Genomic DNA, 113947 nt, shown 5'->3' with positions numbered 1-113947 from the left:
TTGAACGAGGCGGAGCGGCTCGGCGAGTCGGTGAACAAGGTCTCGGTCGGGCGGGTGTACGACTACCTGCTCGGCGGTGTGCACAACTACGCGGTGGACCAGGCGTTCGCCGAGGAGCAGCTCAAGCGGTTGCCGGAGATGCGCAACTTCGCGCGGTCCAACCGTGCCTTCCTCGGCCGTGCCGTGCGGTTCGCCGTCCAACAGGGCGTGCGGCAGTTCGTCGACATCGGCTCGGGACTCCCGACGCAGGGCAACGTGCACGAGGTGGCCGAGGAGGTCGCACCCGGCGAGTGCAGCGTCGTCTACATCGACAACGAGCCCATCGCGCAGGCGCACGCGCACATCCTGCTGGAGCGCACGGCGGACCCGGACCGGCACCGCGCACTCGACGCGGACTTCTTCGACGGGCCGAAGCTGTGGGAGCGCGTGTTGGACACCGGTGTCATCGACCCCGAGCGGCCGATCGCGCTGCTCGCCGTGGCGCTGCTGCACTTCATGCCACCGGAGACCCAGCCGGAGCGCACGCTGGCGTACTACCGCGACCAGCTGGCCCCCGGCAGCTTCGTCGCGCTGTCACACATCCACGTGCCGCCGGAGGACGCGGAGACCCTCGCCGCTGCGGAGAAGGTCATCGACTCCTACCGCAGGCAGGCCAACAGCGTGGCCCGGCCGAGGTCCCGCGAGGACATCGCGGCCTTCTTCGCCGGCCTGGAACTCGTGGATCCCGGCCTGGTGTGGGTGCCCGAGTGGCGACCCGACGGCGCCGACCCCTACCAGAACGAGCCCGCCCGTTCCCGCGGCCTGGCGGGGGTCGCCCGCAAGGCCTGACGCGCTACTCGGTCAGGTGCGCGGGGCGCCGGGTCACGGCCTCGATGTCGGCCGCGGTCGCCTCGATGAGCTGGTGTGACAGATCGGCCATCGCCCTGGCGACGGCGAGTTCGTCGCCGATCGCCGGGACGTTGGCGTCGCGTGGGTGTTTGCGGGCGGTTCCGGTCCCGGTCCGTTCGGTGCCCGCGCCGGTGTTCAACCGGGCCTCCGCTCGCGTGCGGTCCTCGTACTCGTGGATGTCGATGTCGACGGTCCACCTCGTCTCGTGTTCCATCGCGCACCTCCTGCCGTACCCCCGATGGTCCCTCGCTCAGACCACCACGTCGAGCAGCAGAACGAGCGGGAGCGGCAGCACGGCCGGCCGCGGCCGCCGCACGCCCCCAAGGCCACCTTTGGTGCGTTGAGCGCACCAAAGGTGGCCTTGGGGGCCCGTCAGCTGGGGCGGCCGCTCAGTGCCCGGACATGCCGCCGTCCACGGCGAGCGTGACGCCGGTGATGTAGGACGACGCCCGGCTCGCGAGGAACACCACGGCCGCGTCGAGCTCGTGCTGCACGCCGAGCCTGCCCAGCGGGCTGGCCTGCTTCAGGAACGGGAGCAGGACGTCGTCCGGGATCTCCTCGGTCATCTCGCTGGCGAAGTAGCCCGGCGCGATGGCGTTGACCCGGATCCCCTTGCGGCCCGACCACTGCTGCGCGAGATCGCGGGTGAGCCCGAGGACGCCCGCCTTGCTGGCGGCGTAGGCGGCCTGCGGGGCGTACGACTTGACCAGCGCGAGCACACTGCTGATGTTCACGATGCTCGACCCCGGCTCCATCACCCGGCCGCAGGCCTGGGCGGCCCAGTAGGCGCCGTTGAGGTTGACGTCGATCACCCGGCGGAACTCGTCGGGCGACTCGCGCAGCGCCGGAACCGCCGTGCCCACACCCGCGTTGTTCACGAGCACGTCCACGCGGCCGAACTCCCCGGTCGCCGCCTCGACCATCGCGGTGCAGCTGTCCGGGTCGGTGACGTCGGCGGCGACGGTCAGCGCCCGGGTTCCCTCCGCGCGGACCCTCCCGGCGACCTCGGACAGCCGATCGGTCCGGCGCGCCGCGAGCACCACGTCGGCGCCCGCCTGGGCGAGTGCGACCGCGAACCCGGCGCCAAGACCCGAGCTGGCGCCCGTCACCACGGCGACCTTGCCGTCGAGGCGGAAGAGGTCGAGTACGTTCGGCACGGCGTCTCCTTCACGAATTCGTTGCCAGGGCCCGGAGCCCGGCGGCGGCCAGCGGGGCCACCGCCTCGCCCACGCGCTCGAAGCCCGACCCCCTGGTCAGGCCCTGCTGGAAGCGGGCGTGGATGCCCTCGGCGATCACGGCGATCTTGAAGTACCCGAGCCCGAGGTAGAAGTCGAGGCGGCCGAGGTCCCGCCCGGCGACCTCGGCGTAGCGCTGTGCGAGCTCCTCCACCGGCGGCAGCCGGTCGCTCGTGGACGGCGCCGAGCCCGCGAGGACGGGCGCGAACGCGGGGTCGGCGTAGACGAGGTGCAGGCCGAGATCGGCCAGCGGGTCACCGAGCGTGGCCATCTCCCAGTCCACGATCGCCAGCACGCGTCCCGGGTCGCCGGGGTCGAGGATGGCGTTGTCGATCCGGAAGTCGCCGTGCACGATCGACGCGCCGCTCTCCTGCGGGCACAGGTCGGCGAGGCGCGCGTGGAGCCTCTCGATGTCGCCGAGCGAGCGCGTTCGCACGCGTTCCCACTGGTCGCGCCAACGCCGCACCTGACGCCCGAGGTAGCCTTCCGGCCGCCCGAAGCCACCCAGGCCTACCGCGACGGGGTCCACGGCGTGCAGCCGGGCCAGCGCGTCCACGAGGCCGTATGCGCAGCGGGCGATGTCCGGATCGGACAGTGCGTGCAGCTGCCCCGTGGTGCGCAGCACGGAGCCCTCGACGTACTCGACGATCGAGCACGGCACCCCGAGCACATCCGCTTCGGCGAAAGCGACGGCGCGTGCGACCGGCACGTCGCTGTTCCCCAGCGCGGCGACCACCCGGTACTCGCGGCCCATGTCGTGCGCCGACGGGGTGAGCCCGCCCAGCGGCGGGCGGCGCAGCACCCACCGCCGCCGCCCGTCCGAGAGCAGGTAGGTCAGGTTCGAGCGCCCGCCCTGCAGCAGCTCGGCGCGCAGCGTGCCGCCGAAGCCGGGGACGTGCCCGGCGAAGAACGCCTCCAGCGCGGGCAGGTCGAGACCGTCCGGTGTGGACCGATCGGCGGTCATCCGGCCACCTGCGCGTCGTGGCGGCGCAGGACCCGCCGGGCGATGGCCCAGCGGTGCGTCTCCGAGGGCCCGTCGTAGATCCGGAACGGCCGGACCTCCCGCAGGAACCGGCCCAGCAGCAGGTCGCCCGAGATGCCCAGCGAGCCGCAGATCTGCACCGCGCGGTCGACCACGCGCCAGATCGCCTCGGCACAGAACGTCTTGGCGATCGAGGTGGACTGCGACGCCGAGCGGCCCTGGTCCAGCTCCCAGCACGCCCGCAGGATAAGCCCACGGGCCGCGGCGATGTCGATCTCGCTGTCAGCGATCAGCTGCTGGACCATGCCCAGCTCGCCCAGCCGGGAGCCGAACAGCTCGCGCTCCGCGGCGCGCGCGACGGCGATGTCCTGTGCGCGCCTTGCGATGCCGAGCCAGCGCATGCAGTGCGTCATCCGCGCGGGCCCGAGCCGAACCTGCGCGTAACGGAAACCCTCGTCGACCTCGCCGAGCACCGCCTCGTCCGGCACAACGCAGTTGTCGAAGACGAGCTCGATGTGCCCGCCGTACAGGCTTTCGTCCAGCGTGTCGATGTGCCGCACCGGCTTCATGCCGGGGTTGTCGGCGTCGACGAGGAACATCGTCGCTCCCCCGGCCTCCCCTGGCCGGCCCGACGTCCTCGCCATGCAGATGGCGAACCCGGCGCCGTCCGCGCCGGTGATGAACCACTTGTGCCCGTCGATGCGCCACCCACCGGGCACTCGGGTGGCCGTCGTGGCGAGCGCCCCGGGGTCGGAACCCGCTCCGGGCGCCGGCTCGGTCATCGCGAAGCACGACCGGATCTCGCCCGCCGCGAGCGGCCGCAGGTAGCGCTCCTTCTGCTCGTCGGTCGCGATCGCCTCGAGCATGTGCATGTTGCCCTCGTCCGGCGCCGCGATGTTCAGCGCGAGCGGGCCCAGCAGCGAGTAGCCGGCCTCCTCGAACACGGCGGCCCGGCCCCGCATGTCGAGCCCGTGCCCGCCGTACGCCGCGCCGACGTGCGGGGCGAAGATCCCGGCTTCCTTGGCGCCTGACTGCAGGGTCGCCCGGATCTCCTCCGTCCGCGCGACGCCGTCGTTCGCCTCCTCGACGGGGATCACCACGTCGCGGACGAAGCCGGCGGTGCGCCGGGCGAGCTCGGCGACGTCCGGGCTGGGAGTGAGGTCGACGGCCATGGCGCCTCCACGTTAGCTAATGAACATTAGCCGTGACGTTAGCGCCGAGCCCGCACGGAATCAATCAACGCGAAGACGTCCGCTAACATGAGTTAGCTCACGGGAGCTGGAGGTGACGTGGACCGGTTCGCCGACATCCGGACGGCAGCGCTCGAGCTGTTCACCCGCAAGGGATACGAGGCCACGACGATGGCCGACCTCGGCGCGGCCGTCGGGATGCGCGCCCCGAGCCTCTACAAGCACGTCGACTCCAAACAGGACGTTCTCGCGCGGATCATGACCGCCACGATGACGGAACTGCTCGCCGTGCACCGCACTGCCGTCGCCACCACCGCCGACCCCGTCGAACGCCTGCGGCGCGCCACCGAGGCCCACGTCCGCTACCACGCGCGACACCGCCTGGAGGCGTTCGTCGGCAACCGCGAGATCCGGGCACTGGTGGAACCTCATCGCGGCCGCGTGCTCGCTCTGCGCTCCGAGTACGAGGCCGCCTTCCGCGAGCTCGTCGAGGCGGGCGTCGCCACGGGCGACTTTCACGTCGCCTCGGTCAAGCTCGCCTCCTACGCGATCCTCGACCTCGGCATGGGCGTGGCCGTCTGGTACCGCGAGGACGGCGAGTACAGCGAGGACACACTGGTCTGGCAGTACAGCGAGTTCGCCCTCAACATCGTGGGCGCGGCAACCCGTCAGGTGGAACCTTCTTGAGTTCCCGCATGCGGCGAGTGACATTTGAATCACGCAGTGTCGCCATTCGCATGGAGGAGGGGCCGGAGATGGGAATCTGGGCCGGGGTCGCACGCGCGCTCGACAAGTCCGCCGACAAGGTCGCCACCCGCAAGGGCAAGGTGGTGCGGACGACGAAGAAGGTGGTCGACGGGCTCTGTGTCGGGTGCCTGCGCCCGACCGGCAAGCAGCAGTGCGGGGTTCCGTGCTGCGGCCGGACCCAGTGCATGCGCGTGGTGATCGAGCGCATCTGACCCTCGCTGTGGGAGTCCACAAATCCGGCCGTGCCCGGCGCTGGCCTACGGACCAGGGACGTTCCTAGCGTTGAGCCGTTCATCGACAGCGGATCGAGAGGGCGGCAGATGACCTGGGACTTCTCCACCGAACCCGAGTTCGCGGCGAAGCTGGACTGGGCACGCGAGTTCGTGCGCGAGGAGATCTACCCACTCGAGGTGCTCGACCTCGACCACGCCGGATTCCGGAAGCTGGCCACTCCGCTGCAGCAGCGGGTCAAGGAGCACGGCCTGTGGGCCGCCCACCTCGGCCCCGAGCTCGGCGGCCAGGGGTACGGACAGCTCAAGCTCGGCCTCCTGCACGAGATCCTCGGCACCAGCGAACTGGCGCCGTACGTCTTCGGCTGCCAGGCGCCGGACTCGGGCAACGCCGAGCTGCTCGCGCTCGCGGGCACGGAGGAACAGCGTGCCCGCTGGATGCGCCCGCTGCTCGACGGGACGCTGCTCAGCGCGTTCTCCATGACGGAGCAGGGCACCGGCTCGGATCCGCGGCAGTTCACCACCTCGGCGAGGCTCGAGGGAGGTGACTGGGTGCTCAATGGCCGCAAGTGGTTCGTCGGCAACGCCTCGCGCGCCGACTTCCACATCGTCATGGCGGTCACCGAGCCCGACGCGCCCCCGCACCACCGGATGTCGATGCTCATCGTGCCCACCGGCGTTCCCGGCATCGAGACGCGCGAGCTCGGTCTCATGAACGACCCTGAGCACCGCAATCCCGTGTGGTCGCACTGCGAGGTCGGCTACCACGACGTGCGCGTGCCCGCGCAGAACCTGCTCGGCGGCCGCGGCGATGCGTTCGCGCTGGCCCAGCAGCGGCTCGGCCCAGGCCGGATCCACCACTGCATGCGCTGGATCGGCGTGTGCCGCAGGGCGTTCGACATGCTGTGCGAGCGCGCTGTGAGCATCGACGTGCACGGCAGCCTGCTCTCGGAGAAGCAGACCGTGCAGAACTGGGTGGCCGACTCCGCCGCGGCGATCGAGTCCGCCAGGCTGCTGACCTTGCAGACGGCATGGAAGATCGACCAGGTCGGCGCCAAGGAGGCGCGCACCGACATCGCGATGATCAAGTACCACGGCGCCGCCGTGCTGCACGACGTGATCGACAGGGCGATCCAGGTGCACGGGTCGCTGGGCTTCTCGACGGACCTGCCGCTGGAGCAGATGTACCGCTGGGCCCGCGCGGCGCGGATCTACGACGGGCCAGACGAGGTCCACCGGGTGACCGTCGCGAAACGCCTGCTCAAGGGCTACTCCGCCCGCGCGGTCCCCACCGAGCACATCCCGACCCGCCGCGCGGACGCGCTGGAGCGGTTCCGCGGCCAGCTCGACCTCGCGATGGCCGCGGGATGACCGCCACGGCACTGGGCCGCCCGGTCGCGGACTGGCTCACCGAGCACACCGGCAGGCCGGGGCCGTGGGAGCTGCGCCGCCTCGCCGGCGGCAACTCCAACGAGACCTGCCTGCTGACCTGTGCCGGCACCGAGTACGTGCTGCGCAGGCCGCCACGGCAGGCGCTGTCGGCCTCGGCGCACAGCGTCGCCAGGGAGCACCGGCTGCTCTCCGCTCTGGAGGGCACCGCCGTCGCCGCGCCCCGGCCGGTCGCGCTGTGCGACGACGCGAGCGTGCCGATGGCGCCGTTCCTGGTCATGGAGCACGTGCCCGGCGCGGTGTCGATCACCAGCGAGCTGCCGGAGGCATACCGCGACCACCCGGATGCGCTCACCAGGCTGGCCGACGAGGTCGTCGACGCGCTCGCGGCGATCCACCTCGCCGACTGGCGTGGGGCGGGGCTCGGCGATTTCGGCCGCCCGGCGAACTTCCTCGAACGGCAGGTCCCCCGCTGGTACGGGCAGTGGAAGGGCATCGCCCGCCGCCCGCTGCCCATGCTGCGCCGCGTCGCCCGGTGGCTGGAGGACAATCGCCCCGAGGACGGCCCGCCCGCCTTGCTGCACGGAGACTTCCACCTCGACAACTGCCTGTTCTCGGTGCACGAGCCCCGGTTGCTCGCGGTGATCGACTGGGAGATGGCCACGATCGGCGATCCGCTGCTCGACCTCGGGCTGCTGCTCGCGTTCTGGGGCGAACGGCCCCGCCCCGGCATGCCCGCGATCCAGGCCGTTTCGCGTCTGCCGGGCGCGCCCACGCGCGATCACCTGCTCGCGCGGTACCGCGAGGCGGTGGGCAGGCCCGTGGAGAACGTCGGGTACTACGTCTGCCTGGCGCTGTTCAAACTCGCGGCCATCGTCGAGGCGGCCTACTCGCAGTACCTCGCCGGGGAGCTGGACACCCCCTACGCGGCGGCGCTGGAGCACGACGTGCCCGCGCTGCTGGACGAGGCGGCCGCCGCGGCCGGCCTCGGCGGGTGATTTGGAGTTCCCCACAACCACGGCCTCCGGTTCACCTTGGGCGCCCCGCACCCGGCGGGGCACGCTCGACGGGCACCGGCAACGTCGACAAAGGAGACGGCGTGAGCGAGCAGGACCGCACCTTCGGACTCTGGTACGACTTCCGCAACCCCCAGCGCTGGCATCGCCCGTTCAGCACCCTCTACCGGGAGGCGCTCGACCAGATCGCCTGGGCCGAGGGCCTCGGCCTCGGCTCCGTCTGGCTGACCGAGCATCACTTCTGCGACGACGGCTACACCCCGTCCCCGTTCGCGCTGGCGGCGGCGATCGGGGAACGCACGTCCACGATGACGATCGGCACCAACCTCATCGTCGCCCCCCTGCACAACCCCGTGCGCCTCGCCGAGGACGCCGCCACGGTCTCGCTGCTCACCGGCGGCCGGTTCGAGCTCGGCGTCGGGCAGGGCTACTGGGCACCGGAGTTCGCGGCGTTCGACCGCGACCTCCGCCACCGGCCGAGCCTGCTGGAGGAGAGCATCGCGCTCATCCGCCGAGCCTGGTCGGGAAGCGGCGAACCCTTCGAGGGCAAGCGGTTCCGGCTGCCCTCGGTGCGCGTCACCCCCGCGCCGGAGCGGACCCCGAAACTGCTCGTCGGCGCGATGGCCGACCGGGCGATCGAACGCGCCGCCCGCATCGGCGACGGCTTCCTCAGCACCCAGAACGCCCATCACCAGTCCTATGTGGATGCGCTGGAGCGGGTCGGGAAGTCCCCGGAGGACGGCGAGATCTACGCGGGCCAGTGGGCGGTGATCGCGGAGGACCCGGAACGCGAGTGGTCCCGGATCGGCGAGCACGCGCTGTACCAGCTGAACAATTACATCTCGTGGGGTGCTTTCGGCCCGCCTGACGAAGTCCCGCGCTTCACCGACCCCGGCCAGATCCTCGACGCCGGCGCCTTCCAGCTGTGGGACCCGGCCACGGCGGTCGACGAGCTGACCACGCTGTTGCGGGACCGGCCGCAGATCAAGGACGTGCACTTCTGGGCCCAGCTGCCTGGCGAGCCGGTGGAGAGCGGCTCGGCGCGCGTGGAGCTGCTGGCCACGAAGGTGGTTCCGCAGGTGCGGCAGCGGCTGGCGGTCGAGGTGGCGGCGTGACCACTCCCCTGCTGCTCACCGACCTGCTCGATCGCTCCAGGGAGCTGTTTCCCGACAAGGAGATCGCGCAGTACGGCGACGGCGGGCCACGGCGCCGCTACCGCTACCGGGACTACTACGACCGGGTCGCCCGGCTCGCGGGCGCGCTCAGGGAGCTGGGGGTGCGGCCCGGTGACCGGGTCGCCACCCTGGCGTGGAACCACGATCGCCACCTGGAGCTATACCTCGCCGTGCCGCTGGCCGGCGCGGTGCTGCACACGGTGAACCTGCGGCTCGAACCCGGCGAGATCGCCTACATCCTCGACCACGCGGACGACCGGGTCGTGGTGGCCGACACGGCCTTGCTGCCCGCCCTCGAGCAGGCGCGCGCGGCCCGCCCCGGCATGTTCGTCGTCGGCACGGACGGCAGCGCGCCCGGTGTGCTGGACTACGAGGACCTGATCGAGACCGGCTCGCCGCTGTCCGGCCCACCCGATGTGGGCGAGAACGACCTCGCCGCGCTCTGCTACACGTCGGGCACCACAGGCCCGCCCAAGGGCGTCGGCTACTCCCACCGCTCGCTGTACCTGCACACGTTCGCCGCGTGCCTCGCCGACGGGCACGCGATCAGCGAGCGCGACACCGTGCTGCACGTCGTGCCGATGTTCCACGCCAACGCCTGGGGCATCCCGTTCGCCGCGCTGATGACCGGAGCGAACCAGGTGCTGCCCGGCCCGCGCCCGGCTCCGGCCGACATCGCGCGGATCATCGAGTCGGAGCGGGTGACCTACACCGGCATGGTGCCCACGGTCGCGGTCGACCTGGCCCGGTACGCCCTCGCGCGGGGCACCGACCTGAGCAGCCTCCGCGCGCTCGTGCTCGGCGGCTCGCCGCCGAGCGACGACCTGGTGCGCACCTTCACCGAGGACCTCGGCGTCCCCGTCTTCCAGGGCTGGGGCATGACCGAGATCAGCCCGATGGGCACGTTCGCGCGGCCGCTGCCGTCGGCCGACCACGACCCCGCGGCGCGGCGGCGGTTCGTCCGCACCCAGGGCAGGCTGCTGCCGGGCCTGCGCTGGCGGCTGGTTGACGACGAGGGCCGCGACCAGCCCCACGACGGCAAGACCCCCGGCGAGCTGCTGGTCCGGGGGCCGTGGGTGGCCGGCTCATACTTCCGCGACGAGCACCCGGAGAGCTTCACCGACGGCTGGCTTCGCACCGGCGACGTCGCCACGATCGACCCCGACGGCTACCTGGAGATCGTCGACCGCGCCAAGGACCTGATCAAGAGCGGTGGCGAGTGGATCAGTTCGGTGGCGCTGGAGCAGGCGCTGCTGCACGATCCGGCCGTCGCCGAGGCCGCGGTGATCGCCGTCCCGCACGAACGCTGGCAGGAACGTCCGCTCGCCTTCGTCGTCCTCCACCCGCCCGCCGAGGACACCGAGGACACCGAGCCCGCCGACCTGCTCGCCGGCCTCCGCGAGCGCGTGCCCCGGTGGTGGTTGCCCGAGCAGGTGCTCGTGGTCGACGCGCTGCCGAGGACGAGCGTCGGCAAGCTCGACAAACGCGCCCTGCGCGACCGGGCCCGTGCCGGGAGGTTCGCGTGAGGTTCGGCGTGTTCTACGTGCTGGAGTGCCCTGACCACGACTTCTCCAGGGCCTACCGCGAGATGCTGGCGCAGATCAGCTACGCCGAGCATCTCGGGTTCGACGAGGTGTGGCTGGCCGAGCACCACGGCAGCGACTACGGCTCGATGCCCTCGCCGCAGGTCGCCGCCGCGGCCGTCGCCGAGCGCACGGAGCGGATGCGGATCGGCATCGCGGTCAGCAACCTGACGTTCGACTGGCCGGTGCGCGTCGCCGAGGACTACGCGATGGTCGACGTGCTCTCCGGGGGACGGCTCGACTTCGGCGCGGGCCGGGGGTACCAGCCCGGCGAGTTCCACAACATGGGCGTCGGCGACCGGCAGGACGTCAGCCGCGAGGTGTTCGCCGAGGCGCTGGAGATCATCCGGGGGCTGTGGAGCCGGAAGCCGGGTGAGCCGTTCTCGTTCCAGGGCGAGCATTTCGACATCGACGCCGTCGAGTGCAGACCGACGCCGGTGCAGCGGCCGACCCCGCCGATGTACGTCGCCTCGATCAGCCCACAGACGTTCGACCTGGTCGCCTCGCAGGGCTACAACATGCTCATCACGCCGACCCTGATGACGCTGCCCGAGCTGAATCGCCTCGTGGTGGACATCAAGCGCAAGCTCATCGCGGGAGGGCGTGACCCGCTCTCGCTCGACTTCCCGATGAACTGGCAGATCCACCTCGCCGGGAGCGCCGAGGAGGCCGTGGCCAACGTCGCCGAGCCGCTGGCCTGGTACTACCGCAACGTGCTCGACCTCGTGCCGAGCGGGCCCGAGGTGCCGAGGACCTACGAGCGCTACGCCGAGCTCGTGGCCGCCTCGGAGGAGGCGGGCGGGCTGACGCTGGACGGGCTGCGCGAGAGCGGAGTCCTCTACGTCGGCGATCCGGACGGGCTCGTCACCGAGATCGAGACGCTGTACCAGGAAACGGGCCTGCAGCACCTGATCTGCTGGATGCGCTTCGGCGGCCTCGCGCACGAGAAGGTGCTCAGCTCGCTGGAGCTGTTCGCCGAGCACGTCCTGCCGCGGTTTCGCGACCGGCCGCCGGTCGTGCCGCGCGCACTGCGCGACGAGGTCGCCGCGATTCGCTGAGCCCAGCCCGAGAGAGAGAAAGGCGGAACCATGGCACATCTAGAGGTCGAGGGAAGCAGGCGGATCTACTTCGAGCACCACCACGGCTCTGGTCGTCCGGTCGTGCTGGTGCACGGCTGGGGAGCCAACGCCCGTTGCTGGGACACCGTCGCGCCCGCGCTGCGGGCCAACGGCAACGAGGTGGTGCTGCTGGACCTGCGCACGTGCGGCCGCTCCGACAACGACTTCGAGGACGTCTCGATCAGCGCGCTGGGCGCCGACGTCGCGCTGCTCTGCGAGCGGCTCGGACTGCGCCGGCCGGTCGTCAACGGCTGGTCGCTTGGCGGAGCGGTCGCCGTCGACGCCGTCAGCAGGCTCGGCGGCAACGCGGGCGGGCTGGTGCTGTCGGGCGGCGCGACGCCGCGCTACACCTCGGCGCCGGACTGGCCGCACGGCGGGTCGCTCGACGACGTGCGCGGCGTGCTCGACGGGCTCGCCGCCGACCGCGCCACCACCCTCAAGGGCGTCGCCGACGCGGTCTGCGCGGCACCGGTCAGCGCCGAGGTGGTCAACTGGCTGTGGGGCATGTTCCTGGAGATGGGGCCCCGCGGCGACCACTCGCTGTGGGATCTGGCCGGAATGGACCAGCGCGAAAAGCTGGCGGGTGTGGACGTCCCCGTGCTTTCCCTGCACGGCACGGACGACGCGTTCGTGCCGTTCTCCGGCGGCGAGGCCGCGATGGACCTGTGCCGCGACGCGAAGCTCGTCGCGTTCCCGGGCTGTGGGCACGCGCCGTTCCTGGAGGACCGCGACACCTACCTCGCCGAGCTCACCGGGTTCCTCGGCCGATGAGCACGTGGCTGGTGACGGGCGGCTCCCGCGGCATCGGCCGGGCCGTGGTCGAGCGCGCCGCCGCGGCGGGAGCGGACGTCGCGACGTTCTCCCGCTCCCCCGCCGCCGACCGGGCGGGCCTGCCGGAGCGGTTGCTCGAGGTGAAGACGGACGTGACCGATCCCGAGTCCATCCGCCGCGGTATCGAGACCGTGCGGGAGCAGTTCGGCGGGATCGATGTGGTGGTCAACAGCGCCGGGGTGCACCGGGGTGGCCGGATCGACGGGATCGACCGGGCGGCCTGGGACGAGGTGCTCGCCACCAATCTGACCGGCGCCTTCGAGGTGTGCCGTGCCGTGACCCCGGTGCTGCGCGCGGGCGCGGCCGTGGTCAACGTGGGCGCGGTGGTGGGGCTGCGCGGCTTCCCCGGCGACGTCGCCTACGGCTCGGCCAAGGCGGGGCTGAGCGGGCTCACGCAGGTGCTGGCCGTGGAACTCGCCCCTCGCGGCATCCGGGTGAACCTCGTCGTGCCCGGTTTCGTGGACACCGACATGACCGCGGGCCTCAGCGAGCGGGCGCGGCAGCGCGTGGTCGACACCATCCCGTTCGGACGGACGGGAACGGCGCGGGAGATCGCCGAGGTGATCGTTGCGGTGGCCGGCTCCACCTACATGACCGGCGCGACGGTGCCCGTGGACGGCGGCCTGCTCGCCACGTTCGGGGGAGGCAGGTGATGCGGCGTTGTGCCGACCTCCAACGCCCGCCCGGATCGGCTGTTCGCCGGGCCGGAAACCCTGGCTAGCGTCCACAACAGAGTCCAAGGCCCACCGTTCAATGAGGAGCGACCGCTGATGACGACCGGCACTGGCACCAAGACCGTCGAGGAGCTCAACAAGGACACCGTCGCCTCGTTCATGGAGGTCTTCTCCACGGGCGACGTCGACGGGATCCTGTCCTTCCTCTCCGAGTCCGCCACGTGGTGGGTGGCGGGCGACCTGGACGGCATCTCCGGAACCAAGAGCAAGCGGGAGTTCGGGGAGCAGCTGTCGGGGATCTCCGCGTCGACCGTCACCGGCGCCATCCGGCTCACTCCACTGGCCTGGACAGCCGAGGGTGACCGGGTCGCCGTCGAGACCGAGTCCTATTCGGAGCTGAAGAACGGCCGGGTCTACAACAACCTCTACCACTTCGTGTTCGAGGTGCGCGACGGGAAGATCCAGAGCGTCAAGGAGTTCCTGGACACCGAGCACACCCGCGCGATCTTCCTGGCGCCCTGAACGCGACGCCGAACACTCACGACAGAAAGGATTTCCCATGGACGTCGGCATGCTGCTGGTCTTCCAGAACTGGTTCGAGAACGTCAGCGACGAAGAGGTCTTCACGCGCGAGCTGAAGATGGGCGTGCTCGCCGAGCAGTACGGCTTCGACTCGGTGTGGTCGGCGGAGCACCACTTCGACGACTACTCGATGTGTCCGGACAACCTTCAGATCATGGCCTACATCGCCGGCCAGACCTCGCGGATCAAACTCGGCACGGGTGCGGTGATCCTGCCGTGGAACGACCCGCTGCGCGTGGTGGAGAAGGTCGTGATGCTCGACCACATGTCGAACGGCCGCGTGCTGTTCGGCATGGGCCGGGGCCTCGCGAAGATGGAGTACGAGGGCTTCCGCGTGGACATGAACGAGTCGCGCGGCCGGTTCGACGAGGCCGCCGCGATGATCATCCGCGGGCTGCGGGACGGCTACGTGGAGAACGAAGGGCCGTTCTACCCACAGCCGAGGGTGAACGTCCGGCCCGGCGGGAGCCGCTCGTGGGACGGCAGGCTGTTCGGTGTCGCGATGTCGCCGGACTCGATCCCGGCGGTCGCCGATCTGGGCGCGCAGATGATGACGTTCATGCAGTACGACTTCCCCACGCACGTCGAGGCGCTGGAGCGCTGGCGTGGCCTGCACCGGGAGAAGCACGGCACCGAGCCGGGACCGGCGCTGATCCAGGACTTCGTGTACTGCCACGAGGACCCCGAGGAGGCGAAGCGCGTCGCGCACGAGCACATCTCGCGGTACTTCCTCTCCGTGATCAAGCACTACGACTTCGCGGGCTCCCACTGGCGGGAGACCAAGGGTTACGAGGCCTACCAGGTCGGGGCGGACATGATCCGGGAGGCCGGCATGGAGGCCGCGGCGAGCGCCTACGTCGACGCCAACGTGTGGGGCACCCCGGAGCAGATCGTGGAGAAGTACGCCGAGCGCGCCGAGATCGGCGGGAACTTCATGGCCAACGCCGCGTTCTGCTTCGGCGGCCTGCCACTCGACAAGGCCGAGGCGAGCATGAAGCTGTTCGGCGAGAAGGTCGTGCCCGAGCTGCACAAGATCAAGGCCCGCACCCCCGCCGGAGTGTGAGCCCCCGCCGTGGCCCCGGACCGGTCCGGGGCCACGGCGCTCGACGACGCTGGAGTCGCAGATGGAGACCGTGAGCCCGCCCTCGCTGGCGGACGACTTTCGCGAGGTGATGTCCGGGGTGTGCACCCCGGTCGCCGTGGTGACCACAATGGACGGCGATCGTCCACACGGCACCACCGTGAGCGCGTTCGCCTCGCTGTCGCTGGAGCCCCCGATGGTGCTGGCCGCCCTCGACCGGCGCTCGGAGCTGCTGGCGCTGGTGCGCGCGCGGGGCCGGTTCGGGCTGAACGTGCTCGCGAGCGGTCAGCAGGCACTGGCGACCCGGTTCGCACGCAAGGGAGCCGACAAGTTCCAGGGCGTGCCGTGGCGGACCGAGCACGGGCTGCCCCGGTTGCCGGGCGTGGCCGGCTGGCTCGCCTGCCGGGTGCACCAGCTCGTCGACGGCGGCGATCACGTGATCGCGCTTGGCCTCGTGGACGCCGCGCAACGGCTGGCAGTCTCGCCGCTGACATACCACGCGCGTGGCTTCGGCACGCACCTTCCCGTGACGGGTGAGCGATGCTGACGCCCGGGACACCCGAAGTGCCGGTCTCGCCCGGCGAGGCCGTGCAGCACGCCGTCGCCGCGCTCGCCCAGGGCCGGATGATCGTGGTGCTCGACGACGCCGACCGGGAGGACGAGGGCGATCTGGTCGCGGCGGCGGCGTCGATGACCCCGGAGCGGATGGCCTTCCTCGTGCGGCACAGCACGGGCATCGTGTGCGCGCCGATGACCGGAGAGCGGGCCGACGCCCTGCGCCTGCCGCAGATGGTCGCCGACAACACCGACCTGCACGCCACGGCGTTCACGGTGAGCGTCGACCACGCGCACACCGGCACGGGCGTGTCCGCGCACGACCGCGCCACGACGGTCCGCGCGCTGGCCGACCCCGCGACGCACGCGGGCGACCTGCGCAGGCCCGGCCACATCTTCCCGCTGCGGGCGCGCGAGGGTGGAGTGCTCGTGCGGGCCGGGCACACCGAGGCGGCCGTCGACCTGGTGGGACTGGCCGGGGCCGGGGACGTCGGCGTGATCGGCGAACTCGTGACCGACGACGGTTCGATGCTGCGCGGCGCGGCGCTCACCGCGTTCGCCGAGCGCCACGACCTGCCGATGCTGCGCATCGCCGACCTCGTCCGTTACCGCAGGGCCACGGAACGGCTGGTGGAGCCGGTCGCGAACGCCGCGATGCCCACCGAGTTCGGCGACTTCCGCGCCGTGGCCTACCGCTCGACGCTCGACGGCACGGAGCACCTGGCGCTGGTGCTCGGCGACGTGGCCGCCGCGGGCCGCACCGAGGCGGGCGCGCTGGTGCGCGTGCACAGCGAGTGCCTCACCGGCGACATTCTCGGCTCCCTGCGGTGCGACTGCGGCGCCCAGCTCGAACAGGCCCTGCGGGCGGTGGCCGACGAGGGCTGCGGCGTGGTGGTCTACCTGCGCGGGCACGAGGGCCGCGGCATCGGGCTCGCGCACAAGATCCGCGCGTACGCCCTGCAGGAACAGGGCCTCGACACGGTGGACGCCAACCTCGCGCAGGGCCTGCCCGTCGACTCGCGCAGCTACGGCATCGGCGCCCAGATCCTCACCGACCTCGGGATTCGCAGGCTGCGGCTCATCACGAACAACCCCGCCAAGTACGGCGGCCTCGACGGGCACGGGCTCGACATCGTCGGGCGCGTCCGGCTGCCGGTGTCCCCGACCCCGCACAACGTCCGCTACCTGCGGACCAAGCGCGAGCGGATGGGCCACGAGCTGGCCGAACCGGGGGGCACCGCCCGCTGGGGGCATGGACGTCAGGCGCACGGTAAGGCACAGTGACCTCCAGCTTTGCCCGCACTCAATGGTGAAGGCGGTTCTCGATGCGCGAAACGACCGCGAACGCCGTCGCGCCGCGGCTGCGGGCGGTGCACGCGTCCCGCTCCGCGGCGTCCCACCGCGAACGCGAGGTCATCGCCGCCTTCAGCGAGATCACCACCGAGGCCATCACCACCACGCGGCTGGAGGACCTGCTCGGGCTGCTCGGCAAGCAGCTGTGCCACCTGCTCGGCGTCACCCGCTGTTCGGTGTACCTGCGCCACGAGGACGACCGGTTCCGCGGCGCCGCGGGCTACTGCGAGCACGAGGGCGACATCTCGGCCGCCGTGCAGACCCAGGAGGCCGGGATCAGGGGCGACCGGTTCAGCCGCGAGGTGATCGAGACGGCCGCCCCTGTGCTGATCGACGACGTGCGCAGGGACCCGCGCCCGCACCGCCGCACGATGGAGCACTGGCGGGTCCGGGCCATGCTGGGTGTGCCGCTCGTGTTCGACGGCAAGGTCATCGGCCTGATCTTCGTGGACAACGTCGAGCAGGAGCACGTCTACACCGACGAGGACGTGGCGCTCGCCGAGCTGTTCGCCCGGCTCGGCGCGCTGTTCCTGCGCCAGGCGATGCTCAACGCGCACCTCAAGCGCAAGGCCGCCGAGGTGGTGCGGCAGAAGAACATGCTCGCCCACCTCGCGGACGTGCACCAGAAACTCACCAACGCGGTGCTCGACGGCGCCAGCATCCAGACCGTGGTGACGCTGCTCGGCGAGCTGTCGGCCAAGCCCGTGGTGCTCTACAACGAGGACTTCCAGGTGCTGGCCTGGTCGGCGCCGCCGGGTCTCAAGATGACCGAGCCGCCGGTGCTCGCGCCCCGCGTGCGGGAGCTGCCGTCGGTGCGCGGGACGCTCGCCGGGCTCAGCGCGAGCTGCCCGTCGGCCGTGGTGCCCAGAACGCTGGCCGTGGGGCTCGGCCGCAGGCACCTCATGTGCCGGCTCGTGATCGAGGGCCAGCCCAGCGGCTACGTCGGGATCGTGGAGGTCGGCCGCAGCCTGGAGCACCGGGACAGCAAGCTGGCCGAGCACGGCGCCACGGTGCTCTCGCTGCAGATCCTCTCCGAGCGCAGGCAGGCCGAGGCCGAGGGTCAGGCCCGCGAGGACTACCTGTCCGATCTACTGCACAACACGCGCGACGCCGAACAGCTGGTGCGGCGCAGCCCGCAGTTCGGCATCGACCTCACGCGGCCCCACGTGCTCGTGCGGTTCTCCCTGGGCAAGGCCGACCAGCACGTGAGCGTGTCGGCGGGCCGCAGGCTGGTGATCCAGCAGCTCGCCGCGGCTCTCGGCGAGTCCGATCCCGCCGCGGTGAGCCTGCCCGGCGCGGTGATCGCACTGGTGCCGCTGTCTCGCGACCGGGCGGTGCCGGAGTCGCTGCGGGACACCATCGCCGGCGTGCGCGAGACGCTGTCGCCGGTGCTGAACATTCACACCGCCGTGATCTCCGCTGTGTGCCGCGCTCCCGAGGACTTCCCCATGGCGCACAAGGAACTGCGCGAGGTGGAGGAGCTCGCGCGGTCGTTCGACTGGGGCGGCGGGGTGCTCACGGCCGACGAGCTCGGGCTGTTCCGCGTGGTCGCGGCGAGCGGCCGTGTCAAGGAGGCCGTGCACTTCGCCCACGGGTTCATCGGCCCGCTGCGCGCCGAGGACGACGGCACGTTGCTCGACACCTGGCGCGCCTTCGTCCGGGCCGAGGGCAAGGTGCAGGCCACGGCCACGGAGCTGGGCGTGCACGAGAACACGATCCGCTACCGGCTCGGCAAGATCCGCAAGCTCGTGCAGCGGGACCCCGCGACGCTCGACGGCCTGCTGCAGGCCCGGCTCGCGTTCCAGATCCTGGATCTCGCCGGCTGGTGAGCCGTTGTGGCGGCCGACAACGGGCCGCCGGACGATCCCTGTACGGCCGACACTCCACGGGATTGACTCGGGGCAGCACTGCACGGCAACCCCGCACGGAGGTCGAAGATGCCCCTCGCCAGCACCGTCACCGGCACCGCCATCGTCACCGGAGCCGCACAGGGAATCGGCCGCGCCACCGCCGAACGGCTCGCCGCGGACGGCGCCCACGTGGCCTGCGCCGACATCCAGGACACCGCGAGCACCGTCAAGAGCATCGAGGCGGCGGGCGGTTCGGCCGAGCCGGTGTCGCTGGACATCCGCTCCGCGCGGGACTGGACCTCCGCCGTCGAAGGGCTGCTCGAGCGGCACGGGCGCATCGACTATCTCGCCAACGTCGCCGGCGTGGTGAACATGATCAGCGAGGACACGGTCACCGGGCTCACGGAGGAGGCGTGGGACCACGTCATCGACACCGATCTCAAGGGACCGTGGCTGGGCATGCGCGCGGTGATCCCCGGGATGATCGACAACGGCGGCGGGCGGATCGTGAACATCTCCTCCCTGGCCGCGCTGCGCGGCCTGCCGAACCTGGCGTCCTACAGCGCCGCCAAGGGCGGTGTCGCCGCGCTCACCCGGCAGGCCGCCTTCGAGTACGCCGACCGCAACATCCTCGTCAACGCCATCGCACCAGGCACGATCGACACCCCCATCCTGGGCGACATCACGCCGGAGATGAAGCAGGCCAACGCGAACTCGCACCTCATCCGGCGGCTCGGCCGCCCCGAGGAGATCGCCTCGATGGTCGCCTACTTCTTCCGGGAGGGCTCCTTCCTGACGGGGCTGACCTACGCGGTGGACGGCGGCTGGTCGGCGAAGGGCAACTTCTAGCCCTCCCACCGGTGCGGGGGCACGGCATACGAGCGCCCATCGCGAGTCGCCGCGGGCCAGCCGCCCTTGCCTAGCGGGTCTCGCGGAAGGTCCGCCGCCCCGCGGAGGCCCACGGGACGACGCCTTCGAAACGGCGGACCACGCCGAGCGGTTCGCCGCGGAGATCCCGCAGGCCACACTGGCGCGCGTCCCGGAAACCGGCCACATCCCCACGGAGAGCGCCCGGCCTGCTCGGCCGGGCGCTCGCCGAGTTCTTCACCGCGTAGAGCTCTCACCCCGGCTGCCGGCACCCACGTCGGCTTCTGTGGGTGATCTGTCCCACGGGCTGTTACAGCCAGCGGTCGCCCGGTGTCTTGAGGTCGAACGCCCACGAGCGAAGGAGACACCATGGCTGAGAACACCGAGGTCGTCGTGATCGGCGGCGGGTACGCCGGCGTCATGGCGGCCAACCGGCTGACGCGGCGCGACGACGTGACCGTGACCCTGGTCAACCCGCGCCCGAGCTTCGTCCACCGGATCCGCCTGCACCAGCTGGTGGGCGGTTCGCACGACGCGATCGTCGACTACCGGGAGATCCTGGCCGAGCGCGTCCGGCTGGTCGTCGACACCGCGACCCGGATCGACCCGGCCCGGCGCGCGGTTACGTTGGCGAGCGGCGAGGGCGTCGCCTACGACTACCTGGTCTACGCGCTGGGCAGTGGCAGCGCGGGGCCCCGCGTCTCCGGCGCGACCGAGTTCGCCTATCCGGTCGCCACCCTGGAGGAGGCGCGGCGGCTGCGGTCGGTCCTCGAGGCCGCGCCCGCCACGGCCCCGGTGACCGTGGTCGGAGCCGGTGCGACGGGCATCGAGGTCGCCGCCGAGCTGGCGGAGGAGGGCCGCGCCGTGACCCTCGTCTGCGGCGGGGTGCTCGGTCCGTACCTGCACCCACGAGGCCGGCGCTCGGTCGCAAGGCAGCTGGCCAGGCTCGGGGTGACCGTGCTCGACGGCCCCGGCGTGGAGGTCACGGCCGTGACCCGCGACGCCGTGCGGCTCGGCGACGGCCGCGAGCTTCCTAGCGAGGTGACCATCTGGACCGCCGGGTTCGGCGTGCCGGACCTGGCCGCCCGCAGCGGGCTCAGCACCGACGCCATGGGGCGTCTGCTCACCGATGAGACGTTGACGAGCGTGGACGACGCGCACATCGTCGCCGCCGGAGACTCGGCGGCCCCATCGGGCCTGCCGCTGCGCATGAGCTGCCAGTCCGCGACTCCGCTGGGCGCGCACGCCGCGGACACGGTGCTCGACCGGATCGCCGAAGCGGAACCTGCAACCATCGACCTGGGGTTCTTCGGCCAGTGCATCGGCGTGGGCAGCCGCGCCGCCACCGTGCAGCTAGCCGCCGGCGACGACACCGTGAAGGGGTTCTACCTCGGCGGCCGCATTGCCGCGAAGATCAAGGCGCGGGCTATGCGGGATCTGGTCCACCGGCTGACGGACGAGGGCCGCGAGCCCGGCTCATACACCTGGAAGTTCAAGGACGCCAAGCGTCGGGAGCGGCTCCAGGCCATGCGCGACGAGGCGCCGGCCGCCCGCTGAACGACCCGTGAAGGAGAGGCGGTCGACGTTGAGCGATCACGCCACCGACCCGGCGACGGACGCCTTCGTCGCCCACCGCAACCTGCTCTTCACAGTCGCCTACGAGATGCTCGGCTCGGCGGCCGACGCGGAGGACGTCCTCCAGGAGACCTGGCTGCGGTGGGTCAAAGTGGACCTGGAGCAGGTGCGCGACCAGCGCGCGTACCTGGTCCGGATCACCACCCGGCAGTCGCTCAACCGACTCCGCACCATGACCCGCCGCAAGGAGGCGTACGTCGGCCCCTGGCTGCCCGAACCGCTGCTCACCACACCGGACGTGGCCGAGGACGTCGAGCTCGCCGAGAGCGTGTCGATGGCGATGATGCTCGTCCTCGAGACGCTGTCGCCCACCGAGCGCGCCGTCTTCGTGCTGCGCGAGGCTTTCGAGATCAGCTACGAGGACATCGCGGCCGCCGTGGACAAGAGCCCCGCGGCCGTCCGCCAGATCGCCTACCGCGCCCGCCGGCACGTCGACGCCCGCCGTCCTCGCCAGGTGGTCTCCCCGCACGAGGCCCGGGAGGTGCTGGAGTCGGTCCGGCGCGCACTCGAGACCAGGGACGTACAGAGCCTCCTCGACGTGCTCGCCCCCGATGTCGTGCTGGTGAGCGACGGCGGCGGCGTCAAGCAGGCCGCGCTGCGGCCCGTGGTCGGCGCCGACAAGCTGGTTCGCTTCATGGTCGGCAGCCTCGGCAAGGCCGAAGGCACGATCACCGGTGAGTCCACCGTGGTCAACGGCAACCCGGCACTCGTTCTGCGCCTGGGCGGCGAGCTCGACGGGGTCATGGCGGTCCGGATCGAGGACGGCCGCATCACCGGCGCGTACTACGTCCGCAACCCGGAGAAGCTGACCCGCGTCGCGTGCGAGACCCCGCTGACCCTCCGATGAGCCGGGAGCTGACGCACGCTGGTGTTCTGAACAGCCCCGCCCGTGGCGAGCGGCGAGCCAGACGGCTGGTGTCCCCGCGGGACCCCAGCCACCGAGCTCCGCAAGGCGGAGGGAAGCCCTCGTACCGGGTCCTGCTCGGGCTTTCCGGCAACGCGGTGAGGCGCCGCCTGGGCGGGGGGACTAGTCCGTGGTGGAGACGTCCAGCACAGCGGCAGTGTCGGTGGAGGCCACGACCTCGAAGACCACCGTCGCCCCGGCCGCTCCGAACTGCGCCGTTCCCGGTCCTGTCAGGCGGATCAGGCCGCTGCCGCTGGCCAGCCACACCGTGCCGTCGCTCACGGCGATCGTGAAGACGTTGCCCCGCACGGTGACGTCCTTCGGCCCGGAGACCTCAATCTGGCACGTGCCGCCCTGGCACGCGGCGAAGTCGGTCCCGTTCTCGGCCTTCGGGAGCGTGATGGTGGTCGCCGGGGTCGACGGCTCATCGTCGCAGTGCGGTGCCAGGTGGTAGGCGTCGGCGAGTGCGGGGTGCCTGCGTGCCAGGTCCGGCAGCTCCCTGGCCTTCGGCTCGAGCGCCGACACGGTGGCGGCCGCCTGGCTCGCCCGCTCCCGCAGCTGTCCGAGCGGGACGTCGTGGAGATCGAGTGCCGAGGTCTGCCGCGGCAGCCGGGACGCGGCGTCGCGCAGCGCGCCGACCAGCTCGTCGCGGTAGGCGTCGACCTCGGCGACGCGGGTCTCCTCCAGCCCCGCCAGTGGGTCCACAATGGACGCTACCTGGCTATGAACCGACGTGAGGTAAGACGACAGCTCCATGTCCTCGAACTGCGCGAACCTCGGGTGCTTGAGCAGCTCGTCGCCCGCCGCCGGCAGCGTCTCGATCGACGACACGCCCTCGCACATCGTGTCCGCCCACGTCACCAGCGCGCGCGTCGCGCGGGTGGCCGACTCCGGCGGGCGCTTCAGCGGCGCGCACCGCGGGGCGAGGTGGTAGGACGGCCCGAGGGCCCGCGTGCGTCCGGCGAGCCTGCTGAGCGCGGGCTTCTGCTTCCCGACCTCGTCGACGAGCGCGGTGATCCGTGCCGCGTCGACCTGCTGACCCTCCTCGCCGGTCGGCAGCTGGTCCCGTAGCCGCTCGAGGGCCTTCACCAGGCCGCCGACGTAGCTGTCGGCCTGTTTGATCCCGGACGGCCGGAGCACGTCCAGGGTCTCCAGCGCGGCGACCACGTCGGTGGTCACCGCCGAGGCGTAGTACCCGGAGTCGGCGTGCGACCGGAGGCCGTCGACGAGCTTCACGCTGGTGCACACCGTGTCCGCCCACGCGACGAGCTCCTTGCTCGGCGCGGGGAGCTCCGGGGCGGCCGATGGCTGTCCGCCGGTCGAGCAGCCGGCGACGAGAAGCAGGCCGGCTGCGAGCACGACGGCCGGGCGAGTGCGCATGAGGGGTCCTTTCCGAGTTCCTGCTCCGGTGAAGTTAACGACTTCTGCCAGACGAGAAGCGCGTTCTGACACCAAGCGGCCATCACTCGCCGAGCGGATCCCTCGCTGGCGGCGCGGCGGAGACCCCGCTCGGGCGGGCGCCGCGGCACGGGCGCCACGGCGCTGGCTGTCACCCACCGGCAGCCGCCAGCTCGCGCCTTTGCCGCGTCGGCATCGGCTCGCCGTGGCGACACCCGCGCCCTGCAAGACAGCGAGGAGCACGGCCAGCGATCACGTCGATCGCGAACTCCACGGCGCACTGGAGCCGCCGTGCCATCGCTGGTTTCCTCCGGCGCAGCCGCACGGTGTACACGAAGCGGCACGCCGCCGACTACCGCGTGGTCGCCCACGCCAGCCTGCCCGGCACCCCCCGATCCGCACCGGCCGGTCGTTCGCGATCGAGTCGGGCGCCGGGAGTCCAGCCGCTCCGACGGCGCGTTCCGGGTAGTCCTACTCAGGCGCGGCCAGGGGTCGCCGGGGGACCCTGGAACCATGACCGAACCAGCGGGCGAGAACCGGAACCGCTTCGGCCCGGCTCTCGCCGGCTTCCTGGTGCCGATCGTGCTGCTGTCCGTGGTGGTGCTGGGCTTCCGGCAGCGGCTGTTCTGGGATCTCGGCTGGCGCGGCGGCGAGTACGCACAGGTGTTCCTCGGCGTCGTGCTCGCCGCCGTCCTGGCGGGGATCGTGCTCAAGGCCGCGCGGCCCCGCCCGCCGTGGCGGTCGTTCGGCACCGGCCTGATCCTGGCGGGCACCCTCGGCACCGTGAGCGCCGTCGTGGTGATCGTGGCGATCCTGAACGCCCTGTCGCGAATGTACTGACCGCTACCCGGACGTCTGGAATGTGCTGAGGGCCACAACGCTTGTATGTTAGGCAAGGCTGTCTTTACTGTGAGGCTGTGTCCGCGCCCTCCTCACCCACTGCTGCCGGCGTTTCGGCACGTGAGATCGACGTCGCCTACGGGGACGACGTCGTCGTCCGCGCCGCCTCGATCTCGCTCGACGCGGGCACCGTCACCGCGCTGATCGGCCCCAACGGCAGCGGGAAGTCGACGCTGCTGCGCGCGCTCGCCCGGCTACACCCGCCCGTCGCGGGTGACGTCACCTTCGCCGACGGCGCCGACCTGCGCGCACTGTCCGGCCGGGAGCTCGCCCGGCGGATCACGCTGCTGTCACAGCACCGGACCGCACCCGGCGGCCTGTGCGTGCGCGAGCTGGTGGAGTTCGGCCGGCACCCGCACCGCTCCCGCTGGGGCGGCCGCGATCCCGAAGGACCCTCGGCGGTGGAACGCGCCATGGAGCTGACCGGGCTCACCGCACTGGCCGAGCGGCCGGTGCAGGCTCTGTCCGGCGGGCAGGCGCAGCGGGTGTGGCTCGCGAGCTGCCTCGCCCAGGACACCGCGCTGTTGCTGCTCGACGAGCCGACCAACCACCTCGACCTGCGCTACCAGGTGGAGGTCCTCGACGTGCTACGCGACCTCGCCGACGAGCACGGCGTCGGGGTCGGTGTGGTCCTGCACGACCTCGACCAGGCCGCCGCCGTCGCCGACCGGCTGCTCCTGCTTGAGGGCGGCAGGGTCACCGCGCACGGCGCCCCGCGGGACGTGCTGACCGCCGAGAACCTCACCCGCGCGTACGGCATCCGGGTCGACGTCGACATCGACCCGGTCGACGGCCTCGTGCACACCCGTGCCGTCGGGCGCTTCAACGACGCGGCCGTCCGGGTCGCCTCGGTCTGACCGGCGCTTTCCGGTCCCCAGATGAATACAGGAGAAGAATGCGCACCACCCGTGTGATCATCGGCCTGTCCGCGGCCGCCGCGTTGATGCTGAGCGGCTGCGGGACCACGGAGGACGCCAGCGGTGCCGACCCGGCCGCCGCGAACGGCGGGGACCCGATCAGGGTCACCGACTCGCGGGGCAAGGAGGTGAAGCTGGACGGCCCGGCGGAGCGGGTCGCGGCCACCGAGTGGAACGGCGTCGAGCACCTGGTGTCGCTCGGCGTCATGCCGGTCGGTGTCTCCGACATCGAGGGCTACGGCCAGTGGGTCAGCGCGGCGCCGCTCGACGACACCCCGACGGACCTCGGCACCCGTGGTGAGCCGAGCATCGACACCCTTGGCTCGCTGGACCTGGATCTCGTGGTCGTGACCGACAGCCTCGTCGAGGGCGCGCTGGAGCAGATCGAGTCGAAGGTCCCGGTGCTCGTCATCGAGGGTGGCGACGCCGAGAACCCCATCGGGTCCATGTTCGAGAGCCTCGACCTGATCGCCAAGGCCACCGGCACCGAGGACAAGGCGGCTCAGCTGAAGACCGAGTTCGACACCAGGCTCGCCGAGGGCAAGGCCGAGGTGGAGCGGCTCGGCGCGGCCGGTGAGCAGGTTGCCTTCTCCGACGCCTACGTGAGCTCCGGTTCGGTGAGCATCCGCCCGTTCACCAAGGGCTCATTGGTGTCCGCGGTGTTCGAGCGCATCGGACTCGGCAACGCGTGGCCGATGGAGGGCGACGCCGCCTACGGCCTCGCGCAGGCCGATGTGGAGGGACTGACCCAGCTGCCGGACGTCCGGTTCTGGTACATGGCCAACGACGCCTTCGGCGACCCGTACGCCGACGAGCTCGCGGACAACGCCATCTGGCAGAACCTGCCGTTCGTGAAGAGCGGCAAGGTCGAGCGCCTGCCGGACTCGTTGTGGATGTTCGGTGGCGTGAAGTCCATGGAGCAGTACGTCGACGCCGCCATCGCCGCGCTCGGCCACTGACTCCACAGTGGACACTGACACCGTCGCGGCTCCACCCGCGCCGTCGCCACACGCTCCGGCCCGGCGGCGGCGCGGGCGGCTCGCGCTGCTGGCCGTGGGCCTCGGCGTGCTCATCGCCGCGGGCTCGGCGCTGCACCTGACCCAGGGCACGTCGGCCGTGAACGCGCTCGACGTGCTCCGGCTCGTGTTCGGCGGCGGCACCGGCGACACCGCCGCCGTCGTGCTGGAGTCGAGGCTGCCCCGCCTGCTCGCGGCGGTGGTGGTGGGCATCGCACTCGGTGTGGCCGGGGCGGTGCTGCAGACGGTGGCGCGCAACATCATGGCGTCACCGGACACGCTCGCCGTCGACGCCGGTGCCCACCTCGCCATCGTGGCCGTCGCGGCGTTCGGCTTCTCGCTGCCGCTCGCGGGCGCGGCCGGTATCGCCTTCGCGGGCGGGCTCGGCGCCGCGGCACTGGTGCTCACGTTGTCCGGCACCGGGGGCGCCGGGATCGTCCGGCTCGTGCTCGCGGGCACCGCCATCGCGCTCGCGATGAAGGCCGCGACGAGCATGCTGCTGCTGTTGTTCGCGCAGGAGACGAGGGGCCTGTTCGCGTGGGGTTCGGGCTCGCTGGGCCAGAACGGCCTCGGCGGCCTCCTCACGCTCGGACCCGTGATCGGCGTGGGGCTGGTGCTGCTGCTCGCCCTTTCCCGGCGGCTCGACCTCGTGTACCTCGGCGAGGACCACGCCAGGACCCTCGGTGTCCACGTGGGACGGATCCGATTCGCCGGGATCGGGCTCGCGGTGCTGATGTCCGCGGCGGCCGTGACGCTGGCCGGGCCGATCGGCTTCGTCGGCCTGGCCGCGCCCGCACTGGCCCGCCTGCTCGCGAACGCCGTGCCCGGGCTGCACCGGCACGCGGTGCTGATCCCGGTGTCGGCCGCGCTCGGCGTCACGCTGCTGCTGGGCGCGGACCTGCTGCTGCGTGCGCTCATCGGCTCGCAGAACGCGCTGGAGGTGCCGACGGGCGTGGTCACGACCGTGCTCGGCGCCGTGTTCCTCGTCGTACTGGCCCGCAACATCCGCGTCTCCTCGGCGGCCACGGAGCCACCCGCCGCCGGTACGCGAGGCACCCTCGGCGCGCTGCGCTATCGGCTCATCCTCGGCACGCTGATCGTGCTGGCGCTCGGCGCGGTCGTCGCCTCGGTCCTGCTCGGCGACATCGGCATCCTGCTGGGTGACGTCGTCAACTGGGTGCGCGGCCAGGCTGGCCCGATCGTCTCGAACGTCATGGAGAACCGGCTGCCCCGCGTGGTCGCCGCGCTGCTCGCCGGTGCCGCGCTCGCGCTGGCGGGCGCCCTGGTGCAGGCGGTGGCACGCAACCCGCTGGCGGAGCCGGGGATCATCGGTGTCGCGGGCGGCGCCGGTCTGGGCGCGGTCGCAGTGATCACGCTCGTGCCCGGTGTCGGGTTCTGGACCCAGGCGGGCTTCGCGGGACTGGGCGCGGCGCTGGCGACGGTCGTGGTGTTCGCCATGGCAGCGCGGGGTGGGTTCGCGAGCGAGCGGCTGGTGCTGATCGGCTTCGGCGTGCAGGCGGGCACACAGGCACTGGTGATCCTGCTTATCACCCTGTCGGATCCGTGGAACGAGACGAAGGCGCTGACGTGGCTCGGCGGCTCCACCTACGGTCGCGCCTTCGAGCACCTCGTACCGATGGCGCTGGCGCTCGCGCTCGTGATCCCGGTGCTGGTCCGCGCCCGCCGGGACCTGGACCTGCTGTCGCTGGACGACGAGACGCCCCGGGTGCTGGGCGTGCCGGTGGCGGGGTCGCGGCTGCTGATGCTCGGCTGCGCCGTGCTGCTGACCGGCGCCGCGGTCGCTGGTGTCGGGGTGATCTCCTTCGTGGGACTCGTGGCTCCGCACGCGGCCCGCGCGATCGTGGGCCGACGACACAGCCGCGCCCTTCCGGTGTCGGCGCTGCTCGGCGGGCTCCTGGTGTGTGTCGCCGACACCATCGGGCGCACGGTGATCGCGCCGGATCAGCTCCCGGCGGGTCTCATGACCGCGGTGTTCGGTGCGCCGTACTTCGTCTGGCTGCTGTACCGCAGCCGCACGCGCACGTGAGGTGTGGTGCGTGCGGCGGGCACGCACCACACCCGTGTCACGACCGCACCGCGTCCCGCGCCGAGTCCATATCGGACTCCTCGGCCTCGGCGATCAGCCGGAGATCCCGCTTGCGCACCGCGAAGGTGCACACGGCACTCACCACGGCGGCGACCACCAGGTAGGTCACGACGAGCGGGTAGCCGTCGCCGTCGAGACCCACCAGGTACGACAGCACCAGGGGTGTGAGACCCGAGGCGAAGATGCCGGAGAACTGGTACACGAACGAGATCCCGGTGCACCGGACGCTGACCGGGAACATCTCCGAGTAGAACGCCGCCTGCGGGCCGTACAGCACCGGGTACAGCACACCTAGCGCCAGCACCAGCCCGGCGCCCGCGAGCAGTGGCGTTCCCGTGCCGAGCAGCGCGAAAGCCGGATAGGCGACCACGCCCGTCAGCAGCGCGCCCCAGCCGAACAGCGTCCGACGGCCGACCGTGTCGGACAGCCTGCCGAACAACGGGATGAACACCACCATGGTCACCGCGGCGATCATCACCGAGATCAGCAACGTCTGCTGCGGCATGTCCAGCGTGCCGGTGCCGAACGAGATCGAGAAGACGGCCCAGGTGTTGAACGCGACGCCCTCGACCCACCGGCTGCCCATGCCCAGCAGCACGTGCCGGCGCGAGAGCTTGTTGCGCACCATTTCGAGCGCGGGCACGCTCGCGCGCGCCTCGGTCTGCTGAAGCCTGCGGAACGCCGGGGTCTCCATCACCTTGAGCCGGATCACCATGCCCGCGATCACGAGCACGGCGGAGAGGAGGAACGCGATGCGCCAGCCCCAGGAGAGGAACGCGCTCTCGTCCATCATCGCGCCCAGTCCCGCGAAGACACCGGTGCCGAGCACGAGGCCCAGCGCCAGGCCGAGCTGAGGGAAGCTGCCGTAGAGGCCCCGCCGGTTCCTCGGGGCGTACTCCACGGACATCAGCACGGCGCCGCCCCATTCCCCGCCGATCGCGATGCCCTGCGCCAGCCGCATGAGCACGAGGAGGATCGGCGCCGCGACGCCGATGCTGGCGTACGTGGGGATGAGGCCGATGGCACATGTCGCGATGCCCATGATGAGCATCGTGGCGACGAGTGTCCTCTTGCGACCGATGCGGTCGCCGATGTGGCCGAAGATCAGCCCGCCGACGGGCCGGGCGACGAAGCCCAGCGCGAAGGTCGCGAACGCCAGCAGGGTGCCGACCAGGGGGTCTTCGCTGGGGAAGTAGAACTTGTTGAAGACGATGCCGGCCGCGGTGCCGTAGAGGAAGAAGTCGTACCACTCGACGGTGGTGCCGACGACGCTCGACGCCACGACGAGCCGGACCTCGCGGCGGGTCGGTTCGGCCTGGCCGGTTGCGGTGTCACCCATGATTGCCCACCTCCCCGCATCAGAGCGACTGCTCGAAGATCGCGGTCAGCGCGGGGCGGTCCACCGGCCTCGGCACCACGGCGAGCTGCCTGGTCTGCTTGAGCGTGCCGTCGGTGAGGGTATCCAGGTCCGCCTCGGTGTAACCGAAGCTCCGCAGCCCGGACGGCATGCCGATGTCGCGCATCAGCTCGGTGAGGACGTGCGGCAGCGCATCGGCCCCGTCGGTGGCCGTGAACGTCTGCCCGGACAGCAGCTCCGCCGCGTGCAGGTGCCGCTGCGGGTCGGCGGGGTAGGTCCAGCGGAACACCGCCGCCGCCGTCGCCGACACCGCCTGGCCGTGCGGGACCATCGGCATTTCCGGGTAACCCTCGGCCCTGTAGTCCCGCACCGCGCCCGCCACCGGGTAGGCGTTGGCGTGCGGCAGGTGCGTGCCCGCGTTGCCGAACCCGGTGCCCGCGTAGGTGGAGGCCAGTGCCATGTCGGTGCGGGCGGAGAGGTCCCGCCCATTGCACACGGCCTTGCGTAGGCTGCGGCCGACCAGGCGCAGTGCCATCTCGCACCACACGTCGCTGATCGGGTTGGACCCGCAGAAGGCTGGCCTGCGCATCGGGTCCCGCGGCGCGGGCTTGGCGTCGTAGCGCACGCTCGTGTAGCTCTCCAGCGCGTGCGAGAGCACGTCCATCCCGCTCGCGGCGGTCACCTGCGGCGGCATGCTCACGGTGGCGAGCGGGTCCACCACGGCCAGTGAGGGGCGAAGCTTCGGGTGGCTCACCCCGGCTTTGAGGTGCAGGTCGAGAAGGTCGACCACGCAGATCGTGGTGGACTCGGACCCGGTGCCCGCCGTCGTCGGCACCGCGATGAGCGGCTTGAGCGGCAGCCAGGGCGCCTTGCCCGCGCCGATCGGTGGCGTCACGAAGTCGAGCAGCTCGCCGGGGTGAGTGGTCAGGAGGTTGACGGCTTTCGCCGTGTCCAGCGCGGAACCGCCGCCGACCGCGACGAAGCAGTCCCACTGCCGCTCGCGGGCGAACTCGACGGCCGCGGCGATGCTCCGGTCGGTCGGCTCGATCGCCACACCGTCGAACACCTCGGTCTTGACCCCGGCCAGCAGCAGGCTTTCCCTGATGCGGTCGGGAAAGCCCGTGTCCCGCACGCCGGGGTCGGTGATGACCAGCGCGGAGGCCGCACCGGTCGCCGCCACCTCGGCGCCGATCTCGTCGACCGCGCCGGGGCCGAACTTCAGGGGTGGCGCGGCCCAGGTGAACACCTGCTCGTTGGGCTGGATCTCCGGCAGCATTGACGGCTCTCCCATCATCGACATCGTCGGCACTATGTGGGTACTAGCCCCACTATGTGAAACACCATAGGCGCGCCGGGCGAAATTGAGAAGGGGCCGGGAGGACATCACTGTGTCCACAACGGACACAAAGTCGCGGATTTCCGTGGTCAGCGCGGCATCAGCGCGACATCATGCGGTCGACAGGAACGAACTGGGCGATCTCCTTGGCCGCCGTGACCGTGCGCGCGCCCAGCTCTCTCACCCGCCGTGCGGGCATGCGCACCGCGGGTACCTGGATGACGAGTGCCGCCTGCGCACAGCGGTCGGCGTCGAGGATCGGCGCGCCGACACAACGCACTCCGGCGACGTTCTCCTCCTCGTCGATGCTGTACCCGCGCTCGCGGATCTCCTCCAGCTGGGCAGCCAGTTTCGCCGGGGAGCTCAGCGTGCGGTTGGTGATCTTCGGCAGCCGCTCGGGCAGACCCGCCAGGTAGGTCTCGGCGTCCGGCGAGTACGCCAGGATCGCCTTGCCCGACGCGGTGGTGTACAGCGGGAAGCGGGCACCCGGGTGCTGTTCGAATCGAAGCGGCAGCGTCGACTGCACGCGCAGCATCACCACCGACTCGCCGCCTTCCCGCACGACGAGGTTCACCGACTCCTGCGTCTCGGCGTTGATCTGCTCCAGCACGGGCAGCGCCTTGTCGAGCCCGAACCCCCGCTGCGCTGCCTGGCCGAGCAGAATCGTGCCCGTGCCCAGGTAGTAGGCGTCCGTGCGCGGGTTGTGCGCCACGAGACCCTCGGCCACGAGCGCCCGCACGATCCGGTGCGCGGTGCCCGATGACAGCCCGAGGTGCTCGGCGATGCGGGAGGTGCCCAGCTCACCGGCCTGCGCGGCGAGCAGCTTGAGCACGGCGAGCGCCCGGCCGATGGCCTGGGTGCCGGTCGGCGGCTTGGCGTGCTCCATGTGCGGATCCTACTGGCGGCGGGAGGCGGCGATCAGCCCCACGATCTCGCGGAACACGCGGTGCCCGGTGCCCTCTCCGGTGTCCAGCGCGAGGCAGTGCCGGTAGTACGGGCTCAGGTCGAGCCCCACGCCGAGGCCGTAGACCTCCACCGCGCCCTCCTGTTCGAACGCCGACACCACCTCCCGCAGGTGGTCGTCGAGGTACCGCTCCCCGTTGGCCAGCGCCGTGGCGCCGTCCATCGGGCTGCCGTCGGACAGCACGAACAGCAGTGCGCGGCGTCCGGCGTCGCGCGCCCGCGCGGCCGCCCATGCGACGGCCTCCCCGTCGGCTCCCTCCCGGAACAGGTCCGCCTTCAACAGGCCCGCGATGTCCGGACGGGCCCGCCGCCACGGGGTCTCGGCGTCCTTGAACACCACGTGGAGCCGTTCGTTGAGCCGTCCCGGCACCGGCGGGCTGCCGGCGCGCAGCCAGTCCCTCCTCGCGCGGCCGCCATGCCAGGCCCCGGTGGTGAACCCGAGGATCTCGCTGCGCGCACCCAGCAGGTCGAGGGCGCGGGCGAACAGGTCGACGAGCACCGCGACCCGCTCGGCGTGCTGCTTCATCGACCCCGAGCAGTCGATCAGGAAAGTCACGTGCACGTCGGCCACCGGCCGCGTGCGCTCCACCCGGAACAGCCTGCGCTCCTCCGGTGAGCTGATCAGGCGCGCGAGCGCCCGTCCGTCTATCAGACCCTCCTCCTGCGCGCCGTCCCAGCCGTCGCGGGCAGGCTCCGCCAGGACGGCCTCCAGCTCGCGCGCCAGGCGGGCCACGTTCACACCCTGTCGCTCGACCTCGCGGTCCAGCCGCTCGCGATAACCGGCGAGCGCGGCGGGCCGCACGAGGCTGGCGATGCCTGCCTCCCGGTCGTAAGCGGTGGTGAAGACCCGGTAGCCCGGCTGCTCGTCGCCGACCGCCCGCTCACGCAGGGCCACCGCTCCCCCGTCGCCGGGCTCGTCGTCGAAGTCGAGCAGCAGCGCGAGCGGGGAGTCCCGGCCCTCCTCGGCAGCCGCGTCTCCGGAATCCCCGGCGTCGTCCGAGGTCAGCAGCGCGGCGACCTCGGCGGCCAGCGACCGCGCATGCCGGGCGAACGCGGCCTGGTCCCGCCTGGTTCGTCGCAGCCCCGCGAGATCGGCGCCGAGCGACGGCGCGATCGCCGCGCGGGTGGGCTCGATCAGGTCCTCGGTCTCGGCGACCACGGGCTCGCCGGTGATCCGCGCCCGGCACACCTGCGCGACGGTGTAGAACAGCAGGCCGCGTGCGGTGTCGGCGTGGCCGTCGTGGTGGTAGGCGAGCGACCACCGCTCGAAGCGCTCGCGGAGGTTGCGCCGCGCTCCCGGCCACGTCGCGGGGACCTGCGCCTCCGCGCGGAACTGCTCCAGCAGCTCGAACAGCAGGCGCTCCACACCGGACTCCGGGCGCAGCCCCCGGTGCAGGTCGCGGTCGGTGTGCAGCAGGTGCAGCGCCATACCGTCGCCCGCGCCCCGCCACGGCTCCCCGGCCGGACGCAGGTGCGGGGCGTGCAGCGGCACCGGCCGTCGCCCGTCGTGCAGCCTGCCGCCGCGGAAGTGCAGGCCGGGTTCACCGGCCAGCGCCCTGACCGCGGCCGCGCACAGCTCCTCGGCGCGGCGGCGCTCCCGCTCGGCCCGCACGGCTCAGGCCGTGGCCGCGAGTGGTGCCGGCTGCTCGAGCTCGCGGTCGAAGCAGCGCTGGAAGTACTCCGCGAGCACGGGCTGCTCCGCCTCGTCGCACTTGTTCGAGAAGGAGAGGCGGAAGGCCAATGCCGGATCGCCGAAGATGCCGGTGTTCTCGGCCCACGTGATCACCGTGCGCGGCGACATCACGGTGGACAGGTCGCCGGCCCGGAAGCCCGCCCTCGTCAGCCCCGCCACGGCGACCATCGCCGCCACGAGCGCGCGACCGGCGTCGTCGGCCAGCTCGGGAACCCGGGCCAGGACGATGGCGATCTCCTCATCGGGGGGCAGGTAGTTCAGTGACGCGACCACGTCCCAGCGGTCGATCTGGGCCTGGTTGAGCCGTTGTGTGCCGTGGTAGAGCCCGTTGAGGTTGCCGAGCCCCACGGTGTTGGCTGTCGCGAACAGCCGGAACGCCGGATGCGGCCGCAGCACCAGGTTGCGGTCGAGCAGCGTGAACCGGCCGTCGCGTTCGAGCAGCCGCTGGATCACGAACATGACGTCGGGCCGCCCCGCGTCGTACTCGTCGAGCACGAGCGCGACCGGCCCGCGCACCGCCCACGGCACGATGCCCTCGCAGAACTCGGTGACCTGCTTGCCCTCGCGCAGCACCACGGCGTCCCTGCCGACGAGGTCGAGCCTGCTGAGGTGGCCGTCGAGATTGACGCGCACACACGGCCAGTTGAGCCGCGCGGCGACCTGCTCGATGTGGCTGGACTTCCCGGTGCCGTGCAGCCCCTGGACGAGGACCCTGCGGTTGTGCGCGAACCCGGCCAGCACCGCGAGGGTGACGTCGGGGTTGAACCGGTACGAATCGTCGACGTCCGGCACGTGCTCGGTGCGCTCGCGGAACCCGTTCACCACGAGCGTGGAGTCGATGCCGAAGGCGTCCCGGACGCTGATCCGCTCGCCCGGCAGGTCGGTGTGCATGCGCGCGGGTGTTCCCTTCACGACGTGGCGGTCTGGGTGGCGTCGGCGGCTCCCTCGGCCTCGACCCTGCTGATGGCCTCGGCCGCACGCTGGAGCGCGGGAAGCGTGTGGAGCGCCTTGTCGGCGGTGAGCCGCATGACCGGCGCCTGCACGGCGACGGCGAGGTTCGACCGCCCCGACGGCGCGGGCACCAGCACCGCCACGCAGACGAGACCGGGCAGGAACTCCTCGTCGTCGAGCGCGAAGCCGTCGCGCCGGATGCGGGCGAACTCCTCCTCGAGCACTCCGAGGTCGGTGACCGTCTTCGGCGTGTACGCCTTGAGCGGCGCGTGGGCGAGCAGCTTGGCCCGCTGGCCGGGACTGAGCTGCGACAGGATCATCTTGCCGCTGGCCGAGCAGTGCACCGGCACGCGTGAACCGGGCCGCAGGTAGAACCGCAGCGGTTCCGGCGTCTCCACGCGGTCGAGGTACACGATCTCGTTGCCGGAGAGCGTGGTGATGTTGCAGCTCTCGCCCAGCTCCTCGACCAGGTTCTTGAGCACCGCATGCCGTGCGCCGTAGTGGGTGGCGTTGAGCAGCAGGTTCTCGGCGAGTCTGCGCAGCCGGACCCCGGTGCCGTAGTGCCTGCCGTCGGCCTGCCGGATCAGCAGCCCGGCGCCCTCCAGCTGCTGCAGCATCCGGTGCAGGGTCGGTTTCGGCATGCCCGTCTCCGCGACCAGCCCCTGCAACGTCACCAGCTCGTCCTTGCTCGCGATGAGCTCGAGCAGCGAGAACAGGCGCATGGTCGGGGTGTCGCCGTTCAGGGCGGCCGGGTCCGGCTCACGGATGAGCTCCACGGCACCTCCTTCTGGAACACCGTCACGTGGTTCCAGAAACTAACACACTTCGTCTCGGTTTCTCGAAGATGACGTTGACCGACCATCGCGACTGGCTTATGGTCGATCCGATTCCGGTTTCAGGAACATGCCGTCCCGATTTTTGTAGGAGTCCGCAATGGCGCAGCGTAAGACCGGCGACGGCCGGACCGTGGTCGACGGCCCGGCAACCATGACCCCCTCCGAGGCCTTCGTCGAGACACTCGTGGCCAACGGGGTCACCGACATCTTCGGCATCATGGGCTCCGCGTTCATGGACGCGATGGACATCTTCGCTCCGGCAGGCATCCGGCTGGTCCCGGTCGTGCACGAACAGGGCGCCGCGCACATGGCCGACGGCTACGCGCGCGTCAGCGGCAGGCACGGCGTGGTGATCGGGCAGAACGGCCCTGGCATCAGCAACTGTGTCACCGCCATCGCCGCGGCGTACTGGGCACACAGCCCCGTGGTGATCGTGACCCCCGAGGCGGGCACGATGGGCATGGGCCTCGGCGGCTTCCAGGAGGCCAACCAGCTGCCGATGTTCCAGGAGTTCACCAAGTACCAGGCGCACGTCAACAACCCACGTCGGATGGCCGAGCTCACGGGCCGCGCCTTCGACCGCGCTATGTCGGAGATCGGCCCGACCCAGCTCAACATCCCGCGCGACTTCTTCTACGGCGAGATCGAGACCGAGATCCCCGACCCGCAGCGGCTCGACCGCGGCCCCGGCGGCGACCAGAGCCTCAACGAGGCCGCCGAACTGCTCGCCGCCGCGGAGTTCCCCGTGATCATCTCGGGTGGCGGGGTCGTGATGGCCGACGGCGTCGAGGAGTGCAAGGCGCTGGCCGAGCGGCTCGGCGCGCCGGTGGTGAACAGCTACCTGCACAACGACTCCTTCCCCGCCAGCCACCCCCAGTGGTGCGGACCGCTCGGCTACCAGGGGTCGAAGGCCGCCATGAAGCTGATCTCCCAGGCCGACGTGGTGGTGGCGCTGGGTTCGCGGCTCGGGCCGTTCGGCACACTGCCGCAGCACGGGATGGACTACTGGCCGAAGAACGCCAAGATCATCCAGATCGACGCCGACCACAAGATGCTCGGCCTGGTCAAGAAGATCACCGTCGGGATCTGCGGCGACGCGAAGGCGGCCGCCGCCGCGCTCACCCAGCGCCTCGCGGGACGCACGCTGGCCTGCGACGCCACGCGGGAGCAGCGGGCCGCCACGACGAAGGCCGAGAAGGACGCGTGGGAGGCCGAGCTCACCGCGTGGACCCACGAGACCGACCCGTTCAGCCTGGACATGATCGCCGAGCAGGAGCAGGAGGAGGGCGGCTGGCTGCACCCGAGGCAGGTGCTGCGCGAGCTGGAGAAGGCCATGCCGCCGCACGTCATGGTCTCCACCGACATCGGCAACATCAACTCGGTGGCCAACAGCTACCTCCGCTTCGAGGAGCCCCGGAGCTTCCTGGCCCCGATGAGCTTCGGCAACTGCGGGTACGCGCTGCCGACCGTCATCGGCGCCAAGGCCGCGGCGCCGGACCGGCCCGCCATCGCCTACGCCGGTGACGGCGCGTGGGGCATGAGCATGGGCGAGATCATGACCTCGGTGCGCCACGACATCCCGGTGACCGCCGTGGTGTTCCACAACCGGCAGTGGGGCGCCGAGAAGAAGAACCAGGTCGACTTCTACAACCGCCGGTTCGTGGCCGGAGAGCTGGAGAACGAGAGCTTCGCCGGGATCGCGCGGGCCATGGGCGCGGACGGCGTGGTGGTCGACAAGCTCGAGGACGTCGGCCCGGCACTGCGGAAGGCCGTCGACGCGCAGATGAACGGCGGCCGTACCACGGTCATCGAGGTGATGTGCACCCGCGAGCTGGGTGACCCGTTCCGCCGGGACGCGCTCTCCAAGCCGGTGCGCTTCCTGCCGAAGTACCAGGACTACGTGTAGCCGGCCCCTGTCGCGGAGCCGGGTGGCGAACGCCGCCCGGCTCCGTCCCATGTGGACTCAGCGCCTTCCCGCGCTCGCGCCGGCCGCCGCGACGACGTCCCGCAGCGCCGGGGACAGCTGCTCCCCCGCACGCAGCACCAGCCGCAGGGAGCGCTGCAGGTCGAGGCCCGACGTTGGCACCACCACGAGCTTGCCCTGCGCCACGTCCTCGGCCAGCGCGAGCGAGCTGAGCACCGCCGGACCGAGCCCCGCCTCCACGGCGGCCTTGATCGCCGTGGTGGACGACAGTTCCATCACGGGGTTCGGGCGCGTGTGGTAGCCCAGCCGGTCCAGCTCGTGGTCCAGCACGTAGCGCGTGCCCGAGCCCGGCTCACGGCTGATCAGCGCCTCGGCGGCGAGTTCCGCCGCGCGCACGGGCCGGCCCCTCCTCGCCCAGGGATGGTCGGGATGCACCACGAGCGACAGCTGGTCCTCGGCCACCACCTGGGAATCGAGCCCCTCGGCGGGTTCGGCGCCCTCCACGAAGCCGAGGTCGACGGCCCCGCCGAGCACCAGCTCGACGACCTTCGCGGAGTTCACCACCTGTAGCCCGATCGTCGTGTCCGGCCTGCGCCTGCGCAGCTCGCTCAGCCACCCGGGGAGCAGGTACTCGGCGATCGTCATGCTGCACGCCAGCTGGATCCGGCTTGCCTGCTGGCCACGCAGGGCCGCGATGCCGGCGTCCAGCGCGGCCGCGGCGTCGATCACCCGGCCCGCCCAGTCCGCGATCACGGCCCCCTCGTCGGTGAGCCGGGAACCGGTGGCCGAGCGCACGATGAGCGGCACACCCGTGAGCCGCTCCATGTTCCGGATCCGCGACGCCGCCGCGGGCTGCGAGATGCCGTGCTCCTTCGCGGCCTTTCCGAGACTGCCCAGCCGCGCGACGCTCAGCAACAGGTCCAGTGCCCCGATCTCGGGCACGCGCGGTGGCAGTGGCACGCCGTCACGTTACTCCAAAGTCTGCTTTGGGAGTACCCAGGATCGACGTTGGTACCGGGCCCCCTTTTCCGGAGTTAGCGTCACTGTGCGTCAGCTTCGGAGGTGTCATGCGCTACGGCTTCGCGATCGACCAGCGCACCTGCATCGGCTGTCACGCCTGCACAGTGGCGTGCAAGACCGAGCACGAGGTGCCGGTGGGCCAGTTCCGCACGTGGGTGAAGTACGTGGAGTCCGGGGAGTTCCCCGCGACCACCCGCGATTTCGGTGTCATGCGGTGCAATCACTGCACGGACGCGCCGTGCGTCAAGATCTGCCCCACGCAGGCACTGTTCACAAGGGACGATGGGATCGTCGACTTCGACAACGAGCGGTGCATCGGCTGCAAGGCGTGCATGCAGGCGTGCCCCTACGACGCCATCTACCTCGACGAGGACACCCACACCGCCGCCAAGTGCAACTTCTGCGCCCACCGCGTCGACGAGGGCCTCGAACCGGCGTGCGTGGTGGTGTGCCCGACACACTCGATCTGGGTGGGCGACCTCGACGACCCGGAAAGCGGGATCGCGCGCCTGGTCAACGAGAACCCGACGCAGGTGCGCGCGCCCGAGCAGAACACCGGGCCCAACGTCTTCTACCTCGGCGCCGACCGCGCGGTGCTCGACCCGCTCGCCGCCCCCACCGGCGACACGTACCTGTGGGCCCGCCCCGACGAGCACCGCAGGAGCGCGTCCACCGACCTGCCCACCGACCCGGTCACGCACGCCCGCACCACACTCAACACGGCACACCCCCGGCCGTGGGGCTGGCGGGTCACGACGTACCTCTGGACCAAGGCGGCCGGGGCCGGCGCGATGCTGATCGCCGCGCTCGCCCACCTGCTCGGCATCGAACTGGGCGGGCTCGGCGACGTCGTGGCCCCCGCACTCGGGGTGGCGGGGCTCGCCGTCACCGGCGTGCTGCTGGTGTGGGACCTCAAGCGGCCAGAGCGGTTCCTGTTCATCTTCCTCAAGCCCAACCCGAGATCGTGGATGTTCTGGGGTGCCGTGGTGCTGGCCGCGGCGGCGGTGGTCTTCACCGCCTGGCTCGCCACGGGCATCCTCGCCGCGACCGGCGCGCTGGCCGCGGCCACCGCCGACGCCCTGCTCACCGGCCTGGCCGTGCCCGCGCTGCTCGCGGCCGCGCTGACGGCGGGCTACACCGGTTTCCTGTTCGGCCAGGCCGAGGGCCGCGACCTGTGGCAGTCGCCCCTGCTGTTCTGGCACCTGATCGTGCAGGCGCTCATGGTGGGCGGCGGCGTGCTCACCCTCGCCGTCGCGGCAGGCGACCCCTCCCCCGCCGCCCGCTCGCTGCTGCTCGCCGCGCTGACCCTCGGCGCGGGCGGTCACCTGGCGATGACGCTGCTGGAGTACCTGGGCAGGCATCCAACCGCGCACGCGGCCGCGGCGGCGCACATGGTCACCTCGGGTCGCTACGCCCGCCTGTTCTGGGGTGGCGGCGCCGGTCTCGCGGCGCTCGGCGCGGCACTGGGCGCCGTGGGCTGGGCGGGCGGCCCGCTCGTGCTCGCCGCCGCCGGTGGCATCGCCGTGCAGGCCGCACTGCTCGCGTACGAGAGCGTCTTCGTCCGCGCCGGGCAAGACGTCCCGCTGTCCTAGAACCAGCACTGCCGAAAGGAACGAGCGCCATGAGCGCGACCGAACCCGTACTGCCCGGCTCGCGCAGCCACGAGCACCTCCGCAACTTCCCGCCGGTGTCCGCGTGGGACCACCACGTCGAGTACGACGCGAAAGCGCATCCTCGCAAGGTCGCGCACTCCTACCTGCTGGTACCCACCACGTGCTTCAACTGCGAGAGCGCGTGCGGCCTGCTGGCCTACGTCGACAAGGACGACCTCTCCGTCAAGAAACTCGAGGGCAACCCCGCCCACCCCGGCTCCCGCGGCCGCAACTGCGCCAAGGGGCCCGCCACGATCAACCAGATCAACGACCCGGAGCGGATCCTGTACCCGCTGCGCCGCACCGGTGAACGCGGCGGGGGCGGCTGGGAACAGGTCAGCTGGGACGAGGCGCTCGACGACATCGCCGGCCGGATCCGGAAGGCGATCGTCGAGGACCGCCACGACGAGATCATGTACCACGTGGGCAGGCCCGGCGAGGACGGCTTCGCCGAGCGGTTCCTCACGGCCTGGGGCGTGGACGGGCACAACACGCACACCAACATCTGCTCGGCCGGGGCGCGGTTCGGGATGTCGCTGTGGACCGGCTACGACCGGCCCTCGGCCGACCACGCCAACGCCAAGGTCATCCTGCTGCTGTCCAGCCACCTGGAGACCGGCCACTACTTCAACCCGCACGCCCAGCGCATCATGGAGGGCAAGCAGTCCGGCGCCAAACTCGTGGTGATGGACCCGCGTCTGTCGAACACGGCGTCGCACGCGGACGTGTGGCTCACGCCGTGGCCCGGCAGCGAGGCGGCGGTGCTGCTGGCCGTCGCGTCGTACCTGCTGCGGACCCGCCGCATCGACACCGAGTACGTCCGCCGGTGGTTCAACTGGGACACCTACCTCGCCGAGCTGCACCCCGACGCGCCCCGCGACTTCGAGACGTTCCTCGACCGCATCACCGAGGACTACGCGGACTACACGTTCGAGTTCGCCGCCGAGGAAGCGCAGGTGCCGGCCGACCGCATCGAGGAGATCGCCGAGCTGGTGGCCGACTGCGACGGGCGCCTCTCGGCGCACATCTGGCGCGCGGCGGCCGCGGGAAACCTCGGCGGCTGGCAGGTCGCGCGGGCGCTGTGGTTCGTGCTCGCGCTGACCGGCAGCATCGGCACTCGCGGCGGCACGAGCCCCAACGGCTGGCACAAGTTCATCCCGCACGGTCCCGCGAAGCCCGAGCCGCACGAGCGGTGGAACGAGCTGATCTGGCCACGCGACTTCCCGTTGTCCACCAACGAGATGTCGTTCCTGCTGCCCCACTTCCTCGCCGAGGGCCGGGGCAGGCTCGAGGTCTACTTCTCGCGGGTCTACAACCCCGTCTGGACCAACCCCGACGGGTTCACCTGGATCGAGCAGCTGTCCGATCCGGACAAGGTGGGCCTGCACGTTGCGCTGACCCCGACGTGGTCCGAGACCGCCGAGTTCGCCGACTACGTCCTGCCCATGGGGCACGCCAGCGAGCGGCACGACACGCATTCGTACGAGACGCACGCCGGGCGGTGGCTGGGTTTCCGGCAGCCCGTGCGCCGCGTCGCGATGGACAAGCTCGGCCTGTCGTACAACGACACCCGCGACGTCAACCCAGGCGAGGTCTGGGAGGAGAACGAGTTCTGGTTCGAGCTGTCGTGGCGCATCGACCCCGACGGCTCGCTGGGCATCCGCCGCTACTTCGAGTCGCCCTACCGGCCGGGCGAGAAGATCACCGTGGACGAGTACTACCGGTGGCTGTTCGAGAACCAGGTGCCGGGTCTGGCGAAGAAGGCCGCGGACGAGGGCATGGAGCCGCTGGAGTACATGCGCCGCTACGGCGTGGTGGCCCTCGACGACGAGGTGTACCGCGTCGACGAGCGCGCGGTGCCCGGTGAGCAGCTGGAGAACGCGACCGCGGACTCCGGCGGCGTGCTGCGCACGCCGGTGACCCCGGACTCCGTCGCGCCGGTGGTGGGCGAGGCTGGCGCGATCGGGCTGCGGCACGAGGACGGGACGGCGACCGTCGGCTGGCCGACGCCGTCGCGCAAGCTGGAGGTGTACTCGACGGCGATGCGCGACTGGGGGCGCGCCGACCGGGCCACACCCGGCTACCTGCGCTCGCACGTGGCGCGCGGCGAGATCGACATCGAGGCCGGCGAGCTGGTGCTCGTGCCCACCTTCCGGCTGCCGACGCTGATCCACACGCGTTCCGGCAACGCCAAGTACCTCAACGAGATCTCCAACACCCACCCGCTGTGGCTCAACTCGCTCGACGCCGCGCGGCGCGGCGTGGTCACCGACGACCTCGTGCGCATCAGCACCGAGATCGGCTACTTCGTGGCCAGGGTGTGGGTCACCGAGGGGATCCGGCCCGGCGTCTGCGCGCTGTCCCACCACATGGGCCGCTGGCGCCTGCACCCCGGGGAGGGCAGCCGCTGGACCACCGGCATGGTGGAACTGTCCCATCCGGACGGTGAGCACACGTGGCTGCTGCGGCATCGCGGCGGTGTCGCCCCGTTCGACTCATCCGACCCTGACTCGAGCCGGATCAACTGGGAGGACCCCGGCGTGCACCAGAACCTCGCGTTCGCCGTGCACCCTGACCCGGAGTCGGGCATGCACTGCTGGCTGCAGAAGATCAAGCTGGAGTACGCGCACCCCGGGGACCGCTACGGCGACGTCTACGTCGACACGCGGCGCTCCGCGGAGGTGTACCGGGAGTGGCTCGCCCGCACGAGCCCCGACCTCGGTCCCGGAGGGCAGCGGCGGCCAGAGTTCATGATGCGTCCCCTCGCCCCGAAGCTGCGTGGTTACCGGGTGCCGGAATGCTGACCCGGCGCCGGACCCCGGTCGACCACGCGGCCCTGCGGGAGGCCGTGGGCGCGGTGGAGGACCCGGAGATCCACCGGGGCCTCGGCGAGCTCGGCATGCTCCGCGACGTCACCACCGACCGGCGCGGCACCGCGCACGTCGCCGTCGCGCTGACCACGCCCACGTGCCCGTTGCGAGAGCGGCTCCAGGCCGACGTCACCGCCGCCGCCTCGGCGGTGCCGGGCGTCACCGGCGTGGAGGTGAGCTTCACGACGCTGTCCGACCGGGAGCGGCTGGCCCTGTCGCAGCGGCTGCGCGAACAGCAGCCGGCGCGGCTCGGCACGGACACCCTGGTCTACGCGGTCGCGAGCGGCAAGGGCGGAGTCGGGAAGTCCTCCGTCGCGGCGAACCTGGCCGTGGCGCTGGCCCGGACCGGCAAGCGCGTCGGGCTGCTCGACGCCGACGTGTGGGGCTATTCGGTGCCGCAGCTGTTCGGCGTCCGGCGCAGTCCCGTCGCGCTGAAGGGGCTCATGCTGCCGGTCGACGCGCACGGCGTGCGGCTGATGTCGGTCGGGTTCCTCGTCGGCGACGGTGAGCCGGTGGTCTGGCGGGGCCCGATGCTGCACAAGGCGCTGGAGCAGTTCCTCACCGACGTGCACTGGGGCGAGCTGGACGTGCTGCTGGTCGACCTCCCGCCCGGGACGGGCGACGTGACCCTCTCGCTGCTGGAGCTGCTGCCAAGGGCGGCACTGCTCGCCGTCACCACCCCGCAGGTGAGCGCGCAGACGGTGGCGACGCGGGCGGGACGCATGGCCGCCGATCTGCGCATGCCGCTGGCCGGGGTGGTGGAGAACATGTCCACGCTGGTCTGCGAGTGCTGCGGCGAGCGCACCGCGCTGTTCGGCTCCGGTGGCGGGCAACGGCTCGCCGACGACCTCGGCACCGAGCTGCTCGCCCGCATCCCCCTTGACGCCGCGCTGCGGCACGCCGGGGACACCGGTGTTCCGGTGGTGGCCGGTGCGCCGGACGCGCCGTCGGCACTCGCCCTGTCCGATCTCGCGGCGCGGCTTCCGGTCGTGCGCAGGAGCCTGTCCGGCCTCGCCCTGCCGCTGTCGGTGGTCCGCTGAGCCGTGCGCGTTCCCCGTATCGCGCGACCGCGCGGCAAGACACTCCTGTACGACGCCGTCGCGGGCGTGAGCGTGGCGATGGTCGGCATCCCGCAGTCGCTGGCCTACGCCGAGCTCGCCGGCATGCCGCCCGTCGCGGGCCTCTACGCCGGTGCGCTGCCGCCCGTGCTCGCGGCGCTGTTCGCGTCGTCGCCGTACCTGCAGACGGGCCCGGTGGCGATCACCGCGCTGCTGACGTTCGGCGCGCTGAGCACCGTCGCGACCCCGGCGAGCCCCGAGTACGTCGGACTCGGCCTCGCGCTGGCGTTGGTGATCGGCGTGGTCAGGGTTCTGCTGGGCCTCCTGCGGGCGGGCTGGCTCGCGTACCTGATGTCGCAGCCGATGCTGCTGGGTTTCGTCCCGGCGGCGGCCGTGCTCATCGCCGCGTCCCAGGTGCCGAAGGCGCTGGGCGTCGCGCCGCCGGACGAGGGCAACGAGATCGTCGCCGCGGTCACGAGCCTCGCCCACCCCGCCGACTGGAGCCCCGCGGCGCTGGCGGTCACGGCGCTCACCGCGCTGGTGATCGTCGGCGGGCGACGACTCCACGCGCTCTTCCCCGGGGTGCTCGTGGCGGCCGCACTCGGCGTCGCGATCTCCGCTGCCGGACTCTATTCCGGCCCCGTGGTGGACAGCGTGCCCTCCGGGCTGCTGCCGTTCACGCTCGACGACATCCCGTGGGACCGCGTGCCCTCACTGATTCTTCCCGGCGTCATCATCGCGCTGATCGGGTTCACCGAGGCCGCCTCGATCGCGCGCCGGTTCGCCGCCGAGGACGGCAGCCGCTGGAACTCCAACCGCGAGTTCGTCGGCCAGGGCGTGGCGAACCTGGCCGCGGCGGCGGTCGGCGGAATGCCGTGCGGCGGCTCCTTCTCCCGCAGCTCGGTGAACCGGATGTCGGGCGCGCGCACCCGATGGTCGGGCGCGTTCACCGGGTTGACCGTGCTGGCGTTCCTGCCGTTCGCCGCCGTGCTCGAACCGCTGCCGCTGGCCGTGCTGGGCGCGATCGTGATCGTCGCGGTCACCGGTCTGCTGCGGTTCCGCCCGCTGGTGCGGCTGTGGCGGGTGTCGCCGCCGCAGGCGATGATCGCCTGGGCGACGTTCCTGGCGACGTTGCTGCTGGCCCCCCGGCTCGACCTGGCCGTGCTGCTCGGTGTGGGGCTGTCGCTCGCGGTGTTCCTGTGGCGCCTGCTGCAGCTGGAGGTCGACGTCACGGCGCGTGACGGTGAGCTGACGCTCGCGCCGCGCGGCGTGCTGTGGTTCGGCACGGCGCAACGCCTCGACTCGCTGCTGCACGACCTGCTCGCCACGCACCCGGAAACCGTAAGGCTCGTGCTCGATCTCACCCGGCTGGGCCGCATCGACACCACCGGCGCGCTGGTGCTGCGGTCGATACTGGAGCAGGCGCACGGCGCCCGGCTGGAGACCGAGCTGCGGGGTGTTCCGCCGCAGTCCCGCCAGCTGACCGACCGGGTACTGACGCCGAGGACGAGCCCGCTCGAGTGAGTGAGCGGGCCCGCCCTCATGCGGGTTCACGCCGCGGGTTTGACGCCCGCGGCCAGCAGGGCGTCGCCGACCCCGCTGGGCAGGTCCACCACCGTAGCTCCCGCAGAGGTCAGGGCGTCCACCTTGGAGGTCCCGCTGCCCTTGCCGGCGCTGACGATGGCGCCCGCGTGGCCCATGCGGCGGTCGGGCGGGGCCGAGCGGCCCGCGATGAAGGCCACGACCGGCTTGCGCATCGCCGCGATGTAGTCCGCCGCGTCCTCCTCCATCGAGCCGCCGATCTCGCCGACGAGCACGATCGCCTCCGTGCGCTCGTCCTCGTCCAGCTCACGCACGGCGTCGAGCGTCGTCGTACCGAGGATCGGGTCGCCGCCGATGCCGATGAACGCCGACTGCCCGTAGCCGGCACTGACGAGGTTGAGGGCCACGAGCGTGCCGAGGCTGCCGCTGCGGGAGATCACGCCGATCGAGCCGGGCCGGAAGATGTTGTCCGCGAACCCTGGCATGATGCCAACCGACGCCACACCGGGCACCACGAGCCCCGCGGTGTTGGGGCCCAGCACCCTGGCGCCGTGGTCCCTGGCTTCGGCGAGCACGTGCATGATGTCCTGGTAGGGCACATGCTCGGTCAGCAGCACGATCTTGCGCACCCCGGCCGCGACGGCGTCACCCGCGGCCTTGCGCACGGCGAGCGGCGGCACGAACAGCACGGACACGTCCAGCTGGTGCTCCCGCGCGGCGTCGGCCACCGAGTCGTACACCGGTACGCCGCCGACCTCCCTGCCACCCTTGCCAGGGCTCGCGCCCGCGACGATGCGCGTGCCGCACTCCGCCATCCGCTCGGCCCAGAAGGAACCCTGCCTGCCGGTGAGTCCCTGCACGACCACGTTGTCCTGCGCGGAAACCAGCATCAGCCCGCCACCTTTCCCTCGACGGGTCCTGCCGCGGCGGCGACCGCCGCCTTGACCGCGTCGTCCATCGTGTCGTAGGGCTCGACGCCGAGCCGCTCTCTGACCAGCCGGATCGCCTTCTCCTCGCCGGTTCCGTGGATGGAGAAGAAGATCGGCAGCTCCGGCCGCAGCTCCTCGATCGCGGCGAGCACACCCTCGGTCATCACGTCGGTGCGGGCGAAGGCCCCGCAGAAGTTCACCACGAGGCTGCGCACGCGCGGGTTGTCCAGCACGAGCCGCAGCGCGGGCGTCGCCTTCGTGTAGGCGTCGCCGCCGATCTCGAGGAAATTCGCGGGCTTGCCGCCGTAGTGGGTCACCGCGTCGAGCGTCGTCATGGTCAGGCCCGCGCCGTTGGCCAGCACTCCGACCTCGCCGTCGAGCTCCAGGTACTGCAGACCGAGCTCGCGCCCGCGCCGTTCGAGCTCCGTCCCGGTGTCGTCGCGCGCGGGAACGAGGTCGGCGAGCAGTTCGGCGTGCCTGCCGAGCGCTCCGGGGTCGAGCGAGATCTTGCTGTCGAGCGCCACCACCTCGCCCGCGCCGGTCACCACGAGCGGGTTGACCTCGACGAGCTCGGCCTCGACCGTGCGGTAGAGGCGGTACATCGTGAGCAGCGCCGTGGTCACCTGGTCCTCCACGTGCTCGCCCAAGCCGAGGCCGGTGACGAGCGAGCGCGCGGCGTCAGCGGTGAGGCCGGTGCGGATGTCCACGCCGAGCCTGCGGATCGACTCCGGGTCACGGGCGCTCAGCTCCTCGATGTCCATGCCGCCGGCGGGGCAGAACAGCACGAGCGGGCCCTTGCCGGCCGGGTCGTTGAGCACCGACGCGTACAGCTCCTTCGCGATGTCGGCGGCCTCCTCGACGAGCACCGCGTCCACGTGCGAACCCGCCAGCTCGCTGCCGAGCAGGCGCGCCGCCGAGCCCGCCGCGTCCTCGGGAGTGTCGGCGAAGCCGATACCGCCCGCCTTGCCCCGCTTGCCGGCGGGCACCTGTGCCTTGAGGGCGACCCGGCAGCCCAGCACCGCGGCCGCCTGCTGCGCGGCCTCGGGCGTGGTCACCACCCGGCCCCTCGGCACGGGCACGCCCGCCTGCGCGAGGAGCTGCTTTCCCTGGTGTTCCAGCAGTTTCATGCTCACCGCCCGTAGGTCTCGTGGTAGCGGCCCCACAGCTGTTCCTCGGTGGGAACCCTGGGCGGGATGACCCGGGCGAGCCGGGTGATGTTGAGGAAATGCTTGTAGGACAGGTTGTCGCTGATGCTGTTGCCCGCCCAGGTACCGGCGCCCATAGTGAGCGTGAACCCGAGGCCGTTGTCGAACCCGCCGCCCGTGCCGAAGCAGTGCGCCTGGTTGACGAGCACGCGGGCCACGCGCAGCCGCTCGGCGACCATCGTGGCGTGTTCCTCGGTGGCCGTGTGGATGCCGCAGGAGTGGCCCGCGCCCTGGAAGTCCAGCAGCCGCTGGATGCGGTCGATCGCGGCGCCGAGGTCGTCGAAGCGGTAAACCGTGAGCACGACGGAGAGTTTCTCGCCGCTGAAAGGGAAATCGGGACCGACGCCGTCCTCCTCGACGAGGAAGAAGCTCGCCGACCGGGCCTCCGGGGAGTCCAAACCGGCCAGTGCGGCGATCTTGCCCGGCGGCTGCGCGGTGACGGCGGAGCTCAGCTTGCCGTCCGGCCACATCACGGCGGCGAGCCGCTCCTTCTCCTCCGGTGTGAGCAGGTAGCCGCCCTGCTCGGCCAGTGCGCGCAGCGTCGCGTCGTAGACCGCCGAGTGAATGTGGACGGAGTTCTCCGACGAGCAGCTCGTGGCGTAGTCGAAGGTCTTGCTGCGCTTGATCTTCTCCGCCGCGCCCGCGATGTCGGCGTCGGCGTCGACGATGACGGGCGCGTTGCCGGCGCCGACCCCGATCGCGGGGGTTCCGCTGCTGTAGGCCTGGCGGACGTTGCGCTGCGAGCCGGTGACCACCACGAGGTCCGCCTGCCCCATCAGCTCGTTGGTCAGCGCCTTGCTCGGTTCGGCGATGAACTGCACGAGGTCCCGTGGTGCGCCGACCTTGTCCAGCTCGGCGTGGATGTACTCGACGAGCAGGCGGCAGGTCGAGGCGCCCTTGGGCGAGGGCGACAGGATAACGGCGTTGCCGCCCTTGAGCGCCATCATGGTCTTGTTCGCCGGGGTGGCGGCGGGGTTGGTGGAAGGGCACACGGCGGCGACCACGCCGACGGGTTTCGCGTACTCGGTGATGCCGCTGTCCGGGTCCTCACTGAGGACACCGACCGATTTCGCGCCCGTCAGGTCGCGCAACGTGCCGAGCGTCTTGCGCTGGTTCTTGGCGACCTTGTCCTCGACGTTGCCGAGGCCGGTGTCCCGCACGGCGAGCTCCGCCAGCGCCCTGGCCCGGTCGGGGCGGTAGATCGCCCACGCGACGCCGGCCACGACGTCGTCCACCCGTTGCTGGTCGTAGTCGGCGAAGATCGCCTGCGCGGCTCTGGCCCTCGTCACCAGCGCGGCGACCGTGTCCGCTGCGGAGGTGTCCTGTGTCTGCATGGCCTCGCGTCCCTTCTGACGTGGCCGCGCGTCGTCGCGACGCTGCGACTGACTCACACATGACCGGCAGGGTTCCCGGCGTAGGCCTACCAGGAATTTCACAATATGGTAGGCAATTCCAAAGCTACGAGGGAGGCACTACGGAGTCAACGGTCACGGCTGCGCGGCCGATGTGCGCTGGGTCACGCACGCCGATTGCAGTGAAGGCCACCTTGCCTGCGTTGAACGCAGGCAAGGTGGCCTTCACTGCAGACGGCTGCCATCAGAAGGTGTGGCCTGGCGGCAGCAGTGCCGAGATCTCCTTGGCCGCCCGCATCGCGACCGGGCCGAGCTCGTCGAAACGCTCGTCCGGCACCCGCACCGCCGGAGCTTGGATGGCGATCGCGGCGCGCGCGATTCCCGCACCGTCGCAGATCGGTGCGCCGACGCAGCGCACGCCCTGCGTCAGCTCCTCGTTGTCGATGCTCCAGCCCCTGGCCCGGGTGCGTTCCAGCTCCGAGCGGAGCTCCTTGGGGGTACCGAAGGTGTTCGGCGTCAGCTGCTCGAGCCGCTTGACGCCGCGGAGCATGCGCTGCTCGGTCTCGGCGTTGAACGCGAGCAGCACCTTGCCCATGGAGGACGCGTGCAGGGGCACGCGCGTGCCGGGCGGCTGCGTGAACCGCAGCGGCTTCGCCGACTCGATGCGCTCCACCACCACCGCCGTGTCGCCGGACAGCACGCCGAGGTTGACGGATTCGCCGGTGCTCGCCGCGACCTGCTGCAGCACCGGGTACACGACGTCGAGTCCGAAGTTGCGGTGCGCCGCCTGCCCGAGCAGCAGCGCGCCGGTGCCCAGGTAGTACCGCTCGCTGTCCTCGTTCTGCGCGAGGTATCCCTCGCTGACCAGAGCGCGCACGATGCGGTGCGTGGTGCTCACGTTGAGCCCGAGTTCCTTCGAGATCATCCCGACGCCCAGATCGCCGCGGTGCTCCCGGAACAGGCGCAGCACGGCGAACGCACGCGAGATGGTCTGCGCGCCGACCACCGGGCCGCCACCAGGCCGCCCCTCACGATCCTCGGCCGACATGGCACCTCCTGTCACATGTTGGAATCAGCGTACCCCGCCGCGTTGACAGCCGCCCTCAACCTCACTTAACGTCCAAACTTAAAATCCTATGTCATATGTTGAAATACCTGGCGGCTGGAGAGGTGGGCGCGATGAGCGGTGCGCAGGCGGTGCGAGCGGCCCCGGCCGAGAGCGAGCCCGTCCGTGAGCTGCTCGCCCGCTGGCGCGGCCGGCTCTCCGGACGGCCGACACGCGTGCTGCTCGCCGACGGCGAGGACCCAAGGGCGATCGAGGCGGCCGTCCGGCTGCGCGAGCAGGGCCTGCAGGGCGTGCGCCTGCTCGCCGACCCCGGGCGCGTGCCCGATCACGGCGCCGCGCTCGTGCTCGACCCCGGTGAGCTGGCGGACGACCCCCACGTCACGGACGCCCTCCACGCCGCATTCGAGAAGCAGCCGGCGCCGAGGTTCGAGAGCGCCCGCGAGGACTCCCTCTACCTGGCTGTGGCCGCGCTGCGCGCCGGGATGCTCGACGCCTGCGTCGCCGGGGCGACCCGGCCCACCGCCGACGTGCTGCGCGCCGGAATGCGCGTGCTCGGCCCCGCTCCCGGGGTCCGGCACGTCAGCAGCGCCTTCCTGATGCTGCTGACCGACGGCCGGATGCTCGCCTTCGCCGACTGCGCCGTACTGCCCGATCCGGACGCGCACCAGCTCGCCGACATCGCCGTCGCGGCGACCCACACCTACCGCGACCTCACCGCGCGCTCGCCGGTCGTCGCCATGCTGTCGTTCAGCACCCAGGGCAGCGCCAGCCACGAGTCGGTCGACAAGGTGCGCACGGCCACCCAGCTGGTGCGCGACCGGCTGCCGGACCTCCCCGTGGACGGTGAGCTGCAGCTCGACGCGGCACTGGTGTCGGCGGTGGGCCGGGCGAAGGCACCGGGCTCCGCCGTGGCGGGCAACGCGAACGTGCTCGTGTTCCCGAACCTCGACGCGGGCAACATCGGCTACAAGATCGCCGAGCGGCTGGGCGGCGCGATCGCGCTCGGCCCCATCGTCCAGGGTCTGCGCGCACCGCTCAACGACCTCTCCCGCGGCTGCGACAGCCGCGACATCGAGATCATGGCGATGATCAGCGGAGTGCAGGCCCTCGGCGCCCGGACCGGACACCGAGGGCCTGCCTGACATCCGGGTCACAGGACCACGAAGATCAGCCAGCTCAGCAGTGGCGCGAAGGCGATCACCACCACGGACCACACCAGCAGGCGCCGGAAGAACAGCCTCGGCTCCATGCTCTTCTGGTTGGCCACCAGCAGCGCGCCGTTCGTCGACAACGGACTCACGTCGACGACGCTGGAGGCGACGCCGATCGCGCTGATGGTGCCGAGCATCGGCAGCATGCCCTGCTCCAGCACCGGCACGGCGAGCGGAATCGACGCGCCGAGCACACCCGCCGTCGAGGCGAACGCCGAGATCACGCCGCCGATGTAGCACGCCGCCAGCGCCGTGAGCAGCGGGTTGCCACTCGAGGTGAGCAGGTCGCTCAGATAGTCGATCGTGCCGATCTCCGACAGCACACCGACGTAGGTCAGAACGCCGCACACCAGCAGGACCGCCGACCACGGCAGGTTCTTGATGCACTCGCCGTACCGGCCTGGCGAGAGCAGGGTGAGCGCCACACCGGCGGTCAGTGCCACGAAGCCGACGTCCAGTCCGAAGATCATGGTGCTGAGCACCAGACCGACGATGGCGATCAGTGTGGCCACCTGGTGGATGGTGTCCCGGCCCTTCGGGGCGGCCGGCTCGTCGCATTCGGACTCGGCGGAGTCGCCGGTGCCGCCGCCCGTGGTGGCCTCGGGCGGAGCAGCCATCGCACCCGGCCCGTCGCTGGCCCCGGCCATCGCGGGCACTCCGGACGCCACGCTGACGGTCTGCCGCCTGCGTACCAGTTGCAGGCCACCGAAGACGGCGAACACGAAACACGCCAGCACGACGTTGAACAGCAGGCTGTTGAGGAACAGTCCCATCGGCTCCCGGGGGAGCCCGTTGTCACCCAGCAGGCCGTTGGTGATGGCGCCGAAGGGGCTCAGCGGCGAGAAGGAGCCCGCCGTCGCGCCCTGCACAACCATGAGACCCATCAGCAGCGGGTTCACCTTGTGCTGGGCGGCGAAGCGCAGTGCGATGGGCGCGACGATGGCGACCGCCGCCGCGCTGAGCGCGCCCGCCGCCGCGACGAACGCCGCGAGCAGGAACATCAGCCACGGGATCGCGGCGACCCGGTTGCCCACCAGCCGCATGGACCCGTCGATGATCCGTTGCAGCGTGCCGTTCTCCTGGGCCAGCGCGAAGAGGAACGTCACGCCGACGATCAGGATGAACAGGCTGCCAGGGAAGCCGCTGATGATCGTGTCAACGTCGAGGCCGCCGAACCCGGCGCCGATCACGAACGCGGCCACCAGCGCCAGGATGCCCAGGTTGATCGAGAGAAACGATGCCAGTACGAACATGCACACGAGTACCAGCAAGGAGAGGATTTGCACATTCACGATTCCACGACTCCGTCCTCATTGACCGGTCGGGTTTCTTCAACTGCCTGCCGTCTCCCCCTTTACCGCCCGCTGTCGCGGGTCAGCCTTGGCCGAGCGTCTCCACGCGACCCTCCCGAGGAACCAGCCGGAGCAGCTGGCCCGTCTCGATCGACGTCACTGGGTCGGGCTCCAGCTCGTGCATGATCGGGATGCCAGCGAACACCGCGCCCTGCACGAGCACCGGGTTCGTCGTCCGCAACACGAGCCCGGCCGGTGCCAGGCCTCGGCTCTGCAGGTCCAGCAGCCGCCAGCCCGTCGCGGTGCCGCCCTTCGCGGTGGGCACCACGAGAATCCTGCCCGCGATCGACTGCCCGCAGAGGTCGTGGGACTCGCGGCTGATCACGCCCGTGTCGTGGTCGAGGTCGTACCGTGCGCTGAACGCGTCCGTCGACACCAGTGCGGGTGCCTCCACCACGTCGCCGAAACCGACGGCGCCGATGAGCTGTGTCATGGTCCTCACCCCGCGATCCGGCCGGTGACGGCTGCGTCGACGCACATCTCGGTGGACCGGAAGACCGGGTTGTACCCGTAGCCCTCGATGATGTTGGCGAGCTTGGCCGAGTTGGTGACGAGCGTGCGGAACCCGTTGCTGCGCCCCAGCTCGCGCGCGGTCATCAGGTAGTAGCAGACGCCGCTCAGCAGCCGGACGCCCGCTGCGCGCAACGTCTCGGCGTAGCCGTACTCCTCCGCCGATCTCAGCACCGCGGCGCTCGTCGTCGCGTACACCGGGCAGGAGACCTCACGACCTTCGAAGAGGGCGGCCAGCTCCGCCAGCTCGAACACCGACAGCTGCGGCGTGCCGAACACGACGATGTCGGGGCTCTCCCGCTCCGGGGCGAAGCCGCGATACGCGCCGTCCAGCGCGGCTCGGTCGATGACCATGCGTTCGCGGGGTTCGTTGTCCCCGAACGCGTCCGCGCGGGTGCGTGCCTCCGGCGTCACGCCGACGAGGTGGAACATCGCGTGCGAGCCGTAGCTCGCCAGTGCCGCACCGAGCTGTTTCACCTCGTCCGGCGAAGGGCTCCGCTCGGCGCCGTCGATCGCGGGCACCTCCCAGTAGCCCGGGAACCGGCGGCCAACCAGGCAGCCGACGGCGCCCCAGTCGGTGCTGTTCCTCGGCTGGTCGGCCAGCTCGACGAGCACGGTGCCACGTCTGCATTCGTCGAGGTGGAAGCCGTACGCGGGGACCCGCCCGGTGAGCGCGGCCGCGAGTGCCGCGGGGCCGCCCTCGAAGTTACTCCGCGCGCCGGCGACGGCGTTGGCGTAGATCACGGTGCCGGTGTCGCCCCAGGCGAGGTGCTCGCCCCCGTGCGGGACGTCCACGGTCTGGTAGTTGATACAGGTGTTGGTGGTCAGCGCGCCCATGCGCGCCATCGCGGCGAGGATGCGCCTTTCGGTGTCCACAATGGATTGGCTCTGCCCGATGTCGAGCGCGCACGAGAAGTCGGTCGAGCGCGGGTCGAGGGTCAGCGGGATGCGGGCGCGGGCGCCCTGGTCGGCCAGTTGCTCCAGGAAGCGGACGCCGGGCTCGCCCAGCGCCTCGCCATCGCAGTGAGCGTGAGCGCTGCGCACCCGGACGAGCCGGCGCGCCCCGAAGAAGCCACCGACCGCCAGCTGGTAGTCCATCGCCCATTTCACGGCGGGACCGTCCGAGCCGGCGGCCATGGCCTCTTCGTCTGCAGTCAGGTACACGTAACCTCCACCGGCTTCGGTCGAGACTGTGGTTTCGGTCACCCAAGCTAGATTCGTTGAAACGGCATGTCAATATTTGAAATGAGAGAAAGGATCTCAGCCGAGCTTCCGGCGCCGGGTCTCCGGCAGCAGGAGCACCGACAACGCCGTGATCGCGGCGATCCCGACGATGTAGGCGACCACCGGCCAGTACACCCCGTCACCCGCGACCTCGAGCAGGGACACCACGATGATCGGCGCGAGCGAGCCGCCGAGCACGCCACCGAACTGCTGCCCGAGCGAGACACCGGAATAGCGGATGCTCGTCGGGAACAGCTCGGAGAAGTACGCCGCCTGCGGGCCGTACATGAGCGACATCGCGACGTAGGCGATGATCGTGCCAAGCCAGATCATCGGCGCGCTACCGGTCTTGACCAGCTCGAAGAAGATCAACCCGTCCACCGCCATCACCGCGGCCCCGGCCAGGTACACCGGTTTGCGGCCGATCCGGTCGGACAGCGTGGCGCAGGCGGGCAGCAGCGCCAGCGACAGCACGGCGCCGATGAGTGAGCCGGTGAGCACCACCGACTCCGGGTGCGGGATGTCGGTGAAACTGCCGATGAACGTGGCCGGGAAGGTCGCGAAGATGAACAGGTTGGCGCTCTCGGCGATCCTGGCGCCCACCACCTTCAGCGACGTGCCCCACCACTTCGTCACCACCTCGGCCATCGGCGCCCGCTGCTTCGCGGCCGAGTCCCGCGCCGCGCGGAAGAACCGCGTCTCGTGCAGTTGTGACCGGATGACCACGGCCGGGATGATGATCACTGCGCTGAGCAGGAACGGAACCCGCCACGCCCACGAGAGCAGCGCCTGCTCGTCAAGCGAGGTCACAACGGCCATCGCCGCCGAGGACAGGATGATGCCGGCGGGCACGCCGATCTGCACGAGACTGCCGTAGTACCCGCGGCGCCGGTCGGGCGCGTTCTCCACCACCATCAGCACGGCGCCGCCGTACTCGCCGCCGAGGCCGAGGCCCTGCGCCACGCGCAGCAGGATCAGCAGGATCGGCGCCGCCACGCCGATCGCGTCGTAGGTCGGCAGGCACCCGATCAGGAACGTGCCGCCGCCCATGATGCCCATCGTCCACACGAGCATGGACTTGCGGCCGACGCGGTCACCGAGGTTGCCGAACAGCAGCGCGCCGATCGGCCTGCTCACGAACCCGACGGCGTAGGTCGCGAGCGAGGCCAGCAGTCCGGTGGTGGGATCGAGGGAGGGGAAGAACAGCTTGTCGAACACGATCGACGCGGCCGCCGCGTAGAGGAAGAAGTCGTACCACTCCACGATCGCACCGGCGGAGCTGGTGAGCGCCACCTTGCGCAGGTAGCGGCGGCGGGGCGGGTCGTCGGCTACGGTCACGCCCTCGCCGGCAGGTTCCGTTCCGGCGGGAGCAGGGGTGTCGGGCATGTCGAGTCCTTTCTCCGTTGAAAGGGTCGGGCATGAGGTGGGATCACGCGAGCAGGTTCCGCATCCGGCGGACGATTCCGGCGGCGTCGAGCTCGTAGTGCTCGTACAGCCGGGTGGGCGGGCCGATCAGGGCGTACTCGTCGACGGGCAGGCCGAGGCGGTGCAGCTTCACGCCGCCCACGCCGCCGTCCACCAGCGCGTCGGCGCAGGCCGAGGCGAGTCCGGTGTAGACGTTGTGCTCCTCGGCGACGAGGATCCTGGGCACGCGCGACGCCAGCTCACACAATCCCTCGGCGTCGAACGGGCGCAGCGTGTGGGCGTCGACCACAGCCACCGACACGCCCTCGCGGGCCAGCTCCTCCGCTGCGCGCAGGGCGGGCGCGAGCGTCACACCTGTCGCGACGATCGCCGCGTCACCGCCCTCCCGCAGTGTCGTGAGCCTGCCGAACTCGAACTCGGCTCCGGTGCGGCCGTAGACGTCCTCGTCCCGGCCGCGGCCGATGCGGAAGTAGACCGGGCCTTCGAGGTCCACGGTCTGACGCAGCGCCTCGGTGAGCGACACGGCGTCGGCGGGTCCGATGACGGTGAGGTTGGCGATGGAGCGCGTGATGCCGATGTCCTCGGTGGCGTGATGGCTCGTGCCGTAGAAGCCGAGCGAGATGCCGGTGTGGTGGGCGATGACGCGCACCGGCACGTTCGGGTAGGCCAGGTCGGTGCGGATCTGTTCCGCGCACAGCAGCCCGACGAACGACGCGAACGTGGCGACGTACGGGATGTAGCCGCAGGTGGCCATACCGGCGGCCATCGAGACCATGTTCTGTTCGCAGATTCCGGTGTTGACGAACCGGTCGGGATGGCGCAGCTCGAAGTCGCGGGTGCGGTTGGAGAACTTGAGGTCCGCGGTGAGCACGGCGATCCGGTCGTCGTGGTCCGCGAGGTCGGCGAGCACCTGACCGGCCACGAAGGACTCGCACAGCCGGTAGGAGGTGGCCAGGTCCCAGGACCCTTCCTGCTCGGGGGTCCAGGCGCGTTCGGTGATGTCGCTCGTCATGTCAGACCCTCTCGATCAGGCTCAGCGTCTTCTCGGCGTCGGCCGGCTCCAGGTAGCCGAGGTGCCAGGTGCGGGACAGGTCCATGTACGGCACGCCGCGCCCCTTGCGGGTGTTGGCGATGACGCATTTCGGCCTGCCCTCGGGTTCGCTGCCCACGGCGGCGAAGGCCGACAGCACTCCCCTAGCGTCGTGCCCGTCGATCTCGGTGACCTCCCAGCCGAAGCTGCGGAACCGGTCGGCGATCGGCTCGACGCTCATCACCTCCTCCGTGGTGCCGTCCAGGCCCATCCGGTTGCGGTCGACGACGGCGACGAGGTTGCCCAGCCGGTAGTGGCTCGCCGCCTGCGCGGCCTCCCAGATCTGTCCCTCGTTGAGCTCCTGGTCGCCGGTCAGCACCCACACGCGGCTCTCGTCGCGGCCCGCCATGCGGTTGCCGAGCGCCATACCCGCGCCGATGGACAGGCCGTGGCCGAGCGAGCCGGAGGAGAAGTCCGTCCCGGGCACCCTGCGCATGTCGGGGTGATCGCCGAGCGGGCTGCCGACCCTGGTGTAGGTGTCGAGCCAGTCGTGCGGGAAGTAGCCGAGATTGGCCAGTACCGGGTAGAGACCGACGGCGCAGTGGCCCTTGGAGAGGATCAGCCGGTCGCGGTCGGGCCACGCCGGGTCCTCGCTCACGCGCAGGACGCCGGAGTAGAGCGCGGCGAGCAGCTCAGCGCACGAGAAGACGCTCGTGAAGTGGCCGCTCTTGGCGATGCCGATCAGGCGGACGGTCTCGCACCGGATGAACAAGGCGAGGTCACGGACCTCCTCGACGAGGTCGGCCGGTTCCTCCGCCGCGGGTTTCCAGGCGTCCACTGTGGCTCGGATCAGCACGGGTTCTCCTTTCCTGCGAAGACGATCGTTTCCTTGAGATGGGTGCTCACGCCGCGAGCCAGTCGGTCGAAGACCTCGGCCACGTCGCCCACCGCGTTGCGGCGGATCAGCGACTCCGGCAGGCCGGAGAACAGGGGCTCGCCCGCGAGCAGCCGCATGGCCTCGGTGAAGTCGGCCAGGACGTAGAGCTGCACACCGAGCACGGCCCGCTCGCCGCGCTGGAGGGCCACGCCGTCCAGCGAGAACGCGCCGTGCTGCACGCCGACCAGCACCACGGTGCCGCCGGGACGCACGGCGCCGAGCGACTGACCCGCCAGCTCGGCCGAGCCGACGCAGTCGAGGACCACGTCCAGTTCGCCGTGCTCGCCGCCGAGAACCTCCGCGAGCGGGCGGCCGTCCCCGTGGCGCGCGATGCCGGTGTCGACGAGCGAGAGCTTGTGCCCGTCGGTGTCGATCCGGTGCACCGCCTCGGCACCGCGGTGCCGCAGCACGAGCGCGACGAGCGTGCCGATGGCGCCTGCGCCGAGTACCGCGCACCTGCGCCCCGCGACCGGCCCGGCCCTGTTCACGGCGTGCAGCGCGACGGCGAGCGGCTCGATGAGCACGCGCAGCCCCGGGGGCGTCGCGGGGTCGATCGGCAGCACGCTCGCGGCGGGCACGGTGACCACACCGGCGAGGGCCCCGGGGCGCTGTGCGCCGATGATGCCCATGTCCGGGCAGAGGTTCGTGGCTCCCCGCCGGCAGCTCGCGCATTCGCCGCAGCTCAGCGCGGGGAACACGGCTACGGCGTCGCCGGGCCGCGCACTGGTGCCCTCCCCCGCGCTGAGCAGCTCGCCGTGGAACTCGTGGCCGAGCGTCAGCGGCGGCCGGTTCACGGGGTGCCTGCCCAGGTACATCGTCACGTCCGAGCCGCAGAGCCCGGTCTCCGCGACCCGGACCAGCACGTCGCCGACACCGGGTCTCGGCGACTCGGCCGGGGTCGTGGAGAACGTCGCCGGCGCGGTCAGCACGGTGGCGCGGAGCGACGGATCCGACTGCGTTGTCGTCATGGAGAGTGTGTCCTCACCGATAGTGGAACGGTTTCCTAGGGGACCGGTCCACTATGCGTGCGTACAATCGGTGAGTCAAGGGCGAGATGTCTGGAGGCCTTCGTGGCAAAGGATTCGGTCACCATCCGCGACGTGGCCGCGCGGGCGGGAGTGTCGAAGTCGACGGTGTCGAAGTACCTCACGTCCACCCCGTACGTCTCCGCCGACGCCAGGGAGCGCATCGAACGCGCCGTGGCAGAGCTCGGCTACCGGCCCAACGGCTCGGCGCGCGCGCTCGTCGGCGGCCGGTCCCGGTTCGTCGGCGTGCTGGTCCCCTCGATCGCCAACCCCTACCAGGCGGACCTCCTCGCGGGCATCGAGCGTGCCGCCGCCCCGCACCAGCTCGGGACACTGCTCGCCATCGCCGACAACGACGAGCCGCGTGAACGTGAGCTGTTGCAGGGCCTGCTGAAAAGCGGCGCCGACGGCGTGATCGTCACGAGCGCGCACGCCGAGGACGCCGAGGTGCAGGCGCTGCGCAGGGCCGGCATCCCCGTGGTGCTCGCCGGACGGCACATCGCCGCGCCGGAGATCGACTCCGTGGTGATCGACAACCGGCAGGGCGCACGGCTGGCGGTGGACCACCTCGTGAAGCTCGGGCACCGGCGGATCGCGCACATCCCCGGGCCGCTCACCGTGCTCGACTTCGCCCAGCGCGCGGAAGGGTACCGCGACGCGCTGCGCGCCCACGGGCTCGAACCGCTGCCGCTGCTGGGCGGCGACCGCCTACCCGACCCGGAACGTGGCCGGGAAGCCGTGCGGGCACTCATGGAGCTGCCCGAGGAGGAACGACCCACCGCGGTGTTCGCCGCCGTGGACTGGATCGCCGTCGGTGTGCTCGCCGAGGCGTCGAGGCGCGGCATCGAGGTGCCGGGCGAGCTGTCCGTGATCGGCTTCGACAACGTCTCGTTCTGCGAGCTCACCGCACCTTCGTTGTCCACAGTGGACGCTCATCCGGAGCGGATCGGGCAGCGGGCGGTGGACCGGCTGGCCGAGCGCATCGCGTCCGGTTACCGCGACGAGCCGGGGTCACGCGAGGTGCTGACGCCGACGCTCGTGGCGCGGTCGTCGACGGGTGAACCGAAATCCCACACCTGAACCGAGAGGACCTTCGCATGCCCCAGATCGCCCTGCACACGGAGCTGAAGCCGGGCGCGGAGCCCGACTACGAGGCCGTGCACGAGAGCATCCCCGCCGACGTGGCCGCGGCGCTGGCCGAGAACGGTGTCAAGGACTGGAGGATCTGGCGCGACGGGACACACCTTTTCCACCTCATCGAGGTGGAGGACTACCAGGCGATGCGGCACGCACTCCGTGATCACCCCGCGAACGTGCGCTGGCAGGCGACGGTCGGACCGCTCCACGCGAAGCCGGACGACTACTCCGGCGACGACGACGGGCTGCCCCTGCTGTGGAGCCTTGCCGATCAGCTGAACGGCGACGCGTGAGGCGCTCAGCGGCTCACTTCGCGGGCAGCGCCCCGACCTGGTCGGCGGGTGGCTCCTCCACGGACACCGGCGCGCCCCAGTCGTAGTACTTCATCGAGAGGAGCGCGTCGCTCACGAACATCCCCGGCTCCTCCTCGCCGGCGACCCGCGCGATGGCGTCGCGCATGTCCATCTCGATCAGCAACGGCAGGTCCCTGCCGTCGATCCACACCGAGACCGGCACCCTGCCCAGCTCGACGCCCTCGGGGAGCAGGGCCGGGTCCGCGGCCATGCCCTGATGCTCCAGCAGCTGCTCGTAGTCGACGTCGATGACGTACTTGGTGGTGTCTCGCCCGTCCACCTTCTGGTTGTGCTCGACGTCGAGGATCTCACCCGAGCCGGCGAGCAGCTCCAGCTGCTTGGTGGGGTCGCTCGTCTCGAGCATCCGGTCCATGTCGAGCTGCAGCCCGACGAAGTCCTCGTACGAGGCCGAGACCCACGGCTTGTCCGTGGGCAGGCCCGCGGGACCTGCCAGCTCCGGTGGCATCCGCAGGTAGAGGGTCTCGCCGAGCATGCGCAGCTCGTAGGTGTACGACTCGCCACCCATGGACGTCAGGTCCATGGTGGCCACCATCTCCATGGCGATGTCCTTCCCGGCGAAGGTCCCCGAACCCTCGCCGGTCATGGACATCGCGCCCACGTCCATGTTCAGGAAGAACCTGGCCGACTCGAACTCGGCCGCGCTCTGCTCCGCCGCGCGGACCAGGCTCTGCACCCGGTCGTCGGCCCCACCGGCCGTGCCCCCGATCTCCTGAGCGCACCCGCTGACGGTCAACGCCATCGCCATGACACCGGCGGCGAACAGCCTTCTTCCCATGAACGCGCCCTTCGTTGGTCCCGTTCGCGCGGAGGCGCGACGACCCCATCCTTACGGGCGAACCGCACGAACCGGTCACGATCTTGTTGCGGGGTACCTCGCGGCGACATCGGCGGCCGTCCAGGCGAGCGCGATTGCTCCGTCGACAACGGCGCGGTCGGCCGCCGGGGTGACGCACGCGGCGGCGAACTCGGGCTGGTGGTTGACCGCGGGCAGGCAGTCGAGGCCCAGCATGGGATGGATCGCCGGGACGCGATGCGACACGTTGCCCAGGTCCGTCGCCGCACCCGCGAACGTGCCCTCGGCCGGGAAGCGGCGGCCCAGCGCCTCGGCGTTCGCCCGGTAGAGCGTCACCATGGCCTCGTCGTGCACGACCTCGGCGTAGTCGGGACAGGCGGGCTCGATCGTCAGCTCGCAGCCGGAGCCCACCGCGCCCGCCTCGAAGCAGGCGAGCACCCGTTTCTTGAGCGCGGCCAGCTCAGCGACATTCCCCGAGCGGACGATCCAGTTGCCGGTGGTGTGCTCCGGGATCACGTTGGCCGCCGCACCGCCGTCGGTGACGATGCCGTGTACGCGGTCGCCGTCGCGCGTCTGCTGGCGCAGCAGGCCGATGGCGACCTGCGCGATGGTCATCGCGTCCGCGGCGTTGACCCCCTGTTCGGGATGGGCGCCCGCGTGCGCGGGACGCCCCCGGTAGGTCACGCCGAGCACCGAGACGGCCGATCCGCGCCACCGCGCCGCCTCCTGTGCGGCGGGGTGCACCATCATCACGGCGTCTGCCGTGTCGAACGCGCCGCGTTCGAGCATCAGCACCTTGCCCCCGCCGCCCTCCTCGGCGGGTGTGCCCAGCACGGTGACGGTGAGCCCCAGCTCGTCGGCCACCGGAGCGAGGCCGAGCCCCGCCCCGACCGCGGCGGCCGCGATGATGTTGTGGCCGCACGCGTGGCCCATCCCGGGCAGGGCGTCGTACTCGGCGCACACGACCACGTGGCAGGGTCCGGACCCGGCTGTGGCGCGTACCGCCGTGGGCAGGCCGTAGCACCCGTGCTCGACCGTGAGACCACCGAGGGCCAACGCCTCGGCGACCCAACCGCTCGCGAGCGTCTCCTCGAACGCGAGCTCGGGGTGGGCGTGAATGCGGTGGGAGAGCGCGAGAAGACCTTCCTCCGCCGCCCGGATCCGCGCGGCGATGTCCCGCTTCGCGGCGCCCGGCGCCGTCGGTGCGGTCACGGCGCCGCCACGTGGACGGTCGCCGGGCGGGTCGCGGCGTCGTAGGCCGCGTGCGCACCGGTGGCCCCCATTCCGCTGTCGCGAGCGGGTTCGTAGACGCGCCCGGGACCGCCGCCCTGCCATTCGTTCACCCATGTCACCGCGGCCGGGATCGCCGCGGCCTCGGCGACGTGCGCCGGGTCGCGCGTGTAGACGGTCGCCGCGAGCCCGAACGACGACCGGCTCGCCTTCTCCACCGCCTCCTCCCACGAGGCGACGACCTGAACCGGCGCGATCGGCCCGAACGTCTCCTCCCGGAGCACGAGCATGGAGTCGTCCACACCCGTGAGCACGGTCGCGGGGTAGAAGAACCCCGGTCCCGGAGGGACAGCGCCGCCGACGCGCACGGTCGCTCCGCGTTCGACCGCATCGGTCACCTGGCGGTGCACGATGTCCCGCTGGCGCCCGTCGACGAGCGGGCCGAGGACGGTCTTGGCATCGTGCCCGTCGCCGGTGGTGTAGGTGGCCGCCGCCTCGCAGAGGGCGGTCACGAACTCGTCGGCGACGTCCGCGTGCACGTAGATGCGTTCCATCGAGGTGCAGATCTGGCCGGAGTTGACGAACGCGCCGAACGCCACGGCCTGCGCGGTGGCGACCGGGTCCACGTCGGCGTCCACGACCACCGGGTCCTTGCCGCCCAGCTCCAGGATCGCCCGGTGCAGGCCCCGGCCCGCGGCCGCGCCGACTTCCTTGCCCGCCGCGACCGATCCGGTGAAGTGCACCAGCTCGACACCGGGGTGGGCGGCGAGCGGGGCGCCGGCGCGGCCGTCGCCGTGGACCAGGTTGAGCACGCCGTCCGGCAGGGTGAGCAGCTCCACGAGCCTGGTCACCGACAGCGGGCACCGCTCGGAAGGCTTGAGCACCACGGTGTTTCCCGCGGCGAGCAGCGGTCCGAGGGCGATCAGTACATTGAGGACCGGGAAGTTCCATGGTGTGATGAGCGCGGTGACGCCGAGCGGGTGGCGCAGAACCCTCGTGACGCTGCCGTCGTCGTGTTCGGTGGTGACGTCGAAGGAGTACGTGCGTGCCTCGGCGCACGCGCCCCGCAGGGCGGCGACCCCGGACTCGATGAACGTCGTGCCGAGGGCAACCGGTTTGCCCATCTCGCGGCACTGCAGCTCCGCGAGTTCTCCGGCGTGGTCGGCGACCGCGGCCGCCGCCCGCTCGAGCCTGCCGAGCCGCTCCTCGAGCGTGAGCGCGGCCCAGGCCGGCTGTGCGGCGGCGGCCGCCGCGACCGCGCGGTCGACGTCGGCGGCACAGCCTGCCGGCCAGTGCGCGATGACCTCGCCGGTCGCGGGGTTCACGAGGTCGCCGGCCGCGTCGGTGGCCGAGGGCTCCCACCGGCCGCCGATGTGGTTGCGCAGGATCGTCACGGGCTCATCTCCTTGGCAGCTGGGCGTTGTGGTGGTCATGCGCGCGCGATCCGGTCGGCCATCAGCTCGCCCGCCATGATCGCGGTGAGGTTGGTGTTGGCGCGCGGGACCGAAGGGAAGATCGACGCGTCGACGACCCGGAGCCCGTCCACGCCGAGGACGCGGCATTCCGGATCGACCACGGTCCTGGCGTCGTCCGGATCGCCCATGCGGCATGTGCTGGTTGCGTGCTGCGCGTCGGCGGCCGTGGCCAGGAGGTGGTCGTCGAGCCGGGCGTTGTCGTCGAGGACCGACAGAAGCGTGGTGTTGACGCGGTCGACCGGCCCGTCCGAGATCGCGGCCACCGCGTCGCCGCGCGCCAGCTCCACCAGCGCTCGGATGCCTTCGCGCAGCCGCGCGAGGTCGCGCTCGTCGGAGAGCATCGCCTCGCGCACCTCGGGTTGAGCCGTGCACTCGGCCGAGGTCAGGCTCACCGTTCCGCGCGAGAACGCCTGGTTGACCCACACCCCGAACGCACCGGCGCCGAATCGCAGGTCGGCTGTCTCCATGGACAGCACGTTCTGGTTGAGGGACACGAACATCATGTCCAGCGGATGCGCGTCCGGAGCGTCGCTGGTGTAGCGGACGCAGACGTTGGTGTGGCGGTCGTCCGCGGTACGGATGGCCGACTCCTCGTTCAGCGGGATCGCCACGCCCACCATGGGGTGGTCCTGCAGACCTCGCCCCACCGGGAGGTCCGCGACGACGTCGATGTCCAGTGAGCGCAGCTGGTCCGCCGGCCCGATGCCGGAGCGCAGCAGCACGGCCGGGGAGTGCACGGCACCCGCGCTGAGCACGACCAGGTCCGCCCGTTCCTCCACCGCGCCGTCCTCGGTCAGGTACCGCACCCCGACCGCCCGGCCGCCGCTGGTCAGCACGCGGTCGACGAGGGCGCCGCCCCGGACGGTCAGGTTCGCCAGTTCCCGCGCGGGCTCGAGGTAGCCGTCGTTGACGGTGACCCGCCTGCCCTCGCGTGAGTTGATCGGGTAGGGGGAGACGCCGACCGCGCCCGGCGCGTTGACGTCCTCGGCCCAGGCGTGACCGGCCGCGAGCGCGGCCCCGCGCAACGCGGTGTCGACCGACCCCCAGGATTCCCTTGGCATCCGGTGGATCGGCGTGGGCCCGCCCCGGCCGTGGTAGGGGGCGTCGCCGAACTGCTCGTCGTGCTCGGACCGGCTGAAGTACGGCAGCACGTCCTCCGGCGACCAGCCCTCGCAACCCCAGCTGACCCAGTCGGTGAAGTCCTCCATCGGCGGGCGGATCGCGATCTGACCGTTGATCGACGAGCTGCCACCGGTCCCCCGGCCCCGCCAGTAGAGCGCGGCGTCCTGCTTGTCCGTCCTCGTCGCCAGCAGATCGGGCCACACCAGCTTTTCGGTAGCCAGCGGGTCGAGCAGAGCGCGAACCGGGTTCGGCGAGCGCCACACCTCGGGCAGCTCGGCCGAGCGGCAGTCGGGCCCCGCCTCCAGCAACAGGACCCGCCGCCCGGTCGCCGCGAGCCTGCTGGCCAGCGGTGCTCCGGACGAGCCCGCGCCGACCACGATCACGTCCCAGCCGTTCTTCGTCATGCTGGACCTCCGGGAATTCTCAACGGCAACCGGGATTCGGCCGCTGGTGTCCGGTACTATGACCCCGGCAACAACTCTCAGTCAATACTGAATTCTCAATCTGGACTGAAACGAGGCTCGCGTGTCCGACACCAGCACCCGCTCCGACGCCGCCGAGCTGCTGTCCGAGGACTTCGCCACCGTCATCGGGCAGACCATGGGCTGGCCTCCCATGGCCGGACGGACCGCGGCCGTACTGCTGCTCAGCGCGGAACCGATGACCGTCCAGCAACTGCAGGACGAGCTCAGCGCCAGCGCGGGGTCGGTGTCGGAGATGACCCGGCTGCTCATCACCAACGGCGTCGTCCGCCGGTTCAAGGCACCGGGAACGCGGCATTTCGTCTACGAATGGCGCCCGGACGCGTGGGCGGGCTGCCTGCAGCACCAGCTCCACCAGACCGAGCGGCTGCGCGAGCTCGCCCACCGCACGGAGCGGCAGGGCCGTGCGCTGAGCGAGCAGCAACAACGCAGGCTGAGGGACATGGCCGCCTACTACGACTTCATGGTCGCGCGGCTCGGCGCGTTGCTCGAGGACTACCGCTCCGGGCTCTGAGGCCCGCGGCTCACAGGTCTCCGAGCGCGGCCACGGGCGACTCGACGCAGTCGGCGACGAACCGCAGGAACCCGCCGGCCGTGCCCCCGTCGCACACGCGGTGGTCGAAGGCGAGGGTCAGCTGGCAGACCTTGCGGGGCACCACCTCTCCACCGGTCACCCACGGCCGCTCGATGACCCGGCCCATACCGAGGATCGCGGCCTCGGGGTGGTTGATGATGGCGGCCGAACCGTCCACACCGAACACCCCGTAGTTGTTCACGGTGAAGGTGCCTCCGGTGAGCTCGGCCGGGCTCAGCGTGCCCTCCCTGGCGGCCGTGGTGCGCGCGCCGATCGCCTCGGCGAGCTCGCGGGTGCTCAGCCGATCGGCGTCGGGCACTACGGGCACCACGAGACCGCGTTCGGTCTGTGCCGCCAGCCCGAGGTGCACCGCGCCGAGCACGACGATCTCGTCGCCCTCGACGCGCGAGTTCAGCTCCGGGTAGCGGCGCAGGCCCGCGACCGTGAACCTGGCCAGCAGCGCCAGCAGGCTCACCGGCCGCCCGGGATCCTTCGCGTTGAGCACGGCCCTCGCGGCGAGCAGCTCCGTGGCGTCGGCATCCACCCAGACCGTCGCCTCCGGGATCTCCCGGCGCGAGGTGCTGAGCTTGTCGGCGACGGCCTTGCGCAGGCCCCGCAACGGGATCCGGCGCTCGTCCCCGTTCTCCCTCGGCACGGGCACCTCGGCCGCTCGCTCGTTGAGCACCGCCTCGACATCGGCCCTCCGGATGACGCCGGCGGGTCCGCTGCCGGTTACCGAGGCCAGGTCGATCCCGTTCTGCCGCGCGAGCCTGCGCACCAGCGGGGAGATCACGGCGGGCCGCCCCGGCGCAGGCCGGTCCAGCACCGCGGCGCCCCTCGCGCCACGCCGCCGTCGCGGCTGCGCGCTCGGCGTGCCGTAGCCGATCAGGACGTTTCCGCTGCCCTCCTCGGCGGTCACCACGCCGGGTTCGGCGAGCCCGGTGTGCTGGGGCTCCACCGTGATGAGCGGCGAACCCACGGCCAGCGTCTGGCCCTCCTCGCCGTGCCGGGCCGTGACCACGCCCGCGAACGGCGCCGGCACCTCCACGGCGGCCTTGGCGGTCTCCACCTCCACCACGGGCTGGTCGATGCCGATCTCCTCGCCGACGTCCACGAGCCAGCGCACGATCTCCGCCTCCGTCAGGCCCTCGCCGAGGTCCGGCAACAGGAAGTCAGGCATCGCGCACGCTCCCCTGGGCCGCGAGGGTGACCTGGTCGTCCCACTGCAACCGGTCGATGGCATCGAGGATCCGGTCGACATTCGGCAGGTGACTGGACTCGAGTTTCGGTGGCGCGTAAGGGATGTCGAACCCGGTCACCCGCAGCACCGGCGCCTCCAGGTGGTGGAAGCACTGCTCGCTCACCCTGGCGGCGATCTCCGCGCCGTAGCCGCAGAACCCAGCCGCCTCGTGCACCACCACGGCCCGGCCGGTGCGCCGCACCGACTCGGCGATCGTCTCGTCGTCCACAGGGGACAGCGTGCGCAGGTCGACCACCTCGACGTCCCTGCCCTCCTCGGCCGCGGCCTCGGCGGCCGCCAGCGCCGTGGCCACCATCGGGCCGTAGGCGATCAGCGTGATGTCGGTGCCCCGCCGCCGGATCGCCGCCCTGTCGAACGGGGTTCCGGTGCGGTCGAACGACACCGGTTCCCTTGCCCAGTACCGGCACTTCGGTTCGAGGAACACCACGGGATCCGGCGACTCGATCGCGTCGCGAAGCAGGTCGTAGGCATCCTGGGGCGTAGCCGGTGTGACCACCCTCAGGCCGGGCGTGTGCGTGTAGTACACCTCGCTGGAGTCGCAGTGGTGCTCCACCCCGCCGATCCCGCCCGCGTACGGGATGCGGATCACCATGGGCAGCTCGACCCGGCCACGGGTGCGGTTGCGCAGCTTCGCCACGTGCGAGGTGATCTGCTCGAACGCCGGGTAGGCGAAGGCGTCGAACTGCATCTCCACCACCGGCCGGAAGCCGCCCATGGCCAGCCCAACCGCGTGCCCGACGATGCCGGACTCCGCGAGCGGCGTGTCGAAGCACCGGTCCTCGCCGAAGTCGTGGGTGAGCCCGTCGGTCACCCGGAACACCCCGCCGAGCGGGCCGACGTCCTCGCCGGACACCAGCACCCGGCCGTCGTCCTTGAGCGCGTCCCGCAGCGCGCTGTTGAGCGCCTGGGCCATCGTGAGCTGCTCCACGTCATCCCTCCTGCGCGGCGAGTTCGGCGCGCAACGTCTCGCGCTGCGCGGCCAGCTGGCGGGTCGGTTCGGCGTAGACGTGCGCGAACAGCCCGAGCGGATCGACCTCGGGCTCGGCGTTCATGCGGGCCCGGAACCCGGCCGCGAACTCCTCCGCGGCAGCCGCGTCGGCGGCGACGTCCTCCTCGGTCAGCACGCCGCGCTCCCGCAGGTGCGTTTCCAGGCGCCGCACCGGATCCGCAGCCCGCCAGCGCTCGACCTCGGCCGCATCGCGGTAGCGGGTCGCGTCGTCGGCGTTGGTGTGAGCGTCCATCCGGTAGGTGTGCGCCTCGACGAGGAACGGCCCGCCGCCGCGCCGGGCGTGCGCGACCGCGTGGTCGAGCACCGACAGCACCGCGACGAGGTCGTTGCCGTCGACCTGTTCCGAGGCGACGCCGTAGCCGACGCCCTTGTAGGCGAGGGCGGGCGCCCTGGTCTGCTTGGCGAGCGGCACCGAGATCGCGAACCCGTTGTTCTGCACGAAGAACACCACCGGCACGTGGAAGACGGCGGCGAAGTTCAGCGCCTCGTGGAAGTCACCCTCGCTCGTGCCGCCGTCGCCGATGAGCGCCAGCACCACCCGTTCCTCCCCGCGTCGCCGGATGGCGTCGGCGAGTCCGGCCGCGTGCAGCGTCTGCGTGGCGAGCGGGGTGCACTGCGGTGCGGTGAAGGTGGCGTGCGGGTCGTAGCCGCAGTGCCAGGTGCCGCGCAGCAGTTCCATCAGCTGCACGGGGTCCAGGCCGCGGGCGACGAGCGCCATCGAGTCGCGGTAGGTCGGAAACAGCCAGTCGTCGTCGCGCAGTGCGAGCGCCGCGGCGATCTGGCACGCCTCCTGCCCCGCCGCCGACGGGTACACGGCCAGCCTGCCCTGCTTCGTCAGAGCCGTCGCCTGCGTGTCGAACCGCCTGCCCAGCACCATGCGCCGGTACGCCTCGCGCAGCCGCTCCGGCGACGGCTCGGTGTAGCCGGGCGGCGGCGGGCCCGCGGTACCGTCCTCGGCCACGAACCGGACCGGCTCCCCCGCGGGCAGCAGACCGGTGACGTTCTGGGGCTGAGCAGCCATCGCACACCGCCTTCCGTCGTTCTCGGTGTCGAGAATGCTGCCCACCGGCACACTGCATGTTCAACGATCTGCCAGAATCAGCGACAAACGGCCATCAACAGAGGGGCTTCCCGACCAGATGTCCAACACCAGTGCTCCCGAGGGCCTGCCCGCTGGACGAACGGCGGCCGCCCTCGACGCCGTCGACCGCGCCATGCTGGACGTGCTGGCCGACGACGCCCGTATCTCCGTGCGCTCGCTGGCCGAACGGCTGGCCATCTCGCGCGCCAACGCCTACTCACGACTGGACCGGCTGCTTCGCGACGGCGTGATCACCGGATTCGGCGCGCGGATCGATCCGCAGCTGGCCGGGCTCGGCACGAGCGCCTACGTGCTGGTCACCGTCGAGCAGACGGCGTGGCGGGCGCTGAAGGACGCGCTGGGCGCGATCCCCTACGTCGAGCACATCGCGCTGGTGGGCGGCGACGTCGACGTGCTGCTGCTGGTCCGCACCCCCGACAACGCCACCCTGCGAGACGTCGTGCTCGGCCGGATCCAGGCCGTGGACGGTGTGCGGGCGACCCGGACGTGGCTGGTGTTCGACGAGTTCCCCGGCGCAGGCTCGCCGCTGAGCTGATTGCTCCCCAAGGCCACCTTCGTTGCGTTGAACGCAACAAAGGTGGCCTTGGGGGCCGGCACCTCCGTCGCCGCTCGCCGGCCGGGCGAACGGGCGGCACCTGGCTCTATACCGGCACGGCATGAGTGCCGCCCGGATCGGTCTTGAACGCGGTCACCGCACGTCGTGAGACTGGCCTGGCACGACCAGGAAGATCGAGAGGACCACCCTTGCCCATCCAGTCCGCGCGCCGCCTCGCGGCGGCCGCCGCTCTCTCCCTGCTGGCACTCACCGCCTGCACCGCCAGTGGCGAGCCACCGGCTCGCCAGTCCTCGGCGTCGTCCGCCCCGGCCGAGGCGAGCACGGCCGCGACGGCCGAGCGCGAGTTCGGTGAGCTGGAGCAGCGGTTCGACGCGCGGCTCGGCGTGTACGCCGTGGACACCGGCACCGGCCGGGAGATCAGCCACCGCGCCGACGCGCGCTTCGCCTACTGCTCGACGTTCAAGGCGCTCGCCACCGCGGCCCTGCTCAGCGAACGCACGATCGCCGAACTGGACGAGGTGGTGCCCTACACCGTGGACGACCTGGTGACCTTCTCCCCCGTCACCGAAAAGCACGCCGGCGCGGGCCTTCCGCTGCGGGAGCTCATGGACGCCGCCGTGCGCTACAGCGACAACACGGCCGGCAATCTGCTGCTGCGTGAGCTCGGTGGGCCGAAGGGCCTGCAGGCCGCGCTGCGCGAGGTCGGCGACCAGACCACGCACGTCGACCGGTTCGAGCCCGAGCTCAACGAGGCCACACCCGGCGACATCCGCGACACGAGCACACCCAGGGCACTGGCCACCACACTTCGTGCCTACGCACTCGGCGACGCGCTGACCGCGGACAAGCGAGCGATCCTCATCGACATGCTCCGCCGCAACCTCACCGGCGACGAGCTGGTCCGTGCCGGGGTGCCGGATGGCTGGGTGGTCGGCGACAAGACCGGCACCGGTGGCTACGGGACGCGCAACGACATCGCCGTCGTGTGGCCGCCCGACCGCGCCCCGATCGTGATCGCGATCATGTCGAGCCGCGCGGAGCAGGAAGCCGAGCCGGACAACGCTCTCCTCGCGGAGGCCACGAAGACGGTGGTGGAAACGCTGCGGAGCTGACGGGCGGGTGAGTGCGGGCTGAGCGACACGGCCGGGGCCACGTCGCCGCGTGTAGCCGGCTTCCCACTGCGGCGACGGATGCCGGCCGAACCGCCCGGCGCGCGAAGCCGGTCGCGCGGGTCCGGTATCCGCGATCACGCGTCGTGGTCGCCGATGGCCAGCGTGATCAGCATCGCCAGCCGCTTGCCGGGATCCTCCAGCTCCAGGTTGACGATCTCGGCCATCTTGCGCATGCGGTAACGAATGGTGTTCGGGTGCACGCCGAGTCGCGCCGCGGCGGTGTTGAGGTCGCCCTGCGCCTCCAGCCAGGCGCGCAGGGTCGTCAGGAACCGCGTCGCGTTCGCCTCGTCGTGCCGGGCGAGCTCGACCACGGGCCCTCGGGACGGGATGCGCCCCGAGGAGGCGGCCGTGCGCAGGCGCTGCAGCAGGATCTCGTCCCACGACTCGTCGTAGCAGACCGCCGGGGTGCCGGGCCGGGTGGTGTGCAGGGCCAGGCTCTCGTCGGCCTCCTGCCTGCTCGCCGGGATCTCGCCGGGCTCGGCGGGCGCGCCGATGCCCGCGGCCGGCGTGACGTGGGCGGGCAGGCCGTGCACGAGAGCGCGCAGCCAGTCGCGGGCGGCGCCGGGGTCCTCGTCGCATGGCAGCAGCGTGTAGACGGTGTTGCCGAACAGCGTCGTCCGCCCCGGACGCGACCAGCCGAAGCCGGTGGTCGCGCGTTCGAACGCGAGCAGGATGGCGGCGTGCCGCTCGCCGCCGGTGTGTGCCTGCAGCGCGATCACCCGCAGCGGCCGAGGCGGCAGGCCGAGCTTGCCGAGCACGGCGGTCGCGTCCGGGGTGCCCTCCAGCAGCTGGATCACCAGCTCCGACTCGACCTGCCGTTCGAGGTCCGCGCTCACGCGCGAGCGGAGCAGGTGCAAGGCCACCGTGTGGGCTCCGTCGGCGAGCGCCCGTGCCCGCGCGGGATCGAGCGGCCCGTCGCACGTGACCCACAGCGAACCGAGCAGTTCCCGGCCCGCTCGGACGGCGACGACCGTGCGCCCGCGCATCCCGTGCTCGGGTGCTGCCTCCACGTAGCAGGGCTCGTCGGAGATCGCGAGGTGGGTGAACACGCCGCGCCGCTCGAACAGGGCGCGCACCGGCTCAGGCACCCGCCTGCCCAGGATCGTGTCGAGTCGCGCCGGGTCGGCGTCGTTCTGCACGCTGGAGTAGGCCATCACCCTGGAGAGCTGGTCCTCGATGGTGACCGGCCCTCCCACGGCCGCGGCGATGGTGTCGGCAAGGGCGAACAGGTCGCTCGGGCCCCGGCCGGACTCGGTCTCGCGACCCTCGAGCACGAGCCCGTAGACGACCCCGGCCACCTGGCTCCAGGACACCCGCGGGTCGACGAGCAGCAGGCAGAGCCCGTGGGCGTCGGCGGTGCCGAGCACGTCGCCGGGCGGCCGCTCGTCGGTGCGGACGAGCACCGCCCTCGCCTGCCCGCCGATCGCCAGCTCGACCGCGCGAGCGACATCGGGGATGCCGACCGCCAGCAGGACGTCGCCCACCATGGGGTCGGCCGCGGTGGGGTCGTGCATGACGACGCTGTGCAGTTCGGTGTCGCGACCACGTCCGTGGCCCGCCACCCGGATGCCGTAGCCGCCCAGCACGTTGATCAGGTGATCCAGTCTGACCATCTACCGACCCGTCTCCACCGCGAAAGTTCCGACGAGCCTACCGCTGGCCGAAAGGGACAACGAGCTTCGGCATATTTGTTCGTTCCGGACAACCATCGAACGGTCCCGGTCGCCCATCCTCGCGATGTGGAGTTCGCACGGATCCGGGAAGGTGCTCATGGGTGAGGTCGGTCGGAGCTCTGAGGGACCACGCACGGCGCTCGTCGTCGGCGCCGGCGTGGTCGGGCTCTCCACCGCGTGGTTCCTTCAGGAGCGCGGTGTCGCCGTCACGGTGGTGGACCGGGCCGGGCCCGCGGCCGGCGCGTCCTGGGGCAACGCGGGCTGGCTGGCCCCGGGCCTGGCCCTGCCGCTGAACGAGCCGGGGGTGCTGCGCTTCGGGCTGCGGTCGCTGTTCGACCGCGCGGCCCCGCTGCACGTGCCCGCGTCGCCCGACCCACGGCTCTGGCGGTTCCTGCTGCGGTTCGCCGCGCACTGCAACTGGCGCGCCTGGGAACGGGTGGCGCAGGCCAACCTCGCGCTCAACGCCGAATGCCTGGAGGCCTTCGACACGCTCATCGCGGGCGGCGTGCGGGCAGCGACCCCGCAGGCGCCGGTCACGGCGGTCTTCGAGTCGGCCGGACATGCCGCGGGACTGCTCGCCGAGCTGGCCCGCCTCCGGGACGTCGGCCAGGAGCTGTCCTACCGGGGACTCACCGAAGGCGAGCTGCGCGAATGGCTGCCGCAGGCGTCGGAGCGCACGGGAACCGGCGTTCGCGTGGACGGGCAGCGTTACGTCGACCCCGGTGAGTTCGTCGCGGCCCTCGCGGACTCGGTCCGGGAGCGCGGCGGCGTGATCCGCAGCGGTTTCGACGTCGTCGACATCCGGCCCCATCGCCACGCCGCGACGGTGCGCTCCGCGTCTGCCGGAACGCTGTCCGCCCAGGTCGTCGTGCTCGCCACGGGGGCGTGGCTGAACAAGCTGACGAGGCGCTTCGGGGTCCGGGTGCCCGTGCGCGCCGGCCGCGGCTACTCGTTCACCGTCGCGACCGACGAGCCGGTGCCCGGACCCGTCTACCTGCCCGAGGCCCGCGTCGCCTGCACGCCGTACCAGGGCGGCCTCCGGGTAGCCGGGACGATGGAGTTCCGCGGGCCGGACGCCGCTCTGGACCCGGCCCGGATCGACGCGATCGTCGCGTCGGCGCGGCCCTTCCTCACCGGTGTCCGGTGGGAGGAGAGGCGGGACGAGTGGGTCGGCCCTCGGCCCGTGACGCACGACAGCCTGCCGGTGATCGGCGCGACGGCGGCGCCGGGGGTGTACGTCGCGGGCGGACACGGCATGTGGGGCCTCACCCAGGGCCCGGTGACGGGACGGCTCCTCGCCGAGCAGATCACCGCGGGCAAACAGCCGGAGGCGCTGCGCGAGTTCGACCCGCTGCGCTGAACCGAGGAGCAGGTGATGACAAGCAACGAACCGATCGATGAGAGCGAACGCGCCGAACTGGAATGGCTCCGGGCCGAGAACGCGCTGCTGCGTACCCAGCGCGACGTACTCGAACGCGTCGCCACCGGCTTCGCAGAGGACGCCAACGCCACCCTGCTCAGGCGGCTCACCCGCACCGACCACCAACGCACGACCCGAGGACGCACAATGACCGCACACCAGCGCACCTGGCTCACCACCGACGCCTTCGAACGGCTGCGGGACGAGCTCGCCGAGCTCCGCCGTCACCGCCACTCCGCCCATCCGGACGAGGACGACACCCTCGGCGAACCGCGCAGGCAGGCCCGCATCCGCCAGCTGGAGGAGATTCTCCACAGCGCCGTCGTTGGCGAGGCGCCGCCCGACGACGGCGTGGCCGAACCCGGCATGGTGCTCACCGTCAGGTTCGACGACGACCCCGCCACAGAGACGTTCCTGCTGGGTGTGCGCGACGGCGGCGACGCCGACGGGCTCGAGGTGTACTCGCCGGAGTCGCCGCTCGGCCGCGCGCTGGCCGGGGCCAGGCAGGGCGAGTCGCGGACCTACCCGGTGCCCAGTGGGGCCACGGTGCGGGTGACCCTCGTGCGCGCTGTCCCTTATGGACAGCACACGGCGCGGTGAGGCGTCCCACCGCGCCGCGGGCCGTCAGTGAGCCTGAGCCAGCACCCCGCTCAGCTCGTTCGGCGCCTCCTCCAGCTTCGCCGTGGCCGTCTTCTCGCCCGTGGCCAGGTCCACGGCGTGCAGCTGCCGCTCGCCGGGGTCGGACACGTACGCCGTACCGCCGCGCACGAAGATCGCCGGCCTCGGCTGCTGCCACTCCAGCGGTTCCTGCCACTCCCCGATCACCGGGATGGTGCGCACCACCTCGGCGCGCACCGGGTCGAGGACGTGGATGGCGCCGTCGGTGCCGAGGACCAGCGCCTCGCCCTGCGGTCCCCTGGCCAGCGAGCGGAAGGTGTAGCTCGTGCCGAGGTCGACCAGGCGCAGCTTCCCGGTCTCGGTGTCGATGAGCGAGACCTGCGTCGGGCGTTCCAGCTCGGCGTCCTCGTCCTGCTTGTAGTCACCGAGCACGATCGGCGACGCGTCCGTGCCGGACTGGTTGCCGATCCGGCCGTACTCGGTCGGGCTGTCGACCTTGGTGATCTCGCCGTCGCGGTACACGAGCACGCCGTCCTCGCAGCCGATCACCACGGCCTCGCCCCGCGCCGTGGCCTCGCCGTGCACGCCTGGGCACTGCTCGTTGCGAGCGATCTCCTCGCGCTGCGCGTCGAGGACCATGATGCCGGTGCGCTCCTCCTCGTTGCCGAGGGTCACCACGAGCTCACCGTTCTCCAGCTCGATCGCGACGCCGTGGTGCGGCTCCGCGGTGGTGTAGGACTCGGTCTGCGGCTTGCCGTCGCCCAACTGCGCGGGGTCGAAGCTGATGACCTCGCCGGTGCCGTCGGAGAAGAGCACCGTGCGCCCCGCGTGCCGGACGACGTGCCCGGGCTCGGGGCCGGGGAACGTGACGTCGGTCAGCTGCGCGCCCACCGCGTCCAGCACCTGGAAACCGTCCGAGGTGGACACCATCACGTGCCGGTCGTCACCCGCCGGGTTGAGGCGGTTGAAGCCCTCCAGCGGGAGCTCCGCCTTGACGTCGAGGGTCTTGCCGTCGAGCACGTAGATCCCGCCGTCGTAGGTCGCCACCACCGGATCGGCGACCGTGGTGGCGGGCTGTCCCTGGCGCGCGCCGCCGCCCTCCTGACCGGCCGGCCGCTCGTTCTCGGTGCCGCACGCGCCGAGCGCGAGCACCGCAGCGGCCACTGTGGACACTCCGGCGACCCGCCGATATCGCAGGCTGTTTCTCATCGTAACTCCCATTTCTCTTTTGCGATTGCTCAGTTCCGGCCGAGACCGTCGACGATGGTGTTCGTGTTGGCGCGCATCATGTCCAGATAGGTCGGTGCTCCCCCACCGGGCTCGCTGAGCGACTCGGAGAACAGCGGCAGCACGCGCACGTGCACGCCGGCCTGGTCGGCGAGGACGCGGGCGAGCCGATCGGGCTGCGAGGAGTCCGCGAAGATCGCACCGACCCCCGCGGAGCGGATAGTGGACGCGAGTTCGCTGAGGTCGGACGCGCTCGGCGAGGCCAGCGTGGTGCCGCTGGGCACCACGGCGCCCACGATCTCGAAGTCGTACCGCTGCGCCAGGTAGCCGAACACGTGGTGGTTGGTCACGAGCTTGCGCCGCTCGGGCGGGATCGCCGCGAACCGCTCCGTCATCCAGCGGTCGATCTCGTCCACGCGCTCGAGGTACGCTGCGGCGTTGGCCCTGACGGTCGCCTCGTCGATGCCGTCGACCTCCCGGACGAGCCGGTCGGTGATCACCTCCACCGCGGTGCGCACCCGGCGTGGATCCGTCCAGAAATGCGGGTCGGCCTTGCCGTCCTGCTCGTCACCGCGGTAGCGGATCGGTTCCACCTCCTCGCCGACCGCCAGTGCGGGCACTCCGGCGTCCACAGCGGCGTCGACGTTGCGCTGCACACCCTCCTCCAGGCCGAGTCCGTTGTGGATGATCAGATCGGCCTGTTCGAGGCGGGCGGCCTCCTGCGCCGAGATGGCGAAGGAGTGCGGGTCCGCGTTCGGTCGCATCAGGACGGTCACGGGCACCTCGTCGCCGGTGACGGCGCGCGTCAGGTCGCCGAGGATGTTGGTCGTCACCACCACGCCGCCGCCGTCGTCCCCGGCCGCGGAGCACCCGGAGAGCGCCAGCAGCAGCGTGACGGCGGCCGCACACAGCCGGGCCCTCACCGGCCCGTCTCCACCAGATGCGCGGGCTCGATGTCGAGCTCGAAGGTCCGGGCGACGCGCAGGTCGTCGTTGTAGTCCACTTCGTACACCCGCCGTCCAGCCGGATCGTTGACGTACGCGCGGCTGGTGTCGACCTGGATCACCGGCGTCGCACCGGCATCGATAGGTGCCGTCAGCAGCGACCTGCTCGCGATCTGCTCTCCCGTGGCGGAGTCGTAGGCGTGCAGCACGCCGTCGGCCGTGAGCGTCAGCAGCGGCCCGCCCTCGCCGACCGCGTTCGCGGCCACCACGGGTCCGGTCTCGATCCGGCTCCAGGACCGCTCCGACACGTCCAGCGACCAGACGCCGCGCTGGCCCGCGGCCGCCGCGAGGGTCGCGCTGCCCGGGCGGTGGGTGAACTCGGTGGCCCGCTCCGCGTCCGGCACGGACTGGGGATACGGGATCTTCGCGCCGGTGAACGCGCCATCGTCCTCGCTCACGAGCAGCGCACCGTCCGCGCAGCCGAACACGACCCCGCGCCGCGTCACCGCCGTGCCCTCCGGGTCGGGGCACGGCTCCCCGATCGCGCGGGCGCCCTCGCCGCGGCGCTCGCGGACGGTGACGCCGTCGTCGGTGGCGACGAGCAGCCGCTGCCCGTAGGGCACGGCGATGCCCTCGACCGGCTCCCGCGCGCGGACGTCCCCGTCCTCCAGCGCGGGGCGGTCCAGCAGCGCCGTCGTCCCGTCCTCGAGCGCAACGGCGGTGACGGCCGAGTCGGTGTTCGCGGCGACGGCGTTGCCGTCGATCCGGCCAGCGCCCCGGATGTCGGCGCGGTAGTAGTGCACGTGGTCGCCGTGGTCGACCATCCAGGCGCCGCTGTCGACGACGTGGGTCGACTCCCCTGCCGCAAGGTAGGCGAACCGGCCGTCGGTGCTGATGCCCTCCACGGCGGGTATGTCGTCGAGACGGGTGACCTCCTCGGTGATCAGATCCAGTACCCGTACCGCCCCGCCACGCGCGTCGGCGAGGACGAGCCGGGACTGTGCCTCCGCGGCCTCCTCGGCTCCCTCCACGTAGCCGTGCGGTGTGGCCTCGGCGTCCTGTCGCGGCCGTGGATCGCCGCCGCAGGCGGTCAGCAGCAGCCCTGCGGACAGCGCCAGTGCGGCGGCCTTGTTGTGTGCCCTCAAGATGACTGCGGGATCCCCTCTTCAGTAGTGGTGCGGCTCGCGCGCTCCCGCACGCGAGCGGCCAGTGCGGACAGGAAGAACAGGGCCACGGCGACCGCGGCGATCGTGGCTCCGGCCGCGGTGCCCCAGTGCCACGAGACGAGCAGCCCGGCCCCGGTCGCGACGCAGCCGAGCACCGCGGCGCCGAGCATGATCAGCGGGATGCGGCTCGCCCAGAGCATTGCCGCGGCGGGCGGCGCGATGAGCAGTCCGAAGACCAGCAGCGTGCCGACGACGTGGAACGACGCGACGATCGCGAGCGTGAGCAGACCCAGCAGCGCCGCGTGGGCGAGGCGCGGGTACAGCCCCAGCGTGTGCGCTCTGCGGGCGTCGAAGGTGAGCGCCACGAACGCGCGGTAACCGAGCGCGGACACCACCGCGGCGACGGCCAGCGCGGCGGCGAGGAAGCCGAGGTCCCGGTCCCGGACCGCCAGCACGTCGCCGAACAGGAAGCCCGTGAGGTCGACCGCGAAGGACTGCGAGTGCGACACGATGATCACGCCGGTCGCGAGCCTTGGGGGACGAACAACACGCTTCGGCTCCATGCCGGGCAACGTGAGCCACAGCCCCGGGAATCAGGTGACGTCCCTTGCCGGAACGGTGGGGCACACCACCACCGGCGCCGCGTGGCCGGAACCGGTCACCGCGGCCGAACGCCCCCGCCGGAACCTTGCCGCGTGACCGCCCGCTGGGTACCGTCACGGCACCCGTTCGGATGAAACGTTTCATCGAACGTCACACCCGATCCAAGGAGGGACCGGTTCGTGACCGAGCAGCGCAGGCTTTCCCGCAGAACCGTCGTCAAGGGAGCCGCCGCCGTGGCCTCCGCGACGCTCATGTCCCGCGTGCTCCAGGCGGAGGCCGCCGCGGCCCCGCGCGGCGAAAGCCGTCCCGGCACGCGCATCGACCGTTTCGCGCTGGTGTCGCGGCACCGGGTGGTGCGCCACCGCAGCGATCTCGAACTGCCCGTCCAGGTCGGCAACGGCCGCTTCGCCTTCGGCGCCGACGTCACCGGCCTGCAGACCTTCGTGCCGTTCAACACCCTCTCCGACTGGGGCTGGCACGTCGACGCGTTGCCTCCCGGCAAGCAGATCTCGGACTACCGCGGCACGATCTGGGACACCTACGGCCGCGACGTGTACTACTGGACCGACGACGACAACGAGCCGGAACTGCACAACTGGCTGCGCGAGAACCCGCACCGGGCCAACCTCGGCCGGATCGGCCTGCGACTGCTCAAAGAGGACGGCAGCGAGGCGGTGGAGGCCGACCTCACCGACATCGTCCAGGAGCTCGACCCGTGGACGGGCGTGCTGCGGAGCGCCTTCCGGCTGGAGGGCCACCGGGTCGCCGTCGAGACCGCGTGCCACCCCGGCGAGGACGTGGTGGCCGCGCGGATCAGCTCCGACCTCATCCGGCTCGGCCGACTGACGGTGTTCCTGGAGTTCCCCTACGCCACGGCGGCTGGCCGGAACAAGTTCGAGGCGCCCTACGTCGGCTTCTACGACCGCCCGGAACTGCACTCCACCGAGCTCCGACGGCAAGGCCGGGCGGCGATCGTCACGCACACGATGGACGCCACGCGCTACCAGGTCGGGCTGAACCTCTCAGCGGGCGCGCGGGTCAGCCGTCCCGACCCGGCCCGGCACCGCTACGAGATCACCGGCGGCGGCGACCACCTCGACGTGGCCGCGCTCTTCGCCCCCGAGATCCGTGGCACCGTGCCCGTCGCGGCCGAGGTGGTGCGGCAGAGCGAGCACTGGTGGCCGCGGTACTGGCGCACCGGCGGCGCGGTCGACCTCTCGCGCAGCGGCGACCCGCGCTGGCGCGAGCTGGAACGCCGGATCGTGCTGAGCCAGTACCACCTGGCCGTCAACGACGCGGGAAACGACCCCGCCCAGGAGTCCGGGCTGGTCAACAACGGCTGGTACGGCAAGTTCCACATGGAGATGTACTGGTGGCACGCGTTCCAGTACGCCCTCTGGAACCGCTGGCCCCTGCTCGACCGCAGCACCGACGTCTACGAGCGGTTCCTGCCGAAGGCGCGGGAGCTGGCGAAGTCACAGGGCTTCCGCGGCGCGCGGTGGCCGAAGATGACGACGACGCACGGTGACGCCATCGGCCGGGAATCGCCGGGAACCCCGACCTGCCTGCTGATCTGGCAGCAGCCGCACCCGATCTTCCTCGCCGAACTGGACTACCAGGCCCATCCGGGCAGGCGCACCCTGCTGAAGTGGCGTGAGGTGGTCCACGAGAGCGCCGAGTTCATCGCCTCGTTCGCCAACCGCGAGGAGAGCGGCCGGTTCGTGATCGGCCCGCCGATCATGTGCTGCAACGAGCGCAACCCGTCCGCCGAGACGATGAACCCGGCATTCGAGCTCTCGTACTGGCGATTCGGCCTGCGCATCGCCCAGGCGTGGCGCGAACGGCTGGGCACGGGCCGCGAACCGTACTGGGACGAGGTGCTCGGCGGCCTCGCGCCGCTGCCCGTCGAGGACGGCGTCTACGTGCTCTACGAGGGCGTGCCGAACATGTGGACCGAGCGCAACACCAACCACCCCGACCCGATCGCGCCGTTCGGGATGCTGCCCGGTGACGGCGTCGACGTGGAGACCATGCGCGCCACGACGCGCAAGGTGTACGAGACGTGGCCGGTGACCGATCTCTACAGCTGGGACTTCCCGCTGCTGGCGATGAACGCCGCGCGGCTGGGCGATCCGGCGACCGCCGTGGACTACCTGCTGCACGAACGGCTCGGCTTCACCGATACCGGCCTGCCCGCCAGCGGCAAGAGCGGGGTGCCCTCGCCGTACTTCCCCTCCGCGGGCGGTCTGCTCTACGCCGTCGCGATGATGTGCGCGGGCTGGGGCGACTCCCCGGAGGGTCCCTCCGGGGAGGCCGGAAGGCCAGGGCCGGACGGCACGGCGCCCGGGTTCCCGGACCAGGGGTGGGTGGTGCACTGGGAGGACCTCGCCCCGGCGCTGTGAGGGCCAGTGCCCCCGGCGGAGAGCACTAGGTGAGCACGTTCCGCCGTCGCATCCGGTGACAGTAGGCCCACACGAGGAAGGTCAGCAGGAGGACGCCGAGGTCCTGGAGCGACAGGCGCGGGCCCAGCACGCTCCATCGGTCCATGAACCCGAACGTGATGGCCTGGAGGCACAGCTGCGCCACCGCGGCGGTCGCGACGGCGGCGAGCGACCACCGCGAGCGCAGTAGCAACAGGACGGCGGCAGCCAAACCGGCCACGATGTTCACGGTCCAGAACACCAGCGGCACGACGGGATAGTCCGTGAAGTAGTCGACCTGCTGCGGTCCGTACCCCTGCGACTCGAAGTACGCGGTGTCCTGAGCCTGGGTCAGCACGTAGTCGTACGCGCCGATGGCGTACAGCAACAGGAGCACCACACCGACGACCCACAGGTGCCACGGAGCCGCCGTGCGGATGGAAGAGGTGCTCGCGCTCACCGTTCTCGTCAACCTCCCACTGTGCAGAGTCAGCTGTCGATCAGCATCGCGTGCACGCCGTCATCGCGCATCCGACCAGGGTCGCACCATGGGAGGAATCTGCCGCCGCTTCGCCCCCGCCCGCGGCGAGCAGGCCCCGCAGCCGCGAGTCCCGCACTCCCGACCGCGAGTCCCGCACTCCCGACCGCGAATCGCGCACTCCCGACCGCGAGTCCCGCGCTCCGGATCGCGAGTCGTGCGCTCGCGGCGTCAGTCCGCTGCGGGCAGTGCGACCCGTTCGCTCAGCCACTCCGCGAGGTGTTCGAGCGCGGCCGGGCCGACGTCGTGCCCCACCGCGTCGCGGCGGGCGGTGCAGAGCGCCCCGGACTCGCCGTCGAGATAGGTCCACGTGCGGTCGAGCAGCTCACGCGGGATCACCGTGTCCTCGGTGCCCTGCGCGACGAACACCGGCAGCCCGGCCAGCCGGCCGGGACCGGTCGGCACGCCGGCATCAAACGGCAGCGTGCCGTAGAGCACGGCGGCACCGGTGAAGCGCTCGGGGTCGTCCAGGATCAGCCCGCCAGCGAAGGCGGCCCCGCCGCTGAACCCGATCAGCACCACGGGGCGGCCGTCGGTGGCGACGGCGTCGAGCCACGTCCGGAACCAGTCCATGGTCGCGCGCAGGGATTCGGCGACCGGGCGGCCGATGCCCCGGTTGGCGAACCACGCGAACCCGCCGCCCTCGGCGATCGGCGCGCGGACCGCGGCGTACGCCGGACCGGGCGGCAACGCACGCGCGAGGCCGAGGATGCTGTGCTCGTCGGCGCCACGGCCGTGCAACAGCACCACCAGCGGGGCTCGGGGATCCGTGCTGCCCGCCGTCACCACGACCGGCTCGGGGAACGCGCCCGCGCTCACCGGCCGTCCTCTTCGGTCACGATCCGGCCGGCCGTGGGCACACCGCCCCACCGGCGCACCTCCGCGGCGAGGTCCAGCCGGTCCACCGGGGCCGAGTTCTCGTAGGCGCCCCACTCCGACCTCGGGAGCATCCACATCACCTCGAACTCGTTGCCGTCGGGATCGGCGCCGTAGACGCTCTTCGTGGCCCCGTGACTCGACTCGCCCGTGTAGGCGTCGAGGTTCGCGAGCGTCATCCTCGCCTGCTCGAGTTCCTCGATAGTGTCGACCTGCCAGGCCAGGTGGTACAGCCCCACGGAGCCACGGGGTCGCGCGGGCGCGGCGGCACCGAGCCCGAACAGGCCGAGGTCGTGGTGGTTGCCCGACCGGCGCAGGCGCAGGAAGGCCGCGTCCGCTCTCGGCTCCCTGGTCACCACCTCCATGTCGAAGGCCCGGGTCCAGAACGTCACGGCGCGCTCCAGGTCGCTGACGAACAGCACCGCGTGGTTGAGGCGGACGGCCGCGATCGTCATGGTGCGCTCTCCTCGCTGTACGACTGACCGGCTGGTGTCGACGGTACGCCGATATAGATGAAAGTTCAACTATTTCGGCTTTCCACAGAAAACTCCGAGACCGTGTCGATCCGCGCGCGCCCCCGTTCGACCTGTGGCATGAAAGGGTCCGAAACAGGCCCACCGATCCGAGGAGACGACGAACCATGAAGTACATGCTGATCATGCGAGCCACCGACGAGGGCCTCGCGCAGATGCAGAACGCCGACTTCACCGAGATGGTCGAGACCATCGGTAAGTTCAACGACGAGCTGATCCGCGCCGGGGTGCTGCTGGCCGCCGAGGGGCTCGACGACGCGGCGGAGGGCGTGGTCGTGGACCACTCCTCCGAGCCGCCCGTGGTGACCGACGGCCCGTACGGCGAGACCAAGGAGCTGTTCGGCGGGTTCTACATCCTCAACGTGGCGTCGAAGGAGGAGGCCATCGAGTGGGCCAAGAGGTTGCCCGCAACGGGCCCCGGCTTCAAGACCGAGATCCGGCGGGTCACCACGATCGACGAGTTCCCGCAGGACAACGAGTGGATCAAGAAGGAGCGGGCGTGGCGTGAGTCCACGGGTCAGCTCTGACATGGGTGGCCGGGAGGCCGTCGCCGCCGTCTGGCGGATCGAGTCCGCGCGGATCGTCGGGGCGCTCGCGCGCTACACCGGCGACTTCGCGCTGGCCGAGGATCTCGCCCAGGAAGCGCTGGCCGAGGCGCTCGTGACCTGGCCGCGCGAGGGCGTGCCCCGCAACCCCGCGGGGTGGCTGCTCACCGTCGGCAGGCGCCGAGCGATCGACGCGTTCCGCAGGCGGTCCGCGCTCGATGAGAGGTACGCCGCTCTCGCCCATGGGCTGGGCGAGGGCGGCGCCGCCTCCGGCCGCGCACCCGACGGCGGCGGCGACATGCCGTGGGACCCGGACCAGATCGACGACGACGTGCTCGCGCTGATCTTCGTCTCGTGCCATCCCGTGCTCTCGCGGGAGGCACGGGTGGCGCTCACCCTGCGGGTGGTCGGCGGTCTGACGAGCGACGAGATCGCCAGGGCGTTCCTCGTCCCGACCGCCACGGTGCAGGCCAGGATCACGAGGGCGAAGAAGACGCTCGGCGCGGCGAAGGTGCCGTTCGCGGTCCCGCCTGCGAACCAACGGGCCGAACGGCTCGGCTCCGTGCTGAGCGTGATCTACCTGATCTTCACCGAGGGCTCCTCGGCCAGCTCCGGTGACGACCTGATCAGGTTCGACCTCGCGGGCGAGGCGCAGCGCCTCGCCCGCGTGCTGACCCGGCTCGTGCCGGACGAGCCGGAGGTGCACAGCCTGCTGGCGCTGCTGGAGTTCACCGCGGCCCGCTTTCCCGCCCGCACCGGGCCGGACGGGGAGCCGGTGCTGCTGGAGCACCAGGACCGCCGCCGCTGGGACCGGAGCGCGATCGCCCGCGGCCGGGCGGCGCTGGCCCGCGCGGAACGGGCGGGCCGGGGCCTCGGCGCCTACGGCCTGCAGGCCGCGATCGCCGAATGCCACGCCGTGGCCCCGTCGGTCGAGGAGACCGACTGGGACCGCGTCGTGCTGCTCTACGAGGCACTTGGCCGGCTTGCGCCGTCACCGGTGGTGGACCTCAACCGAGCGGTGGCCGTCTCCATGGCCAGTGGCCCGGCCACCGCGCTGTCGATCGTGGACGAGCTGGCGGCCTCCGGAGGGCTGGCCGGCTCGCACCTCCTGCCGACCGTGCGCGGCGAGCTGCTGACCCGGCTGGGCCGCGCGGACGAGGCGCGCGCCGAGCTGGAGCTCGCCGTGCGCCGGTGCGGCAACGAACGCGAGCGCGCTGTGCTGCAACGCAAGCTCGCCGACCTCGGCTGACCGGCCGGCCGGTTCGGGCGTGGCCCGTCCGAACCGGCCGTTAGTCAGGGCCGGATGTTCTGGTTCAGGTGGAACAGGTTGTCCGGGTCGTAGCGGCGCTTGACGCTCACCAGCCGGTCGTAGTTGCCCCGGTAGTTGGCGCGGATGCGGTCCTGGTCGTCGCCCGCCATGAAGTTGATGTACCCGCCATCCTCCGAGTGCGGCGCCGTGGCCTCGTAGTAGTCCCGCACCCACCGGATGTTCGCCTCGTTGTCCGCCGGGTCAGGCCACATGCCGGCGATCACGGTCGCGAAGTTGGCGTCGCGGTAGGCGAAAGCGGTCTCGTCGGACGCGACCCGGTGGCAGGCGCCGTTGATCGGGTAGATGTGCATCGTGGAGTTGACGACAGGCACCTTCGGTCCGTGCTCGAGGTGCGCCGCGATCGCCTCGTCGGTGAGCTCGGTGACGAAGTTGGCCTTCCAGTAGTGCTGCAGCCCCGGCGGCACCAGCGCATCGAACGCGCTGTTGAGTGCCGGGTAGGGCATCGGGCCGACGTGCTCGGCCACGATCGGCGCGACGTCACGGATCGGCGCCAACGCGCGCTCGGCCTCGTCCATCGGGCCGGTCCAGCACGCCACGAACGCGGCGAACGGCTCGCCGTGCCGCTCCTCGGGGATGAACGGCAGCGGCGGCGCGATCTGGAACGCCGGGAAGCCGCCGAGCTGCTCAGGCGCGGTCGAGATGTACTCGCGGTACGTCCGCAGCAGGTCCCCTGCCGCGTCGAGCTCGAAGAACATCGGTCCGCCGTAGATGTCGGCCACCGGGTGCAGCCGGAACTCGAACGAGACGACCACGCCGAAGTTGCCGCTGCCGCCCCGCAGCGCCCAGTACAGGTCCGCGTTCTCGTCGGCGTTGGCCACGCGGAAGGTGCCGTCCGCGGTGACGACGCCCGCCGACAGCAGGTTGTCGCAGGACAGCCCGAACCCGCGGTCGAGGTAGCCGATCCCGCCGCCGAGCGTCAGCCCGCCCACGCCGGTGGTGGAGATGATGCCCCCCGTCGTCGCGAGGCCGAAGGCGTTGGTCGCGGCGTTGAGGTCACCCCACGTGGCGCCGCCCTCGGCACGGGCGGTGCGTGTGGCGGGATCGACCCACACGCTGTGCATGCCGGACAGGTCCAGCACCACGCCGTCGTCACACGTGCCGAAGCCGGGGACGCTGTGCCCGCCACCTCGGACGGACAGGTCGAGCGAGTTCTCGCGGGCGAAGTCCACCGCCGCCATCACGTCGCCGACGTTGGCGGCCCGCACGATCGCCCGAGGGCGCCGGTCGATCATCGCGTTGTGAACTCTGCGGGCCTCGTCGTACCCCTCGTCGTCGGCGGTGATCACCGGACCGCGTACTCGATCGTGCAGGGTCGCGATTGTAGGAGCGGCCATGATGCCTCCTTACGAGCGGTCGGCGCCGTCCTGGAACCTTCGTAGCTCACTCCCCCGTGCCATGGCGCCGATAGAGTCGCAAGGCCCACACCTCGCGCGCGTTTTGTGCCGCGGTTGCCCGGAGTCACGATCAGGGGGAGCTCTCGCATGTCCTTGTCCCCGGCCGCACGGTCGCTGCGCGCCCATTCCCGGATCCTGTCCTCACTGGACACCGCCGCCGACGACGAGTTGGAGCTACTCGCGGACCTCTCCGCGGGTGCGCGCGTGGTCGCACTCGGCGAGGGCGCCCACTTCGTCGCCGAGTACGGCGCCGCGCGTAGGCGCTTCCTGCGCTACCTGGCCGAGCGGTGCGGCTTCACGGTGCTGGCCTTCGAGTTCGGCTTCGCCGAGGCACCCGCCCTCGACGCCTGGCTGCATGGCCACGGCACCGACGGGGACATGACCGGCATGATCGGCACCACCAGCTCCGGCCTCAACGGCACGATGGCCCGCTGGCTGCGCCGGCACAACACCACCAGCGACCACCCGGTGCACCTGATCGGGGTGGACACCCCGGTCGCGGGCGGCACGCTGCGGCCCGTCCTCGAGCCGCTGCTGCGCTATCTCGACACGGTCGACCCCGCGCACGTGGAGCTGGCCCGCACCGCGCTGGAGATCGGCACCCGCGTGGAGGCCGACTCGATCGCGTCCGCCGCCGCCCGCTGGGCCGAGCTGCCCTCGGCCGACCAGACCGCGCTCACCTCGGCGCTCTCCCGCCTTGCCGTGCGGATGCGGGCACTCGAACCGCTCTACCTCCAGCGCGGCGACCGCGCGAGCTACGACCTGGCCCGGCAGCAGCTCGCGATCGCGATCCACGCCGACTACATGTTCGCGACCATCCACGCCTTGCTGTTCGCCGGCGACGGTCTGCCCATGGACTCTTCCGTCCGCGACCGGCTCATGGCCGACTCGCTGCACTGGCACCTCGAGCGGCTCGGCCCCGACGCCAGGGTCGTGCTGATGGCGCACAACAACCACATCCAGAAGACCCCGGTCGAGTTCGAGGGGCCGCTGGCGTACCCGATGGGCTACTACCTCGCGCGGGAGCTCGGTGCGGACTACCGCGCGGTGGCCTTCACCCACACAGCCGGGTCGGTCCCGGAGATGTACCCCGACGCCGGGCAGCCGGTCGGGTTCACCGTCACCGACACCGTCATGGACCCGCCCCCGCCCGGCAGCGTCGAGCACGAGCTCTCCGCGGCGGGTCTCGGCGGCGAAATCTCGCTGTGCGACCTGCGCCCGATGCGCGACGATCCGACAGCGGAGCTGTCCAGCATCCGCGCGCAGAGCGCGCAGCTGCCGACCGCGGTGGCCGACGCGTTCGATGCGGTGCTCACCGTTCCGGCTCTCACGGCGGAGGTGGAGCTGGCCTTCGGCTGAGCGCCGGGGTCAGCGCAGGGCGACGGTCAGCAGCACGACGGTGTCGGTGATCGCGTGCAGCCCGTGCCGCTCCGGCGGGATCGGCAGCAGGTCGCCGGTGTCGAGTTCCCACGTGCGGTCGGCGGTCTCCAGCCGGGCACGGCCGGACAGCACCTGCAGGGTCGCGGCCGAAGGCGCGTCGTGTTTGCCGAGGTCGGCGCCCTCGGCCAGCGCGATGACGGTGGCCCGCTGCGACGAACGGGAGGCGACCGTCCGCGCGGCGCGGCGCGACGGGTGCTCCAGTGCCTCCCTGAGCAACCCGGCGGCCAGGCCGGGCAAGGCCACGGGTTCCTGGTGATCGGTCATCTCACTTGGCTCCCAGCCCCGGCGGGGTTCGCGGCTACCGGAGCCGCACGTCGCGGCTCCGGTAGACCATATCCGGCCCGGTCAAGTAGCCCAGTGGCACGCGACGCGGGCACCGTGCGCGGTCTCGGCGGGCTGGCCCGATCCGGTGACAGCGCGAAAGGCGAAAATCATTTGCCATCCGGGGCGGCGGCTGTGCCACCCTGGACGCGGGCCTCCGACGTCGCGGCTCATCGACTGTTCTCCTTCCTCCCGAGGTGCTTCCTTGATCGACACTGCCCCCACCACGGCAGCGGCGTCCGGCCACCGGCCCGCCGCGCCACGCGCCACCCTGCTGATCGGCGTGCTGGTGGTCTCGGCCTTCGTGATGATCCTCAACGAGACGATTCTGAGCGTCGCGCTGCGGGATCTGACGGTCGATCTCGGCGTCTCCACCACCACGGTCCAATGGCTGACGAGCGGGTTCCTGCTCACCATGGCGGTGGTCATCCCCACCACGGGGTTCCTGCTCGAACGGTTCACGCCCCGGCAGGTCTTCCTCGCCTCACTGACGCTGTTCAGCGTCGGCACGCTCGTGAGCGGCCTGGCGCCCGGCTTCGGTGTGCTGCTGGCCGGCCGGGTCGTGCAGGCGTGCGGCACCGCGGTGATGCTTCCCCTGCTGATGACCACGGTGATGCGCCTGGTGCCGCCGCAACGCCGGGGAGCGACGATGGGCACGATCACCATCGTCATCGCCGTGGCCCCCGCGCTCGGACCGACCATCGGCGGCGCGGTGCTGTCGTCGATGGGCTGGCGCTGGATGTTCGGGATCGTGCTCCCGCTGTCGGTGGCCGCGCTCGTGCTCGGCGCGATCTGGCTGCGACTGGACAGCGAGACCAGGTCCGTGCCGCTCGACGTGCTCTCGGTGCTGCTGTCCGCCATGGGGTTCGGAGGCGTGCTCTACGGCTTGTCTTCGATCGGTGAGTCCGGCGGTGGTGAGCATCCGGTGCCGCCGTGGGCGCCGATCGTGGTCGGGCTCGCCGCGCTCGCGGCCTTCGTGTGGCGCCAGACCCGGCTCCAGCGCTCCGACCGGGCACTGCTAGACCTGCGCCCGTTCACCCACCGCACCTTCGTGGTCGCGCTGATCCTCACCGCTCTGCTGTTCATGTGCCTGCTGGGCGTCGCGGCGATCCTGCTGCCGCTCTACCTGCAGACGGTGCTGAACACGACCACGTTCGTCAGCGGGCTGGCGGTGCTGCCCGGCGGCCTCGTCCTCGGCCTGCTCGGCCGTCCCGTCGGGGCGCTGTTCGACAGGTTCGGAGCGCGGCCTCTCGTGTTGCCCGGCACGGTGGCCATGGCGGGCTCGCTCTGGTTGTTCACCACTCTCGGGCCGGGCTCTCCCCTCGCGGCGGCCATCGCGTTCCACGTACTGTTCATGGCGGGACTCGGGCTGATGATGACGCCGCTCATGACCGAGTCGCTCGGGGTGCTGCCCGACCACCTCTACTCCCACGGCAGCGCCATCCTCTCGACGCTGCAGCAGGTCGCCGGGGCCTTCGGCACGGCCGTCTTCGTCACCGTCGCGGCGATCGGCAGCGCCGCCGGCTCCGGCAGCCCCGACGCCGACGGCCTGCGCACGGCGTTCCTCACCGCCGGCTGCGTCGGGCTGCTGGCCCTGGTCGCCGCGCTGTTCGTGCGTGGGCGCACCACGCCCGAAGAGCAGGGCTGACCGCGCCCGCTGCCGGTGCCGGTGCCGAACTGCAGTGAAGGCCACCTTCACTGCGTTGAACGCAGGCATGGTGGCCTTCACTGCGGTCGACCCAGCCCGCGCTGCCAGGCGGCCAGCTCATGGACCACCGGTCTGGTCGCCGGGTAGAGGTCGAGGTAGAGCCGGTGCAGCCGGTCGTACCGTTCCCGTAGTGCCGGGTCGGGCGCGCGGAGCTCGCGGACCGGGTTCCACCGCGCCGCGTCGGCCTCCCCGACCGCCTGCGCGGCGAGCAGGGCCGCACCGTAGCTCGCGCCCAGCGTCACCGACGGGATCTCCTGCTCCATGCCGGTGATGTCGCTGACGATCTGGGTCCACAGCCCGCCCTGCGTGCCCCCGCCAACGGCGACGATCCGGCGCAGGTCGGCACCCGCGTCGCGCAGCGCCGCGATGTTGTGCCGAACCCCGTGCGCCGTCGCCTCCAGTGCCGCGCGGTGCAGGTCGCCGCGCGTGTGCTCCAGCGTCAGCCCGGCGATGACGCCGCGGGCGTCCGGGTCGGCGATCGGCGTCCGCTCCCCCGCGAGGTACGGCAGCATCAGCAGGCCGCGCGCGCCAGGGCCGGACCGCCGCGCCTCGGCCAGCAGCTCGCCGTGCTCCGGCGCACCGGCGATGCCGCGCAGCCATTCGGTGACCGCCCCCGAGGTGGCCATGCCGCCGGCCAGGCTGCGAGTACCCGGGTAGGCGCCGAGGGTGCCCCACAGGTTCGGCGCCGTCAGCCGCTCGCCGGTGGTGGCGACGAGAAACATCGTCGTGCCGTACATGATCATCAGGTCGCCTGGGCGCTGCGCGCCCACGCTGACCGCCTCCGACCACGCGTCGACCGTGCCCGTGATCACCGGTAGTCCCTCGGGCAGCCCGGTCTGCTCGGCCGCCCGCGCCGTGACCGCGCCCGCGAGCTCGCCCGGCCAGCGCAGCGGAGGCAGCTCCAGCCGCGGCGCGATGTGCCGCGCCCAGGGTTCGTACCACTCCAGGGCCCGGGAGTCGTAGAGCGGCACCGACTGGCTCGCCGAGTGGTGATCGAGCACGTACTCGCCAGTGAGCCGCGAGGCGAGCCACGAGCTCGGCATGTAGAGCCGCCGGGCCCGGCCCGCGACGGCGGGCTCGTGCTCGGCCACCCACGCCAGCTTCGGGCCCACGGCCTGCGTCGACAGCGACGACCCGCACCGGTCCAGCACGGCTTCCGCGCCGAGCTCGTCGCTCAGCCGCGCGATCTGCTCGGTGGCGCGCGTGTCGACGCCGTAGAGGATCGCCGGGCGCAACGGCTCCTCCGCGCCGGCCGGACCGTCACCGGTCAGCACGACGCACGGGCCCATGCCGCTGACGCCGACCGCCTCGACCCGGCCCTCGGCCGCGGAGAGCAGCAGCTCGCCGGCGATCTCCCGGAACTCCGTCCACCACACGCACGGGTCCATCTCGACATGCCCTGGCCGCGGCCGCGACACCTCGTGCGCCCGCACCGCCGTGCGCAGCACCGTCCCGCTCGCCCGCTCGACGAGCACGCCCTTCGTGCTGGACGTGCCTACGTCGACGCCGAGCACCAGTGATCCCGTCACGGTGCCACGTCACCACACAGGTGGACCCGAACGCCAGCCGCTCGAGCAGGTCGGCCTTCGCGGTGAGCGCGCCGCCGGCGGTGGCCGCGTCGGGGGCGCAGGCGAAGTCGTCGGCGATGGCGGCGAGGTGCCGTTCCACGGCCCTCGGTCAACCGTCGACAACAACCGTTGACGGTTGACCATGACAGCGTTCGAGGGCCTGGTCGACCGGCTCGCGCCAACGGTCGGCCGTCGAGCACGGTGGTGCTGTCGACGCCGCCGGGCCACTGGCCGTCATGACAACGAGGCCGGTCCGGGCGGCGTCCACCCGGCCCCGGGGCCTCACGCCAGTTCGGGCACCCGCAGGTGCGCGATGGCCAGCTCGAACTCGGCGACGTCGAGGCGTTCGGCGCCCGACTCGCGGATCGCGCCCGCCCTGACCTCGTCGGCGCGCTCGCGGCTACGCCGCATCGCCTCGACACTGTCGTAGGCGACCGAGCCCACGCACCGTCCGGAGGTCCTGTCGATCATGAGGCTCGCGCTGCAGAACCCCTCGAACGACTCGAGCGAGGGCAGGACGGTGTCGGTGAAGACACTGATCATCCGGTCGATCTGACCGGGCTCGACGCGCAGCCACGTCGCCCGCGCGCAGGCGCCCTCCGCGACCCGGTGATCACGGTGCAGCACCGCAATCTCCCATTCGTCGATCGTCATGTCGCCGCCAAGCAGCTCCCGCGCCCTCTCCCGCAGCGCGCCGGCCGCCTCGGCGCTGGCCTGCATGGCCTCCGCCGTCTCCCAGGCCGTCGTGACGATGCAGCGGCCGTCCTCGCGGTTGACGAGCATCGACAGGCCGACACAGCCGTCCATCTCCAGTGCCGTGGGCATCACCTCGTCGCGGACGTGCGCCACCCCGTCGTCGATCGACGCCGTCCTCGCCCAGATCGTCGTGGACCGTGCGTGCACGATGCACCTCCTGCCCGTCCGGGGCGGCGTCCCGTTGACGTCGCCGATGGACCAACGCTCCTCCCCCGCGTCGGCCCGAACAAGGCCGTAGCGGGACGGAGTTTTGCATCGGGACGCCGAACCGGTCAGACCCGCCTCCCAGCGGAAGAGGCGCTTCGCCGGACGGACGGGTCATCGGTCCTCCGACGGCGATAACAACGCGGGCCGTCAGCCCATCACCGAGGCGCGGCCGGCGCGGGACCGGGCGCGCCGCCACACGGCGTGGGCCAGCAGTGCCGCGACGGCCACGACGATGGTGGTCAGCAGGATCACCGTCACCGGGCTGGACCAGAAGACCGACCAGTCGCCCCGCGAGACGAGCAGGGCCCTGCGGAGGTTGTCCTCCAGCATCGGGCCGAGCACCACCCCGAGCAGCAGGCTGGTCAGCGGGTATCCCGAGCGCCGCATGAGGTATCCGATCAGTCCGAACGCGACCATCAGCAGGACGTCGAAGAAGTTGCCGCGCAGGGAGTAGACGCCCACGAAGCACAGGCTCGCGATGAACACGGTGAGATACGGCGAGATCACCCGCAGCGCTGTGGCGAAGAACGGCACGAGCACCGTGTTGAGGACGAGCAGCAGCACGTTGGCCACCAGTACCGCGGCGATCACCGCCCACACGATGTCGGCGGACTTGGTGAACAGCTCTGGCCCCGGCTGGAGGCCGACCATCACCAGGCCGCCGAGGATCATCGCGCCGCTCGCCGAGCCGGGGATGCCGAGCGACAGGGTGGGGATCAGTGCCCCGCCCACCGAGGCGTTGTCGGCCGCCTCCGGCGCGGCGAGCCCGCGCGGATTGCCCTTGCCGAAGGTCTCGCGGTCCTTGCCGAGAGTCTTCTCGGCGGCATAGGCGATGAACGTCGCCATCGACGCGCCCGCGCCGGGGAAGATCCCGATGAGGAAGCCGATCAGGCCACCGCGTGCCATGCTCGGCGCGTACCGGGTGACGGTGGGGACCGGCGGGAAGAGCGAGCGCAGCGGCAGCTTGCCGCTGGAGTCGATCCGGCCGCCGTCACGGACGCGGACGATCACCTCGGACAGCCCGAAGATGCCGATCGCGACCACGACGAGGTCGGCACCGTCCCAGAGGTCGACGATGCCCCACGTGAACCGTTCGTCGCCGGTGATGCGGTCGAGGCCCACCGTCGAGATGATGACGCCGAGGCTCACGGCGGCGATCGCCTTCGAGCGTGTGGCGTTCGAGATGCCGGAGGTCAGCAGCAGCACGAGGCAGACGAGCAGAAAGTACTCCGCGGGTCCGAACAGGATCGCGGCCTTCGCGAGCACCGCGGCGAGCAGGGCCAGGCCGGCGAACCCGATCAGGCCGCCGACGAACGACGCCACGGCGCTCAGCGTCAGCGCGTAGCCGACGCGGCCCTGCCTGGCGAGCGGGTAGCCGTCGAACGTCGAGACGACGCTCGACGCGTCACCGGGGATGTTGAGCAGGATCGAGCTGATCCGTCCGCCGAACATTCCGCCCAGGTAGATGGCGACGAGCAGCACCAGCGCGCTCACCGGGGACAGTCCGAACGTCAGCGGCAGTAGCACCGCCATGGTCGTCACCGTGCCGATTCCCGGCAGTGCTCCGACGACGGTTCCGATCGTGACGCCGAGTGCGCACCAGGCGAGGGTCGCGGGGTCGGAGAGGATGGCGGTCAGCCCGCCGCTGAGCAGGGTCAAGGTTTCCACCGCGGCACATCCTTTTCGTGAGGGCGCGCGTGCGCGTCAGTAGGCGGGCAGGAGTTCGATGCGCACTTGCAGCAGCACAACGAAGACCACGTACAGGGCGGCGACGAGCACGACGGTGGTCAGCACCGCCCGGTTCCAGGTGCGTTGCTCGACGTAGCGCAGGCAGCCGAGGATCAGCACGACCATGGCCGCGGCGAGGCCTATCCACGGACCGAACGCAGCCGCGACCACGGCCAGCGCGACGAACCTTCGCGGCGGGGGCTCGAACCACCGGCGCAGCCGCCGGCCAGTGCCCAGCGCGTCCGACGGTTCGGCCGGTTCCGCGCGCTCTGTCCGGACCTGCCGGACGAGGTCGGCGACCAGCAGCACGAGCACGACCACGCCCAGCGCGAGCGGCAGGAACGCGGGGCCGAGGTCGGCGCTGTCGTCGGTGTGCCGCAGCGCGAGTTCGACGGCCTGCCACACGACCGTGCCGATCCAGAGGCAGGCGAGCACGGGGAAGGCGGAGACGCGTCCGCGACGGGTGCGCTCGGCCACGTCAGTCACGCTCCCTCAGGTAGCGGCCGAACGTGGCGCCCTCGGTGCGCAGCCACTCCGCGTACTCCTCCGGCCCCTTGTACTGGACGAGCAGGCCGTTCTTCTCCGCGTACTCCGCCCATTCCTCGCTGCGGCTGACCGCGCGCAACGCCTCCGCCCAGTAGGCGACCGCGTCGTCGGACGCCTTGGCTGACATGATCACGCCCTGCGCGCGGTAGTACGAAGTGGACACTCCCTGTTCCCGTAGTGTCGGCACATCCGGCAGGGACTGGAGCCGTTCGTCCGCCGTGATCCCGAGGGCGCGCAGCTCACGCTTGTTGAGGTAGCTGCGAGCGAGGGTCGGCACCACCAGCGCGACGTCGATCCGCTCGCTGACCACGTCGGGGATGACCTGCGCGACCCCTTCGCTCGGCACGAAGTTCAGCCCCGCAGGATCGATGCCGCGCGCCTCGGCGATCTCCTTCCACTTGGACGGTTCCTTGGACTGCAGGGTGCTCGACAGGCCGAAGGTGACCTCGCCGGCAGCCATGCCGTCGAGAAGGTCCTGAAATGTCCGCAGCCGGGAGTCGGCGCCGGTGACCACGACCATCGGGCTGGTGGCCAGCTGTGCCACGGGCCGCAGGTCGTCGAGCCCCACCGGCGCGCCCTCCCGGTAGAGCGGCGCGAGGACGTCCACCCACTGCATCAGCGTGTTGTCGTCGCCTTGCCGGGCCAGCGTCTGGATGCCGAGCAGACCGCCCGCCCCCGGGAGGTTCTCGACGTAGACGTCTCCGCGGGCGATCCCGGTGCCGGTGAGCGTGCGGGCGGTCTCCCGCGCGGCGGTGTCGGTGCCGCCGCCGGAGCTGAACGGGACGATGTAGCGGATCTGGCTGCCCGGCGCGTCCGGGCCCTCGCCCGCCGCGGTCCCGCATCCGGCGAGAGTCACGATCGCCAGCACGGCGAGCAGGCTCCTGCCCTTTCTCGATGCCATGCGCAGTCCTCTCTGACTGACGGCCACTGGTCTGCGACATCTTGTATATAAGTAAACGTGCTGTCAACCTTTGGACATCGCGCAGTCGAACTGGTAGACACTGTGTATATAAACGTTCACAGTGAACGTATTCAGTCTTGGTGATTAGTTCTGCTGGATGGGGACAACATGCTGACCAACCTCGGGCGGCTCGTCGCGCGCAGCGCGTCGTACTGGTCTGACCGCGACGCGCTCGTCTGCGGCGAACAGCGGTGGACCTACGCCGATCTCGACCGTCGCTCGAACCGGCTCGCATCGGCACTGGCGAGCCGGGGCATCGGCAGCGGCGCCGCGGTGGCGACGTTCGCGTCCAACCGCGCCGAGCTCGTGGAGGTGGAGGTCGCGCTGTACAAGGGCGGGCTGCTGCGCGTACCCGTCAACCACCGTCTCGGGCGTGAGGAGGCCCGCCACATCCTCGCCGACGCCGACGTGCGGATGCTGCTCACCGACGCCGCCCACGCTCACACCGGCCGGGAGGCGATCCGCGGGAGCGGCCGGGACATCCCCCTCGTCGTGTTCGACGGCGAGCAGCCGGGAGCCGAGACCTACGCGGACCTGCTCGCCGAGGGCGCCGACGAGCCCGTCGCGATCGACGTGGACCTCGAGGCGCCCTGCGTCCTGCACTTCACCTCCGGCTCCACCGGCAAGCTCAAGGCCGCGGTGCAGACCACCGGAAACCGGCTGGCCAACGTGCGCAAGCGGCTGATGGATCCCGACGTGGCCGCGTCCCCGGACGACTCGTACCTCGTCGCGGGCCCGATCACCCACGCCTCCGGCATGGGCGTGCTCGCCGCACTGAGCCGGGGCACCACCATCGTCGTGCTGCCGTCGTTCACCCCGCAGGACTTCCTCGACGCCATCGCCAAGGAGAAGATCACCTCGACGTTCCTGGTGCCGACGATGCTCAACATGGTGCTCGGCCATCCCGGTCGCGACACCGCGGATCTCTCCTCGCTCAAAGCCGTCCGGATCGGCGGTGCGCCGGTGTCCCCTCGGCGGCTGCGCGAGGCGGTCGAGCTGTTCGGGCCCATCGTGATGCAGGGCTACGGACAGGCGGAGACCACGAGCGGGGTCACGGTGCTCACCAGCGACGACATCGTGCGCGGCATCGAGAGCGATCCCGACCTCCTGCTCTCCTGCGGGCGCGCGCTGTTCGACACCGAGGTCCGGGTGGTGGACGAGCGGTTCGAGCCGGTTCCCGCGGGAGCCATGGGCGAGCTCGTGGTGCGCGGCCCGGACTGCGTCAGCGCGTACTGGAACGAACCCGAACTTTCCGCGCAGACGTTCCGGGACGGCTGGGTGCTCACCGGCGACATCGGCTACCTCCGCGAGGACGGTTACCTGTTCATCGTCGACCGCAAGAAGGACATGATCATCTCCGGCGGGTTCAACATCTACTGCAGCGAGGTCGAGGCCGCGATCTACGAGCACCCGTCCGTCGCCGAGGCGTGCGTGGTGGGCGTGCCCGACGAGAAGTGGGGCGAGGCGGTCAAGGCCGTCGTGGTCCCCAAACCCGGCGCGGAGATCGATCCGGCGGAGCTGATCGCGTTCTGCGCCGAACGACTCGACCGCTTCAAGAAGCCGCGGACCGTCGACGTCGTCGGCGCCCTGCCCGTCAACCGCAACGGCAAGATCGACCGCCGCGCGGTGCGTGCGCCGTACTGGGCCGGTGCCGACCGGGCCGTGAACTGACAGGAGACCACGATGATCTTCGACCTCATGCCCGGCTACGACGAGCTCCCGAACATCAAGCCCGTCGTGGACAAGCTGCGCGACTACCTCCAGGGCGAGCTCGCCGACTACGAACGCGCCCACGACCTCGGACCCGAGACGGCCTACGACCGCTCCGTGCTCCAGCCGGTGTGGAAACGCAGCCGGGAACTCGGCTTCTACGGGATCCACCTGCCTCCGGAACACGGCGGCCGAGGGCTCAGCCACACCGAGCTCGCCGCGTTGAAGGAGGAGGTCGGGGCGTCGGGGCGCACGCTCTACCACAGCGTGCTCGGCGACATGGGCGGCCCGCTTCGCGCCGGGGCGATCTTCGCCTATGCCACCCCCGAACAGCTCGGCCGGTACCTGGTGCCGGTCGTCGAAGGCGACCGCGCGTGCTGCTTCTCGCTCACCGAGACCGACGCCGGCTCGGACGTGCGCGCGATGCGCACCACCGCGACGCCGGACGGTGACGGCTGGCGGATCACCGGGCGGAAGGTGTTCAGCTCGGCGGGCCCGTTCGCGGACTTCTCGATCCTCGTCGCACGCATGGCCGGCACCGAGGAGACCTACTCGGCGTTCCTCGTCGACCTCGGCTCCCCCGGCTGCACCGTGCTGCCGGGCGAGGTTCCGCTCTCGGGCCAGCACATCGAGTCAGACATCGTGCTCGACGACTGCTACGTCGGCCCGGGACAGCTGCTCGGCGAGATCGGCGACGGCCTCAGGATCGGGCTGGGGCGGGTCACCACCAACCGGCTGCTGCACTGCCCGACCGTCCTCGGCCACGCCCGCCGCGTTCTCGAGCTCACCATCGCCCACGCGAAGAACCGCGCCGTCTTCGGCGGGACCCTGGCCGACCTCCAGTCCATTCAGCACAAGATCGCCGACATGGCCACCGCGTTCTACGCGGCCCGGTCGATGACCTACGCCGCGCTGACCGCGCTCGACGAGGGCAGGCGGCCCCGGACCGAGGCGTTCATGTGCAAGCTCTTCGTGGCCGAGAACGCGTTCACCATCGCCGACACGGCGATGCAGATCCACGGAAAGGCCGGGATGGTGAAGGGATCGGAGATCGAGTGGCTGTTCCGCCGCCTGCGGATGTTCCGCATCCTCACCGGCTCCTCGGAGATCCAGAAGAACGGTATCGCCAAGGCCCTGCTCCACTGAGCACCGCGAACGTGATGTCCAATAACCTGCATGGTGTAGCGAGTTGTAAACTTCGTCACCTGGAGACTCCGCCGACCTGGAGGGCAGATGGCCGAGGACCGCCGGACCAGGCGAACCAAGCGCCTGTTGAGAAACGCGATGGTGGAGCTGGTTCTCCAGAACGGTTTCGACAACGTCACCGTCGAGGACATCACCGAGCACGCCGACATCAGCAGGGCCACGTTCTACAAGTACTACAGCGACAAGCAGGCGCTGCTGAACCAGATCGTCAGCGACGTGCACGCGGAGCTGCAGGCCCGGCTGGTGCCGCTGGCCCCTGAGTCGTCCAGGGGCTTCACCGGCAAGCCCGCCCTCGAGCTGTTCCGGCACGCGCGGGAGGAACGCGACGCGTACCGCGTCATCCTGCGCGGCGAAGGACACGGCACCGCCCTGCGGACCTTCATCGACATCCGCACCGCCAGCGCGGCGCGGATCTTCGCCGAGCGCGCCGCCAACCTCGGTGTGACGATGCGGATCCAGCCAGAGCTGCTCGCCCGCGCATGGGTCGGCGAGCAGGTGGCGATCCTGCAGTGGTGGCTCGAGCAGGACGAGCCCACGATGACGGCCGAGGAGATCACGCAGATGCTCCTCACCCTGTCGCTGCGCGGCCGATACTGGGCCAACGGGTTCGACGGCCCGCCCGACGACGTCACGCTGGGCCCGGCCCCCGAGTAGCCCGCGGCCCGACCCGGAACACCGGCAGGTCCGGCGCGAGCCGCTCGAACTCGGCCAGCGGCGCGTCCTTGTCAACGGGCACGTGTGCCCTGGCGTTGGGCGCCCGCCGAAGGTATTCGCGGAGTATCGCGGCGCGGCGCTCCGGCGGCACCTCCCGCAGGCACACCTTCTCGCGGCGGCCGTGCCGGATGGTGACCTCACCGCCCGCGGCGCGCGCGTTGCGCACCCAGTTCGCCCGCTCCCCCAGCATCGACACGAGGTGGCGCTCGCCGTCGACGACCACCATCACCAGCGGCACGCTGACGGTCCGGCCGGACCGCCGCCCTGGTACCTCCAGGGTGACGAGGTAGTCAGGGGCGACGCCGCGGGCGTAGACCGCGGCCGTTCCCCGATCGAGGACGCGCGCCACCCCGTTCGGCCTGCCGCCACGGTAGAGCCACTGCTTCAGGTTCATTGGCCACCTCTTCCTGTACGTTGTACATGTACATCGTACAGTGCCCCTGTACGCTGTATATTGTCAAGCGATGACACAACCGGAACGCCGAAGCCCGGCCGACGACGAGCGCACGCCCCTCAGCCGCCGCGCCGTGGCCGGGGCCGCGGTCGCGCTCGCTGACGCCGAAGGGCTCGATGCGGTGACGATCCGCAGGCTCGCGAAGGACCTTGGCGTGACGCCCATGGCCCTCTACTGGCACTTCCGCAACAAGGACGAGCTCCTGGACGGCATCGTCGAACTGCTCTACGACGAGATCGACCTTCCCGGCGTGGAAGCGTCCGCCCCGTGGCCACGGCAGCTGAGCACGCTGCTGGAGTCGATCGTCACCGTGCTGCGCGCGCACCCAGCGACCGCGCCCCTGCTCGCCACCCGCAACGTCACCTCCGAGAGCAGCCTGCGCACCATCGAGACCGCGCTCGACATCCTGGGGCGCGGCGGTTTCTCCCCCGCGGAGGCGACCCAGATCGTCCGTCACGCGCTGAGCACGGTCACCAACCTCGTCAGCGGGGTGCCCGGAGCCACCGGCCGGCTCGCGGATCCCCGGCACGCCCGGACCTTCCTGGAGTCGCTGCCGGCCAAGACCTATCCCCGGCTGGTCGAGGCGGCGGGACCGCTGACCGAATGCGAGGACAAGGACGCCTACTTCGCGTTCGGACTGGAACTCCTACTGTCCGGAATCGAAGCCACCGCATCGAAACGCACCGTCCACTAGCGACACCGCGCCAGCGCGAGCAGGGTCCGCTCGTCGAGAGACACGAGCGGACGGTGCGGGGCCACGTCGTCAGACCGCACTTCACTCCTCGCCACGGATCCCCCGTCCCCGACCGTACCGGCAACCCCGGACCCCGGGGACGACTTCCACGCCGCCGTCGTCAGCGACGGAGCAACACGCGCGAGCCGAGAAACACGAGCGTCACCGCGGTGATCACGTACGCCGTGGCGGGAACCCAGTCGCCCCACCGGACATAGAGCGTGCTTCCCTCGTGGATCGGAACGTCGACCACGAAGATCCCCCGCTCGTCGGGCGGCATCCACGCCAGCCGCCTGCCCTGCGCGTCGAAGGCCGCCGACGTGCCGTCCAGCTCCACCAGCACGGCGGATCGTCCGGACTCCACGGCCCGGACCGCCTCGGCACTCGCCTGCACCGGGTGCGCCCAGGTTCCGTGGAACGACGTCAGCGAGCCCTGCACCACCGTCACGTCGGCGCCGTGTCGCACGACTTCCCGGCGCAGGTCCGGGAAGATCGACTCGTAGGAGATGAGCGGGCCCAGCCGCACCCCTCCGGCCCGCAGGATCGACGGCTCGACCCCAGGAGCCCGGTCCTCGTCGGCGATCCCGGTGTCCTGGAGCAGACCACCGAGGAGCGACCGCATCGGCACGTACTCGCCGAACGGCACCAGCCGCCGCTTCTCGTACGTGCCGACCAGTCCCCCGGCGCCGTACTGCTGGGTCGTCTTCCTGATCCGGCCGTCCGTACCCCGCGCGTCGACGTTCACCAGCACGTCGCTGCCCACGGACTCCGCCGTCTGCCGCAACCGGCTCACGGCGTCGGGCCGCTGTGCCGGATCGAACGGCATGCTGCTCTGCCCCCACACCACCAGGTCCTGCCCGTGGCCCCTCACGGTGCGGGTCAGGTCCACGTGCCTGGCGAACCGCTGCTCGGCATCGTGGACGACGCCGGCCTGCACCCCGGCCACCCGGATCGTGCCGGTCACCGCCGCGTCCGGCCTCAGCAGCCCGTGGCCGAGGACGAGTCCGGCGACCACGACGGCGAGGCTCGCGCCCGCGAGCCGCACCGCGCGGCTCGCCCCGGGAAGGGCAGCGGCGGCGAACCCGACGTTGGCGGCCACCAGCACGGCGCTGAGCAACCACACTCCCCCGAGCGCCGCCAGCGCGAGCACCGGCCGCACCTGCCACTGGGTCAGTCCCAGGAGCCCCCATGGACCCCCGAGGTGCTGCCAGGACCGCACCGCCTCGACGCTCACCCACACCGAGGGCAGCACGATGCCCGCCAGCGCCACCCGCGCCGGTGATGGCTCCCGCAACAGCCGGAACGTCAGCAGGCCGAACGGCACCCACAGCACACCGGCGACGATCGCCATCGCCAGCGCCAGCAGCCCCACCTGCGGTAGCACCCAGTGAAAGAACGTGAGGAAGAACCCCACCGACGCCAGCGAGCTTCGCCAGCCCGCCTCCCGGTACGACCCCGCGCGCGCGAACAACATCAGCAGCGGGGCGAGACCGGCCCAGCCGAGCCACCACAGAGCCGGCGCCGGGAAGGCAAACGCCAGCAGGCAGCCGAGCAGCAGCGCGAGCCCGCGCACCGCCCACCGGCGGACCCGCCCGGCAGCACCCATACCGGCACGCTACCGATCCGTCGGCGCGCGCCGTGGCGCCCCGGCACTCCCGCGCGGGATACTCCCGGGATGGCCTACGACCACGAACTCGCCGACCGCGTCCGCGAACTGGTCGCCCGGGAGCAGCACCTGACCGAGCGGAGGATGTTCGGCGGCCTGGCGTTCCTGGTGGACGGCAACATGGCGGTCGCGGCCAGCGGGCAGGGCGGGCTGATGGTGCGTGTGGACCCGGAGGACACCGGCGTGCTGACCGGTGAGGCCGGCGTACAGCCGATGGTGATGCGCGGACGCGAGCTGCGGGGCTGGCTCCACGTCGACGCTTCGGCCGTCCGCGCGCGGGACCAGCTCGAACGGTGGGTCGCCCTCGGGGTCGGCTACGCGCGTTCGCTCCCGGCCAAGACTCCCCGCCGCTGAACGACGTCCTCGCCTACGGCGCCTCGGCGAGCGAGAGCCGGTTGCCGTCCGGATCCACCACGACGACATGGCGCACACCGTTGCCGTAGGTCTCCACCGGCTCGTGCCCGGCACCGTGGGCCACAAGGCGAGCCAGTATCGCGTCGAGCCCCGCCACGCTCAGGGTGAGCAGCGCGTTGCCCGCCCGCTCGGGATGCTCGTCGACGACGACCCACGCGGTGTCGCTGACCCGCCAGAGTGCCTCGCCGCCCACGACCTCGTCCGCGGGCCGCCCGAAGAACGCCGCGAACCAGCCGAGTGCGGCGGCCCGGTCGCTCACCGGCACGACGCTGTAGAGGTGCGTCATCGTTCCTGCGCTCGTCGGCATGCCCAGTTTCCTTCCTGATCGGGTTCCTCTGTGCACAGACCCGCCGGGACCGCGAAACTCGTCGCCGCGCTGCAAGCTCCTTCCTGCGTCGTGCGGGCGAAGGTGCCCGAGCCGCCGGTGTTCGAGGGCCTCCGCGAGAGCGGTGACATCGTGAAGGCGCCGATCGTGCAGGTGCTGCGCGACGACTGGCGCACCGTGCTGCGCGGCATCGGGCTGCGGATCGCCGAGACGGCGGGCTACGCCGTCGCCGTCACCGACCCGATCTCCTAGCTGGAGTCCGCGGAACTCGCGACGAGCGGCCAGACGATCTTCGCACGCTGCGTCGGCTCGGCCGTCGGCATCGGCGCGACCATCGCGCGGGCCGGCCTCACCGACCGCATCGGCCGCCGCCCGGTCTGTCTTTCGGGTCACGTTGTTGGGCGCGCTGTGGGCGATCCCGATCATCCTGCTCGTCAACACCGCCTCGGTGATCGCCATCGTGATCACCGTGGTGGTGTCCTGTGCGATCCGCCGACCAGATCCCGGCGATGATCTGGGATGTCCCGCCTTGCGTCACCACGTTGCTCTTCCTCTGGCGCTGCCGTTCCTCGCCTACTCGCTGCTCGGTCCCGTCCTTTGCCCACCGGCGAGCCGTGCGAGCCGAAGGAGCGGTCGGCCGCGCTGCGCGCCACCGAGCAGGCGCCGGAACCCGAGCCCGCGCCGGTTCGCCGAGGGCCCACGGAGGTCCACGGTCAGCCGGGGAAAAGCAGGAACAGCCGCGCCACCCCGCCAAGACAGCCGCTGCGCTGCCGCTCGCCGGTCCGGATCTCGAAGTCGCCACCCGGCTCGGTACCCGGATGCCGCCGGAGATAGTGATCCGCGAGCCGTTCGGCGCCCTCGCCCTCATCGAGCCACGGTGTCTTGTGGCCGCACTCGCCACACCAGTAGCGGAACCTCGCTGACATCAGCGCAGTCTCGCCGCTTTCGCTGGTCAGGGACCAGGTCGAGCACCTGCCATTCATGGCCGGTCGCCTCTCACTAAGATCATCGCGACCCGCCGCCTGCATGAAGGAACACCGACGTGGCCGACCGTTTCGGCGTCCTCCTCCGCGATGCACGGCGGCGCGCCGGCCTGACGCAGGACGAGTTGGCCGCGAGGTCCGGCGTCGGGGTCCGGACCATTCGCCGGCTCGAGACCGGCAGCGGAACCGACCCGCGCATCGGCACCGTCACGTTGCTCGCCGACGCGCTGGACGTCACCCAGGACGAGCGCCGCGGTCTGCTGGCGGCCGCCGATGGCAAGCACCCGCAGCCGCCGGAACCGGAACCCGCGCCGGCCGCCACAGCGGAGCCGCCGGAGCAGGTTCCGCTCAACCCCGTCCCCAGCGCTCTGCCCGCCGTGCCACCTGAGGTGTCGGAGGCCGCCGACAACCTGGCCAGGGTCATCGCGGCCCGCCTGCGGCGCGAGGAAGAACTCCGCCGCGTGCACGACCCCTTCCCACTGCCCGTCCGGTGGCGGCAGGCGCCCGAAGGGCTGGCCGACCACTGGGACAACATCTGCCGCGTCCCGGCCGGCGTCACCGCCAGGCCGCTGGACCTCGCGGGCGAGGTGGGCGACGTCGCGGCCGCCTACCGGCGCGTGCCGTCACGACGGCTGGTGGTGCTGGGACGCGCTGGATCGGGCAAGACCGTGCTCACCCTGCGGTTCGTGCTCGACACGCTCGCCGCGCGCACACCGGGCGCCGCGGTGCCGGTGATCTTCAACATCGGCTCGTGGGATCCGACGAGGACGCCGTTGCGCACGTGGCTGGTCGAGATGCTGCAGCGCGACCACCCCGGCCTCGCGGCCGCCGCGCCGGGCGGCGCGACGCTCGCGGCCGTCCTGGTCGACACCGGGCGCATCCTGCCCGTCCTCGACGGGTTCGACGAGATCGCCGAGGGTCTCCACCGTCCCGCCCTGGAAACGCTCAACTCCGTGTCGATGCCGCTGCTGCTGACCAGCCGCTTCGACGAGTACGAACGAGCCGTGACGGTGGTGGACGTGCTGACCTCGGCCGCCGTGGTGGAGCTGACCGACCTCACGCCCGACGACCTCGCCGGCTACCTGCCCCGCACGGCCCGCCGCGTGACCACCGGCGACGGCAACGGCACCGCGTGGGACACCGTCATCAGTGCGCTGCGCGAGGACGGCGGGTCCGGCGCGTCGGCCAACCTGGCGGCAGCGCTGAAGACGCCGCTCATGGTCGGGCTCGCCCGCACCGTCTACAGCGACTCGCGCGACCGCGACCCCGCCGAGCTGCTCAACACCACGCGATTCCCCACGCGGGAGGCCATCGAGGACCACCTGCTCGACACGTTCGTGCCCACCGTCTACGGCGGACAGTCGGCCTCGCCCGACGGCCAAGGCCAGAGCTGGGACGTCGGCCGCGTGCGCCGCTGGCTCGGCTTCCTCGCCGACGACCTCGACCGCCGGGGCACGGGCGACCTCGAATGGTGGCGAATCGGTGGCCCCGTCAGCCGGTCCTCGCGTGTCCTGCTGGCGACGGGGACGATCATCCTGGCCACCGCGCTGGTCCACTGGCTGTTCTTCACCCCGGTGGCGGGGCTCGTCCTCGGCATACCCTTGTATTGGGACGTCGTGCTGGTGGACGGGCTGCTGACCGGGTTGGTCATCGGCCTGCCGTTCGCGTTGCTGTACGTGCTGATGGTGGTGCGCAAGGACAGAGTCCTCGAACCGGCGCGGGTCCGGGTGCGGCTGTTCGACCGGTCGAGCCTGCGACCAGGGCTCCGCCGCAAGATCATCACCCGGTTCGCGGCCGGCGCGCTGGGCGGCGCCGTCGCGGGCGTTGTCTACACCTTCGGCAATCTTCTCGTGAGGGCGCTGGCACCGTATCTGCAGATCGCCTCCGACGCCGACACCCTCGTGCAGGCGATCGTCGGCGACGCCCTCACGTTCACCGCCGTCTTCGGTCTGGCCTGCGGTGTGGTGCTGGCGCTCGCGGCCGCGCTGGAGGCACCGGCCAACCTCACCACGGCCACCAGCCCGGGCGATCTGCTCGCCGCCAACCGCACGACCGTGCTGCGCCTCGCCGCCACCCTCGCGCTGGCCCTCGCCCTCACCATCACGTTCGCCGGCTTCCCCGTCACCGGCGCCGTGAAGGCCCTGCTCGGTTCGCTGCCGTTCGACATCAACTGGTACGCGTCCGGTGGCCTGACGGTGGGACTGACGGGCGGGTTGAGCGCGGCCACCGGGTACATCATCGCCTTCACGGCGTGGGGCCACTGGCTGCTGTTCACCCGCCTCCGGCTCCCGCTCTCCGGCAAGCTGCCGTGGGCGATCGGCACGCTGCTCGACGACGCCTACCGGCGGGGCGTGCTGCGGCAGTCGGGCGCCGTCTACCAGTTCCGCCACGCCCGGCTCCAGGAGCACCTCGCGAAGTCCTACCGCACCGGCCGTTAGGGCGTTTCCCCAGGTCAATGCCACCGGCCAGAAATGGCCGCTCCGCGACCTTCCACGCTGTGCCCGCTTCCCGTGAATATCTCCCCACGCCGATGAGAGGTCGGCGACCGGAAAGGGGATTCTCGGGTGGCAAGCGAGACGTCATCGGCGGGGACACGGCCGGAGCCGGTGTCCCCGGCCGAGGAGCCGGCGACGGCGGGCGTCGCCGGCGTGTGGGATGTGTACTTCGGTCAGCCCGCACCGCCGCAGGGCGGCGTCAACTGGGACGCGTACAGCCACGAGGAGCTGTACCAGATGTTGTGGCAGGACGCCGACGTCGCCGACGTCAGCACCGTCGCCGCGGAGTGGGCCGAGCACCGGGCCGCACTCGTCAACCACGCCGAGGTGTTGCGCGAGCAGCGGACCGCGCTGCTGGAGAGCTGGCGGGGAACGGGCGCCGAGGAGGCCGCCCGCAGGCTCGACGTGCTCGCCGACCGGGTGGAGAAGCTCGCCGAGCTCGCTCACGCGGGAGAGCAGGCCGCGGAGCAGGCGGCCGACGCACTGGCGAGGGCGCGGGCCATGATGCCACCGCCGCCCGGCGACCCGGCCGCTCCGATGACCGACGCGGCCGCGAACTGGGCCGGTGTCACCACGGCGCCGACTACGAGCACCCCGGCCACGGCCGCACCGACGCCGTCCGACTGGGCCGCGTTCGGACGGCGGATGGCGTCGCAGTTCCAGCCCGCGCAGCCACAGCCGAGCACCACGACCTCGGACACCGGCAGCGCCTTCGGGGCGGTGGGCGGCGCCGGGTTCAGCTTCTACACGGGCGCCGGCACCACGGACATGCAGAAGCAGCAGGCAGTGCGCGCGATGCAGGGTTACGAGACCAGCCTGACGAGCTCGAGCGAGCTGATCGGTCAGGCGCGGGGCACGATCCCGGCGGCCGCGAGCACGCCGACCAGCGCCACCACGCCGTCGTCCGCCACGACCGCAAGCGCGACGCCGTCGTGGCAGAGCCTCGTCGGCTCCGGCGGCGGCACGGCCAAGGGACTCGCGGGCGGGGCCACCACGGGCACGCTCCCCGGCGGGGGCCTGGCGGCGGGAATCGGCCAGGCCGCAGGGATGGGCCAGGTCGCGGGGATGGGCCAGGCGGCCAACGCGCTCGCCCAGGGCATGCGGGTCGGCTCGATGGCGATGCACGGCGGACCCGCCTCGGCCGCGCAGCTCGCCGCCGAGGCGGCCGCCTCCCGCTCGGGTGCGATGGGCGGCATGGTGCCGCCCGGCGCAGCCGGCGCGCGCCCCGGCTCCGACGACGACGAGCACGAGAACCGGCTGCCGACGATCGACCACGAGCTGTTCCCGCTGCAGGAGCCCGGCAGTGAAGCGGTCATCGGTCTTCAAGGGGAGGTCGACCAATGAGTGACGGCAAGGGGATCGAGCTCGAGCTGGACCTGCTCGACCAGCGGATCACGACGCTGGCCGAGCTGGGCGACCTGACCGGGGACCTGGTGGCGACCGCGAGCAGGCTGGCCGAGCGGCTGCCGATGCTCGGCACCGCGCCACCCGCCGTGCACCTCGCGACGCGGCTGCGGGAGGCGGCGGGAAGCTCCGGTCTCGCCGGGGAGGTCAAGGCCACGGAGCGCGAGGTCCGGGAGTACCAGCAGATGCTGTCCGAGGCCAAGCGGAAGTACCAGGAGCACGAGGACTCCTCCGGCGAGGATCTGCGTGCGGCGGAGGAGTCCGCCGATCCGGGCGGGCACACGGCGACCGGTCGTTCCGAGGCGGCGGGGCGGTCGTCGTGACGGCCACGATCGCACCGGCCACCGGCGACGGCGTCGAGCTGGCACTGACGGAGCTGGATCTTCTCGGCACGTTCGCCGGCGTGCGGTTTCCGTTCCCGCTGCGGGTGCCGTCGTTCGGGCGGATCGAGGGCGAGCGCACGGCGCTGCTCGCCGCGGCGGGCCGCACGCTCGCCGAGCGGCGGCTGGCCACCGGACGCGGCCCGGCCGGCCTCGCGGCGGACCTGGTCGCCGCCCTGCGGGGTCACCGGAACGCGGTCGACCTGGTGGTGGTCGACGGCGTCACGGTGACGGGCGTCGTCGCCATGATCGCCGGGGCCCACGCCGTGGTGTGCCGCCAGTCGATCGGCCGCACCCCTGGCCCGGTCACCGTCACGCGCGTCCCGGCCGCCGCCCTGACCGACGCGTTCACGAAGTACATCCCGAAGGCCACGGCCGCGTCTGCGATGCCGATCATGTTGCCTCCCGGCGTCATCGGGGACGCCTTGCGGCTGCTGGAGAACACGGCCGGCATCGCCGCTCCCCGCAAGCGGGTGCGCACCCTGGTCCGGGAACGCGGGGGTGACGAGGCCGCCGTCGACGCGCTCGTCAACCTCGTGCCCTCGGTGGTGGGCCGCGGACAGCTGGGAGTGGTGCGCCGTCCTGGCACCGGCGCCGTCGAACGCCCGCTCGAACTGTCGTGGCTGGACAGTCCGAGAGGGAGGGTCAGGGTGGACAGCGACACTCGCGGCTGGGTGAGCATCAATCCGTTGCGGCACAACGAGCTGATCAGGACGCTGGCCGAAGCGGCGACCGCGGCCCGCGGCTAGCACATCCACACGAAGGAAAGGACACCCTCATGGAACCAGCGCAGTGGCTGGCCGAGTACCGCGACCGCCTTGAGCGCGCGGCGTACGGAGCACGGCAGGCGAGCGAGAGCCTGCAGGAGACCGGGGCGACCGCGACGTCGGCCCGAGGAGAGGTCACGGTGTCGGTCAACGCCACCGGCGCCCTCCAGGACGTCAAGCTGACGCCTATGGCGCGCAGGCTCGAAGCCGAGGCCCTCGCGGCGCTCATCGTCAGCACCGCCCGCGAGGCCCAGCGCATCGCCGCCGCGCGGATGGCCGAGGTGATGGCCGGCTATCTCGGCGACAACGCGGCGCTCACCCAGATCACGCAGCACCTCCCCGCGGAGGTCGTGCGATGAGCCCACATCCGTCCTACACCGTCGACCCCGAGCAGCTGCGCGCGCACGCGGGCAGGTTGGCCGCGCACGCCGACCGGCTGTCGTCGATCGGCTCCGCGCTGCCCGGCGAGATGGGAGCCCGGTCGTTGGGCGCTTTCGCCCAGTTCATCACCGCCGGAATCGGTGCGGCGATGACCGAGACGATTGGCGCATTCGCACACGCGGCGTCCACCTTGGACAAAGTGGGTGACGGGATGCGGCGGGCCGCGGACCAGTACGAGGACTCCGACTCCGAGCACGCGGGCGGCCTCACCGGCATCGGGGAGGGCACCCGGTGAACGCGACGACGACGTACCCCCAGCACCCTTCCCTGGAGGACACCGAGGGCTCGCCCGAGGAACGCTCGGCGGTGGAGATCAGCACAGCACTCGCCGAGCTGCGGCTCGCCGGCGACTCCGTGCACAGCAAGGAATGGCTCTCGGTCGAGATCGCGGGCGAGCCCGCGGTCTCGCTCGGCATGCTCGGTTCGACCGCGAGCCCGCTGTCGGCGCTCGCGAGCGCCGGGTGCGACTTCCTCACCCCCATGATCTCGTTCCTGGAGGAGCCGCTCGGGCAGCTGCGGGGTGAGCCGGACTCGGTGTCGGGACCCGCCGGTGAGCACGAGAGCGCGGCGCAGGGCGCGGGCTCCGTGGCCCGGGAATATGGCTCCACAGTAGACAAAGAGACCAGCGAGTGGTCCGGTGACGCCAAGACGAACTACACGGAGACCGCGACCAAACTGGTCGACGGGATCACGTCGATCGCCGAAACCGCAGCCACCAACTCGAAGGCGATGATCGCCGCGGGCGAGGTGGTGGCACAGGTCGTCGACATCGTCACCCGGCTCATCACCGAGGCCGTCGGCAAGATCGTGCCCATCATGACCCAGGCGATCGCCGCGGCGCCCGCGACATTCGGAGCGAGCATCGCGCAGGCGATCCCCCAGTGCGTGGCCATCGCCGTCGACTACGGCGGCCAGATCGCGGCCAAGCTGGCCGCGCTGCTGGCCAGCGGCGAGAACCTGGTGAAGCTCATCGAGGGCGCGGTCGGCGTGCTCAACGTCGTCAAGGAAGGGCTCACCGTCATCGGCGACCTCGCGGGCGGAGGCGACTCGTCCGGCTCGTCCACCACTGCCTCCGAGGAATCCGGCGCCCATTCCCCCGATTCTTCCGAGTCCGGCTCGGACAGTGCGCCGGAGCAGCAAGGGGAACCAAAGCCCGAGAACCCGCTCGACGGCGAATGGACACCGGCCGCGCGAGCGTGACCTGCGCAACCCACCGTACTCACCGAACTGGGAGACATGACCAGAACGACCACCCGGTGGCTGGCCGGGGCTGTGAGCGGTGTCCCGCTCGCCGGCACCGTCCCGATCGCACCCGCGGCGGCACAGGAGAACGAGGACGCCGGCACCCAGGCCGTCCTCGACCGGCACCAGGGGAAAGCGGGCCCAGGAGCCGCCGTCCACGCGGGCCGGGGAGCCGGCTGGTGGACGCTCGCCGGCGGGTCGGCCGACGTAGGCGGGGACCGGGCGGTCACGGCGACCGGCCCGTTCCGCGCGGGCAGCCAGACCAAGACGTTCACGCTGCTCAACCACACCGCCGGGCTGCCCGACAACGCCAGCGGCGCGACGGCGCGACCGGCCGGCACCTGCGAGCCGGCCGCGCTGGTCCGCGCGGCGATGGACGACAGTCGTGTCACCGGAGGCGCTCGCCGAGATGCGCACGACGGTGCGTTCCCACCGGAACACCCGGACGGCTACGGGCTCGGCAAGCGCAGCCAGTACCGGTCGTGCGGCGTCGTGGCGTGGAGGCACGACGGCACCTCGCCGACCGGGCACTCGTCGCTCACGATGGCCACGGACGACGGCCGGTTCGCGTCGAGCATGACCAGCTCCAACATGAACCCCCAGGCCCCGTCGTCCCCCGGCGTGGCCGACGCCGCGCTGTGCGAGGGAGAGTGCCGATGAGGCGACGCAGAACCCTGGCGGCACTGGGTGTCGCGTTCGCGCTGATGAGCGTGCTCGGCCTCACCGGGGCCGCCCCGGCCGCGCGGGCGGCCGCCGCGCCACCGGTCTTCGCCGACGGCCACGGGCTCACGGTCGTCAGGCAGCCGTGGTGGGTGGACGACGAGCGGCGCACGTTCAAGTTCGTCGTGCGCACGGCCGAGGTGCCGCGCTACTCGACCCTGCAGGGGCAGACCTCCGGCGAGCACGTGATCATGGTGACGCTCCCGGAGGGCTACGACTCCTCCGGCGACACCCGCTACCCGGTGCAGTACCACCTGCACGGCCACCCCGACTACCCGGACAGCCTGCTGAACAAGCAGATGTTCGAGGAGTCCACGGCCGGTGGTGTCCCGCTGATCACCGTGGCCCCCAACGGTTCCGGGCGCGGCTGGTACACCAACTGGGTCAACCCGCCCGCCTCGCTCGGCGCGCAGAACTGGCAGAACTTCCACCTCGACCAGGTGATCCCGTTCGTCGACGCCAACCTGCGCACCATTGCCGGCCGGGACGGCCGGGCCATCTCCGGGCATTCGATGGGCGGCTTCGGCGCGTTCCACTACGCGCAGAAGCGACCGGAGCTCTTCGGCTACGTCGGCAGCTTCTCGGGCGGTCTCGACCTGCTGAACCAGGCCCAGCGCGTGGCGGTGGTCGGCACCACGCAGCTGTCAGCCGGTGGCACGCCCACCGTGCCGCCGGACGCCATCTTCGGCGTGCCGGTGTGGCCCCTGGACACGGTGTGGAACGAGACAAGCCCCGCCCAGCACGTGCAGTCCCTGCGCGGCATGGGCGTGGCGATGTACACCGGCAACGGCGGAAACCTCGCCGACAACCTCCCGCAGGCGCTCACCGAGAGCATCGCGCGCGACACCAACCTGGTCACGCGCGACAACCTTGTCGCGGCCGGGACCCCGCACACGTTCATCGACTACGGCGACGGCGCCGGCTGGGGTGAGGGCTGCAACGGCAAGCACGCGCAGGCCCCCTGCCTGAAAGCCGACATGAACCACTTCGTCGGGCTGCTCATGGAGAGACTCACCCACCCATAGCCCGCCTGCCGCGCCGACCGCTGCTGGGGGTCGGCCGGCGCGGCAGGCGGTAGCTCGTTGATTTCCCATCCCCGAGTCAGCAAGATGGGTAACGCCGTACTTGGGGAGGTCACCGTGGCCGATAGCACCCGTGTCGTCGTGATCGGCGCCGGACCGGCAGGGCTGGCACTCGCGAACATCCTGCACGACAACGGCATCGACTGCGTGCTGCTGGAGGCGCGAACGCGGGCCTTCATCGAGCAGCGCCCCCGCGCCGGGTTCATCGAGGAGTGGGCGGTGCGCGGCCTCGACGCGCACGGCCTGGCCGACGGGCTTCTGCGGTCCGCCCCCACCCACTCCGAGTTCGAGTTCCGGTTCGAAGGCGCCCGGCACCCGTTCGACTACACCCGCTGGGCCGGGCAACGGCACTTCGTCTACCCACAGCAGGTGCTGGTCACCGATCTCGTCTCGCGCTACGTCGAGCGCGGCGGGCGCGTCCTGTTCGAGGTCATCGACGCCGTGCCGCGAGACATCGAGTCGGGCGCCCCGGCCGTCACCTTCTCCGACCCCGAGACCGGCACGCCCACCAGGCTGGACTGCGACTTCGTCGCCGGCTGCGACGGCGCGCAGGGCGTTACGCGCAGGCTCGTCCGCGGGCGGACGCTGAGTCACGACTACGGCGTCGGCTGGCTCGCACTGCTCGCCGAGGCACCGCCGAGCTCCGACGGCGTCATGTTCGGCATCCATCCGCGTGGCTTCGCCGCGCACATGGCCCGCACCCCGCAGGTCACCCGCTTCTACCTGCAGTGCCCTCCCGGCGACGCCGAGGAGAACTGGCCCGACGAGCGCGTCTGGGAGGAGCTGCACGCGCGGCTCGGCGTGCCGGACGGGCCGATCACCAGTGGACCGCTGATCGAGAAACGCGTGCTGAGCATGCACAACTACGTCACCGAACCGATGTCCCGTGGCAGGCTGTACCTCGCGGGCGAGTCCGCCCACGTCGTCGCGCCGATCGCGGCGAAGGGCCTCAACCTCGCCCTGCACGACGCGTTCCACCTCTCCTCGGCGATCCTCACGCACTACCTCGGCGGCGACGACGAGCCGCTGGCGCGCTACTCGCAGACGTGCCTGGCGCGGGTGTGGCAGTACCAGGAGTTCTCGCAGTGGTTGTCGGACATCTTCCACAGCTCGACGCTCGACCCGCCGCCGGACCCGTTCCGCGCGCGGCTGGCGCAGGCCCGGCTGCGCCGTCTGCTCGCCTCCCCCGCCGCGGCCGCGTCGTTCTCGGAGATCTACATCGGCAAGGCGGCCGACTTCTAGGGGCGCCGACCGCAGTGAAGGCCACCTTCACTGCATCCAACGCAGGCATGGTGGCCTTCACTGCGGCTGGTCTCAGGTCAGTCCCAGTCCAGCGCGCCTCCGCTCTGGTACTCGATCACCCGTGTCTCGAAGAAGTTCTTCTCCTTCTTCAGGTCCATGGTTTCGGACATCCACGGGAACGGGTTCTCGTCCTCGCCGAAGACCGGAGCGAGCCCGAGCTGCTGTGCCCGCCGGTCGGTGATGAAGTGCATGTACTGCTCGCACGACGCCGCCGAGAGCCCGAGCATCCCGCGCGGCATGGTGTCGCGGGCGTAGGCGACCTCCAGCTCGCACGCCTCGGTGAGCATCCCACGCACCTCCGCCTGGAACTCCGGACTCCACAGGTGCGGATTCTCGATCTTGATCTGGTTGATGCAGTCGATTCCGAAGTTCAGGTGGATCGACTCGTCGCGCAGGATGTACTGGTACT

Annotated in this window: 105 protein-coding genes and 1 pseudogene (2 of these 106 running past the window's edge); 56 read left to right on the top strand and 50 right to left on the bottom strand. The window is 71.5% G+C overall.

Translation table 11 applies throughout. The features are described from left to right. Nucleotides 1-828, top strand: the 3' portion of a protein-coding gene (locus FCN18_RS06575; RefSeq protein WP_137093824.1) for an SAM-dependent methyltransferase. The gene continues 6 nt to the left of window position 1, outside the view; only the last 828 of its 834 coding nucleotides appear in the window; its start codon lies beyond the left edge, outside the window; it ends in the stop codon at nucleotides 826-828. A 4-nt stretch (nucleotides 829-832) separates the two neighbouring features. Here FCN18_RS06575 and FCN18_RS06570 read toward each other — a convergent pair whose 3' ends face one another. From FCN18_RS06570 to FCN18_RS06555, 4 genes are all read right to left on the bottom strand, one after another. Then, nucleotides 833-1102, bottom strand: coding sequence for a DUF1876 domain-containing protein (locus FCN18_RS06570; protein ID WP_112270194.1), 270 nt, complete (start codon nucleotides 1100-1102; stop codon nucleotides 833-835). A 175-nt stretch (nucleotides 1103-1277) separates the two neighbouring features. Beyond that, complete coding sequence (locus FCN18_RS06565) at nucleotides 1278-2045, bottom strand: SDR family NAD(P)-dependent oxidoreductase (RefSeq protein ID WP_112270192.1); 768 nt, start codon at nucleotides 2043-2045, stop codon at nucleotides 1278-1280. A gap of 10 nt (nucleotides 2046-2055) precedes the next feature. Then, a complete protein-coding gene (locus FCN18_RS06560; protein WP_137093821.1) occupies nucleotides 2056-3087 on the bottom strand; it encodes a phosphotransferase family protein in 1032 nt (343 codons plus the stop codon). Next, nucleotides 3084-4277 carry an acyl-CoA dehydrogenase family protein gene (locus FCN18_RS06555; RefSeq protein WP_112270188.1) on the bottom strand — a complete coding sequence of 398 codons (1194 nt, stop codon included), beginning with the start codon at nucleotides 4275-4277 and terminating at the stop codon, nucleotides 3084-3086. Before FCN18_RS06555 ends, FCN18_RS06560 begins: the two co-directional genes overlap by 4 nt. A gap of 117 nt (nucleotides 4278-4394) precedes the next feature. On the opposite strand from FCN18_RS06555, the gene FCN18_RS06550 reads away from it, so the two are divergent. From FCN18_RS06550 to FCN18_RS06475, 17 genes are all read left to right on the top strand, one after another. Continuing rightward, entirely contained in the window at nucleotides 4395-4982 is a 588-nt protein-coding gene (locus tag FCN18_RS06550; protein ID WP_112270186.1) for a TetR/AcrR family transcriptional regulator, read from the top strand. Between the two features lie 68 nt (nucleotides 4983-5050). Continuing rightward, nucleotides 5051-5254 carry a hypothetical protein gene (locus FCN18_RS06545; protein ID WP_110336221.1) on the top strand — a complete coding sequence of 68 codons (204 nt, stop codon included), beginning with the start codon at nucleotides 5051-5053 and terminating at the stop codon, nucleotides 5252-5254. Nucleotides 5255-5362: 108 nt separating this feature from the next. Next, the gene (locus FCN18_RS06540) at nucleotides 5363-6643 is read left to right on the top strand and encodes an acyl-CoA dehydrogenase family protein (protein WP_112270184.1); all 1281 of its coding nucleotides are present in this window, start codon (nucleotides 5363-5365) and stop codon (nucleotides 6641-6643) included. Continuing rightward, nucleotides 6640-7659 carry a phosphotransferase family protein gene (locus FCN18_RS06535; RefSeq protein ID WP_113641909.1) on the top strand — a complete coding sequence of 340 codons (1020 nt, stop codon included), beginning with the start codon at nucleotides 6640-6642 and terminating at the stop codon, nucleotides 7657-7659. The genes FCN18_RS06540 and FCN18_RS06535 overlap by 4 nt, the downstream gene beginning before the upstream one ends. Before the next feature lie 101 nt (nucleotides 7660-7760). Next, nucleotides 7761-8792 (top strand): LLM class flavin-dependent oxidoreductase, encoded by a 1032-nt coding sequence (locus FCN18_RS06530; RefSeq protein WP_112270180.1) that lies wholly within the window; start codon nucleotides 7761-7763, stop codon nucleotides 8790-8792. Continuing rightward, complete coding sequence (locus tag FCN18_RS06525; RefSeq protein ID WP_137093819.1) at nucleotides 8789-10378, top strand: long-chain-fatty-acid--CoA ligase; 1590 nt, start codon at nucleotides 8789-8791, stop codon at nucleotides 10376-10378. Before FCN18_RS06530 ends, FCN18_RS06525 begins: the two co-directional genes overlap by 4 nt. After that, nucleotides 10375-11493 carry an LLM class flavin-dependent oxidoreductase gene (locus tag FCN18_RS39700; RefSeq protein ID WP_206077819.1) on the top strand — a complete coding sequence of 373 codons (1119 nt, stop codon included), beginning with the start codon at nucleotides 10375-10377 and terminating at the stop codon, nucleotides 11491-11493. Before FCN18_RS06525 ends, FCN18_RS39700 begins: the two co-directional genes overlap by 4 nt. Before the next feature lie 30 nt (nucleotides 11494-11523). Next, the gene (locus tag FCN18_RS39695) at nucleotides 11524-12324 is read left to right on the top strand and encodes an alpha/beta fold hydrolase (RefSeq protein WP_199542692.1); all 801 of its coding nucleotides are present in this window, start codon (nucleotides 11524-11526) and stop codon (nucleotides 12322-12324) included. Continuing rightward, nucleotides 12321-13037, top strand: coding sequence for an SDR family NAD(P)-dependent oxidoreductase (locus tag FCN18_RS06515; protein ID WP_112270177.1), 717 nt, complete (start codon nucleotides 12321-12323; stop codon nucleotides 13035-13037). Before FCN18_RS39695 ends, FCN18_RS06515 begins: the two co-directional genes overlap by 4 nt. A 117-nt stretch (nucleotides 13038-13154) precedes the next feature. Further along, entirely contained in the window at nucleotides 13155-13580 is a 426-nt protein-coding gene (locus FCN18_RS06510) for a nuclear transport factor 2 family protein (protein ID WP_137093816.1), read from the top strand. A 37-nt stretch (nucleotides 13581-13617) separates the two neighbouring features. After that, the gene (locus FCN18_RS06505) at nucleotides 13618-14703 is read left to right on the top strand and encodes an LLM class flavin-dependent oxidoreductase (RefSeq protein WP_112270173.1); all 1086 of its coding nucleotides are present in this window, start codon (nucleotides 13618-13620) and stop codon (nucleotides 14701-14703) included. Between the two features lie 61 nt (nucleotides 14704-14764). Further along, entirely contained in the window at nucleotides 14765-15268 is a 504-nt protein-coding gene (locus FCN18_RS06500; RefSeq protein WP_112270171.1) for a flavin reductase family protein, read from the top strand. After that, the gene (locus FCN18_RS06495) at nucleotides 15262-16560 is read left to right on the top strand and encodes a bifunctional 3,4-dihydroxy-2-butanone-4-phosphate synthase/GTP cyclohydrolase II (protein ID WP_170200516.1); all 1299 of its coding nucleotides are present in this window, start codon (nucleotides 15262-15264) and stop codon (nucleotides 16558-16560) included. The genes FCN18_RS06500 and FCN18_RS06495 overlap by 7 nt, the downstream gene beginning before the upstream one ends. Nucleotides 16561-16601: 41 nt before the next feature. Then, nucleotides 16602-18458 carry a GAF domain-containing protein gene (locus FCN18_RS06490; RefSeq protein ID WP_113641902.1) on the top strand — a complete coding sequence of 619 codons (1857 nt, stop codon included), beginning with the start codon at nucleotides 16602-16604 and terminating at the stop codon, nucleotides 18456-18458. Between the two features lie 108 nt (nucleotides 18459-18566). Continuing rightward, complete coding sequence (locus tag FCN18_RS06485; RefSeq protein WP_112270166.1) at nucleotides 18567-19328, top strand: SDR family NAD(P)-dependent oxidoreductase; 762 nt, start codon at nucleotides 18567-18569, stop codon at nucleotides 19326-19328. Between the two features lie 387 nt (nucleotides 19329-19715). Beyond that, nucleotides 19716-20903, top strand: coding sequence for an NAD(P)/FAD-dependent oxidoreductase (locus tag FCN18_RS06480; RefSeq protein WP_137093814.1), 1188 nt, complete (start codon nucleotides 19716-19718; stop codon nucleotides 20901-20903). A 28-nt stretch (nucleotides 20904-20931) separates the two neighbouring features. Next, nucleotides 20932-21828: an RNA polymerase sigma-70 factor gene (locus FCN18_RS06475; protein WP_112270164.1), complete on the top strand. Its 897-nt coding sequence runs from the start codon at nucleotides 20932-20934 to the stop codon at nucleotides 21826-21828. 180 nt (nucleotides 21829-22008) lie between these two features. Here the strand turns inward: FCN18_RS06475 and FCN18_RS06470 are convergent, their stop codons facing one another. Continuing rightward, the gene (locus FCN18_RS06470) at nucleotides 22009-23265 is read right to left on the bottom strand and encodes a hypothetical protein (RefSeq protein ID WP_137093811.1); all 1257 of its coding nucleotides are present in this window, start codon (nucleotides 23263-23265) and stop codon (nucleotides 22009-22011) included. 531 nt (nucleotides 23266-23796) lie between these two features. Between FCN18_RS06470 and FCN18_RS06465 the strand changes: the two genes are divergently transcribed. From FCN18_RS06465 to FCN18_RS06450, 4 genes are all read left to right on the top strand, one after another. Next, nucleotides 23797-24123, top strand: coding sequence for a hypothetical protein (locus tag FCN18_RS06465; RefSeq protein WP_137093809.1), 327 nt, complete (start codon nucleotides 23797-23799; stop codon nucleotides 24121-24123). A gap of 77 nt (nucleotides 24124-24200) precedes the next feature. Continuing rightward, nucleotides 24201-25040, top strand: a complete 840-nt coding sequence (locus FCN18_RS06460) for an ABC transporter ATP-binding protein (RefSeq protein ID WP_112270161.1) — start codon at nucleotides 24201-24203, stop codon at nucleotides 25038-25040. A 38-nt stretch (nucleotides 25041-25078) separates the two neighbouring features. Then, entirely contained in the window at nucleotides 25079-26059 is a 981-nt protein-coding gene (locus FCN18_RS06455) for an ABC transporter substrate-binding protein (RefSeq protein WP_137093807.1), read from the top strand. Between the two features lie 7 nt (nucleotides 26060-26066). After that, nucleotides 26067-28163, top strand: coding sequence for an iron ABC transporter permease (locus tag FCN18_RS06450; protein ID WP_137093805.1), 2097 nt, complete (start codon nucleotides 26067-26069; stop codon nucleotides 28161-28163). Nucleotides 28164-28200: 37 nt separating this feature from the next. Here FCN18_RS06450 and FCN18_RS06445 read toward each other — a convergent pair whose 3' ends face one another. From FCN18_RS06445 to FCN18_RS06420, 6 genes are all read right to left on the bottom strand, one after another. Continuing rightward, on the bottom strand, nucleotides 28201-29562 hold the full coding sequence (locus tag FCN18_RS06445) for an MFS transporter (RefSeq protein ID WP_137093803.1): 1362 nt from the start codon (nucleotides 29560-29562) through the stop codon (nucleotides 28201-28203). Nucleotides 29563-29581: 19 nt separating this feature from the next. Continuing rightward, entirely contained in the window at nucleotides 29582-30871 is a 1290-nt protein-coding gene (locus tag FCN18_RS06440) for a hydroxyacid-oxoacid transhydrogenase (RefSeq protein ID WP_228713696.1), read from the bottom strand. 145 nt (nucleotides 30872-31016) lie between these two features. Then, nucleotides 31017-31802, bottom strand: a complete 786-nt coding sequence (locus FCN18_RS06435; protein ID WP_137093801.1) for an IclR family transcriptional regulator — start codon at nucleotides 31800-31802, stop codon at nucleotides 31017-31019. Nucleotides 31803-31811: 9 nt separating this feature from the next. Further along, complete coding sequence (locus FCN18_RS06430) at nucleotides 31812-33491, bottom strand: cobaltochelatase CobT-related protein (protein ID WP_112270151.1); 1680 nt, start codon at nucleotides 33489-33491, stop codon at nucleotides 31812-31814. 3 nt (nucleotides 33492-33494) lie between these two features. Continuing rightward, the gene (locus FCN18_RS06425) at nucleotides 33495-34484 is read right to left on the bottom strand and encodes an AAA family ATPase (protein WP_228713694.1); all 990 of its coding nucleotides are present in this window, start codon (nucleotides 34482-34484) and stop codon (nucleotides 33495-33497) included. Beyond that, a complete protein-coding gene (locus FCN18_RS06420) occupies nucleotides 34481-35299 on the bottom strand; it encodes an IclR family transcriptional regulator (RefSeq protein WP_199542690.1) in 819 nt (272 codons plus the stop codon). The genes FCN18_RS06425 and FCN18_RS06420 overlap by 4 nt, the downstream gene beginning before the upstream one ends. 157 nt (nucleotides 35300-35456) lie before the next feature. Here FCN18_RS06420 and xsc point away from each other — a divergent pair, with 157 nt between their 5' ends. Next, the gene (gene xsc / locus FCN18_RS06415) at nucleotides 35457-37265 is read left to right on the top strand and encodes a sulfoacetaldehyde acetyltransferase (protein ID WP_112270147.1); all 1809 of its coding nucleotides are present in this window, start codon (nucleotides 35457-35459) and stop codon (nucleotides 37263-37265) included. Between the two features lie 57 nt (nucleotides 37266-37322). On the opposite strand, the gene FCN18_RS06410 is transcribed toward xsc, so the two are convergent. Next, on the bottom strand, nucleotides 37323-38243 hold the full coding sequence (locus tag FCN18_RS06410) for a LysR family transcriptional regulator (RefSeq protein ID WP_112270145.1): 921 nt from the start codon (nucleotides 38241-38243) through the stop codon (nucleotides 37323-37325). Between the two features lie 107 nt (nucleotides 38244-38350). Here FCN18_RS06410 and FCN18_RS06405 point away from each other — a divergent pair, with 107 nt between their 5' ends. From FCN18_RS06405 to FCN18_RS06390, 4 genes are read left to right on the top strand one after another with little or no spacing between them, the layout of a single operon-like run. Then, nucleotides 38351-39895, top strand: coding sequence for a 4Fe-4S dicluster domain-containing protein (locus tag FCN18_RS06405; RefSeq protein WP_112270143.1), 1545 nt, complete (start codon nucleotides 38351-38353; stop codon nucleotides 39893-39895). A 29-nt stretch (nucleotides 39896-39924) separates the two neighbouring features. Continuing rightward, complete coding sequence (locus FCN18_RS06400) at nucleotides 39925-42759, top strand: molybdopterin-dependent oxidoreductase (protein WP_137093799.1); 2835 nt, start codon at nucleotides 39925-39927, stop codon at nucleotides 42757-42759. Continuing rightward, nucleotides 42753-43865 (top strand): Mrp/NBP35 family ATP-binding protein, encoded by a 1113-nt coding sequence (locus FCN18_RS06395; RefSeq protein WP_137093797.1) that lies wholly within the window; start codon nucleotides 42753-42755, stop codon nucleotides 43863-43865. The genes FCN18_RS06400 and FCN18_RS06395 overlap by 7 nt, the downstream gene beginning before the upstream one ends. 3 nt (nucleotides 43866-43868) lie before the next feature. Beyond that, nucleotides 43869-45407, top strand: coding sequence for a SulP family inorganic anion transporter (locus tag FCN18_RS06390; RefSeq protein WP_112270139.1), 1539 nt, complete (start codon nucleotides 43869-43871; stop codon nucleotides 45405-45407). Between the two features lie 26 nt (nucleotides 45408-45433). Here the strand turns inward: FCN18_RS06390 and FCN18_RS06385 are convergent, their stop codons facing one another. The 4 genes from FCN18_RS06385 to FCN18_RS06370 form a co-directional block, all read right to left on the bottom strand. After that, complete coding sequence (locus tag FCN18_RS06385) at nucleotides 45434-46315, bottom strand: succinate--CoA ligase subunit alpha (protein ID WP_113644391.1); 882 nt, start codon at nucleotides 46313-46315, stop codon at nucleotides 45434-45436. Next, nucleotides 46315-47481, bottom strand: coding sequence for a succinate--CoA ligase subunit beta (locus FCN18_RS06380; protein ID WP_112270137.1), 1167 nt, complete (start codon nucleotides 47479-47481; stop codon nucleotides 46315-46317). The genes FCN18_RS06385 and FCN18_RS06380 overlap by 1 nt, the downstream gene beginning before the upstream one ends. Before the next feature lie 2 nt (nucleotides 47482-47483). Beyond that, entirely contained in the window at nucleotides 47484-48950 is a 1467-nt protein-coding gene (sauS, locus tag FCN18_RS06375) for an acylating sulfoacetaldehyde dehydrogenase (protein ID WP_228713692.1), read from the bottom strand. Nucleotides 48951-49155: 205 nt separating this feature from the next. Further along, a complete protein-coding gene (locus FCN18_RS06370) occupies nucleotides 49156-49959 on the bottom strand; it encodes an IclR family transcriptional regulator (protein ID WP_112270135.1) in 804 nt (267 codons plus the stop codon). Between the two features lie 131 nt (nucleotides 49960-50090). Between FCN18_RS06370 and FCN18_RS06365 the strand changes: the two genes are divergently transcribed. Further along, nucleotides 50091-51119, top strand: a complete 1029-nt coding sequence (locus FCN18_RS06365) for a phosphotransacetylase (protein ID WP_137093795.1) — start codon at nucleotides 50091-50093, stop codon at nucleotides 51117-51119. Nucleotides 51120-51127: 8 nt separating this feature from the next. On the opposite strand, the gene FCN18_RS06360 is transcribed toward FCN18_RS06365, so the two are convergent. From FCN18_RS06360 to FCN18_RS06330, 7 genes are all read right to left on the bottom strand, one after another. Beyond that, entirely contained in the window at nucleotides 51128-52480 is a 1353-nt protein-coding gene (locus FCN18_RS06360; protein ID WP_112270133.1) for an SLC13 family permease, read from the bottom strand. An 82-nt stretch (nucleotides 52481-52562) separates the two neighbouring features. Next, nucleotides 52563-52973 carry an aconitase X swivel domain-containing protein gene (locus tag FCN18_RS06355; RefSeq protein WP_112270650.1) on the bottom strand — a complete coding sequence of 137 codons (411 nt, stop codon included), beginning with the start codon at nucleotides 52971-52973 and terminating at the stop codon, nucleotides 52563-52565. Nucleotides 52974-52978: 5 nt separating this feature from the next. After that, nucleotides 52979-54214, bottom strand: a complete 1236-nt coding sequence (locus FCN18_RS06350) for an aconitase X (RefSeq protein ID WP_137093792.1) — start codon at nucleotides 54212-54214, stop codon at nucleotides 52979-52981. 96 nt (nucleotides 54215-54310) lie between these two features. Beyond that, nucleotides 54311-55660, bottom strand: a complete 1350-nt coding sequence (locus FCN18_RS06345) for an MFS transporter (protein ID WP_112270131.1) — start codon at nucleotides 55658-55660, stop codon at nucleotides 54311-54313. Between the two features lie 43 nt (nucleotides 55661-55703). Beyond that, nucleotides 55704-56711: a transketolase family protein gene (locus FCN18_RS06340; RefSeq protein ID WP_137093790.1), complete on the bottom strand. Its 1008-nt coding sequence runs from the start codon at nucleotides 56709-56711 to the stop codon at nucleotides 55704-55706. A 1-nt stretch (nucleotide 56712) separates the two neighbouring features. Further along, entirely contained in the window at nucleotides 56713-57585 is an 873-nt protein-coding gene (locus tag FCN18_RS06335) for a transketolase (RefSeq protein ID WP_228713690.1), read from the bottom strand. Further along, nucleotides 57579-58634 carry a zinc-dependent alcohol dehydrogenase gene (locus FCN18_RS06330; protein WP_137093788.1) on the bottom strand — a complete coding sequence of 352 codons (1056 nt, stop codon included), beginning with the start codon at nucleotides 58632-58634 and terminating at the stop codon, nucleotides 57579-57581. The genes FCN18_RS06335 and FCN18_RS06330 overlap by 7 nt, the downstream gene beginning before the upstream one ends. 102 nt (nucleotides 58635-58736) lie before the next feature. Here FCN18_RS06330 and FCN18_RS06325 point away from each other — a divergent pair, with 102 nt between their 5' ends. Beyond that, the gene (locus FCN18_RS06325; RefSeq protein ID WP_158303065.1) at nucleotides 58737-59771 is read left to right on the top strand and encodes a LacI family DNA-binding transcriptional regulator; all 1035 of its coding nucleotides are present in this window, start codon (nucleotides 58737-58739) and stop codon (nucleotides 59769-59771) included. 17 nt (nucleotides 59772-59788) lie between these two features. Beyond that, complete coding sequence (locus FCN18_RS06320; RefSeq protein ID WP_113644385.1) at nucleotides 59789-60121, top strand: L-rhamnose mutarotase; 333 nt, start codon at nucleotides 59789-59791, stop codon at nucleotides 60119-60121. A 13-nt stretch (nucleotides 60122-60134) separates the two neighbouring features. Here FCN18_RS06320 and FCN18_RS06315 read toward each other — a convergent pair whose 3' ends face one another. The 4 genes from FCN18_RS06315 to FCN18_RS06300 form a co-directional block, all read right to left on the bottom strand. Further along, on the bottom strand, nucleotides 60135-60977 hold the full coding sequence (locus FCN18_RS06315; protein ID WP_137093786.1) for a hypothetical protein: 843 nt from the start codon (nucleotides 60975-60977) through the stop codon (nucleotides 60135-60137). A 75-nt stretch (nucleotides 60978-61052) separates the two neighbouring features. Beyond that, the gene (locus tag FCN18_RS06310; RefSeq protein ID WP_137093784.1) at nucleotides 61053-62207 is read right to left on the bottom strand and encodes an amidohydrolase; all 1155 of its coding nucleotides are present in this window, start codon (nucleotides 62205-62207) and stop codon (nucleotides 61053-61055) included. Continuing rightward, nucleotides 62204-63619 carry an aldehyde dehydrogenase family protein gene (locus FCN18_RS06305; protein ID WP_137093782.1) on the bottom strand — a complete coding sequence of 472 codons (1416 nt, stop codon included), beginning with the start codon at nucleotides 63617-63619 and terminating at the stop codon, nucleotides 62204-62206. Before FCN18_RS06305 ends, FCN18_RS06310 begins: the two co-directional genes overlap by 4 nt. Nucleotides 63620-63654: 35 nt before the next feature. After that, on the bottom strand, nucleotides 63655-65226 hold the full coding sequence (locus FCN18_RS06300; protein ID WP_137093780.1) for a GMC family oxidoreductase: 1572 nt from the start codon (nucleotides 65224-65226) through the stop codon (nucleotides 63655-63657). 121 nt (nucleotides 65227-65347) lie between these two features. Between FCN18_RS06300 and FCN18_RS06295 the strand changes: the two genes are divergently transcribed. Then, nucleotides 65348-65818, top strand: coding sequence for a GbsR/MarR family transcriptional regulator (locus FCN18_RS06295; protein ID WP_137093778.1), 471 nt, complete (start codon nucleotides 65348-65350; stop codon nucleotides 65816-65818). Nucleotides 65819-65828: 10 nt separating this feature from the next. On the opposite strand, the gene FCN18_RS06290 is transcribed toward FCN18_RS06295, so the two are convergent. Genes FCN18_RS06290 through pdhA form a run of 3 tightly spaced genes read right to left on the bottom strand, consistent with a single transcriptional unit; the run spans nucleotide 65829 to nucleotide 69169 of the window. Continuing rightward, the gene (locus tag FCN18_RS06290) at nucleotides 65829-67058 is read right to left on the bottom strand and encodes a dihydrolipoamide acetyltransferase family protein (protein WP_137093775.1); all 1230 of its coding nucleotides are present in this window, start codon (nucleotides 67056-67058) and stop codon (nucleotides 65829-65831) included. Then, the gene (locus FCN18_RS06285) at nucleotides 67051-68052 is read right to left on the bottom strand and encodes an alpha-ketoacid dehydrogenase subunit beta (RefSeq protein ID WP_137093981.1); all 1002 of its coding nucleotides are present in this window, start codon (nucleotides 68050-68052) and stop codon (nucleotides 67051-67053) included. Before FCN18_RS06285 ends, FCN18_RS06290 begins: the two co-directional genes overlap by 8 nt. Nucleotides 68053-68068: 16 nt before the next feature. Next, on the bottom strand, nucleotides 68069-69169 hold the full coding sequence (gene pdhA / locus FCN18_RS06280; protein ID WP_137093773.1) for a pyruvate dehydrogenase (acetyl-transferring) E1 component subunit alpha: 1101 nt from the start codon (nucleotides 69167-69169) through the stop codon (nucleotides 68069-68071). 118 nt (nucleotides 69170-69287) lie between these two features. On the opposite strand from pdhA, the gene FCN18_RS06275 reads away from it, so the two are divergent. Both FCN18_RS06275 and bla read left to right on the top strand, forming a co-directional pair. Next, nucleotides 69288-69785 carry an Lrp/AsnC family transcriptional regulator gene (locus tag FCN18_RS06275; protein ID WP_137093771.1) on the top strand — a complete coding sequence of 166 codons (498 nt, stop codon included), beginning with the start codon at nucleotides 69288-69290 and terminating at the stop codon, nucleotides 69783-69785. A gap of 209 nt (nucleotides 69786-69994) precedes the next feature. After that, nucleotides 69995-70918 (top strand): class A beta-lactamase, encoded by a 924-nt coding sequence (gene bla / locus FCN18_RS06270; protein WP_137093769.1) that lies wholly within the window; start codon nucleotides 69995-69997, stop codon nucleotides 70916-70918. Between the two features lie 134 nt (nucleotides 70919-71052). Here the strand turns inward: bla and FCN18_RS06265 are convergent, their stop codons facing one another. After that, nucleotides 71053-72591 carry a PucR family transcriptional regulator gene (locus FCN18_RS06265; RefSeq protein ID WP_113644376.1) on the bottom strand — a complete coding sequence of 513 codons (1539 nt, stop codon included), beginning with the start codon at nucleotides 72589-72591 and terminating at the stop codon, nucleotides 71053-71055. A 157-nt stretch (nucleotides 72592-72748) separates the two neighbouring features. On the opposite strand from FCN18_RS06265, the gene FCN18_RS06260 reads away from it, so the two are divergent. Further along, a complete protein-coding gene (locus FCN18_RS06260) occupies nucleotides 72749-74011 on the top strand; it encodes an NAD(P)/FAD-dependent oxidoreductase (RefSeq protein ID WP_137093768.1) in 1263 nt (420 codons plus the stop codon). A 15-nt stretch (nucleotides 74012-74026) separates the two neighbouring features. After that, nucleotides 74027-74671, top strand: coding sequence for a GreA/GreB family elongation factor (locus FCN18_RS06255; protein ID WP_199543337.1), 645 nt, complete (start codon nucleotides 74027-74029; stop codon nucleotides 74669-74671). A gap of 24 nt (nucleotides 74672-74695) precedes the next feature. Here the strand turns inward: FCN18_RS06255 and aztD are convergent, their stop codons facing one another. The 4 genes and pseudogenes from aztD to FCN18_RS06235 all read right to left on the bottom strand — a co-directional run. After that, nucleotides 74696-75898, bottom strand: a complete 1203-nt coding sequence (aztD, locus tag FCN18_RS06250) for a zinc metallochaperone AztD (RefSeq protein ID WP_112270103.1) — start codon at nucleotides 75896-75898, stop codon at nucleotides 74696-74698. A gap of 29 nt (nucleotides 75899-75927) precedes the next feature. Continuing rightward, nucleotides 75928-76839, bottom strand: coding sequence for a zinc ABC transporter substrate-binding protein AztC (gene aztC, locus FCN18_RS06245; RefSeq protein WP_112270101.1), 912 nt, complete (start codon nucleotides 76837-76839; stop codon nucleotides 75928-75930). Further along, nucleotides 76836-78005, bottom strand: coding sequence for a hypothetical protein (locus tag FCN18_RS06240; RefSeq protein ID WP_137093767.1), 1170 nt, complete (start codon nucleotides 78003-78005; stop codon nucleotides 76836-76838). Before FCN18_RS06240 ends, aztC begins: the two co-directional genes overlap by 4 nt. Then, nucleotides 78002-78556, bottom strand: a pseudogene (locus FCN18_RS06235) (metal ABC transporter permease); the annotation flags it as partial. The pseudogene FCN18_RS06235 and the gene FCN18_RS06240, both read right to left, overlap by 4 nt. A 252-nt stretch (nucleotides 78557-78808) precedes the next feature. Between FCN18_RS06235 and FCN18_RS06230 the strand changes: the two are divergent. Beyond that, the gene (locus tag FCN18_RS06230; protein WP_137093766.1) at nucleotides 78809-81031 is read left to right on the top strand and encodes a hypothetical protein; all 2223 of its coding nucleotides are present in this window, start codon (nucleotides 78809-78811) and stop codon (nucleotides 81029-81031) included. A 25-nt stretch (nucleotides 81032-81056) separates the two neighbouring features. On the opposite strand, the gene FCN18_RS06225 is transcribed toward FCN18_RS06230, so the two are convergent. From FCN18_RS06225 to FCN18_RS06215, 3 genes are all read right to left on the bottom strand, one after another. Then, nucleotides 81057-81509: a hypothetical protein gene (locus FCN18_RS06225; protein ID WP_112270090.1), complete on the bottom strand. Its 453-nt coding sequence runs from the start codon at nucleotides 81507-81509 to the stop codon at nucleotides 81057-81059. A gap of 249 nt (nucleotides 81510-81758) precedes the next feature. Continuing rightward, a complete protein-coding gene (locus FCN18_RS06220) occupies nucleotides 81759-82406 on the bottom strand; it encodes an alpha/beta hydrolase (protein WP_112270088.1) in 648 nt (215 codons plus the stop codon). After that, nucleotides 82403-82918 carry a VOC family protein gene (locus FCN18_RS06215; RefSeq protein ID WP_112270086.1) on the bottom strand — a complete coding sequence of 172 codons (516 nt, stop codon included), beginning with the start codon at nucleotides 82916-82918 and terminating at the stop codon, nucleotides 82403-82405. The genes FCN18_RS06220 and FCN18_RS06215 overlap by 4 nt, the downstream gene beginning before the upstream one ends. A gap of 185 nt (nucleotides 82919-83103) precedes the next feature. Between FCN18_RS06215 and FCN18_RS06210 the strand changes: the two genes are divergently transcribed. After that, nucleotides 83104-83523: a YciI family protein gene (locus FCN18_RS06210; protein ID WP_112270084.1), complete on the top strand. Its 420-nt coding sequence runs from the start codon at nucleotides 83104-83106 to the stop codon at nucleotides 83521-83523. Between the two features lies 1 nt (nucleotide 83524). Continuing rightward, on the top strand, nucleotides 83525-84790 hold the full coding sequence (locus FCN18_RS06205; RefSeq protein WP_137093978.1) for an RNA polymerase sigma factor: 1266 nt from the start codon (nucleotides 83525-83527) through the stop codon (nucleotides 84788-84790). 44 nt (nucleotides 84791-84834) lie between these two features. On the opposite strand, the gene FCN18_RS06200 is transcribed toward FCN18_RS06205, so the two are convergent. Beyond that, a complete protein-coding gene (locus tag FCN18_RS06200; RefSeq protein WP_137093765.1) occupies nucleotides 84835-86205 on the bottom strand; it encodes an FAD-binding oxidoreductase in 1371 nt (456 codons plus the stop codon). 147 nt (nucleotides 86206-86352) lie between these two features. Here FCN18_RS06200 and FCN18_RS06195 point away from each other — a divergent pair, with 147 nt between their 5' ends. Next, nucleotides 86353-87624 (top strand): erythromycin esterase family protein, encoded by a 1272-nt coding sequence (locus tag FCN18_RS06195; protein WP_137093764.1) that lies wholly within the window; start codon nucleotides 86353-86355, stop codon nucleotides 87622-87624. A 9-nt stretch (nucleotides 87625-87633) separates the two neighbouring features. On the opposite strand, the gene FCN18_RS06190 is transcribed toward FCN18_RS06195, so the two are convergent. Beyond that, nucleotides 87634-87969, bottom strand: coding sequence for a cupin domain-containing protein (locus FCN18_RS06190; protein ID WP_112270077.1), 336 nt, complete (start codon nucleotides 87967-87969; stop codon nucleotides 87634-87636). Nucleotides 87970-88231: 262 nt separating this feature from the next. Between FCN18_RS06190 and FCN18_RS06185 the strand changes: the two genes are divergently transcribed. After that, entirely contained in the window at nucleotides 88232-89674 is a 1443-nt protein-coding gene (locus FCN18_RS06185; RefSeq protein ID WP_137093763.1) for an MDR family MFS transporter, read from the top strand. 77 nt (nucleotides 89675-89751) lie between these two features. On the opposite strand, the gene FCN18_RS06180 is transcribed toward FCN18_RS06185, so the two are convergent. The 5 genes from FCN18_RS06180 to FCN18_RS06160 form a co-directional block, all read right to left on the bottom strand. Beyond that, entirely contained in the window at nucleotides 89752-91263 is a 1512-nt protein-coding gene (locus FCN18_RS06180; RefSeq protein WP_137093762.1) for an FGGY-family carbohydrate kinase, read from the bottom strand. 321 nt (nucleotides 91264-91584) lie between these two features. Beyond that, on the bottom strand, nucleotides 91585-92205 hold the full coding sequence (locus FCN18_RS06175; RefSeq protein ID WP_112270071.1) for an antibiotic biosynthesis monooxygenase: 621 nt from the start codon (nucleotides 92203-92205) through the stop codon (nucleotides 91585-91587). Between the two features lie 207 nt (nucleotides 92206-92412). Then, on the bottom strand, nucleotides 92413-93933 hold the full coding sequence (locus tag FCN18_RS06170; RefSeq protein ID WP_137093761.1) for a tripartite tricarboxylate transporter permease: 1521 nt from the start codon (nucleotides 93931-93933) through the stop codon (nucleotides 92413-92415). A 36-nt stretch (nucleotides 93934-93969) separates the two neighbouring features. Next, nucleotides 93970-94479: a tripartite tricarboxylate transporter TctB family protein gene (locus FCN18_RS06165; protein ID WP_137093760.1), complete on the bottom strand. Its 510-nt coding sequence runs from the start codon at nucleotides 94477-94479 to the stop codon at nucleotides 93970-93972. Continuing rightward, entirely contained in the window at nucleotides 94472-95440 is a 969-nt protein-coding gene (locus tag FCN18_RS06160) for a Bug family tripartite tricarboxylate transporter substrate binding protein (protein ID WP_137093757.1), read from the bottom strand. Before FCN18_RS06160 ends, FCN18_RS06165 begins: the two co-directional genes overlap by 8 nt. Before the next feature lie 168 nt (nucleotides 95441-95608). On the opposite strand from FCN18_RS06160, the gene FCN18_RS06155 reads away from it, so the two are divergent. The 3 genes from FCN18_RS06155 to FCN18_RS06145 all read left to right on the top strand — a co-directional run bounded on the left by FCN18_RS06155 (nucleotide 95609) and on the right by FCN18_RS06145 (nucleotide 99070). Beyond that, entirely contained in the window at nucleotides 95609-97171 is a 1563-nt protein-coding gene (locus tag FCN18_RS06155) for an acyl-CoA synthetase (protein ID WP_137093755.1), read from the top strand. Between the two features lie 12 nt (nucleotides 97172-97183). Beyond that, entirely contained in the window at nucleotides 97184-98356 is a 1173-nt protein-coding gene (locus tag FCN18_RS06150; protein WP_112270061.1) for an acyl-CoA dehydrogenase family protein, read from the top strand. Between the two features lie 87 nt (nucleotides 98357-98443). Continuing rightward, nucleotides 98444-99070, top strand: a complete 627-nt coding sequence (locus FCN18_RS06145; RefSeq protein ID WP_112270059.1) for a TetR/AcrR family transcriptional regulator — start codon at nucleotides 98444-98446, stop codon at nucleotides 99068-99070. Here the strand turns inward: FCN18_RS06145 and FCN18_RS06140 are convergent. Beyond that, nucleotides 99045-99524 carry a nitroreductase/quinone reductase family protein gene (locus FCN18_RS06140; RefSeq protein WP_137093753.1) on the bottom strand — a complete coding sequence of 160 codons (480 nt, stop codon included), beginning with the start codon at nucleotides 99522-99524 and terminating at the stop codon, nucleotides 99045-99047. The two genes, FCN18_RS06145 and FCN18_RS06140, sit on opposite strands and share 26 nt — an antisense overlap. A gap of 70 nt (nucleotides 99525-99594) precedes the next feature. Here FCN18_RS06140 and FCN18_RS06135 point away from each other — a divergent pair, with 70 nt between their 5' ends. Beyond that, entirely contained in the window at nucleotides 99595-100278 is a 684-nt protein-coding gene (locus FCN18_RS06135) for a TetR/AcrR family transcriptional regulator (RefSeq protein WP_137093751.1), read from the top strand. Between the two features lie 160 nt (nucleotides 100279-100438). Here FCN18_RS06135 and lnt read toward each other — a convergent pair whose 3' ends face one another. Then, the gene (gene lnt, locus FCN18_RS06130; protein ID WP_137093749.1) at nucleotides 100439-101923 is read right to left on the bottom strand and encodes an apolipoprotein N-acyltransferase; all 1485 of its coding nucleotides are present in this window, start codon (nucleotides 101921-101923) and stop codon (nucleotides 100439-100441) included. Nucleotides 101924-101992: 69 nt separating this feature from the next. Here lnt and FCN18_RS06125 point away from each other — a divergent pair, with 69 nt between their 5' ends. Further along, a complete protein-coding gene (locus FCN18_RS06125; protein ID WP_112270051.1) occupies nucleotides 101993-102337 on the top strand; it encodes a TfoX/Sxy family protein in 345 nt (114 codons plus the stop codon). Between the two features lie 13 nt (nucleotides 102338-102350). On the opposite strand, the gene FCN18_RS06120 is transcribed toward FCN18_RS06125, so the two are convergent. After that, entirely contained in the window at nucleotides 102351-102704 is a 354-nt protein-coding gene (locus tag FCN18_RS06120; protein WP_228713688.1) for a VOC family protein, read from the bottom strand. Nucleotides 102705-102734: 30 nt separating this feature from the next. Here FCN18_RS06120 and FCN18_RS40040 point away from each other — a divergent pair, with 30 nt between their 5' ends. Then, nucleotides 102735-102974, top strand: coding sequence for a hypothetical protein (locus FCN18_RS40040; protein WP_228713686.1), 240 nt, complete (start codon nucleotides 102735-102737; stop codon nucleotides 102972-102974). Nucleotides 102975-103435: 461 nt separating this feature from the next. Here the strand turns inward: FCN18_RS40040 and FCN18_RS06110 are convergent, their stop codons facing one another. Next, nucleotides 103436-103648 (bottom strand): hypothetical protein, encoded by a 213-nt coding sequence (locus FCN18_RS06110; RefSeq protein WP_137093746.1) that lies wholly within the window; start codon nucleotides 103646-103648, stop codon nucleotides 103436-103438. 116 nt (nucleotides 103649-103764) lie between these two features. Here FCN18_RS06110 and FCN18_RS06105 point away from each other — a divergent pair, with 116 nt between their 5' ends. From FCN18_RS06105 to FCN18_RS06060, 10 genes are all read left to right on the top strand, one after another. Further along, nucleotides 103765-106143, top strand: coding sequence for a helix-turn-helix domain-containing protein (locus tag FCN18_RS06105; protein ID WP_137093744.1), 2379 nt, complete (start codon nucleotides 103765-103767; stop codon nucleotides 106141-106143). A 126-nt stretch (nucleotides 106144-106269) separates the two neighbouring features. Continuing rightward, nucleotides 106270-107544 carry a hypothetical protein gene (locus FCN18_RS06100; RefSeq protein ID WP_228713685.1) on the top strand — a complete coding sequence of 425 codons (1275 nt, stop codon included), beginning with the start codon at nucleotides 106270-106272 and terminating at the stop codon, nucleotides 107542-107544. Beyond that, the gene (locus FCN18_RS06095; protein WP_112270043.1) at nucleotides 107541-107927 is read left to right on the top strand and encodes a hypothetical protein; all 387 of its coding nucleotides are present in this window, start codon (nucleotides 107541-107543) and stop codon (nucleotides 107925-107927) included. Before FCN18_RS06100 ends, FCN18_RS06095 begins: the two co-directional genes overlap by 4 nt. Beyond that, entirely contained in the window at nucleotides 107924-108733 is an 810-nt protein-coding gene (locus tag FCN18_RS06090) for an ESX secretion-associated protein EspG (protein WP_137093742.1), read from the top strand. The genes FCN18_RS06095 and FCN18_RS06090 overlap by 4 nt, the downstream gene beginning before the upstream one ends. Nucleotides 108734-108762: 29 nt before the next feature. Further along, a complete protein-coding gene (locus FCN18_RS06085; protein ID WP_137093740.1) occupies nucleotides 108763-109110 on the top strand; it encodes a YbaB/EbfC family nucleoid-associated protein in 348 nt (115 codons plus the stop codon). After that, the gene (locus FCN18_RS06080; protein ID WP_137093738.1) at nucleotides 109107-109427 is read left to right on the top strand and encodes a type VII secretion target; all 321 of its coding nucleotides are present in this window, start codon (nucleotides 109107-109109) and stop codon (nucleotides 109425-109427) included. The genes FCN18_RS06085 and FCN18_RS06080 overlap by 4 nt, the downstream gene beginning before the upstream one ends. Beyond that, on the top strand, nucleotides 109424-110392 hold the full coding sequence (locus tag FCN18_RS06075; protein WP_228713683.1) for a WXG100 family type VII secretion target: 969 nt from the start codon (nucleotides 109424-109426) through the stop codon (nucleotides 110390-110392). The genes FCN18_RS06080 and FCN18_RS06075 overlap by 4 nt, the downstream gene beginning before the upstream one ends. 36 nt (nucleotides 110393-110428) lie before the next feature. Beyond that, nucleotides 110429-111094: a serine hydrolase domain-containing protein gene (locus tag FCN18_RS06070; RefSeq protein WP_112270037.1), complete on the top strand. Its 666-nt coding sequence runs from the start codon at nucleotides 110429-110431 to the stop codon at nucleotides 111092-111094. After that, nucleotides 111091-112179 carry an alpha/beta hydrolase gene (locus tag FCN18_RS06065; protein ID WP_113644231.1) on the top strand — a complete coding sequence of 363 codons (1089 nt, stop codon included), beginning with the start codon at nucleotides 111091-111093 and terminating at the stop codon, nucleotides 112177-112179. Before FCN18_RS06070 ends, FCN18_RS06065 begins: the two co-directional genes overlap by 4 nt. Nucleotides 112180-112293: 114 nt before the next feature. Beyond that, a complete protein-coding gene (locus FCN18_RS06060) occupies nucleotides 112294-113478 on the top strand; it encodes a 4-hydroxybenzoate 3-monooxygenase (protein ID WP_228713681.1) in 1185 nt (394 codons plus the stop codon). 77 nt (nucleotides 113479-113555) lie between these two features. On the opposite strand, the gene FCN18_RS06055 is transcribed toward FCN18_RS06060, so the two are convergent. Then, on the bottom strand, nucleotides 113556-113947 hold the 3' portion of the coding sequence (locus FCN18_RS06055) for a ribonucleotide-diphosphate reductase subunit beta (RefSeq protein WP_112270031.1). It continues 655 nt past the right edge of the window; the window shows 392 of its 1047 coding nt (coding positions 656-1047); its start codon lies beyond the right edge, outside the window — the gene reads right to left on this strand; its stop codon occupies nucleotides 113556-113558.

The organism is Prauserella endophytica (assembly GCF_005146945.1).
Classification (GTDB): domain Bacteria; phylum Actinomycetota; class Actinomycetes; order Mycobacteriales; family Pseudonocardiaceae; genus Prauserella_A; species Prauserella_A endophytica.
Note: the sequence above shows the minus strand (reverse complement) of the source record. Positions and strands in the feature narration are given on the sequence as shown.

Excerpts from the sequence above, each read along its gene's own strand:
- FCN18_RS06535 (WP_113641909.1), top strand. The coding sequence starts at position 6,640 with ATGACCGCCACGGCACTGGGCCGCCCGGTCGCGGACTGGCTCACCGAG.
- FCN18_RS06385 (WP_113644391.1), bottom strand. The coding sequence starts at position 46,315 with ATGCTGGTTTCCGCGCAGGACAACGTGGTCGTGCAGGGACTCACCGGC.
- FCN18_RS06195 (WP_137093764.1), top strand. The coding sequence starts at position 86,353 with ATGTCCTTGTCCCCGGCCGCACGGTCGCTGCGCGCCCATTCCCGGATC.
- FCN18_RS06285 (WP_137093981.1), bottom strand. The coding sequence starts at position 68,052 with ATGGCCCAGGCGCTCAACAGCGCGCTGCGGGACGCGCTCAAGGACGAC.
- FCN18_RS06405 (WP_112270143.1), top strand. The coding sequence starts at position 38,351 with ATGCGCTACGGCTTCGCGATCGACCAGCGCACCTGCATCGGCTGTCAC.
- FCN18_RS06215 (WP_112270086.1), bottom strand. The coding sequence starts at position 82,918 with ATGACGATCGCGGCCGTCCGCCTCAACCACGCGGTGCTGTTCGTCAGC.
- FCN18_RS06125 (WP_112270051.1), top strand. The coding sequence starts at position 101,993 with ATGGCCTACGACCACGAACTCGCCGACCGCGTCCGCGAACTGGTCGCC.
- FCN18_RS06400 (WP_137093799.1), top strand. The coding sequence starts at position 39,925 with ATGAGCGCGACCGAACCCGTACTGCCCGGCTCGCGCAGCCACGAGCAC.
- FCN18_RS06265 (WP_113644376.1), bottom strand. The coding sequence starts at position 72,591 with ATGGTCAGACTGGATCACCTGATCAACGTGCTGGGCGGCTACGGCATC.
- FCN18_RS06275 (WP_137093771.1), top strand. The coding sequence starts at position 69,288 with ATGTCCAACACCAGTGCTCCCGAGGGCCTGCCCGCTGGACGAACGGCG.
- FCN18_RS06355 (WP_112270650.1), bottom strand. The coding sequence starts at position 52,973 with ATGACACAGCTCATCGGCGCCGTCGGTTTCGGCGACGTGGTGGAGGCA.
- FCN18_RS06480 (WP_137093814.1), top strand. The coding sequence starts at position 19,716 with ATGGCTGAGAACACCGAGGTCGTCGTGATCGGCGGCGGGTACGCCGGC.
- FCN18_RS06135 (WP_137093751.1), top strand. The coding sequence starts at position 99,595 with ATGACACAACCGGAACGCCGAAGCCCGGCCGACGACGAGCGCACGCCC.
- FCN18_RS06505 (WP_112270173.1), top strand. The coding sequence starts at position 13,618 with ATGGACGTCGGCATGCTGCTGGTCTTCCAGAACTGGTTCGAGAACGTC.
- FCN18_RS06370 (WP_112270135.1), bottom strand. The coding sequence starts at position 49,959 with ATGTCGGCCGAGGATCGTGAGGGGCGGCCTGGTGGCGGCCCGGTGGTC.
- FCN18_RS06345 (WP_112270131.1), bottom strand. The coding sequence starts at position 55,660 with ATGCCCGACACCCCTGCTCCCGCCGGAACGGAACCTGCCGGCGAGGGC.
- FCN18_RS06260 (WP_137093768.1), top strand. The coding sequence starts at position 72,749 with ATGGGTGAGGTCGGTCGGAGCTCTGAGGGACCACGCACGGCGCTCGTC.
- FCN18_RS06070 (WP_112270037.1), top strand. The coding sequence starts at position 110,429 with ATGACCAGAACGACCACCCGGTGGCTGGCCGGGGCTGTGAGCGGTGTC.
- FCN18_RS06150 (WP_112270061.1), top strand. The coding sequence starts at position 97,184 with ATGATCTTCGACCTCATGCCCGGCTACGACGAGCTCCCGAACATCAAG.
- FCN18_RS06490 (WP_113641902.1), top strand. The coding sequence starts at position 16,602 with ATGCGCGAAACGACCGCGAACGCCGTCGCGCCGCGGCTGCGGGCGGTG.
- FCN18_RS06380 (WP_112270137.1), bottom strand. The coding sequence starts at position 47,481 with ATGAAACTGCTGGAACACCAGGGAAAGCAGCTCCTCGCGCAGGCGGGC.
- FCN18_RS06145 (WP_112270059.1), top strand. The coding sequence starts at position 98,444 with ATGGCCGAGGACCGCCGGACCAGGCGAACCAAGCGCCTGTTGAGAAAC.
- FCN18_RS06445 (WP_137093803.1), bottom strand. The coding sequence starts at position 29,562 with ATGGGTGACACCGCAACCGGCCAGGCCGAACCGACCCGCCGCGAGGTC.
- FCN18_RS06500 (WP_112270171.1), top strand. The coding sequence starts at position 14,765 with ATGGAGACCGTGAGCCCGCCCTCGCTGGCGGACGACTTTCGCGAGGTG.
- FCN18_RS06515 (WP_112270177.1), top strand. The coding sequence starts at position 12,321 with ATGAGCACGTGGCTGGTGACGGGCGGCTCCCGCGGCATCGGCCGGGCC.
- FCN18_RS06255 (WP_199543337.1), top strand. The coding sequence starts at position 74,027 with ATGACAAGCAACGAACCGATCGATGAGAGCGAACGCGCCGAACTGGAA.
- FCN18_RS06120 (WP_228713688.1), bottom strand. The coding sequence starts at position 102,704 with ATGCCGACGAGCGCAGGAACGATGACGCACCTCTACAGCGTCGTGCCG.
- FCN18_RS06200 (WP_137093765.1), bottom strand. The coding sequence starts at position 86,205 with ATGGCCGCTCCTACAATCGCGACCCTGCACGATCGAGTACGCGGTCCG.
- FCN18_RS06485 (WP_112270166.1), top strand. The coding sequence starts at position 18,567 with ATGCCCCTCGCCAGCACCGTCACCGGCACCGCCATCGTCACCGGAGCC.
- lnt (WP_137093749.1), bottom strand. The coding sequence starts at position 101,923 with ATGGGTGCTGCCGGGCGGGTCCGCCGGTGGGCGGTGCGCGGGCTCGCG.
- FCN18_RS06560 (WP_137093821.1), bottom strand. The coding sequence starts at position 3,087 with ATGACCGCCGATCGGTCCACACCGGACGGTCTCGACCTGCCCGCGCTG.
- FCN18_RS06570 (WP_112270194.1), bottom strand. The coding sequence starts at position 1,102 with ATGGAACACGAGACGAGGTGGACCGTCGACATCGACATCCACGAGTAC.
- FCN18_RS06365 (WP_137093795.1), top strand. The coding sequence starts at position 50,091 with ATGAGCGGTGCGCAGGCGGTGCGAGCGGCCCCGGCCGAGAGCGAGCCC.
- FCN18_RS06065 (WP_113644231.1), top strand. The coding sequence starts at position 111,091 with ATGAGGCGACGCAGAACCCTGGCGGCACTGGGTGTCGCGTTCGCGCTG.
- FCN18_RS06300 (WP_137093780.1), bottom strand. The coding sequence starts at position 65,226 with ATGACGAAGAACGGCTGGGACGTGATCGTGGTCGGCGCGGGCTCGTCC.
- FCN18_RS06110 (WP_137093746.1), bottom strand. The coding sequence starts at position 103,648 with ATGTCAGCGAGGTTCCGCTACTGGTGTGGCGAGTGCGGCCACAAGACA.
- FCN18_RS06440 (WP_228713696.1), bottom strand. The coding sequence starts at position 30,871 with ATGGGAGAGCCGTCAATGCTGCCGGAGATCCAGCCCAACGAGCAGGTG.
- FCN18_RS06340 (WP_137093790.1), bottom strand. The coding sequence starts at position 56,711 with ATGACGAGCGACATCACCGAACGCGCCTGGACCCCCGAGCAGGAAGGG.
- FCN18_RS06330 (WP_137093788.1), bottom strand. The coding sequence starts at position 58,634 with ATGACGACAACGCAGTCGGATCCGTCGCTCCGCGCCACCGTGCTGACC.
- FCN18_RS06555 (WP_112270188.1), bottom strand. The coding sequence starts at position 4,277 with ATGGCCGTCGACCTCACTCCCAGCCCGGACGTCGCCGAGCTCGCCCGG.
- FCN18_RS06315 (WP_137093786.1), bottom strand. The coding sequence starts at position 60,977 with ATGGGAAGAAGGCTGTTCGCCGCCGGTGTCATGGCGATGGCGTTGACC.
- FCN18_RS39695 (WP_199542692.1), top strand. The coding sequence starts at position 11,524 with ATGGCACATCTAGAGGTCGAGGGAAGCAGGCGGATCTACTTCGAGCAC.
- FCN18_RS06290 (WP_137093775.1), bottom strand. The coding sequence starts at position 67,058 with ATGCCTGACTTCCTGTTGCCGGACCTCGGCGAGGGCCTGACGGAGGCG.
- FCN18_RS06545 (WP_110336221.1), top strand. The coding sequence starts at position 5,051 with ATGGGAATCTGGGCCGGGGTCGCACGCGCGCTCGACAAGTCCGCCGAC.
- FCN18_RS06455 (WP_137093807.1), top strand. The coding sequence starts at position 25,079 with ATGCGCACCACCCGTGTGATCATCGGCCTGTCCGCGGCCGCCGCGTTG.
- FCN18_RS06205 (WP_137093978.1), top strand. The coding sequence starts at position 83,525 with ATGGGTGGCCGGGAGGCCGTCGCCGCCGTCTGGCGGATCGAGTCCGCG.
- FCN18_RS06395 (WP_137093797.1), top strand. The coding sequence starts at position 42,753 with ATGCTGACCCGGCGCCGGACCCCGGTCGACCACGCGGCCCTGCGGGAG.
- FCN18_RS06470 (WP_137093811.1), bottom strand. The coding sequence starts at position 23,265 with ATGCGCACTCGCCCGGCCGTCGTGCTCGCAGCCGGCCTGCTTCTCGTC.
- FCN18_RS06080 (WP_137093738.1), top strand. The coding sequence starts at position 109,107 with ATGAGCCCACATCCGTCCTACACCGTCGACCCCGAGCAGCTGCGCGCG.
- FCN18_RS06540 (WP_112270184.1), top strand. The coding sequence starts at position 5,363 with ATGACCTGGGACTTCTCCACCGAACCCGAGTTCGCGGCGAAGCTGGAC.
- FCN18_RS06435 (WP_137093801.1), bottom strand. The coding sequence starts at position 31,802 with ATGGAGCACGCCAAGCCGCCGACCGGCACCCAGGCCATCGGCCGGGCG.
- FCN18_RS06495 (WP_170200516.1), top strand. The coding sequence starts at position 15,262 with ATGCTGACGCCCGGGACACCCGAAGTGCCGGTCTCGCCCGGCGAGGCC.
- FCN18_RS06465 (WP_137093809.1), top strand. The coding sequence starts at position 23,797 with ATGACCGAACCAGCGGGCGAGAACCGGAACCGCTTCGGCCCGGCTCTC.
- FCN18_RS06160 (WP_137093757.1), bottom strand. The coding sequence starts at position 95,440 with ATGGCATCGAGAAAGGGCAGGAGCCTGCTCGCCGTGCTGGCGATCGTG.
- FCN18_RS06190 (WP_112270077.1), bottom strand. The coding sequence starts at position 87,969 with ATGACCGATCACCAGGAACCCGTGGCCTTGCCCGGCCTGGCCGCCGGG.
- pdhA (WP_137093773.1), bottom strand. The coding sequence starts at position 69,169 with ATGGCTGCTCAGCCCCAGAACGTCACCGGTCTGCTGCCCGCGGGGGAG.
- FCN18_RS06155 (WP_137093755.1), top strand. The coding sequence starts at position 95,609 with ATGCTGACCAACCTCGGGCGGCTCGTCGCGCGCAGCGCGTCGTACTGG.
- FCN18_RS06210 (WP_112270084.1), top strand. The coding sequence starts at position 83,104 with ATGAAGTACATGCTGATCATGCGAGCCACCGACGAGGGCCTCGCGCAG.
- aztD (WP_112270103.1), bottom strand. The coding sequence starts at position 75,898 with ATGAGAAACAGCCTGCGATATCGGCGGGTCGCCGGAGTGTCCACAGTG.
- xsc (WP_112270147.1), top strand. The coding sequence starts at position 35,457 with ATGGCGCAGCGTAAGACCGGCGACGGCCGGACCGTGGTCGACGGCCCG.
- FCN18_RS06140 (WP_137093753.1), bottom strand. The coding sequence starts at position 99,524 with ATGAACCTGAAGCAGTGGCTCTACCGTGGCGGCAGGCCGAACGGGGTG.
- FCN18_RS06320 (WP_113644385.1), top strand. The coding sequence starts at position 59,789 with ATGCCCCAGATCGCCCTGCACACGGAGCTGAAGCCGGGCGCGGAGCCC.
- FCN18_RS06095 (WP_112270043.1), top strand. The coding sequence starts at position 107,541 with ATGAGTGACGGCAAGGGGATCGAGCTCGAGCTGGACCTGCTCGACCAG.
- FCN18_RS06510 (WP_137093816.1), top strand. The coding sequence starts at position 13,155 with ATGACGACCGGCACTGGCACCAAGACCGTCGAGGAGCTCAACAAGGAC.
- FCN18_RS06085 (WP_137093740.1), top strand. The coding sequence starts at position 108,763 with ATGGAACCAGCGCAGTGGCTGGCCGAGTACCGCGACCGCCTTGAGCGC.